Origin of the sequence: Agrobacterium vaccinii (assembly GCF_021310995.1) — a bacterium.
Taxonomy (GTDB): Bacteria; Pseudomonadota; Alphaproteobacteria; order Rhizobiales; family Rhizobiaceae; genus Agrobacterium; species Agrobacterium vaccinii.
Map to the genome: position 1 here is coordinate 537,501 of NZ_CP054151.1, position 115,343 is coordinate 652,843.

102 protein-coding genes and 1 pseudogene (2 of these 103 cut by a window edge) are annotated in these 115,343 nt (G+C 56.2%); 52 read left to right on the forward strand and 51 right to left on the reverse strand.

Annotation, left to right across the window (positions count from 1 at the left end; translation table 11 throughout):
• On the forward strand, positions 1-957 hold the 3' portion of the coding sequence (locus HRR99_RS17580; protein WP_233124059.1) for an ATPase domain-containing protein. Its footprint begins 546 nt before the window's first position; the window shows 957 of its 1,503 coding nt (coding positions 547-1,503); its start codon lies off the left edge, out of view; its stop codon occupies positions 955-957.
• Positions 935-3,007, forward strand: a complete 2,073-nt coding sequence (locus tag HRR99_RS17585; RefSeq protein WP_233124061.1) for a hybrid sensor histidine kinase/response regulator — start codon at positions 935-937, stop codon at positions 3,005-3,007. The genes HRR99_RS17580 and HRR99_RS17585 overlap by 23 nt, the downstream gene beginning before the upstream one ends.
• A gap of 4 nt (positions 3,008-3,011) precedes the next feature.
• Here HRR99_RS17585 and HRR99_RS17590 read toward each other — a convergent pair whose 3' ends face one another.
• The 7 genes from HRR99_RS17590 to HRR99_RS17620 all read right to left on the reverse strand — a co-directional run bounded on the left by HRR99_RS17590 (position 3,012) and on the right by HRR99_RS17620 (position 12,575).
• Positions 3,012-3,698, reverse strand: a complete 687-nt coding sequence (locus tag HRR99_RS17590; protein WP_111841220.1) for a response regulator — start codon at positions 3,696-3,698, stop codon at positions 3,012-3,014.
• On the reverse strand, positions 3,695-6,388 hold the full coding sequence (locus HRR99_RS17595) for a sensor histidine kinase (RefSeq protein WP_233124063.1): 2,694 nt from the start codon (positions 6,386-6,388) through the stop codon (positions 3,695-3,697). The genes HRR99_RS17590 and HRR99_RS17595 overlap by 4 nt, the downstream gene beginning before the upstream one ends.
• A 5-nt stretch (positions 6,389-6,393) precedes the next feature.
• Positions 6,394-6,963: a potassium-transporting ATPase subunit KdpC gene (kdpC, locus tag HRR99_RS17600; RefSeq protein ID WP_233124065.1), complete on the reverse strand. Its 570-nt coding sequence runs from the start codon at positions 6,961-6,963 to the stop codon at positions 6,394-6,396.
• Positions 6,964-6,965: 2 nt separating this feature from the next.
• Positions 6,966-9,002 carry a potassium-transporting ATPase subunit KdpB gene (gene kdpB / locus HRR99_RS17605; RefSeq protein WP_233124066.1) on the reverse strand — a complete coding sequence of 679 codons (2,037 nt, stop codon included), beginning with the start codon at positions 9,000-9,002 and terminating at the stop codon, positions 6,966-6,968.
• 12 nt (positions 9,003-9,014) lie between these two features.
• On the reverse strand, positions 9,015-10,724 hold the full coding sequence (gene kdpA / locus HRR99_RS17610) for a potassium-transporting ATPase subunit KdpA (protein WP_233124067.1): 1,710 nt from the start codon (positions 10,722-10,724) through the stop codon (positions 9,015-9,017).
• Positions 10,725-10,739: 15 nt separating this feature from the next.
• Entirely contained in the window at positions 10,740-10,859 is a 120-nt protein-coding gene (gene kdpF / locus HRR99_RS17615; RefSeq protein ID WP_111841216.1) for a K(+)-transporting ATPase subunit F, read from the reverse strand.
• A gap of 168 nt (positions 10,860-11,027) precedes the next feature.
• Positions 11,028-12,575, reverse strand: a complete 1,548-nt coding sequence (locus HRR99_RS17620) for a cryptochrome/photolyase family protein (RefSeq protein ID WP_233124068.1) — start codon at positions 12,573-12,575, stop codon at positions 11,028-11,030.
• 308 nt (positions 12,576-12,883) lie between these two features.
• On the opposite strand from HRR99_RS17620, the gene HRR99_RS17625 reads away from it, so the two are divergent.
• From HRR99_RS17625 to HRR99_RS17645, 5 genes are read left to right on the forward strand one after another with little or no spacing between them, the layout of a single operon-like run.
• The gene (locus HRR99_RS17625; protein ID WP_233124069.1) at positions 12,884-13,552 is read left to right on the forward strand and encodes an amino acid ABC transporter permease; all 669 of its coding nucleotides are present in this window, start codon (positions 12,884-12,886) and stop codon (positions 13,550-13,552) included.
• A 10-nt stretch (positions 13,553-13,562) separates the two neighbouring features.
• Positions 13,563-14,213 carry an amino acid ABC transporter permease gene (locus tag HRR99_RS17630; RefSeq protein ID WP_233124070.1) on the forward strand — a complete coding sequence of 217 codons (651 nt, stop codon included), beginning with the start codon at positions 13,563-13,565 and terminating at the stop codon, positions 14,211-14,213.
• A 33-nt stretch (positions 14,214-14,246) separates the two neighbouring features.
• Positions 14,247-15,086, forward strand: coding sequence for a transporter substrate-binding domain-containing protein (locus HRR99_RS17635; RefSeq protein WP_233124071.1), 840 nt, complete (start codon positions 14,247-14,249; stop codon positions 15,084-15,086).
• A gap of 13 nt (positions 15,087-15,099) precedes the next feature.
• On the forward strand, positions 15,100-15,861 hold the full coding sequence (locus tag HRR99_RS17640) for an amino acid ABC transporter ATP-binding protein (RefSeq protein WP_277877920.1): 762 nt from the start codon (positions 15,100-15,102) through the stop codon (positions 15,859-15,861).
• Between the two features lie 46 nt (positions 15,862-15,907).
• A complete protein-coding gene (locus HRR99_RS17645; RefSeq protein ID WP_233124072.1) occupies positions 15,908-16,777 on the forward strand; it encodes a shikimate dehydrogenase in 870 nt (289 codons plus the stop codon).
• Positions 16,778-16,822: 45 nt separating this feature from the next.
• On the opposite strand, the gene HRR99_RS17650 is transcribed toward HRR99_RS17645, so the two are convergent.
• Entirely contained in the window at positions 16,823-17,518 is a 696-nt protein-coding gene (locus tag HRR99_RS17650) for a TetR/AcrR family transcriptional regulator (protein WP_233124073.1), read from the reverse strand.
• Between the two features lie 106 nt (positions 17,519-17,624).
• On the opposite strand from HRR99_RS17650, the gene HRR99_RS17655 reads away from it, so the two are divergent.
• Positions 17,625-19,523 carry a bifunctional sugar phosphate isomerase/epimerase/4-hydroxyphenylpyruvate dioxygenase family protein gene (locus tag HRR99_RS17655; protein ID WP_233124957.1) on the forward strand — a complete coding sequence of 633 codons (1,899 nt, stop codon included), beginning with the start codon at positions 17,625-17,627 and terminating at the stop codon, positions 19,521-19,523.
• Positions 19,524-19,526: 3 nt separating this feature from the next.
• Here HRR99_RS17655 and HRR99_RS17660 read toward each other — a convergent pair whose 3' ends face one another.
• The 6 genes from HRR99_RS17660 to HRR99_RS17685 all read right to left on the reverse strand — a co-directional run bounded on the left by HRR99_RS17660 (position 19,527) and on the right by HRR99_RS17685 (position 27,431).
• Positions 19,527-20,810 carry a glucoamylase family protein gene (locus tag HRR99_RS17660; RefSeq protein ID WP_233124074.1) on the reverse strand — a complete coding sequence of 428 codons (1,284 nt, stop codon included), beginning with the start codon at positions 20,808-20,810 and terminating at the stop codon, positions 19,527-19,529.
• Positions 20,811-21,232: 422 nt separating this feature from the next.
• Positions 21,233-22,954 carry an acetyl/propionyl/methylcrotonyl-CoA carboxylase subunit alpha gene (locus HRR99_RS17665; RefSeq protein WP_233124075.1) on the reverse strand — a complete coding sequence of 574 codons (1,722 nt, stop codon included), beginning with the start codon at positions 22,952-22,954 and terminating at the stop codon, positions 21,233-21,235.
• Positions 22,951-24,570: a 5-oxoprolinase subunit B/C family protein gene (locus HRR99_RS17670; protein WP_233124958.1), complete on the reverse strand. Its 1,620-nt coding sequence runs from the start codon at positions 24,568-24,570 to the stop codon at positions 22,951-22,953. The genes HRR99_RS17665 and HRR99_RS17670 overlap by 4 nt, the downstream gene beginning before the upstream one ends.
• Before the next feature lie 7 nt (positions 24,571-24,577).
• Complete coding sequence (locus HRR99_RS17675) at positions 24,578-25,384, reverse strand: putative hydro-lyase (RefSeq protein WP_233124076.1); 807 nt, start codon at positions 25,382-25,384, stop codon at positions 24,578-24,580.
• A 9-nt stretch (positions 25,385-25,393) separates the two neighbouring features.
• Positions 25,394-26,161 carry a LamB/YcsF family protein gene (locus HRR99_RS17680; protein WP_233124077.1) on the reverse strand — a complete coding sequence of 256 codons (768 nt, stop codon included), beginning with the start codon at positions 26,159-26,161 and terminating at the stop codon, positions 25,394-25,396.
• A 16-nt stretch (positions 26,162-26,177) separates the two neighbouring features.
• Positions 26,178-27,431 carry an NRAMP family divalent metal transporter gene (locus tag HRR99_RS17685; protein ID WP_233124078.1) on the reverse strand — a complete coding sequence of 418 codons (1,254 nt, stop codon included), beginning with the start codon at positions 27,429-27,431 and terminating at the stop codon, positions 26,178-26,180.
• Between the two features lie 248 nt (positions 27,432-27,679).
• Between HRR99_RS17685 and HRR99_RS17690 the strand changes: the two genes are divergently transcribed.
• From HRR99_RS17690 to HRR99_RS17700, 3 genes are all read left to right on the forward strand, one after another.
• Positions 27,680-28,327 (forward strand): GntR family transcriptional regulator, encoded by a 648-nt coding sequence (locus tag HRR99_RS17690; RefSeq protein WP_112498258.1) that lies wholly within the window; start codon positions 27,680-27,682, stop codon positions 28,325-28,327.
• 103 nt (positions 28,328-28,430) lie between these two features.
• A complete protein-coding gene (gene pdxY / locus HRR99_RS17695; RefSeq protein WP_233124079.1) occupies positions 28,431-29,306 on the forward strand; it encodes a pyridoxal kinase PdxY in 876 nt (291 codons plus the stop codon).
• A 76-nt stretch (positions 29,307-29,382) separates the two neighbouring features.
• Positions 29,383-30,024: a carbonic anhydrase gene (locus HRR99_RS17700; RefSeq protein WP_112498260.1), complete on the forward strand. Its 642-nt coding sequence runs from the start codon at positions 29,383-29,385 to the stop codon at positions 30,022-30,024.
• A gap of 26 nt (positions 30,025-30,050) precedes the next feature.
• Here the strand turns inward: HRR99_RS17700 and HRR99_RS17705 are convergent, their stop codons facing one another.
• Positions 30,051-30,866: a lytic murein transglycosylase gene (locus HRR99_RS17705; RefSeq protein WP_422387339.1), complete on the reverse strand. Its 816-nt coding sequence runs from the start codon at positions 30,864-30,866 to the stop codon at positions 30,051-30,053.
• A gap of 195 nt (positions 30,867-31,061) precedes the next feature.
• Complete coding sequence (locus HRR99_RS17710; RefSeq protein ID WP_111841199.1) at positions 31,062-32,096, reverse strand: aspartate-semialdehyde dehydrogenase; 1,035 nt, start codon at positions 32,094-32,096, stop codon at positions 31,062-31,064.
• Between the two features lie 503 nt (positions 32,097-32,599).
• Here HRR99_RS17710 and HRR99_RS17715 point away from each other — a divergent pair.
• A complete protein-coding gene (locus tag HRR99_RS17715; RefSeq protein WP_233124080.1) occupies positions 32,600-34,486 on the forward strand; it encodes an MFS transporter in 1,887 nt (628 codons plus the stop codon).
• A 71-nt stretch (positions 34,487-34,557) separates the two neighbouring features.
• Here the strand turns inward: HRR99_RS17715 and HRR99_RS17720 are convergent, their stop codons facing one another.
• From HRR99_RS17720 to HRR99_RS17775, 12 genes are all read right to left on the reverse strand, one after another.
• Entirely contained in the window at positions 34,558-35,964 is a 1,407-nt protein-coding gene (locus tag HRR99_RS17720; protein ID WP_233124082.1) for a mannitol dehydrogenase family protein, read from the reverse strand.
• Positions 35,965-35,969: 5 nt separating this feature from the next.
• Positions 35,970-37,166 carry a mannonate dehydratase gene (gene uxuA / locus HRR99_RS17725; RefSeq protein WP_233124084.1) on the reverse strand — a complete coding sequence of 399 codons (1,197 nt, stop codon included), beginning with the start codon at positions 37,164-37,166 and terminating at the stop codon, positions 35,970-35,972.
• Positions 37,167-37,194: 28 nt separating this feature from the next.
• The gene (locus tag HRR99_RS17730; protein ID WP_233124086.1) at positions 37,195-38,235 is read right to left on the reverse strand and encodes an L-idonate 5-dehydrogenase; all 1,041 of its coding nucleotides are present in this window, start codon (positions 38,233-38,235) and stop codon (positions 37,195-37,197) included.
• 60 nt (positions 38,236-38,295) lie between these two features.
• Positions 38,296-39,702: a TRAP transporter large permease gene (locus HRR99_RS17735; protein ID WP_233124087.1), complete on the reverse strand. Its 1,407-nt coding sequence runs from the start codon at positions 39,700-39,702 to the stop codon at positions 38,296-38,298.
• Between the two features lies 1 nt (position 39,703).
• Positions 39,704-40,279 (reverse strand): TRAP transporter small permease, encoded by a 576-nt coding sequence (locus tag HRR99_RS17740; protein ID WP_112498266.1) that lies wholly within the window; start codon positions 40,277-40,279, stop codon positions 39,704-39,706.
• A 98-nt stretch (positions 40,280-40,377) separates the two neighbouring features.
• Entirely contained in the window at positions 40,378-41,352 is a 975-nt protein-coding gene (locus HRR99_RS17745) for a sialic acid TRAP transporter substrate-binding protein SiaP (RefSeq protein WP_111841192.1), read from the reverse strand.
• A gap of 74 nt (positions 41,353-41,426) precedes the next feature.
• Positions 41,427-42,128, reverse strand: coding sequence for a FadR/GntR family transcriptional regulator (locus tag HRR99_RS17750; RefSeq protein ID WP_111841191.1), 702 nt, complete (start codon positions 42,126-42,128; stop codon positions 41,427-41,429).
• 174 nt (positions 42,129-42,302) lie between these two features.
• Positions 42,303-43,196 (reverse strand): MurR/RpiR family transcriptional regulator, encoded by an 894-nt coding sequence (locus tag HRR99_RS17755; RefSeq protein WP_422387340.1) that lies wholly within the window; start codon positions 43,194-43,196, stop codon positions 42,303-42,305.
• A 69-nt stretch (positions 43,197-43,265) separates the two neighbouring features.
• The gene (locus HRR99_RS17760; protein WP_338422848.1) at positions 43,266-44,207 is read right to left on the reverse strand and encodes an ABC transporter substrate-binding protein; all 942 of its coding nucleotides are present in this window, start codon (positions 44,205-44,207) and stop codon (positions 43,266-43,268) included.
• 11 nt (positions 44,208-44,218) lie between these two features.
• Positions 44,219-45,265, reverse strand: coding sequence for a FecCD family ABC transporter permease (locus HRR99_RS17765; protein ID WP_233124092.1), 1,047 nt, complete (start codon positions 45,263-45,265; stop codon positions 44,219-44,221).
• On the reverse strand, positions 45,262-46,278 hold the full coding sequence (locus HRR99_RS17770; protein ID WP_233124093.1) for a FecCD family ABC transporter permease: 1,017 nt from the start codon (positions 46,276-46,278) through the stop codon (positions 45,262-45,264). Before HRR99_RS17770 ends, HRR99_RS17765 begins: the two co-directional genes overlap by 4 nt.
• Positions 46,275-47,090: an ABC transporter ATP-binding protein gene (locus HRR99_RS17775; RefSeq protein ID WP_233124094.1), complete on the reverse strand. Its 816-nt coding sequence runs from the start codon at positions 47,088-47,090 to the stop codon at positions 46,275-46,277. Before HRR99_RS17775 ends, HRR99_RS17770 begins: the two co-directional genes overlap by 4 nt.
• Before the next feature lie 283 nt (positions 47,091-47,373).
• Between HRR99_RS17775 and HRR99_RS17780 the strand changes: the two genes are divergently transcribed.
• The gene (locus tag HRR99_RS17780) at positions 47,374-49,506 is read left to right on the forward strand and encodes a TonB-dependent siderophore receptor (RefSeq protein WP_233124095.1); all 2,133 of its coding nucleotides are present in this window, start codon (positions 47,374-47,376) and stop codon (positions 49,504-49,506) included.
• Positions 49,507-49,638: 132 nt separating this feature from the next.
• Complete coding sequence (locus tag HRR99_RS17785) at positions 49,639-51,084, forward strand: aldehyde dehydrogenase (protein ID WP_233124096.1); 1,446 nt, start codon at positions 49,639-49,641, stop codon at positions 51,082-51,084.
• Positions 51,085-51,140: 56 nt separating this feature from the next.
• Here the strand turns inward: HRR99_RS17785 and HRR99_RS17790 are convergent, their stop codons facing one another.
• Together HRR99_RS17790 and HRR99_RS17795 are read right to left on the reverse strand one after the other, a co-directional pair.
• Positions 51,141-52,349: a low temperature requirement protein A gene (locus HRR99_RS17790; protein ID WP_422387341.1), complete on the reverse strand. Its 1,209-nt coding sequence runs from the start codon at positions 52,347-52,349 to the stop codon at positions 51,141-51,143.
• 37 nt (positions 52,350-52,386) lie between these two features.
• Positions 52,387-52,677: a hypothetical protein gene (locus HRR99_RS17795; RefSeq protein WP_233124098.1), complete on the reverse strand. Its 291-nt coding sequence runs from the start codon at positions 52,675-52,677 to the stop codon at positions 52,387-52,389.
• Positions 52,678-53,058: 381 nt separating this feature from the next.
• Here HRR99_RS17795 and HRR99_RS17800 point away from each other — a divergent pair, with 381 nt between their 5' ends.
• Positions 53,059-53,952: a helix-turn-helix domain-containing protein gene (locus tag HRR99_RS17800; RefSeq protein WP_233124099.1), complete on the forward strand. Its 894-nt coding sequence runs from the start codon at positions 53,059-53,061 to the stop codon at positions 53,950-53,952.
• A 37-nt stretch (positions 53,953-53,989) separates the two neighbouring features.
• Here HRR99_RS17800 and HRR99_RS17805 read toward each other — a convergent pair whose 3' ends face one another.
• A complete protein-coding gene (locus tag HRR99_RS17805; RefSeq protein ID WP_233124101.1) occupies positions 53,990-56,110 on the reverse strand; it encodes a TonB-dependent siderophore receptor in 2,121 nt (706 codons plus the stop codon).
• 232 nt (positions 56,111-56,342) lie between these two features.
• On the opposite strand from HRR99_RS17805, the gene HRR99_RS17810 reads away from it, so the two are divergent.
• The 8 genes from HRR99_RS17810 (at position 56,343) to queE (ending at position 64,284) form a co-directional block, all read left to right on the forward strand.
• Positions 56,343-57,350, forward strand: coding sequence for an iron-siderophore ABC transporter substrate-binding protein (locus tag HRR99_RS17810; protein ID WP_422387342.1), 1,008 nt, complete (start codon positions 56,343-56,345; stop codon positions 57,348-57,350).
• A complete protein-coding gene (locus HRR99_RS17815) occupies positions 57,350-58,393 on the forward strand; it encodes a FecCD family ABC transporter permease (protein WP_233124102.1) in 1,044 nt (347 codons plus the stop codon). Before HRR99_RS17810 ends, HRR99_RS17815 begins: the two co-directional genes overlap by 1 nt.
• Before the next feature lie 2 nt (positions 58,394-58,395).
• Positions 58,396-59,430: a FecCD family ABC transporter permease gene (locus HRR99_RS17820; RefSeq protein ID WP_422387364.1), complete on the forward strand. Its 1,035-nt coding sequence runs from the start codon at positions 58,396-58,398 to the stop codon at positions 59,428-59,430.
• The gene (locus HRR99_RS17825) at positions 59,427-60,248 is read left to right on the forward strand and encodes an ABC transporter ATP-binding protein (protein ID WP_233124106.1); all 822 of its coding nucleotides are present in this window, start codon (positions 59,427-59,429) and stop codon (positions 60,246-60,248) included. Before HRR99_RS17820 ends, HRR99_RS17825 begins: the two co-directional genes overlap by 4 nt.
• 119 nt (positions 60,249-60,367) lie before the next feature.
• On the forward strand, positions 60,368-62,344 hold the full coding sequence (locus HRR99_RS17830) for a phosphatase PAP2 family protein (protein ID WP_233124107.1): 1,977 nt from the start codon (positions 60,368-60,370) through the stop codon (positions 62,342-62,344).
• Positions 62,345-62,471: 127 nt separating this feature from the next.
• Positions 62,472-63,182, forward strand: coding sequence for a 7-cyano-7-deazaguanine synthase QueC (gene queC, locus HRR99_RS17835; protein ID WP_233124109.1), 711 nt, complete (start codon positions 62,472-62,474; stop codon positions 63,180-63,182).
• On the forward strand, positions 63,182-63,550 hold the full coding sequence (gene queD / locus HRR99_RS17840) for a 6-carboxytetrahydropterin synthase QueD (protein WP_233124961.1): 369 nt from the start codon (positions 63,182-63,184) through the stop codon (positions 63,548-63,550). The genes queC and queD overlap by 1 nt, the downstream gene beginning before the upstream one ends.
• Positions 63,547-64,284 carry a 7-carboxy-7-deazaguanine synthase QueE gene (gene queE, locus HRR99_RS17845; RefSeq protein ID WP_233124111.1) on the forward strand — a complete coding sequence of 246 codons (738 nt, stop codon included), beginning with the start codon at positions 63,547-63,549 and terminating at the stop codon, positions 64,282-64,284. The genes queD and queE overlap by 4 nt, the downstream gene beginning before the upstream one ends.
• Positions 64,285-64,289: 5 nt before the next feature.
• Here queE and HRR99_RS17850 read toward each other — a convergent pair whose 3' ends face one another.
• Both HRR99_RS17850 and HRR99_RS17855 read right to left on the reverse strand, forming a co-directional pair.
• Complete coding sequence (locus HRR99_RS17850) at positions 64,290-64,523, reverse strand: sulfurtransferase TusA family protein (protein WP_233124112.1); 234 nt, start codon at positions 64,521-64,523, stop codon at positions 64,290-64,292.
• On the reverse strand, positions 64,520-65,815 hold the full coding sequence (locus HRR99_RS17855; protein WP_233124114.1) for a L,D-transpeptidase family protein: 1,296 nt from the start codon (positions 65,813-65,815) through the stop codon (positions 64,520-64,522). Before HRR99_RS17855 ends, HRR99_RS17850 begins: the two co-directional genes overlap by 4 nt.
• 239 nt (positions 65,816-66,054) lie before the next feature.
• On the opposite strand from HRR99_RS17855, the gene HRR99_RS17860 reads away from it, so the two are divergent.
• Both HRR99_RS17860 and HRR99_RS17865 read left to right on the forward strand, forming a co-directional pair.
• A complete protein-coding gene (locus HRR99_RS17860; RefSeq protein WP_233124116.1) occupies positions 66,055-67,515 on the forward strand; it encodes a phospholipase D-like domain-containing protein in 1,461 nt (486 codons plus the stop codon).
• A 45-nt stretch (positions 67,516-67,560) separates the two neighbouring features.
• Positions 67,561-68,379 carry an endonuclease/exonuclease/phosphatase family protein gene (locus HRR99_RS17865; RefSeq protein WP_233124118.1) on the forward strand — a complete coding sequence of 273 codons (819 nt, stop codon included), beginning with the start codon at positions 67,561-67,563 and terminating at the stop codon, positions 68,377-68,379.
• Between the two features lie 45 nt (positions 68,380-68,424).
• On the opposite strand, the gene HRR99_RS17870 is transcribed toward HRR99_RS17865, so the two are convergent.
• The 6 genes from HRR99_RS17870 to HRR99_RS17895 all read right to left on the reverse strand — a co-directional run bounded on the left by HRR99_RS17870 (position 68,425) and on the right by HRR99_RS17895 (position 74,713).
• Positions 68,425-69,558, reverse strand: a complete 1,134-nt coding sequence (locus HRR99_RS17870) for a Gfo/Idh/MocA family protein (protein WP_233124119.1) — start codon at positions 69,556-69,558, stop codon at positions 68,425-68,427.
• A 21-nt stretch (positions 69,559-69,579) separates the two neighbouring features.
• On the reverse strand, positions 69,580-70,341 hold the full coding sequence (locus HRR99_RS17875; protein WP_233124121.1) for a sugar phosphate isomerase/epimerase family protein: 762 nt from the start codon (positions 70,339-70,341) through the stop codon (positions 69,580-69,582).
• Positions 70,342-70,392: 51 nt separating this feature from the next.
• The gene (locus tag HRR99_RS17880) at positions 70,393-71,481 is read right to left on the reverse strand and encodes an ABC transporter ATP-binding protein (protein WP_111841165.1); all 1,089 of its coding nucleotides are present in this window, start codon (positions 71,479-71,481) and stop codon (positions 70,393-70,395) included.
• Between the two features lie 5 nt (positions 71,482-71,486).
• On the reverse strand, positions 71,487-72,428 hold the full coding sequence (locus HRR99_RS17885; protein WP_233124123.1) for a carbohydrate ABC transporter permease: 942 nt from the start codon (positions 72,426-72,428) through the stop codon (positions 71,487-71,489).
• Entirely contained in the window at positions 72,421-73,323 is a 903-nt protein-coding gene (locus HRR99_RS17890; protein ID WP_111841162.1) for a carbohydrate ABC transporter permease, read from the reverse strand. The genes HRR99_RS17885 and HRR99_RS17890 overlap by 8 nt, the downstream gene beginning before the upstream one ends.
• Positions 73,324-73,477: 154 nt before the next feature.
• The gene (locus HRR99_RS17895; RefSeq protein ID WP_233124125.1) at positions 73,478-74,713 is read right to left on the reverse strand and encodes an ABC transporter substrate-binding protein; all 1,236 of its coding nucleotides are present in this window, start codon (positions 74,711-74,713) and stop codon (positions 73,478-73,480) included.
• A 771-nt stretch (positions 74,714-75,484) separates the two neighbouring features.
• Here HRR99_RS17895 and HRR99_RS17900 point away from each other — a divergent pair.
• The 11 genes and pseudogenes from HRR99_RS17900 to HRR99_RS17950 all read left to right on the forward strand — a co-directional run bounded on the left by HRR99_RS17900 (position 75,485) and on the right by HRR99_RS17950 (position 87,776).
• Positions 75,485-75,799: an STAS domain-containing protein gene (locus HRR99_RS17900; protein ID WP_233124127.1), complete on the forward strand. Its 315-nt coding sequence runs from the start codon at positions 75,485-75,487 to the stop codon at positions 75,797-75,799.
• A complete protein-coding gene (locus HRR99_RS17905) occupies positions 75,796-76,164 on the forward strand; it encodes a response regulator (protein WP_111841159.1) in 369 nt (122 codons plus the stop codon). Before HRR99_RS17900 ends, HRR99_RS17905 begins: the two co-directional genes overlap by 4 nt.
• The gene (locus tag HRR99_RS17910; RefSeq protein WP_233124129.1) at positions 76,161-78,152 is read left to right on the forward strand and encodes a chemotaxis protein CheA; all 1,992 of its coding nucleotides are present in this window, start codon (positions 76,161-76,163) and stop codon (positions 78,150-78,152) included. Before HRR99_RS17905 ends, HRR99_RS17910 begins: the two co-directional genes overlap by 4 nt.
• A complete protein-coding gene (locus tag HRR99_RS17915; protein WP_233124130.1) occupies positions 78,149-78,691 on the forward strand; it encodes a chemotaxis protein CheW in 543 nt (180 codons plus the stop codon). The genes HRR99_RS17910 and HRR99_RS17915 overlap by 4 nt, the downstream gene beginning before the upstream one ends.
• A 1-nt stretch (position 78,692) precedes the next feature.
• Positions 78,693-80,510, forward strand: coding sequence for a methyl-accepting chemotaxis protein (locus HRR99_RS17920; protein WP_233124131.1), 1,818 nt, complete (start codon positions 78,693-78,695; stop codon positions 80,508-80,510).
• A 134-nt stretch (positions 80,511-80,644) separates the two neighbouring features.
• Positions 80,645-82,255 (forward strand): annotated as a pseudogene (locus HRR99_RS17925) (HAMP domain-containing methyl-accepting chemotaxis protein); the annotation flags it as partial.
• 457 nt (positions 82,256-82,712) lie between these two features.
• Positions 82,713-84,407, forward strand: a complete 1,695-nt coding sequence (locus HRR99_RS17930) for a methyl-accepting chemotaxis protein (protein ID WP_233124133.1) — start codon at positions 82,713-82,715, stop codon at positions 84,405-84,407.
• Between the two features lie 109 nt (positions 84,408-84,516).
• Positions 84,517-85,011, forward strand: coding sequence for a chemotaxis protein CheW (locus HRR99_RS17935; RefSeq protein WP_111841153.1), 495 nt, complete (start codon positions 84,517-84,519; stop codon positions 85,009-85,011).
• 14 nt (positions 85,012-85,025) lie between these two features.
• Positions 85,026-85,874, forward strand: a complete 849-nt coding sequence (locus HRR99_RS17940) for a CheR family methyltransferase (RefSeq protein WP_233124135.1) — start codon at positions 85,026-85,028, stop codon at positions 85,872-85,874.
• Between the two features lie 6 nt (positions 85,875-85,880).
• Complete coding sequence (locus tag HRR99_RS17945) at positions 85,881-86,969, forward strand: protein-glutamate methylesterase/protein-glutamine glutaminase (protein WP_111841151.1); 1,089 nt, start codon at positions 85,881-85,883, stop codon at positions 86,967-86,969.
• Between the two features lie 114 nt (positions 86,970-87,083).
• Positions 87,084-87,776, forward strand: coding sequence for a ParA family protein (locus HRR99_RS17950; RefSeq protein ID WP_233124136.1), 693 nt, complete (start codon positions 87,084-87,086; stop codon positions 87,774-87,776).
• Between the two features lie 60 nt (positions 87,777-87,836).
• On the opposite strand, the gene HRR99_RS17955 is transcribed toward HRR99_RS17950, so the two are convergent.
• On the reverse strand, positions 87,837-88,352 hold the full coding sequence (locus tag HRR99_RS17955) for a hypothetical protein (RefSeq protein WP_233124137.1): 516 nt from the start codon (positions 88,350-88,352) through the stop codon (positions 87,837-87,839).
• Positions 88,353-88,484: 132 nt separating this feature from the next.
• On the opposite strand from HRR99_RS17955, the gene HRR99_RS17960 reads away from it, so the two are divergent.
• Both HRR99_RS17960 and HRR99_RS17965 read left to right on the forward strand, forming a co-directional pair.
• A complete protein-coding gene (locus HRR99_RS17960; protein WP_233124139.1) occupies positions 88,485-89,153 on the forward strand; it encodes a response regulator transcription factor in 669 nt (222 codons plus the stop codon).
• Entirely contained in the window at positions 89,150-90,544 is a 1,395-nt protein-coding gene (locus HRR99_RS17965) for a sensor histidine kinase (RefSeq protein WP_422387343.1), read from the forward strand. Before HRR99_RS17960 ends, HRR99_RS17965 begins: the two co-directional genes overlap by 4 nt.
• Here HRR99_RS17965 and HRR99_RS17970 read toward each other — a convergent pair.
• The 3 genes from HRR99_RS17970 to HRR99_RS17980 form a co-directional block, all read right to left on the reverse strand.
• Positions 90,527-90,955 (reverse strand): DUF4112 domain-containing protein, encoded by a 429-nt coding sequence (locus HRR99_RS17970; protein ID WP_233124141.1) that lies wholly within the window; start codon positions 90,953-90,955, stop codon positions 90,527-90,529. The genes HRR99_RS17965 and HRR99_RS17970 overlap by 18 nt on opposite strands.
• A 105-nt stretch (positions 90,956-91,060) precedes the next feature.
• Positions 91,061-91,369, reverse strand: coding sequence for a hypothetical protein (locus tag HRR99_RS17975; RefSeq protein ID WP_233124142.1), 309 nt, complete (start codon positions 91,367-91,369; stop codon positions 91,061-91,063).
• A gap of 222 nt (positions 91,370-91,591) precedes the next feature.
• On the reverse strand, positions 91,592-92,254 hold the full coding sequence (locus HRR99_RS17980; RefSeq protein WP_233124144.1) for a CHASE3 domain-containing protein: 663 nt from the start codon (positions 92,252-92,254) through the stop codon (positions 91,592-91,594).
• Positions 92,255-92,899: 645 nt separating this feature from the next.
• Between HRR99_RS17980 and HRR99_RS17985 the strand changes: the two genes are divergently transcribed.
• The 5 genes from HRR99_RS17985 to HRR99_RS18005 all read left to right on the forward strand — a co-directional run bounded on the left by HRR99_RS17985 (position 92,900) and on the right by HRR99_RS18005 (position 96,594).
• Complete coding sequence (locus HRR99_RS17985) at positions 92,900-94,099, forward strand: tyrosine-type recombinase/integrase (RefSeq protein WP_233124145.1); 1,200 nt, start codon at positions 92,900-92,902, stop codon at positions 94,097-94,099.
• Positions 94,051-95,088 (forward strand): hypothetical protein, encoded by a 1,038-nt coding sequence (locus HRR99_RS17990; RefSeq protein WP_233124147.1) that lies wholly within the window; start codon positions 94,051-94,053, stop codon positions 95,086-95,088. Before HRR99_RS17985 ends, HRR99_RS17990 begins: the two co-directional genes overlap by 49 nt.
• Positions 95,089-95,332: 244 nt before the next feature.
• Positions 95,333-95,548 (forward strand): helix-turn-helix transcriptional regulator, encoded by a 216-nt coding sequence (locus HRR99_RS17995; protein ID WP_233124149.1) that lies wholly within the window; start codon positions 95,333-95,335, stop codon positions 95,546-95,548.
• Positions 95,541-95,750: a hypothetical protein gene (locus HRR99_RS18000; protein ID WP_233124150.1), complete on the forward strand. Its 210-nt coding sequence runs from the start codon at positions 95,541-95,543 to the stop codon at positions 95,748-95,750. The genes HRR99_RS17995 and HRR99_RS18000 overlap by 8 nt, the downstream gene beginning before the upstream one ends.
• A 55-nt stretch (positions 95,751-95,805) precedes the next feature.
• Positions 95,806-96,594, forward strand: a complete 789-nt coding sequence (locus HRR99_RS18005; RefSeq protein ID WP_233124152.1) for a hypothetical protein — start codon at positions 95,806-95,808, stop codon at positions 96,592-96,594.
• 17 nt (positions 96,595-96,611) lie between these two features.
• On the opposite strand, the gene HRR99_RS18010 is transcribed toward HRR99_RS18005, so the two are convergent.
• Positions 96,612-97,157: a hypothetical protein gene (locus HRR99_RS18010; RefSeq protein WP_233124154.1), complete on the reverse strand. Its 546-nt coding sequence runs from the start codon at positions 97,155-97,157 to the stop codon at positions 96,612-96,614.
• Positions 97,158-97,514: 357 nt separating this feature from the next.
• Between HRR99_RS18010 and HRR99_RS18015 the strand changes: the two genes are divergently transcribed.
• Positions 97,515-97,712 carry a hypothetical protein gene (locus HRR99_RS18015; protein ID WP_233124156.1) on the forward strand — a complete coding sequence of 66 codons (198 nt, stop codon included), beginning with the start codon at positions 97,515-97,517 and terminating at the stop codon, positions 97,710-97,712.
• A 27-nt stretch (positions 97,713-97,739) separates the two neighbouring features.
• Here the strand turns inward: HRR99_RS18015 and HRR99_RS18020 are convergent, their stop codons facing one another.
• Positions 97,740-100,667 (reverse strand): UvrD-helicase domain-containing protein, encoded by a 2,928-nt coding sequence (locus HRR99_RS18020; RefSeq protein ID WP_233124157.1) that lies wholly within the window; start codon positions 100,665-100,667, stop codon positions 97,740-97,742.
• A 284-nt stretch (positions 100,668-100,951) separates the two neighbouring features.
• Here HRR99_RS18020 and HRR99_RS18025 point away from each other — a divergent pair, with 284 nt between their 5' ends.
• Together HRR99_RS18025 and HRR99_RS18030 are read left to right on the forward strand one after the other, a co-directional pair.
• On the forward strand, positions 100,952-101,536 hold the full coding sequence (locus tag HRR99_RS18025) for a hypothetical protein (protein WP_233124159.1): 585 nt from the start codon (positions 100,952-100,954) through the stop codon (positions 101,534-101,536).
• Between the two features lie 6 nt (positions 101,537-101,542).
• Positions 101,543-101,908, forward strand: a complete 366-nt coding sequence (locus HRR99_RS18030; protein ID WP_233124161.1) for a DUF3768 domain-containing protein — start codon at positions 101,543-101,545, stop codon at positions 101,906-101,908.
• A gap of 40 nt (positions 101,909-101,948) precedes the next feature.
• Here the strand turns inward: HRR99_RS18030 and HRR99_RS18035 are convergent, their stop codons facing one another.
• Positions 101,949-102,212: a helix-turn-helix domain-containing protein gene (locus tag HRR99_RS18035; protein WP_233124162.1), complete on the reverse strand. Its 264-nt coding sequence runs from the start codon at positions 102,210-102,212 to the stop codon at positions 101,949-101,951.
• 102 nt (positions 102,213-102,314) lie between these two features.
• On the opposite strand from HRR99_RS18035, the gene HRR99_RS18040 reads away from it, so the two are divergent.
• From HRR99_RS18040 to HRR99_RS18050, 3 genes are all read left to right on the forward strand, one after another.
• Positions 102,315-102,665 (forward strand): hypothetical protein, encoded by a 351-nt coding sequence (locus HRR99_RS18040; RefSeq protein ID WP_233124164.1) that lies wholly within the window; start codon positions 102,315-102,317, stop codon positions 102,663-102,665.
• A 70-nt stretch (positions 102,666-102,735) separates the two neighbouring features.
• Positions 102,736-103,236, forward strand: a complete 501-nt coding sequence (locus tag HRR99_RS18045; protein WP_233124165.1) for a DUF805 domain-containing protein — start codon at positions 102,736-102,738, stop codon at positions 103,234-103,236.
• Between the two features lie 36 nt (positions 103,237-103,272).
• Positions 103,273-104,700 carry a hypothetical protein gene (locus HRR99_RS18050; RefSeq protein ID WP_233124167.1) on the forward strand — a complete coding sequence of 476 codons (1,428 nt, stop codon included), beginning with the start codon at positions 103,273-103,275 and terminating at the stop codon, positions 104,698-104,700.
• A 498-nt stretch (positions 104,701-105,198) separates the two neighbouring features.
• Here the strand turns inward: HRR99_RS18050 and HRR99_RS18055 are convergent, their stop codons facing one another.
• Both HRR99_RS18055 and HRR99_RS18060 read right to left on the reverse strand, forming a co-directional pair.
• Positions 105,199-105,843, reverse strand: coding sequence for a hypothetical protein (locus tag HRR99_RS18055; protein WP_233124169.1), 645 nt, complete (start codon positions 105,841-105,843; stop codon positions 105,199-105,201).
• A complete protein-coding gene (locus HRR99_RS18060) occupies positions 105,830-106,219 on the reverse strand; it encodes a hypothetical protein (protein ID WP_233124170.1) in 390 nt (129 codons plus the stop codon). The genes HRR99_RS18055 and HRR99_RS18060 overlap by 14 nt, the downstream gene beginning before the upstream one ends.
• Before the next feature lie 497 nt (positions 106,220-106,716).
• Here HRR99_RS18060 and HRR99_RS18065 point away from each other — a divergent pair, with 497 nt between their 5' ends.
• Together HRR99_RS18065 and HRR99_RS18070 are read left to right on the forward strand one after the other, a co-directional pair.
• Complete coding sequence (locus tag HRR99_RS18065) at positions 106,717-108,552, forward strand: DUF262 domain-containing protein (protein WP_233124172.1); 1,836 nt, start codon at positions 106,717-106,719, stop codon at positions 108,550-108,552.
• Between the two features lie 256 nt (positions 108,553-108,808).
• Positions 108,809-109,375 carry a recombinase family protein gene (locus HRR99_RS18070; RefSeq protein WP_233124173.1) on the forward strand — a complete coding sequence of 189 codons (567 nt, stop codon included), beginning with the start codon at positions 108,809-108,811 and terminating at the stop codon, positions 109,373-109,375.
• Between the two features lie 35 nt (positions 109,376-109,410).
• Here the strand turns inward: HRR99_RS18070 and HRR99_RS18075 are convergent, their stop codons facing one another.
• The 3 genes from HRR99_RS18075 to HRR99_RS23285 form a co-directional block, all read right to left on the reverse strand.
• Entirely contained in the window at positions 109,411-112,812 is a 3,402-nt protein-coding gene (locus HRR99_RS18075; RefSeq protein WP_233124175.1) for an Eco57I restriction-modification methylase domain-containing protein, read from the reverse strand.
• Between the two features lie 252 nt (positions 112,813-113,064).
• On the reverse strand, positions 113,065-113,268 hold the full coding sequence (locus HRR99_RS18080) for a hypothetical protein (RefSeq protein ID WP_233124176.1): 204 nt from the start codon (positions 113,266-113,268) through the stop codon (positions 113,065-113,067).
• Between the two features lie 151 nt (positions 113,269-113,419).
• Positions 113,420-113,695: a phage integrase central domain-containing protein gene (locus HRR99_RS23285; RefSeq protein ID WP_422387344.1), complete on the reverse strand. Its 276-nt coding sequence runs from the start codon at positions 113,693-113,695 to the stop codon at positions 113,420-113,422.
• Between the two features lie 102 nt (positions 113,696-113,797).
• Here HRR99_RS23285 and HRR99_RS18085 point away from each other — a divergent pair, with 102 nt between their 5' ends.
• A protein-coding gene (locus HRR99_RS18085; RefSeq protein ID WP_233124178.1) for a P-loop ATPase, Sll1717 family crosses the window boundary here: on the forward strand, positions 113,798-115,343 show its 5' portion. 83 nt of this gene lie beyond the right edge of the window; the window shows 1,546 of its 1,629 coding nt (coding positions 1-1,546); the start codon lies at positions 113,798-113,800; its stop codon lies off the right edge, out of view.

Here is a 115,343-nt window from a genome sequence, read left to right on the forward strand (position 1 = left end):
CACAGTGTTGTCCACGGTGTCATCCATCTTGAGGAGTTGTCACCGAATTACGGTCCAGAGCGGCGCCGGGTGCGCATTCTGAAGTATCGCGGTCAGGCCTATAGAGGTGGCTACCACGATTTTGTCATCCGCACAGGCGGCGTGGCGGTGTTTCCGCGGCTACGCGCCATTGAACATAAAACGTCGTTCACGCGCGACGTTCTGAGCAGCGGCATCAAGCGTCTCGACGGCCTGCTCGGTGGTGGCGTCAACCGTGGTTCCAGCACTTTGCTGATCGGACCTGCCGGTACTGGCAAGAGTATTTTCGGTATTCAGTTCATCGATGCTGCGATCAAGCGCGGCGAAAAGGCCGCGATGTTCATTTTCGATGAGGAGCTTGGACTGCTCTTCGACCGGATGAAGCATCTCGACATCGACCTTGAAAAGCTGCGTGATTCCGGTCATCTCTACATTGAGCAACTGGATGCGGCTGAGCTTTCTCCGGGCGAGTTTGCGCAACGGGTGCGTGAGCAGGTCGCGAAATACGATGCCAAGACGGTGCTGATCGACAGCATCAACGGCTATCAGGCAGCGATGCCCGAAGAAAACGCACTGATCCTTCACATGCACGAACTGCTTCAGTTCCTGAACAGGCAGGGCGCAAATACTTTCCTGACCGTTGCCCAGCACGGGTTGGTTGGCGACATGAAGTCCCCCGTCGATGTGACCTACCTTGCAGACACGGTCATTCTTCTCCGATACTTCGAGGCATCCGGTCGCGTTCGGCGCGCTGTTTCCGTGATCAAGAAGCGCACGGGTACCCACGAGGATACGATCCGGGAATACACCATTACCAATGAAGGCCTCATCCTTGGCGAACCGCTTTATGCCTTCCAAGGCGTGCTGCGCGGCGTCCCGTTCTTGATGTCTGAAAATGCCGGATTGACACCGGCGGATGGGAGTTCGGAAAATTTCTGAGCCCGGACATTTCGCCCTCATTTATGCCCCCAACGGCAGAGACGCCCAGATCGCGACAACCCTGCTCACCGAGGCAGGAATCGCATCGAAAGCTGTGTCGACGGTCCGGGCTATCGTGTCTGAACTCGGCGACGACGCTGCATTCGTCGTCGTTACCGAGGAGACATTGCGTTCGGCAGACCTCAAGCCTTTGTCCGACTGGATCATGGCGCAGCCAGCCTGGTCAGACTTGCCATTCATCGTTCTTACCCACCGGGGCGGCGGTCAGGACCGTAACCCGTTTGCGCTGAGACTATCGGAAATTCTAGGCAATGTGAGCTTTCTGGAGCGCCCATTCCACGCAACCACCTTCATCAGTGTGTCGCGCACGGCCTACCGGAACCGGCTTCGCCAGTTCGACGCCCGGTCCAAGATCGAGGCGCTCGCAGACGGTGAACTCTGGTTGCAGACCGCGTTGAGTGCAGGCCGCCTGGGATCGTGGCAATTAGAACTGGCGTCGATGACGCTCGACTGCTCAGGCACGTGTAAAGCCATTTTCGGGTATCCGCGAACCGCGAGCTTCGGTTATGAGAACCTGCTGGCAGGTGTGCACCCGGATGACCGCCAACGCATGCAGGCGGCGGTTCGAGATACGCTTGAGAACGGTACGGAATATTCGATCGAATACCGCGTCGTCTGGCCCGATGGTTCAATCCACTGGGCCGAAATCAAAGCACAGCTCTACCGCGACAGGCGCGGCGTGCCCACCAAGCTGGTCGGCGTTTCCGCAGATATCACGGAACGCAAGGAAGTGGCAGAGCGGCAGCGGCTGGTGAATGAAACGCTGGAACTGCGAGTGGCGGAGCGCACGGCGGAGCTTTTGCAGGCGCATGAAACCGTCATGGCTGAAGTGGATCAGCGACAGAAAGCCGAAGAGCAGTTGCGACAGGCGCTGAAGATGGAAGCGATTGGCCAACTGACGGGCGGCGTGGCGCATGACTTCAACAACCTGCTGATGGCGGTCATGGGCAATCTCGAGCTGCTGGCAAAGCATGTTTCCGGCGATGAGCGCGGCATGCGGCTGATTGATGGTGCCCTGAAAGGGGCAAAACGCGGCGCATCGCTCACGCAGCGACTGCTGGCCTTTGCCCGCAGGCAGGACCTTCAAGTCAAGCCGGTCGATATGTCGAGGCTTATTGAAGACATGGACGATCTCCTGCGTAAATCCGTTGGTTCCAGCATTGCCCTGCAATGGGCGGTGGGTAAGGATTTGCGATTTGGACTTGGCGATGCAAACCAGATCGAACTTGCTCTCCTCAATCTGGTGGTCAACGCACGAGACGCAACGCCGGAACGTGGCACGATTACCATCGGCCTTCGAGAAGACAGTGTTTTGCGTGGCTCGCCGGAGCTTGCAGCCGGTGATTATGTCGTCTTGTCCGTAACCGACACCGGCGTCGGCATGGATGCCGAAACACTGAAAAAGGCTATCGATCCCTTCTTCTCGACCAAGGAATTGGGCAAGGGCACCGGTCTCGGCCTTTCCATGATTCATGGACTGGCCTTGCAGCTCAAAGGCGCCCTCGTTTTGAAAAGCGTCAAAGGACAGGGAACGACCGCCGAGCTATGGATACCCGTCAGTGAAGAGCATGTCGGCGGATCGGTCGAGACGCATCTTCCCGAAACGGTCACTGCAAATCAACAGGTCAACAACAGGAACCTCAGAATTCTGATGGTCGATGACGATGCCCTGATCGCCATGAGTTCGGTCGATATGCTGGAAGATCTCGGTCACGAGGTCGTTGAAGCAAGCTCTGGCCGTCAGGCATTGGAGATACTGGCGAACCAGGGGCAGTTCGATCTTTTGGTAACGGACTTTTCGATGCCCGGCATGAACGGTGCGGAACTGTCGCGCAGGGCGCGCGAGCTGATACCTGGACTGCCGATCTTGATTGCGACCGGTTATGCCGATCTTCCCGAGGGTACCGACCTTGAGATCACGCGGTTGGGGAAACCCTATACGCAGGATCAGCTAGCAAGCGAGATATCCAAAGTGCTCGCATCGAATTGATGGCTCAATCGCTCAAAAGGCGATAACCGACACCCGGCTCGGTCTGAACGATTTTGGGCTGGGCTGGGTCCCGTTCGATCTTTTGTCGAAGCTGGCCGATGAAGACGCGCAGATAATGCAGGTCTTCTTCATGGGCCGGGCCCCAGACCGAGGTCAGGAGTGTGCGATGCGTCACCACGCGCCCGGCGTGATGGGCAAGCAGGGTCAAAAGATCGTATTCCTTCGGTGTCAGCCGAATGGATTTGCCGTCTCGTAGAACGATGCGCTGGATCATATCGATGGTCAGACCATCAGTCGTCACCACGGATGGAGCCTTGCTGGCCGTGCCGCGATGGCGCATGGCGGTTCTGATGCGGGCGGTCAGTTCGCCTATGGTAAAGGGCTTCTCGATGTAGTCATCGGCGCCGAGATCGAGTGCTGCGATTTTCTCCGTTTCGCGGTCGCGGGCCGACAGGATGATGATGGGTATTTCCGACCAGCCGCGCAGGCTGGCGATGACATCCTTGCCGTCCATATCCGGCAGACCGAGATCGAGGATCACCAATTCAGGTGCAGCGGTAGCAACGGCCTTGAGCGCATCCGCGCCGTTTTCGGCCTCGATCACCTCATACCCGGCAGCGGCCAGTGCTGGCCGGAGAAAACGCCTGATCTGCGGTTCGTCATCGACGACAAGAATGCGGGCAAGTGTCATGGTGATCCTGCGGTTCGGTCTTTTTCCTCTACCGGGAAACGCATGACAATACGAGTGCCTCTCTTCCTGACCGCCGGACTTTCCGCATGGATGCGCCCGCCCAGTGCCTCGACGAAACCACGGGCGATCGACAGGCCAAGCCCCGTGCCGGGGGATCGTCCATCGGATTTCGAGCGGCGGTAGAACTTCTCGAAGATGCGGTCGAGATCGGCAGCCGGGATGCCCTTGCCCAGATCGGTCACCGAGATCGCAACATCCTTGCCATCCCGGCGGACGTAGATGTTGACGGGTTCACCGCCCCCGTATTTGGCGGCATTGTCCAGAAGGTTGAACAGAACCTGCTCCAGCAACACGCTATCACCACGCATAAGCGGCAGGTCCGTCGCTATCCCGGTCTCGAAAACCTGTGCGGGGAAATATTTGCGGGCGCGGTCGGTTGCCGCACGCACCACATCACCCAGATCGACCCAGTCCCGCCGCGCTCTCAGCGTTCCCGCCGATATCCGCGTCATGTCGAGAAGATTGGCGACGAAGCGGCTCAACCGCGCGCCCTCTTCCTCAATGGATTGCAGCAGATCATCTCGGCTTTCCGGCGTCATTCGCTCTCCCAGCTCGCGAAGACTGGTGACGGCGCCGGTGATGGTGGCAAGGGGCGTGCGCAGATCGTGGGAGATGGAGGATAGCAGAGCCTCGCGGTAGCGTTCGCTTTCCAGCCGCAACGCCTGCTGGGCACTTTCGGATGACAGTCTCGCGCGGTCGATAGCCGTGGCGGTCTGATCGATGATGGCGGAAAACATGCGTTCTGCATTGGAATCCAGTGGCTCACCCGCAACTTCGTAGCCACATACGCCAACAACGCCATGCGGGCTGGTCAAAGGCCTGAACTGAAAACGGCAATTGGGCAGCGTGCCGGTTCCGGCACCTGCTGCCTCTTTCTTCGTATTGGCCCATCGCGCCGCAGCGATCTCGGCGACCCCAAGCTCGGTGTCCGGCGGCCATGCGGCAGCGGTTTCGAGCAGATCGCCATTGGGGCGCAGCAGAACGATGTTGCGGTTCAGACCCGCATGCAGTTGCGTAACGGACGCCCACAGTACCTCATCGACATCTGCGGTGCCCGAAAGCTTGCGCGCGAAGTCATAGAGCGCCTGCATGGCAGTGGCACGTGAACGCGCCGTCTGTGCCTGCTCCCGTATACGCGAGCCGAGACTACCCGCTAGAACCGCTGCGACGATGAAGATGCACAGCGCGAACACCTCGTGCGGAGATGCGATGGTAAAATTGTAAAGCGGCGGGATGAAGAAAAAATTGTAGGCGAGCGCCGACAACAGGGCGGACATCAACGCCGCCGCAAACCCGGCATAGGTTGCAGACGCAAGAACTGCCAGTAGAAACAGCAGCGAGATATTCGGCAGGTAAATGATGCGGTCGATCAGCACCCCGACAATCGTCGCCGGCAAAACCGAGATCAATGCAACGGCAAAAGGCCGGGTAAGAGCTGGAAGGCGCGGCCAGGGCGAGGGTCTTTTTGCAGGACGTTTGAGCTTATCGTCAGACGTAACGATATGGAGCCCGATGCCGCTCATCTCGCGCGTCAGCGCATCTGCCAGACTGTTGCGCAGGGCAAAACCCGGCCATCGGCGGCGTTGCGAACCGATGACGACCTGCGTTGCGTGTTCTCGCTTGGCCAGTTTCAGAATTTCGGCAACGAAGTCACTGCCCGTCACTCTGCCTGTTTCAGCACCGAGCTTTTCTGCCAGCCGAAACGTATCGTCTATCCGGCGAAGGTCTTCGTCATCCATGGTTTCCCGGTCGTAGCGGGCAACACTCACCACCAGCCACGGCGCGTTCAGACCGGACGCCAGACGGCTCGCCACACGCACGACTTTTTCCGACAGAGCATCGGCGCCGATGCACACAAGAAGCCGCTCCCCCGTTGCCCACGGGCCTTCGATGGCGTTCTGGCGCAGATAATCGATCATCTGGTCATCGACTCGGTCGGCGGTTCGCCGCAGCGCCAGTTCCCGCAAGGCGGTGAGATTTCCGAGGCGAAAGAAACGGTCCGCTGCGCGCCGGGCACTGGCGGGAAGATAGACCTTGCCATCCTGCAAACGCGTAATCAGTTCGGCGGGCGGCAAATCGACCAGAAGGACCTCATCGGCCTTTTTCAAAACGGTATCCGGCACCCTTTCACGCACGTTGACGCCGGTGATCTGCTCGACCAGATCCGACAGACTTTCGAGATGCTGAATGTTGAGCGCCGTCCACACGTCGATGCCCGCATTGATCAGCTCTTCGATATCCTGATAACGCTTGGGATGCCTGAAGCCATCGGGGTTGGAATGGGCGAGTTCATCGACAATGACGGTGGCCGGTTTACGTGCGAGCGCGGCATCCAGATCGAATTCCAGCAGTTCCTTGCCGTGATAGGCGACCGGCAGGCGCGGCAGGATTTCCAGCCCGTCCAGCAGAGCCGAGGTTTCTGTGCGTCCGTGCGTTTCCACAAGCCCGGCCAGTATTTCCGTGCCCTCTTTGCGCAGCCGCTGGGCGCGGTTCAGCATGGCATAGGTTTTGCCGACACCGGGGGCAGCGCCTAGAAAAATAGTTAGCTTGCCCCGGCGGTCTTTCTCCGCCAGGGCAAGCAATGCATCGGGGTCGGGACGGTTCGTCTCGTATGGCTCGTTTGCCGGCATCCGTATCAACTCTTCAGCGCATCGAGCGCAAGATTGAGCTCTAGCACATTCACACGCGGCTCGCCTACAATTCCGAGGGCTCTGGTCTCGGTATGGGTTTGAACGAGCGCCCTCACCTGCTCCGGTGAAATCTGCCGCGCACTGGCCACCCGCGCCACCTGCGCATCGGCGAATTCAGGCGAAATATGCGGATCGAGGCCGGAACCTGAAGTCGTGACGGCATCTGCCGGAACAGGGGCGGTCAGGCCACCGGATTTCAACTTTTCCACATCGGCTGCCACACGGTCGCGCAGCTTTGCCGATGTGGTGCCAAGGTTGGAGCCGGATGAGGCGGACGCATTGTAGGCGTCCGGTGATGTGGCCGATGGCCTTGGCCAGAAATAGCGCTCGGTCGTGAAGTTTTGGCCGATCAGCGCAGAACCGACCACGGCGTCGCCGCGGCGGATCAGCGAACCATTTGCCTGTTGCGGCATGAGTGTCTGGGCAATGCCGGTAACCGCAAGCGGATAGGCAACGCCGGTGACGAGGGTCAAAAGACCGAGAAAAACGATAGCGGGTCTGATAAGTTTGAACATGGTCACACCAGGTGCAGGGCCGAAACGGCCAGATCGATAATCTTGATACCGGCGAAAGGTAGCAACAGACCACCAACGCCGTAGATGAACAGGTTTCTACGCAGCAGAGAGGCCGCGCTGGAGGGACGATAGGCAATGCCTTTCAGCGCCAGCGGTATCAGCGCGATGATGATCAGCGCGTTGAAAATGACGGCAGACAGAATGGCCGACTGCGGCGTCGAAAGTCCCATGATGTTGAAGGCGCCGAGTGCGGGATAGGTGGCGACGAACAGCGCGGGGATGATCGCGAAGTATTTGGCGACGTCGTTTGCGATGGAGAATGTCGTCAGCGAACCGCGTGTCATCAAAAGTTGTTTGCCGATCTCCACGATTTCGATGAGCTTGGTCGGGCTGGAATCGAGATCGACCATATTTGCGGCTTCGCGGGCGGCCTGGGTGCCTGTCTGCATGGCCACGCCGACATCGGCCTGCGCCAGCGCTGGCGCATCGTTGGTACCATCGCCGCACATGGCGATCAGCCTGCCGCCCTGTTGCTCCCGGCGAATATAGGCGAGCTTGTCTTCGGGCGTCGCTTCGGCCAGGAAGTCATCGACCCCAGCTTCCGAAGCGATGGCGGCGGCGGTTACGGGATTGTCGCCCGTGACCATGACCGTGCGGATACCCATCGCGCGCAGCGCCGCAAAACGTTCCTTGATACCGGGCTTCACCACGTCTTTCAGATGGATGACACCCAACAGGCGGTTACCATCGGCAACACCGAGCGGGGTGCCACCTGAGCGTGCCACGCTTTCCACCGCCTGAAGAAATTCCGCAGGCGCATCTTTGTCCGACATGCCAGTGAATTTCAGCACGGCATCGATGGCACCTTTGCGCAAACGATGCGGGCCCATGTCGATACCGGACAGGCGGGTCTGGGCACTGAACGCGATGGTGTTGTCGGCCACGGCCTTAGGCGCTGCGATGCCGAAATCACCCATGGCGAGTGCTGCAATCGAGCGACCCTCCGGCGTTTCATCGGAAAGGCTGGCCAGAAGTGCGGCCTCTGCAAGCTGCTGCTGGCTAACGCCTGGTGCGGCGATGAAATCTGCCGCCATGCGGTTGCCGAACGTAATCGTGCCCGTCTTGTCGAGCAGCAGCGTGTCGACATCACCAGCCGCTTCCACCGCGCGACCGGAGGTGGCGATGACGTTGAAGCGCACGAGCCTATCCATACCGGCGATGCCGATGGCCGAGAGAAGACCGCCGATGGTCGTCGGAATGAGTGTGACGAGCAAGGCGGCCAGCACGGTGACCGACAGCACCGTGCCGGAATATCCTGCAAGACCCCAGATCGTGACGACGACGATGAGAAACACCAGCGTCAGGCCCGATAGAAGGATCGAGAGTGCAATTTCGTTCGGTGTCTTCTGCCGTTCGGCGCCTTCGATCAGCGCAATCATGCGGTCCACGAAGCTGGCACCGGGCGGCGTGGTAATGCGGATTTTAAGGCGATCCGACAGGACCTGCGTCCCGCCCGTTACCGCCGACCGGTCGCCGCCGGATTCGCGAATGACGGGTGCGGATTCGCCTGTGATCGCGCTTTCATTGACCGAGGCGACGCCTTCGATCACTTCGCCGTCACCCGGAATGAGTTCGCCTGCATCGACGATGACGACATCGCCGACAACGAGCATGGTTGCCGGAACGGCTTCCTCCGTGCCGTTGGAGACGACCCGGCGTGCGGTGAGGTCAGAACGTCCGCGCTTCAGGCTTTCCGCCTGAGCCCGGCCCCTGCCCTCCGCCACCGCTTCGGCAAAGGTTGCGAACAGCACCGTGAACCAGAGCCATGCGGCGATCTGGCCTGAAAAAATGGCTGTTTCGCTGCCTTTGATAAGGTCACGCAGGAAGAGGATCGACACCAGTGCTGCGACGACCTCGGTGACGAAGATCACCGGCGCACGGACCAATTGTCTCGGGTCGAGTTTGACGAAGGCCTGCCTGGCCGCAGGCAGGATGATTGCAGGATCGAAAAGACCAGGTTTTGCTGGCTTTTGTGACATGAACTTTGTCCTTTAGAACGTTTGGCCAGCGAGCATTGCGAAATGTTCGACAATGGGGCCGAGCGCCAGAGCCGGGAAATATTGCAGCCCGCCAAGAATGAGGATGATGCCGATCAGCAGGCCGACGAAGAGCGGGCCATCCGTTGGGAATGTGCCGCTGGATGCCGGAACCCGGATTTTCGCTGCCAGCGAACCGGCAATGGCCATGACAGGAATGACATAGGCAAAGCGTCCCAAGAGCATGGCGATGCCGAGCGTGGTATTATACCAGGGCGTATTGCCAGAGAGCCCGCCGAAGGCAGAACCATTGTTGCCCGCAGCCGAGGTGTAGGCATAGAGGATTTCCGAAAGACCGTGCGGGCCTGCCGTACCGATGCTTGCGAGGGCCGAAGGAAGAAGTGCCGACACCGCAGAGAAACCGAGAATGGCGACGGGCAGGATGAGAACGGCCAGCATGGCGCATTTCATTTCCCTTCCTTCGATCTTCTTGCCCAGAAACTCCGGGGTACGACCGACCATCAGACCTGCAACGAAAACCGCAAGAAGCGAGAAGACGAGCATGCCGTAGAGGCCGGAACCCACGCCGCCCGGCAGAATTTCACCAAGCTGGATAAGGAACATCGGAACCAGTCCACCGAGACCGGTGAAGGAGCCATGCATGCCGTTGACGCCGCCATTCGATACACCGGTTGTCACAGCGGCATAAAGCGCGTTCATGGCCTGGCCGAAGCGGACTTCCTTGCCCTCCATATTGCCCTGCAAGGAATCGACGCCCAGCGCCGTCAGGATTGTATTACCTGATGATTCCGCCCAGTAGATCACGGCAACACCCGCGAATAGAAGGGCGCCCATGGTGGCGAGCAGAACCCAGCCCTGGCGGCGGTTACCAACCATTTGGCCGAAGGTATAAACAAGGGCTGCCGAAATGGCCAGCATCGCAAAAATATTGAGATAATTGGCGAATGCCGTGGGATTTTCAAACGGATGGGCGGCATTGGCATTGAAGAAGCCACCACCATTGGTGCCCAGTTGCTTGATCGCTTCCTGGCTGGCGACAGGTCCGACCGAGATCACCTGCTGGGCACCCTCGAGTGTCGTCGCGGTGACGGTTCCGTCCAGTGTCTGGGGAACGCCCATGGCGACGAAGGCGAGGGCAACGATGAGGGCGAGCGGCAGCAACACATAGAGCGTCGCTCTCGTCATATCGACCCAGAAATTGCCAAGCGTGGTGGATTGCGAGCGGGCAAAAGCGCGTGTGAAGGCCACCGCAAGCGCGATGCCGACGGCGCCGGAAAGAAAATTCTGCACCGACAATCCGACCATCTGGCTGAAATTGCTCATGGTCGCTTCACCGGCATAGTTCTGCCAGTTGGTGTTGGTCACGAAGCTGACGGCGGTATTGAACGCCAGATCCGGCGGCACATTGGCAAAGCCCTGCGGATTGAGCGGCAGATAGGCCTGCAAACGCAATATGGCGTAAAGAGCGAGGAAGCTTGCTATCGAGAATGCAAGCATGGAAAGCGTGTAGGCCAGCCATCCCTGTTCCTTTTTGGGGCTGGTGCCTGCGGCCAGATAGATGACGTTTTCGACGGGGACGAGAACGGGAGACAAAAACGTTCTTTCGCCTGAGAACACCTTGGCCATGTAAAGACCGAGCGGCTTGACGACAGCCAGCACGGCGAGAATGAGGAGGCTGATTTGCAGCCACCCGAGAATAGTCATGGGAATTCTCCGAGATCAGAAGCGTTCAGGACGCAGCAGCGTCACGACGAGATAGACGGCAAGGCCGCCCGCGACGACGAGGGCAATCAAAGGCTCCATTACGTCACCCTTAGAGACGGTTGAGCGCACGTGCATAGAGCGCAAAGCCCAGCAGCACAGCACTTCCAAGAAGGACAAAAGCAAGATCGGACATAGGTTTCTCCATATGATCAGGAGAACACCCTAGTCCTAGTCCGCGTCAGGGTTCGATTGGGAAGATGGGCTGGCGACATAAGGAAAAGATAAAGACGCCGGTGTGAGTCCTCAGACGGGAACGCCGTCATCCAGCTTTTGCAGGAACGCGCGCGCACTATCGAGGTAGGTCTTCTGCTGCTCCTCGCTCATTCTGCGCCATGTCGCGTAAGGCTGGGCGAGCCTGCGGTTGGCAGACAGTTTCTCGGCGTTTCGCGCCAGAAAATCCCAGTAGAGAGCATTGAACGGACATGCGCCGTCGCCTGTTTTTTTGCGCACATCGTAGCGACAGTTTTCGCAGTAATCCGACATGCGGGAAATATAGGCGCCGCTTGCTGCATAGGGCTTTGAGCCCAAAAGCCCACCATCGGCAAACTGGCTCATGCCGATGACATTCGGAAGCTCCACCCACTCATAGGCATCGGCATAGACTTCCAGATACCATTCATGAAGCGCATGGGGATCGAGCCCTGCCAGCATGGCGAAATTGCCTGTGATCATCAGGCGCTGAATGTGGTGGGCGTAGGCATTCTCGATAGTCTCGCCGATAACCGTGGACAGACATGCCATCTGAGTCTCCGCCGTCCAGAAGAAATCCGGCAGTGGACGTGAGGCGTCGAAGAAATTGCGCTGTGCGTATTCCGGCATGAAGAGCCAATAGATGCCCCGCATATATTCCCGCCAGCCAATGATCTGGCGGATGAAGCCCTCAACGGCATTGATCGGCGCTTTGCCTTCGAGATACGCCCGCTCAGCCGCCTGACAGACGGAGAGGGCATCGAGAAAGCCGATATTGATATAGAACGACAGCAGCGAGTGATTGACGAAGGGATCGCTCGAAATCATAGCATCCTGGGTCTCGCCGAATTTGGGCAGGAAGTCTTCGATGAAGACATCCGCTGCCCGTTCTGCATCCTTTCGCGTGACGGCAAAGGCAAAGCCCTCTGCGGACCCCATGTGATCGCCAAACCTGAGATCAACGAGTTTCATCACTTCCCGTGTCGTCTCGTCGGGTACGAAGCGTGAGTGGCGAGGGCGAAACAGGTCCGGCTTGGCGGGTGACCGGTTCTCGCTGTCGAAGTTCCAGCGCCCTCCTGCCGGTGCATCACCTTCCATCAACAGCCCGGTCTTGCGGCGCATGTCGCGGTAAAAGAACTCCATCGTCAACTGACGGCGTCCCTGAGCCCAGGTCTTGAATTCGTCGTGTGAGCAAAGGTAGCGCCCATCGGGTCGGATATCGACTGGCAGGCCGATATCTGCCTGCCACCCGCGCATCTGTTCCAGAACACGCCATTCGCCGGGTTCGGTAACGACGATCGCTTCAGGCCGTAAATCATCAACGGCTCGCTTCAGTTCAGACGTGAACGAACCAGTATTGTCGGCATCATCGAGTTTTATGTAGCGGACCTTGTACCCTTCAGCGGATAGTTCATCGGCAAAATGGCGCATGGCCGACAGAATGAAGATGATCTTCTTGCGGTGGTGCCGGACATAGGAGGTTTCTTCCGCGACCTCGCATAGAAGAACAACGTCATGCTTACGATCTATGCCGTTAAGGCTCGATATGTTTATCGAGAGTTGGTCACCCAGTATAAAGACGAGGTTCCGGCAGCGCGCCATGGCAGAAGCATCCTTATGTTACCGACATATAACGAGGGAGGCACGCTGGTGGATGAGGCAGAGGGCAAATATATCCGGCTCGCATAACCGGTTTTTCACAGCCATATTTCCTGCGACAACACATACGAAAACAACCGCGTTAACCCACGCTTGACAAGTATGAACTAACTGGTACAAACATTGTGTTGCCGATGAATGGATGCGCGGGAGGCGCTGATATCGGCACGTTAAAAATCCGGTAGCTTTAGACGCTAGTGGCAAGAATAGTGAGCAGGGCAATTCGCGCTTTGCTGGAGAGGGGAGGATCGATGTCATACACGCTGGATTTCTCGGCAGTTCTCGACCGTCTGCCTGAACTGTTGCTTGCCTGCCTCGCGACGATTGGCCTTGCTCTCGCAGGCATGTTTCTCGCCACCATTATCGGCGTTCTCGGTGTCACCGCCCGCAGCTCTTCGTTCAAGCCGCTGCGCGCGCTGGTCATCGCCTTTGTCGAAGTCATCCGCAACACGCCGTTTCTGGTCCAGATTTTCTTCATCTTCTTTGCCCTTCCGCAAATGGGTCTGCGGCTCAACCCAACGACGACAGCCATCGTAGCGCTCGCATTGAACGGCGGCGCCTACGCGATCGAAATCATTCGCGGCGGCGTGGATGCTGTTCCCAAGGGACAGGTGGAAGCGGGGCTAGCGCTCGGTCTGCGTCGCTCCCAGATTTTCCGTCACATCATTTTGAAACCGGCCCTGCGCGCCGTCTATCCGTCGCTCACCAGCCAGTTCATCATGCTGACGCTGACGACATCCGTCTGCACATCCATTGCGGCCTATGAGCTGACATCGGTTGCGCAACGGATCGAGGCAGAAACGTTCCGCTCTTTCGAGGTCTATTTCTCCATCACACTTCTCTACCTCGTCATTTCCTCGCTCATGATGGCCGTTTTCGCTTTGATTTCGCGCCTGTCATTCAGCTACCCGGTCAAGTGAGGCAAAAACAATGGCACCTATCGGCACCAACGAATTGTTTTTTCTAATGCAGGGTCTCAAGTGGACGCTGGCATTGACACTGATCGGCTTTATCGGCGGCGGCGTGTTCGGCCTCTGCGTAGCGCTCGCCAGAACAGCTGAAAACAAGATCGGCCAGCGCGTGACAGCCGGTTACATCGCCGTGTTTCAGGGCACGCCGCTGTTGATGCAGCTTTTCGTCGTTTATTATGGCGTTGCGCTTGTGGGTCTGGATATCGACGCATGGCTTGCCGTGGCCGTGGCCTTTACGCTGCATGCCAGCGCCTTTCTCGGTGAAATCTGGCGCGGCGGCATTCAGGCCGTTCCCAAGGGACAGACGGAAGCCGCAAAAGCGCTTGGTCTGCACTATGTCTCGCGCATGAAAGATGTCGTACTGCCGCAGGCGCTGAAGATTTCCCTGCCCGCGACCATCGGTTTTCTCGTGCAGCTCATCAAGGGCACATCGCTTGCCGCCATCGTCGGCTTCGTGGAGCTATCACGCGCCGGGCAGATCGTTTCCAACCAGACATTCAAGCCGCTGACCGTTTTTGCCATCGTCGGTTTGATCTATTTTCTCATTTGCTGGCCGCTCTCCCTTTGGGGCGCCGGTGTCGAAAAGCGGCTTCAGACCGCCTCACGCTAACCATGCCATCAGCTTTGTAAGGAGGAGCAAAAGATGAAACTCAACAGCTTGAAAATGAACCGCCGTGTGTTGCTTGCGTTTGCAGCAGCAACCGTCGCCCTGCCGTTCGCAGCACCGGTCAGCGCCGTTGCCGGAACGCTCGAAGAAGCGAAAGCCAAGGGCAAAGTCGTAATCGGTATTCAGGGCGACAACTCGCCTTGGGGCTTCGTGAACTCCAGCGGCGTTCAGGACGGTCTCGACGCCGATATCGGCAAGGCCTTCGCGGATTATCTCGGCGTCAAGGTCGAGTTCGTACCGCTCGCCGTTGCCAACCGCATCCCGGCCCTGATGACGGGCAAAGTCGACGTCCTCTTCGCCACCATGGGTATGACGGCAGAGCGCGCAAAGACGATCCAGTATTCCCAGCCATACGCCGGTAACGTGCTGTCCGTCTACGGACCGAAGGATAAGAAGATTGCCGGTTACGACGACCTGACGGGCGTATCTGTCGGCGTTCCAAAGTCCAGCGCCATGGACACATCCATCACCGCAGGTGCTGGCACCAAGGCCAACATCCTGCGCTTCGATGACGATGCCGCCAATATTCAGGCTCTGATTTCTGGACAGGTGGAAGTCGTCGGTGGCAACCAGTTTTACGGCGACCGCCTGAATGCCGCAGCCGCTGGCAAGTACGAACCCAAGTTCGACCTGACCACGCTGTACAACGGTGCAGGCACGCGCCCGGGTGAAAAGGACTGGAACGAATCCATCAACGCATTCCTGGTCAAGATCAAGGGCGATGGCGAACTTGCGAAAATCTACACCAAGTGGATGAAGCGCGAAGTTCCAGCCTTCCCGGAATCCCTGCCTGAGATTCCGTTCACCGTAAAGTAATCCGGAGGCTCCCATGCTACAGACCGCCGACACTCAGGTTCCGCTGATCGCTCTTGAAGCGGTGGAAAAGTGGTATGGAGCCTTTCACGCACTCAAAAACATCAATCTGACGGTTCGCAAGGGTGAGAAGATCGTCCTTTGCGGGCCGTCCGGTTCCGGCAAATCAACGCTGATACGTTGCATCAATCATCTGGAGGAAATCCAGACTGGCACGATCACCGTCGAAGGTACCAAACTGACATCCTCGACAAGCGCCATCGACACCGTCAGACGCGAAGTTGGCATGGTGTTTCAGAATTTCAACCTGTTTCCGCACAAGACGATCCTTGAGAACTGCACCCTTGCGCCTATGCGGGTAAAAGGTCTTTCCAAGGCCGAGGCCGAAAAGACAGCCCGGAAATATCTGGAGCGCGTGCGCATTCTGGATCAGGCCGACAAATACCCCGCCCAGCTTTCAGGTGGTCAGCAGCAGCGCGCAGCCATTGCCCGCGCGCTGTGCATGGAGCCGAAGGCCATGCTTTTCGATGAACCGACATCCGCGCTCGACCCGGAAATGGTCAAGGAAGTGCTCGATACCATGATCGGCCTTGCCCGCGATGGCATGACAATGATTTGCGTGACGCACGAGATGGGATTTGCTCGTCAGGTCGCCGACCGCGTGGTGTTCATGGCATCCGGCGAAATCATCGAAGAAGCTCCACCGGAGGAGTTTTTCCGCAATCCCCGACATCAGCGAACACGCACGTTCCTCGGCGAAATTCTCGCCCATCACTGACCCGCGTGCTGGTCTCTCTTGCCCTCTCCCGATGAGAATGCCTGCTATGACAGAGAAAACATCCCTGAAAGTCGGCCTGATCGGTGCCGATATCCAGCTTTCCAAAACGCCAGCCATGCATATGCGCGAAGGCGCTGCGCACGGCATCGCCTATGATTACGAGCTGATCGATATCAACACACGGCATGTGCCCGAAAGCGCTTTGCCGGACCTTCTCGATGAAGCCGAATCCAGAGGATTTGCAGGCGTCAACATCACGCATCCGTTCAAGCAGCGGGTCATCGGGCTTCTTCATGACCTGTCGGAAGACGCCCGTATGCTGGGTGCCGTCAACACGGTGGTGTTTCGCGATGGAAAGCGGACGGGCCACAACACGGACTGGTACGGCTTTTATGAAAGCTTCAAGCGCGGACTGCCGGATGCAAAACGTGACCGCGTTTTGCTGATCGGTGCGGGTGGCGCAGGTGTGGCGGTTGCCCATGCGGCCTTGAAGCTGGAGATTGGCCACCTCGACATTCTCGATCAGGATATCAGCCGGGCGAGACAGCTTGCGGACCAGTTGAATGCCCGGTTTGGCACGCCACGTGCGTTTGCGGTCGAGAGCGCGGAAAGCTCCCTCCCCCACGCTGACGGTTTGATCCATGCGACACCGACAGGCATGCCAGCGCATCCCGGCATACCGGTTCCCGCTTCATTGATAGAAGCGCGTCATTGGGTGGCCGATATCGTCTATATGCCGTTGGTGACGGAGTTGCTGGCGCAAGCCACGCGAAAAGGCTGCAAGGTTCTACCCGGCGGCGGCATGGCCGTGTTTCAGGCCGTGGATGCCTTCCGGCTTTTTTCGGGAAAAGAGCCCGATCCCGAACGCATGAGCGCGCATTTCAACGAATTGTGCATGAACGAGGCTGCGGCATGAACTCGGCTTGCAGCGCCTACGAAAGCGGCTCTTCGGCGCGCTGCGTCACAACCCGGTTTGTTCGGTAGCGCCGATATGATCGACCCGAAGCACATAGCGCAGCACCATCTCAGCGACATGCTTCGAGAGAGCTTCCTGACCGTTGTCGGTAAACAGGCTGTCCCCGAAAATGAAAGAAAACGTGGCTGCGTTCGAAACGTTGAAGAACGACAGCGCGCTGATCTGCCAATGCAGCTCGAGCGCTTCAACGCCCTCACGAAAAATGCCCTGACTTTGGCCGCGCGCCAGCACGTTTTCAAGCGCGCCGATCGCCGGACGGTTGAGCTGGCGGATGGTTTCGGATGCCTGCATGTGTCGCCCATGGTGGACATTCTCGATCATGACCATGCGAATGAAAGCCGGATTCCGGCGGTGGTGATCGAAGGTGAAACGACAGAGCTTTTCCAACGCCGCGCGCGGCTCCATGCCATCGAGCTCGAGGTCGCTTTCTCCACCACGCACCTTGGCATAGGCCTCTTCAAGCGCTTGCTGGTAGAGCCCCTCCTTGTCGCCGTAATAATAGTAAATCATGCGCTTGGACGTACGTGTGCGGGCGGCAATCTCGTCGATCCGCGCACCGGACAGGCCGTTTTGCGAAAACTCGTCCATGGCGACCGACAGAATATCACGTCGCACCCCTTCGGGGTCGCGTTTGGACTGCCGCACAGTGCTGGTCTTGCTCGAAGTTTCGGCTTTGGTCATCGTCCACCCATTGCCGGTCGCCCGGCTTATTATTAACTAATTAGTACATAATCTCGGAAAGGAAGGCAATATGGTCATCTCTGGCACGACACAGCAAAAGCTGCCGATGCGGACATCCATCGCAACCGTTTCCATCAGCGGAGAATTTCCCGAAAAGCTCGCCGCTATTGCCAAGGCCGGGTTCTCCGGTGTGGAAATTTTCGAGAACGACTTCCTGACCTACGATGCCTCTCCCCGTGAGGTCCGCGCCATGGTGCGCGACCATGGGCTCGAAATCACGCTGTTCCAGCCGTTCCGCGACTTCGAGGGCATGCCGGATCATCACCGGCAGCGTGCTTTCGAGCGCGCTGAACGCAAGTTCGACATCATGGGCGAGCTTGGCACCGATCTTATGTTGATTTGCTCCAACGTGTCTCCGATTTCCCTCGGCGGCATCGATCGCGCCGCCAATGATTTCAACGAGCTGGGCGAGCGGGCCGCAAAACATGGCCTGCGCGTCGGCTATGAGGCGCTGGCATGGGGCCGCCACATCAGCGACCACCGCGATGCCTGGGAAGTCGTGCGCCGCGCCGACCACAACAATGTCGGCATCATTCTCGACAGTTTTCATACGCTGTCGCGCAAGATCGACCCCAACTCCATCCGCTCCATTCCTGGCGACAAGATTTTCATCGTCCAGCTTGCGGACGCACCGCTGTTCGACATGGACCTGCTCTACTGGAGCCGACACTTCCGCAACATGCCCGGCGAAGGCGATCTGCCGGTCGTGGATTTCATGCGCGCCGTGGCAGCAACTGGCTATTCCGGTCCCTTGTCCCTTGAGATTTTCAACGACCAGTTCCGCGGCGGTTCTGCGCGTCTGCTGGCCGAAGATGGCCACCGCTCGCTGGTCAACCTGATGGATAAGGTTCACAGGCTGGAGCCGGACATCAACATCGGCGTGACCGACATGCCAAGCCCGGTCGAAACGACCGGCGTCGAATTCGTAGAGTTTACCACCGGGCAAAACGAAAAAGCCGATCTGGAACGGCTGCTCTTGACGCTCGGCTTTGCCAAATCCGCACGCCACTGCAATCGCGAAGTCGACCTTTACACGCAAGGTGACATCCGCATCGTCATCAACACGGACAGTACAGGTGATAGTTTTGCAGGCGCGTCCTATTCCGTGCATGGGACCAACGCCTACGCCTTTGGCCTCAAGGTGGAAAACGCGGCGGCGGCACTCGAGCGCGCGGCAGCGCTGGGTGCACCGACATTCTTTGAACCCCGCAAGAGCGGAGAGGCATCCATTCCGGCCATTCAGGGCGTGGGTAATGGCGTCATCTATTTCCTTGATGGCTCCCCTGCCCTCTCATCGATCTGGGACCAGGAATTTCTCCCACTCGAACCTGAGACCGAGGGCAGTGCCGGATTGACCCGCATCGACCATCTCGCCCAGACGACTCGCTACGACGAAATGTTGACGTGGCTTTTGTTCTACACGTCGATCTTTTCCATGCGCCGCACACCCATGGTCGATGTCGTGGAGCCGGGCGGACTTGTGCGCAGTCAGGCAATCGAGAGCCTGCCAAAACCGGATTTTCGTCTAACGATGAACGGGGCGGACAATCGCAAGACATTCGCAGGAAAGTTTCTGGCAGAAGGCTTCGGCACCAGCATCCAGCACATCGCCTTTTCCACGGACGACATCTTCGCAACCGCACGCGAACTCCAGGCGCGCGGCTTTCACGCGCTGCCCATCTCCCGCAACTATTATGACGATCTCGAAGCGCGGTTCGGTCTGGAACCGGAATTGTCGGATGCGCTGCGCGGCTCCAGTATTCTCTATGACCGCGATGACAATGGTGAATATTTCCAGATCTACAGCCAGACCTTCGGAGAAGGGTTCTTCTTCGAAATCGTGGAGCGGCGTGGTCAATACACCGGATATGGAGCGATGAATGCCCCGTTCCGCATCGGCGCGCAGCGTCGTTTGCTGCGCCCGGAAGGCATGCCACGCGATTAGGTCTCAGGCAACGTGTTCGGCGCCCGACTTGCCGTCGATCTGGAAACCGAGACGGTCGAGACCGCGCTGGACCTCCGGCGCACTCATGAACAAGGCCCATAGAAGCCCGGATCGGTAATTCTCCATCATGGCGATGACTGGGCCCTGGTCTATGGCCAGATGCGTATCCGCAACCCAGCCGGTAACAGGTGAAAACGCATCGACGAAGCCGTACCGGCCCATCAGCTTGCCGCCCTCGAATTTTGCAAAGGCGCGCGCCGCCTTCGCCGCCTCATCCGGCAAGACCGCAAAACTGGAAAGAGCGGCTGTCGGCGAGATGACATCGATGTCCTGCGTCGGCGAATTGACGCGGTAGCCCTTCGGCCCATCGCTTGCCGTCATGCCCCAGATGTCAGAGCCCGGATATTTGGACTGGCAGTAGCTGTGATTGATCCGCGTATGGGCGTCGATCTGCTGCCAGTAATCGCAGTAACGGTCGGACAATCCACGCGGATCGAGCCCGCAAAAGGAATATTGCGAGAGAAAAAGCGGCCCGCCATAGGGCTCGCCCAGCGGCAAGACGGTGCCGAGATAAGTGTTACCGTTCACCATCTCACCCGACCGCGCCCATCCCTCATGATAATGCACGGGTTCGATGGAATGCGTTTTTGCGCCTGCCGCCAGCACGTAGCAGACAAGCGCCTCGTTCCAGCCGCTGACGGGAATGTTGAAGCACCATCTGTGCTTCGGGCTCCAGTGCCACCAGAGGGCACCGTCCTTTCCGCGCGTGTACCAGTCCCATTCGACGCCCGTCACCAGTTCCTGGGCAAGCGCGCGGAACCGTGTTTCGGCGAGGGTGGAGCGCGAGAAGTATTGCCGGGCGCAGATCAAACCCTGCAACAGCAAGGCCGTCTCCACGAGGTCACCGCCATCGTCCTTCGGGCCGAAGGGTATGACCTCGCAGGTCTCACCGTGAAGAAAATGCGCGAATGCGCCATGAAAGCGTTTGGCCTTGTGCAGCGCGCCGACCATTGTCGTAACGCGCTCCAGCGCCTGATCTCGCGAAATCCAGTGGCGCTCAGTACCGACTATGATGGCCATGAACGCGAAGCCCGTGCCGGACACGGAGGTGATTTCGTTGATGACCGTTCCATCGGCACGCAGGCGATCCCGCGCCAAGCCGGAGACGGGGTGGCTGCCAAGCCAGAAATACTCGAACGTCCGGTATTGGATGTCTTCGATATCATCGGGGATGGAACGAGCGACTGAAATGGCTTGCGCGTCGAATAAATGGCTTTCGGTATCCAAAATGCTATCCAGCTTTTCTTTGCAATAACGCAATTCTAGCCGAAAGATTCTGGCAATTTAATAGCACTCATCCAACTCCGTTTCACCATTCCTCCTTCATTTCTAGCAGGGTGGGCAGCCGCACCCTCCAACCTCATGCTGAGGTGGAGCAAAGCGACCCTCGAAGCATCCGCCGCGCTCTCCTGCCTCAAGCCCGCAACCCTCGTCCTTCGAGGCTCCGGCTTTGCCTCCGCACCTCTCCTTCGACAGGCTCAGGATGATGGATGAGGGTTGCTGCGTTGCACCGTTGCTCCCGGCATCTGTCTCTCCGAATACGGTCAGATAATTGCCTACAGTCACGTCTGCCATCACCCAATCCCTCATTCTAGCGCTGGCTGGCATCACCCTCCAAGAGCAAGCCAGCCAGCACAATTGAAAAAGGCCTATTCGAAAACGACCACCGTATCTCCCGCCTGAAGGTAGTCACCCTCCTTGACGCGTAGCCGGACTTTGCCGGATTTCGGCGCCGTGATCTGGGTTTCCATCTTCATTGCTTCCATCACAGCGATCAGATCGCCTTCCGATACGGACGCGCCGTCTTCGACCTTGAACGACTGCAAGGTGCCGGATACCGGCGCGAGAATGCCTTCATTCTTGGGCGACACCTTGGCTTTTGCATGTGCCGGGCTACCAGCAGACCCAAGACCCGTAAGCAGAATATGCGGCAACCCAACCGAGACACGTTTTCCGTCGATTTCGAGCCATGTTCGGGTCATCGAGCCGTCATCGGCCAGCGCTGGACGTTCCATAGCGTCAGGCATCTCCGCGAAATCGGTTTCGATCCAGCGCGTATGAACCTTGAAACCGTCCTCACCGATAAAATCTGCGGTTTCCAGCGCGGCGCGATGGAATGGCAAAACGGTCGCAACGCCGTCGATCTGGAATTCCTTCAGAGCGCGACGGGCGCGACGCAGAACCTGCTCGCGGTCGGCACCGGTGACGATCAGTTTCGCCATCAGGGAGTCGAACACGCCGGGTATGGTCGAGCCGGTGACGACGCCGCTATCCAGACGCACGCCGGGGCCGGATGGCGGATCGAAGCGCGTGATGGCACCGGGCGTCGGCAGAAAGCCCCGGCCCGGATCTTCGGCATTGATGCGGAATTCCATAGAGTGACCCCGCGGCTCAGGGGTTTCGAGAACACGCAAGGGATGCCCCTCGGCAATCCTGAACTGCTCGATAACAAGATCGATGCCGGTGGTTTCTTCGGTGACCGGATGCTCCACCTGAAGGCGGGTATTGACTTCGAGGAACGAGATCGTGCCGTCGATGCCAAGCAGAAACTCGACCGTGCCAGCCCCTGAATAGCCAGCCGCCGCACAGATGGCTTTGGCGGAATCGTGAATTTTCTGGCGTTGCTGCGGCTCCAGAAACGGAGCGGGCGCCTCTTCGATCAGTTTCTGATTGCGACGCTGGAGCGAGCAGTCGCGCGTGCCCAGTACGACGACATTGCCATGCTTGTCCGCAATGACCTGCGCCTCGATGTGGCGGGGACGATCGAGGAAGCGTTCGAGAAAGCATTCACCGCGACCGAATGCGACCGTGGCTTCACGCACGGCCGAATCGTAGAGATCGGCAATCTCTTCCATTTTCCAGGCGACCTTGATGCCACGTCCGCCACCACCATGGGCGGCCTTGATGGCGACCGGCAGGCCATGCTGCTGGGCAAAGGCGGTGACTTCCGCTGCGGTCGCAACCGGACCATCGCTGCCTGCAACCAGAGGAGCGCCAACGCTGGTCGCGATGCGCCGCGCTTCCACTTTATCGCCGAGAACCTTAATGACATCCGGGTCAGGCCCGATCCAGATCAGCCCGGCATCTATGACGGCTTGCGCGAATTCGGCCCGCTCAGACAGGAAGCCGTAACCGGGGTGCACAGCATCTGCGCCGGAGCGCTTGGCAATGGCAATCAGCTTTTCGATATTGAGATAGGTTTCTGCCGGGCGAACGCCGTCAAGACCATAGGCTTCGTCGGCCTGACGCACAAAAAGCGCATCCTGATCGGGATCGGCATAGACGGCTACGGAACCGATACCGTAATCACGACAGGCGCGAACGATACGCACGGCGATCTCGCCGCGATTGGCAATCAGTACTTTTTTCATCGTTCTTCTCCCGAAAACTCTGCGGTTTTGCTCGCCGCGATCTCGGCGAATGGCCCAAGCGGGCGAAACTGGATTTTGGCGTTGACGGGTATCTGGCCCGCCAGATCGAGGTGATATTCCGCCACCGCACCAATGACCGGATATCCACCCGTCAGCGGGTGATCGGCCAGAAACAGCACCGGCTGACCGCTGTGTGGTATCTGGATTGCGCCGGTTGCCGTGCCTTCGCTCGGCAGTTCCGCACTGTCCTTGCGCTCCACCGGCACCTCACCGGCAAGACGAATGCCGACGCGGCTGGACTGCGGCGTGACCTGCCAGTGCTGGCTCGTCAGGGTGTCGATACCCTTTTGCGTGAACCAGTCCGTACGCGGCCCAAGGACAACGTCGAGGGTCACGACATCGCCTGCCTTCGGCAGATCAAAGGCCGGAACTTCGTCGATGGAGACGCTCGCAAGGCTTTCTTTCTGGTGTCTCAGCGCGAGGATGGTTCCTGCGACGACGACATCAGGGCCGACCACCGCCAGCGTATCTGTCGCCGCGCTGCCCAGAACCGGAGCAACCTTGAACCCACCGCGCACGGCCAGATAGGAGCGCATGCCCTTGGTTGGGTTGGCGAAGGAAACCACATCGCCCGGCTCGAGAGAAATCGGCACATAAGGGCTCGCCTCGAAGCTCTGTTCCCCTGACTGAACGGTAATCACGCAGTTCGCGCCCGCAATACCTATGACCGCACGGCTGGTGCTTTTAAAGGAGAAGCCACCCAGTGTGATTTCAAGGCAGGGCGTATTGGATGGATTGCCGACGATGCGATTGGCCGTATTAAATGCCGATCGATCCAGCGCACCGGAGGCCGAGACGCCCTGACCTGTCTGGCCGAACCGTCCCAGATCCTGAAACAGGGCGGGCATGGGCGCCGCCAAGACCTCGAAATGCGCATCATCCCTGCTGGGCACGGGCTTGGTGGCCGCGGAGTTTTGTTGCGGCGTGTGAACGTTAACCGCGCCTCTCGCCATATCCACGAAGCGGACACGGTAACCGGGCTGGAACAGCGCGCCCGGCTCGCGCTCGATATCCCACATCTTCAGCGGGGTGGTGCCGATGATCTGCCAGCCGCCGGGACTGTTCTGCGGATAGACGCCACTGAACGCACCAGCGAGCGCAACTGAACCAGCGGGTATCCGCGTCCTTGGGCTTTGACGGCGCGGCACGTGCAGGGCTGGGTCACCGCCCACGAGATAACCAAAGCCCGGTGCAAAGCCGCAAAAGGCGACGGTGAATTCGCTGTCCGTATGTCGCTGGATAACCTCCTCGACGGTCAGACCAGTCAGCTCGGCGACATCGGCCAGATCTTCGCCGTTATATTGAACGGGAATTTCGACGAGCTTGTCGGATGGGGCGATTTTTGCGGAGAGATCGCGCGTGGAGATGTTTGCTGCGAGCGCTTGCGCCGTGATCGTTTCCGGGCGGAAACGGATCATCAACGTGCGGGCCGCCGGAACGGTCTCTTCCAGACCGTCGATTGGGTCTGCCTCAAGCGAGGCAAACAGGGCGAGCGTTTGATCGAGATCGGCGAGTTCCACCAGAATGGTCGTGAGGCTGACGGGTAAGAAGCGCATCTTGTCCTCACGCATGGTAGGCAGAATCGGGAATGTCGGTGATGAACATATGGCCGGGCGAATGGGTGATCGCAAAGGGCACGCCCGATGCCATGACCGCCGCCTGCGGCGTTACTCCACACGCCCAGAACACCGGCACTTCGCCGGGTTTGATCCGCACCGCATCGCCAAAGTCCGGCTTGGCCAGATCGGCAATGCCGATCTCTGCGGGGGAGCCGACATGAACGGGTGCCCCATGGACGGCGGGAAAGCGCCCGGAAATGGTTGCGGCGTCCGCCACGCGCGAGGCGGAAATGGGGCGCATGGAAACGACCATATTGCCCTTCAACCGGCCTGCCGGACGGCAGGGCTGGTCGGTCAGATACATCGGCACATTGCACTTGTCCGTCATGTGGCGGATTTCGATGCCCGCTTCCACCATCGGCGTCTCGAAGGTGAAGCTGCACCCGATAAGGAAGGCGACGAGATCATCGCGTTCGGCCCAGGCGCTCGTACCATCTGCCGTTTCCTCGACCAGCTTACCATCCCGCCATATGCGATAAAGCGGCAGATCGGTGCGAAGATCGGCACCGGGCGCCAGCAACGTTGTCGGCACACCGGGGTCGGACACATCCAGCACCGGGCAAGGCTTCGGGTTGCGCTGCGCGTATAGCAGAAAATCAAACGCCCAATCGCGCGGTAGCACGATCATATTGGCCTGCGTGAAGCCGGGAGCGATGCCGGATGTCGGTGAAACCAGACCGTTGCGGTAATCGTCGCGCGCTTTGCGGGCAGCGGTCGCATCCGTGTGGAGGTAGGATGTCGGGATCGTCATGAACGCGCCTTACTTGCTGGAAGTGAAAGAACGGATGTCGATGCCTTCGGCTTCGAAACGCTGGCGAATGGTTTGCGCGATGGCGACCGCACCGGGGCTATCGCCATGGACGCAGATCGATTGCGCCTCGATTTTGATGATGCTGCCATCGATAGCTTCGAGCGTGCCTTCACGGGCAAGCTGAACCATGCGGGCTGCAATTTTTTCCGCATCATGCAGCACGGCACCGGCTTCACGGCGGGACACGAGTTGACCTTGCGGCGTATAGGCCCGGTCGGCGAAGGCTTCCGCCACCACCGCAAGGCCAGACTTGCGAGCAAGATCCAAAATGGGCGCATTGGCAAGCCCCATCAGAACCAGCGACGGATCGATGGCCTTGATGCCATCGATCACCGCTTGGCCTTGCTTCGCATCATTGGCGATGCGGTTATACAGCGCGCCATGCGGTTTGACGTAACGCACTGCCGTGCCCGCTGCCGCCGCTATACCCTTCAGCGCGCCTATCTGATAGATGACATCGGCGATCAGTTCTTCCGAGGTTACATCCAGATCGCGGCGGCCAAAGCCGACGCGGTCCGGGTAGGAGACATGGGCTCCAATGACGACACCTTTTTCGGCGGCGGCTTTGACGGTGCGGTAAATGCCCGCCGGGTCGCCTGCATGAAAACCGCAGGCGATGTTGGCGCTGGAAACGACCGACAACATCGCGCCGTCGTCACCCATGCTCCATGCACCATAGCTTTCGCCGAGGTCACTGTTCAGATCAATGGAAGCCATGTTTATCTCTCCCTTTTTAGTAGCCGAGCAATGCGAAGATCGCACCGGCGGACTTGTAGGCCATATACCATGTCAGGCAGCAGGTGAGCGCACCCAGAACCAGCAGCCAACGTGGATAGTGGTAGCCGTGCATGAGATCGGAACGCTTCCATGCTGCAAACAGCAGGATGGAGAGACCGATGGGCAGCACGAGACCGTTGAGACCACCAACGAACACAAGCATTGCCGCAGGCGGTGTGGTCATGATGATATAGGCAATCAGCGAGATGGCGATGAAGATGACCGTTGCAAGGTTGCGCTGACGTTCGCTCATAGCCGGTTTGAAGGCGGTGAGGAATGACACGGACGTGTAGGCAGCGCCGATGATGCTTGTCATAGCGGACGCCAGGAACACGGCACCGAACAGGCGATAACCGATATCACCAGACGCAGCGCGGAACGCCTGACCCGCCGGATTGGCACCCTTGCCGGAAAGGTCGATGACGACGCCGGATGCCACGACGCCAAGAATGGCCAAAAACAGGATGTAGCGAAGGACACCGGTAATCGCGATACCGCTCAAGGCTGCGCGGTTGACGGCGCCGATGTTTTCAACACCGACCGTTCCCTTGTCCAGCAGGCGGTGTGCGCCAGCGTAGGTGATGTAACCGCCAACGGTACCACCGACGATCGTCGTGATCGTTACGAAATCGATGGTGTCCGGCAGGAAGGTCTGACGGAATGCATCGGCAACAGGAGGGCCGGAAACAAATACCGCGTAGAGAATGAGAGCGAGTTTGACAAAAGCTGCGACGTAAACGACGCGATCCATGGCAACGCCAGCACGGCGCGACAGGAAGATACCGATCGCCACCAGTGCGGCAATGGCTCCACCAATTTTCGGATCGAGGTCGATCATCGCGTTCAGGCCCAGGCCTGCACCGCCGATGTTGCCAATGTTAAAAAACAAGCCGCCGATAATAACGAGGATGGCAAGCAAGTAACCGGAACCCGGGATGGCAGCATTGGCAATGGCCGGAGCGCGCATCCGCGTAACGGTGATGATGCGCCAAACATTGGCCTGCACCACGAAATCAATAAGAATGGAAATGATAATCGCGAAAGCGAAGGCCGCGCCGAGCTTGACCGTAAAGTTCGCTGTCTGCGTGATGAAGCCCGGTCCAACTGCCGACATCGACATCAGGAACATTGCCGATAACAGCGCGTAACGCTGTTTTTTTGATTTTTGCGCAGCCGTTTCCACGGCCGCTTGCGGCACACCTTTTCCCATGGATTTTCTCCGTATTGCTCCGCCCCTCGCGGATGCATTGAAGTGATCTTGGCGTCATCTACAAAATTGTCAATATTGTTGAACAATAAAAATATATCGTTCTTTCATTCTGCGCAATATTTGGGACGCTTGCGCGCAAAATGAGCATGATTTTTACGCCAGCTGTGCAAAATTTATGATACTGCAAGCGCGATAGTCGTTGCTCAACCTGACTCATACGGTTGCAGATCGGGATAGAAGGAAACCTCATGACTGAAGCTTTGCCGCTGGCCGACCGCGTGGCCAAGGACATTCGTGAGCTTCTGATCACCGGTGTCCTTTCACCCGGCCAGCGCCTGTCGGAAGCTGCTTTCAGCGAAAGGCTTGACGTCTCTCGCAATTCGCTCCGCGAGGCATTCCGGCTTTTGACCAAGGACGGCCTTTTGCGACACGAAGCCAATCGTGGCGTCTTCGTCTCCGTGCCCAGCACCGACTCCATCATCGACATCTATCGTGTCCGGCGCATGCTGGAATGTGGGGCCCTGCGACAGGCATGGCCCAAGCATCCCGCCACCGCAGTCATGCGTAGGGCGGTTGAAGAGGCGAAACGAACGCGCGATCTCGGAGAATGGCGCGACGTTGGTAGCGCCAACATGAAGTTTCATGCCGCAGTGGTCGATCTCTCCGACAGCAGCAGACTGAGCGATTTTTACGAGCGGGTGGCCGCCGAGCTTCGCCTCAGTTTCGGACTGCTGAACGATCCCGAGCAACTGCACTCACCGTTCGTGGATATGAACGACCAGATTCTTGGGCTCGTGGAGCAGGGTCTTGTCGGCGAGGCGGCAGTACAGATGGAGCGCTACCTCGACCTTTCCGAACGCACGGTTTTGAAAGCGCTGGAGCGGGCCGCGAAATAACATTGCAGTGGAAAGCCCCGTGTCGATATGCCATGAGGTTTTGACAATGCGTCCGTGGAAGAGCGTCTAAGCGCTTTCGGTTGCCAAGCTGAACGAGTGTGCCATGCAGGATAATACCAACGGGTCCGTCATCGTCATTTCCAGCCACGTCATGCGCGGCTCCGTCGGCAACAGGGCTGCAGTATTCGGACTGGAAACGCTGGGCTTTCCCGTCTGGGCCGTGCCGACAATTGTCATGCCCTGGCACCCCGGGCACGGACCGTCCACGAGATTGCGCTTCGACAATGGCGAGTTCGACAAGGCCATGCTGGATTTGGAGGGGTCGAAATGGGCAGGTGAAGTGCGCGCCATCCTGACCGGTTATTTCGGCAGCGCCGATCAGGTGCGTTCCGTGGCAAGGCTCATCCGCACCATGAAAGAGCGCAACCCCGATATCATCTATGTCTGCGACCCCGTCATGGGCGACAAGGGCGGGCTCTACGTGCCACTGGAAACCGCCCAAGCCATTCGCGACGAACTGATTCCGCTAGCGACCGTGTCTACACCCAACCGCTATGAACTGGCCTGGATGAGCGGCGCGGAACTCGAAACCAACAATGAAATCATGGATGCGGCTCTGGCGTTGGGTCCACCGAAAATGCTTGTTACCTCTGCCGTACCGATGATGGCGGGCGGTATCGGCAATCTTTTCCTCAGCGGACGACACGCGCTTTTGGCCGAGCATCGCTCGATCGAAAATGTGCCGAATGGACTGGGCGATCTTCTTGCAGCGCTGTTCCTGGCGCGACTATTGCAGGGAATGGATGACGAAAAGGCGCTGCAACTGGCCACCGCAAGTGTATTTGAAGTGCTGGCGCGGACAATGAAGCGCGGACTGAACGAGCTGACACTGGAGACCGACGCTTCCAGCCTTTCCACACCCATGGCCATGGTGCAGATGCGTCATCTCTTGCATCCTTCACGAAGCAAGCGCAAATAGCGACACGAAAAACGGGTTTTTAACGCGCCGGGCTCCATTATCGATCCCGGCCCCAAGACAACGGTCCTGCGATATCATGAAAGATTTTCCAGAATACCTACTCAACGGCTACAAGAACTTCATGAGTGGCCGTTACGTCGATGAGCGCGAAAGATATCGCGCTTTGGCGGAAACAGGGCAGAAGCCGCAGACCCTTTTCATCGCCTGCTGTGACTCCCGATCTGCGCCGGAAACGATTTTCGACTGCGGACCGGGCGAACTCTTCGTGATGAGAAACGTCGCCAATATGGTGCCGCCATTCGAGCCGGACGGCCAGTTCCACGCCACATCTGCCGCCATCGAATATGCCGTGCAGGTCTTGAAGGTCAAGGACATCGTCGTCATGGGACATGGCCGCTGCGGCGGTATTCAGGCCGCGCTCGACCCTAACTTCGAGTCGTTGTCTCCGGGCGACTTTATCGGCAAATGGATGAACATGGTCAAATCAGCAGCCGAACAGATCCAGAGCAACGACGTGATGACATCGTCGGAGCGTCAGACCGCGCTGGAGCGTGTTTCAATCCGCAATTCCATCAACAATCTGCGCGGTTTCCCCTTCGTCAAGGCGCAGGAAGTTGCTGGAAAGGTCAAGCTTCACGGCGCATGGTTCGACATCTCGACTGGCGAGCTGTGGGTCATGGACAGCAAAACGGGCGACTTTCGCCGCCCGGAAGTATGATCGCAATATAAGTATCGGCGGCCAGCTTATTGGCCGTCGATAGCCTTGCCGATATAGGCGATGGATTGCTGATAGACGCTTGCGGCGTTCCAGCCCTGAATGGCCGAAAAGTTCGACTGACCCTGCTGATACCCTGCACCGCGCTGCCAGCCATGGCCAACAAGGAAGTTAGCCGTTGAGGCCAGAGCATCGGCGCGCGAACCGACGAGATCGATGCGACCGTTGCGGTCGAAGTCCACACCGTAGCGAAGAACATTGAGCGGCAGGAACTGCGTCTGGCCGATTTCGCCGTGTGCTGCACCCTTTGCTGTCACACTCAGATTGCCGCTGGCAACCAGTTTCAGAGCAGCATAGAGCTGTTCGGTAAAGTAGTCCGAACGACGGCAGTCATAGGACAGGGTTGCGACAGCAGACAGCGTGTGCTGGTTGCCCATAAAGCCGCCGAAGCCTGTTTCCATGCCCCAGATCGCCAGAAGCGGGCCTGCTGGAACGCCATAGGCGCGTTCGATATTGGCAAACAGAGCCGCATTGTTCTTCTTCATCGCTTTGCCGCGAGAAATAATGGCCTGTCCGCCACGCTTTTGCATGAACTGGTCGAAGGACAGTTTGAAGCTGTGCTGACCGCGATCCGCACGGATCGTAGCCTGATTGTAGGACACGCCGGAGAATGCGCGGTCGAGAACCGAACCGCTGATACCACGGCCTGCGGCCTCCTGCTTGAACGCGCCCACCCAGGCATCGAAGCCCGCCGACGTATTACCGCACTGCGCCGCCAGAACGGGCGTTGCCGCCAGTGCTGCGACCATTACCACGCCAACGGAAAAAGCCTTCATTGCCCGCATCAGATTTTGCCTTCAAATTCGTTTGGGATCATGCCCAGCGCTGTTGTGAGACCAGAGAGAAATCACCGGATTTTAAATTGCCCGCCATCATCATAACCAGCAAATAAACTGCCCGTGATAAAGAACAAACTAAAAACCCGCCCATTTCACTCATGGAATGGACGGGTTATAGTTAATAGTTGTTAAAAAACCGTATCAGGCAGCGACCTTGCGTGGCTTGATAAGGCCGCGATTAACCAGAAGCTCGGCAATCTGGATCGCGTTCAGCGCTGCACCCTTGCGCAGGTTATCCGAAACAACCCAGATGTTCAGGCCATTTTCGACCGTTGCATCTTCGCGGATGCGCGAAATATAGGTCGCGTCTTCGCCAGCGCATTCAACCGGAGTGATGTAGCCGCCGTTTTCATGCTTGTCGATAACGAGGCAGCCTGGGGCTTCGCGCAGGATATCGCGAGCCTGATCGGCAGTGATTTCGTTTTCGAATTCGATGTTGACGGATTCAGAATGGCCGATGAAAACCGGAACGCGCACGGCAGTGCAGGTCACCTTGATCTTCGGGTCCAGCATCTTTTTGGTTTCGGCCAGAACCTTCCACTCTTCCTTCGTGTATCCGTCTTCCATGAACACATCGATGTGCGGAATGACGTTGAAGGCGATGCGCTTGGTAAACTTCTTGGTCTCGACTGGGTCGGCGACGAAGACGGCGCGTGTCTGCTGGAACAGTTCGTCCATGCCTTCCTTGCCGGCACCGGACACCGACTGGTAGGTGGAGACGACGACGCGCTTGATCGTTGCGGCATCATGCAAAGGCTTCAAGGCAACGACGAGCTGTGCCGTGGAGCAATTGGGGTTGGCAATGATATTACGCTTGCGGAAACCTTCGATGGCATCGGCGTTGACTTCGGGAACGATCAACGGAACGTCCTGATCGTAGCGCCATGCGGAAGAGTTATCGATGACGACGCAGCCCTGCGCGCCGATTTTAGGCGACCACTTCTTCGAGACATCGCCGCCAGCAGACATCAGGCAGATGTCGGTGTCGGAGAAATCGTAGTTCTCCATGTTGGATACCTTCAGCGTGCGGTCGCCATAGGAGACTTCCGTGCCTTGGCTGCGAGCGGATGCCAGCGCCACGACTTCATCAGCCGGAAACCCGCGCTCGGCAAGAATATTGAGCATTTCACGACCGACATTGCCGGTAGCGCCTGCGATTGCAACTTTGAAACCCATGATCAAGCTCTCTTTCTGCCTCTCCTCTTTTTTGGTGAGGGGACCCCGCAAATCGGCGGGTTCCTTCTTCCCCGACCAAACCGGGGAGAGAGCGGCGGGCCAGAGACGTTAGACGGTTTTAATCGTCGTTTTGGCCGTAATTCGGATGGAAACAGAAAAGCACGAGTGATCACCGACAGGCTGTGCCGGGTTTTGCATGACAACTATGTTGTGCATGTGTTCGATCAAGTTCGCGCTCCTTTTCGAGGCAAAGCTATTATGGTGTTTGTATTTTCTGTCAAGCGCAAACGCACGGCAATTTGGTCTTCGGCGGAAGCAATTCGGTGATCTGTGGCTGCAACGGGGCCCGGCGAAATTAGACTAAAGTCATAAGCCGAAAGCATCGCTCTTCCTTTTGTTAATTTTCTGTCAAGCTGTTGCAAGGTGCATCGTGCCGAAAGGGCAGTCCGGGGGAGAAACGGGCTGCTGCGATGTGTCATTCATATATCTGTGGAGGACAGACAATGGCGAATGTAGCAACCGCGACAGCGGAGAAAGCCCGTCCGATGACGGGGGAAGAGAAGAAGGTGATTTTCGCCTCTTCTCTGGGAACAGTGTTCGAGTGGTACGACTTTTATCTCTACGGCTCGCTGGCCATCTATATCGGTGCGAACTTCTTCAGCCAGTATCCTGAAACAACGCGCAACATTTTCGCTCTTCTCGCCTTTGCGGCAGGCTTTCTCGTTCGCCCTTTCGGTGCGCTTGTGTTCGGACGGCTGGGCGATCTCGTCGGTCGTAAATACACCTTCCTCGTTACCATCCTGATCATGGGCTTCTCGACGTTTCTCGTCGGCGTTCTGCCAAACGCATCGCAGATCGGCATTGCGGCTCCGATTATCCTGATCGTTCTGCGTATGTTGCAGGGTCTTGCTTTGGGGGGTGAATATGGCGGTGCGGCAACCTACGTCGCCGAACATGCCCCCAATGGCCGTCGCGGCTACTACACATCTTGGATTCAGACGACAGCGACCCTTGGTCTCTTCCTGTCGCTCGTGGTCATTCTCGGCGTACAATTTGCTTTGGGGCGTGAAGCCTTTGCTGACTGGGGCTGGCGCATTCCGTTCCTGCTGTCGGTCATCCTGCTTGGCGTTTCCGTCTGGATCCGCCTGAAAATGAGCGAATCCCCTGCCTTCAAAAAGATGAAGGAAGAGGGCAAGACCTCCAAGGCGCCGCTCAGCGAAGCCTTTGGCCAGTGGAAGAACGCCAAGATCGCAATCATCGCACTCGTCGGCGCCGTCATCGGTCAGGCTGTCGTCTGGTACACGGGCCAGTTCTACGCGCTGTTCTTCCTGCAAAGCATTCTGAAGGTGGATGGTCAGTCGGCCAATATCATGGTTGCCTGCGCTCTCATCCTCGGAACAGGCTTCTTCGTTCTGTTCGGATGGCTCTCCGACAAGATCGGCCGCAAGCCCATCATCATGGCAGGTCTCGTTCTGGCCATGTTGACCTATTTCCCGCTGTTCAAAGCACTGACCTGGGCCGGTAACCCTGCCCTTGCGCAGGCGCAGGCTTCGGTTCGCGCCACGGTGACGGCTGCTCCCGGCGATTGCCGCTTCCAGTTCAACCCGACGGGTACGGCTAAATTCACCACGTCTTGCGATATCGCAACCTCGTTCCTCACCAGAAACTCTGTACCTTACGATGTCGTCGCCGGTCCGGCTGGCCAGCCTGCAACCGTCAAGATCGGTGAGCAGACCATCACGAGCTATGATGCTGTTGCCGCGGGTGCAAACGCCGCTGCAAATGATCGCGCATTCCAGAAGCAGATCAACATCGCGCTTCACGATGGTGGTTATCCGCTGGTTCGCGGTGCCGCTCAGGTCCCGGCTGCAAAGCTGGATGCCTTCGTTGCTGCCAACCCGGAACTTAGCCTCAATGCCGATACGGTTCGCGCCACTCCGGCAAAGACCATACCGGCAGACAAGCTGGTTGCAGACAAGTTGCTGACCCCGGCCGAGCTCAACGGCGCGACTGAAATGGCCGTCTACACGGTTGCCGGTGGCGGTGCGTTCACGATGGTCGCCGATCCTGCTGCCGTCAACTGGATCGCTATCATCGCCGTTCTAACCGTGCTCGTCATCTACGTGACGATGGTCTACGGCCCGATTGCAGCGCTTCTGGTCGAACTCTTCCCTACCCGCATTCGCTACACCGGCATGTCCCTGCCCTACCACATCGGTAACGGCTGGTTCGGTGGCTTGCTGCCTGCAACGGCGTTCGCCATGAGTGCTGCCAAGGGCGATATCTATTACGGCCTCTGGTATCCGATCATTTTCGCAGGCATCACACTGGTCATCGGCCTGCTGTTCCTGCCGGAAACCAAGGATCGCGACATCCACAAGATGGATTAATCGCACCCGCTGAAACACAAAACCCGGCAAGTCGATTGCCGGGTTTTTCAATGTCCTGACAGTAATTGCCGTCAACGGTTCAAGGCGGCCAGTTCACCGTTGACGAGATCGCGCCATGCACGGTTTTCGACCAGCGGCGTCGGAAACAGTCCCTTGACCGAGAAGAGAAACGCCGAGGGGTCGTTGTCATCCACATTCCGTGCGGCAGCCAGAATGTCGTCCCGTCTGGGATCGTTGAGATCGCCGCGTTTGTGGATAGACGCAATCCAGAGTGCCACGACATAGGCGAATTCCGCACCATACCCGCCAGCCTCAAGAGTCTCTATCGCTGCAGCCAGAATGCGCTGCGGCAGTTTTTGGCTGGTGTCCATGGCAATCTGAGCGTTGCGATGGGCAATAGTGGGATTGGCAAAACGCTCCAGCAACTGGTTTCGGTAGGATGGCAGATCGATGCCCGGCACCGCATCCAGCGTTGCTGTCGCGGCTTCCATATGCCGCTCCACCTTGGCCACGAATTCGGGCACGGCCATTACGTCTCTTACGAATTCCAGATCGTGCAGAATGCCAAGATGCGCAATCAGCGTGTGCGACCCATTCAGCAATCGCAGTTTCATGTCTTCATACGGCACCACAGACTGTGCAAACACCGCGCCTGCACCTTCCCAGGCCGGGCGCCCCGAAACAAAATCGTCTTCGATGACCCATTGCATGAACGGTTCCGTCTCGATGGCAAGCTTGTCTTCCACACCCAGCAAGGATGCTGCGCGGGCCCGCGTTTCATCCGTCGCTGCGGGAACGATGCGGTCCACCATGCTGCATGGGAATTTGCCTTCCTGCGAAATCCACTGCGCCAGTTCCGGGTCACGAAACGTTGCCATTTCCAGCACCAGACGGCGTACGACGTGACCGTTGGACGGCAGGTTATCGCAGCAAAGAACAGTATAGGGCGGCAAGCCTTTCTCCCTACGCCGCGCAAGGCCTTCGACGATGAACCCGATCACGCCCTTGGGTGAATGGGGGCTGGCCTTATCCGCCGCGATGGCGGGGTGGGCCATGTCCAGCCCGCCAGTGACGGGATCCAGTCCGTAGGCTTTCTCACTGACCGTCAGGGTCACGATGCGGGTGTTGGGGCTGGCGAGATAGTCCAGCACGTCATCAGCCCGTTCTGCGGCACAGAGCCAGTCAACGGTTACACCCATGATCTGCGCATCGTCACCCTCAGCACCACGTACGATGATGGAATAGAGGCCATCCTGTTGTTCAAGGGCGCGGACCGGCTCCGGGGAGCGCAGGTTGACGGCGACGATGCCCCAAGGGCCGAAGCTCTTCTCGATCGCTTTTTGCGTGAAGACGGCCTGATGCGCGCGGTGAAAGGCGCCAAGACCGATATGAACGATGCCAGGTTTCAACGCCGCGCGGTCAAAAGCGGGCTTCGTCACGTTAGGCTTCAGATGGGTTGAATTGGACAGCGTCGTCATAAGGGTCAGTTCCTTCCGAATTGCGGGTGGAGAAGCGCACGCTCTATGCCGCGCAGTTCTGCCAGACCCTTGAGACGCCCGATGGCAGGATAACCGGGCTGCGCGCCGCGCTGAAGGTCATCGAGAATTTCCTGACCGTGGTCGGGGCGCATGGCGATGCGATGGTCCCCCCGCCCTTCGGCACGGCGGCGTTTTTCTTCGTCCAGCAGGGCAGCGATGACCGCAACCATATCGGTTGATCCTTCCAGATGCTCGTCTTCAAAAAAGGAGCACGGCACCGTGTCCGTATCCCGGGTCACATTGCGTAGGTGCACGAAGTGAATGCGATCCGCAAATCGTCGAGCGATCATGGGCAGGTCATTGTCTGCCCGCGCACCCAGTGAACCGGTACACAGTGTCACGCCATTTGCCCGACTATCGACCTGGCCGAGCATATGCGCATAGTCGGATTCGGTGGACAGGATGCGTGGCAGGCCCAGCAGAGGCCATGGCGGATCGTCCCCGTGGGCGCAGATATTGATACCGACCTCTTCGGCAACCGGGACCACCTGCGACAGAAAATCCACCAGATTTGCCTGAAGCCGTAGCCGGTCGACACCCTGATAGGAGCGCAGTTTTTCAAGAAGTTGATCCAGCGTGTAGCCATCCGCAGACCCCGGCAGGCCCGCACCGATATTGACGCTGAGCGCGATGACCTTGGTATCGGGCATCTCCGAAAACCGCCGCGCGGCTTCTTCGGTAAGCCAGTCGGGATAATCGGCACGCGCATCCGGGCGCTTCAGAATGTGGATATCGAAGGCTACGAAATCCGTCAGGTCGAAGCGCATCGCCTTTGCACCATGGCGCGTATCCCACCGCAGATCGGTGCGCGTCCAGTCCAGTATTGGCATGAAATTGTAGCAGACGGTGCGAATACCCGTCGCGGACAGGCGTCTTAGCGTCTCCTGCCAATGGGCGATATGCGCTTTCCAGTCACCGCTCTGCGTCTTGATGTCTTCCGACACAGGCACGCTTTCCACAACGTCCCAATAGAGACCGCCCGCCTTGATCTCGTCATGCCTTTTCGCAATCTCGTCAACCGGCCAAACTGCGCCCGTTTCGATGTGATGCAGCGCGCTGACGATGCCGTCAGCGCCTGCCTGCGCGGCATCCCGCACGGAAACCTTATCCACAGGCCCAAACCAGCGCCATGTATGCTTCATCTTGTCTATCCCTCAGATATCAATGGCATCAGCCGAATGTGATTTGAACCTTGCAAGCAACGGATCGGTCGCCCGCCTGCTCGAATGCGGCGACGGCATCTTGCAACGGAAACGCATGCGAAATAATAGGGCGCACGTCGATGGCGCGCGCCGATATGAGCGCTGCGGCCTGCGCAAATTCCTGATCGAAACGCTGGGAACCGCGCCAGACGATTTCCTTGCCCACCAGCGCATTAAGTGGAATCGTCATGTCTCCCGTCACGCCCACCTGAACGATAGTGCCGCGTGGTTTGACGACCGCAAAAGCGGAGCGCAAGGCAGGACCGGCAGCCGAGCAATCGAAAACGACGTCGAACACGCCCTTGTTCGCTTGATAGGGCGTCAGGCCATCCTGATCCGTCAAGACATTGACGGTGCGGTCGGCACCCATGGAGGTCGCTCTTGCCAGCGCGGCATCGGCAATATCCGTCACCACGATCTCCGCGGCACCGGCATGCCTTGCAGCGGCTACAGTCAGCAACCCGATGGGACCTGCACCGGTGACGAGCACTCGCTTGTCTTCGAGATCACCGGCCTGAGCCACCGCATGCAGGCAGACGGCGAGCGGTTCGGCACACGCGGCCTCGCCGGGCGTTATCTCGCCGCCAAAGGCCAGGCATTGCTTTGCGTCGACCACCAACCAATCCCGAAACATCCCCTGCTCATGCGGCAAGCGCATCGCGCTACCCATGAAGCGCATGTCGAGACAATGGATGGGCTGTCCAATCTGGCAATAATGACACTTACCACAGGGCTGCGACGGGTTTACCGCAACAAGTGAGCCAACCGTCAGGTGCGATACGCCTTCACCCAGTGCCTCGACATAACCGGATGCCTCATGGCCTGATATGATCGGTTCGCGCACCTGAATGGGGCCGAAACCACCGTCCTGATAATAATGGAGGTCGGAACCACAAATGCCGCCTGCCGCCATGCGCAGCAGCACTTGACCGGGACCGGGGGGCTGGAACTCCTGTGTTTCGACCTTGAGGTTCTGTTTTCCGTAAAGACGCGCGACGCGGGTCGACATGATGTGCTTTCGTCCCAGTGATTGGAGGAAAACCCGCGCGGACAGCCGCGCGGGTGTTTGTTATCGGATCAATCCCATTTCCGTCGGTAGCCAAAGGGTGATGGCTGGAATGAAGGTGATGAGAATGAGGGCGATGAACAGCGGCACCAGCCATGGCAGAATAGCCATCGTCGTCCGCTCCACCGAAAGCCTAGCCACCCGTGACAGCACGAACAAGACCATGCCGAGCGGCGGATGCAGCAGCCCGATCATCAGATTGAGCGTCATGATCAAACCGAAATGCACGGGGTCGATATCGAACTGCAACACCAGCGGCAGGAGGATCGGGACGAGAATGGTAATCGCCGCAATCGTGTCCAGGAAGCAACCGACGAACAGCATCAGCAGGTTGACCAGCACGAGGAATATCCACTTGCTGTCGGTCAATGTCAGGATGGCACCCGATAGTACCTGCGCCGCCTGGCTGACGGTGAGCAACCACGCAAAGACGGAGGCCGCCGCCACGATGAACAGAACCGAGGCCGTCGTCTCGATGGTATCGAATGTTGCCTTCGCCAGCGTTTTGAAGGTCATCGTCCGGTAACGCACAAGGCCGAGGAACAGCGACCACAAGACCGCGGCCACGGCTGCTTCCGTTGGCGTAAACCAGCCCATGGTCATGCCGCCGATCAGAATGACCGGTGTCATCAAGGCCATGACAGCGGAAAAATCGAAGTACCAATCGCAGGCGATCAACACCGCAAGCACGATGAAAATGGCAAGGTTGAGCGACAGGCCGAACATCGTCAGCACATAGACGCTGATCGGCACCAGCATGACGACCAAGACTTCCAGCGATGCGCCGAAGATCGTGCGCAGGCTGAACGGCGTGTCGGAGCCCCAGTTCTTGATATAGGCAAAGACGGCGACCGTGATCATCATCAGCAACGTCATGACCACACCGGGCAAAATGCCCGCCATGAACAGTGCGCCGATGGAGACGTTTGCCATCATGCCGTAGATCACGAAAGGCAGGGATGGCGGGAAGATCGGCCCGAGTGTGGCGGATGCAGCCGTGACGCCGACAGCCGCCTCGACGGGATAGCCGTGGTCCTTCATCGCCTTGATTTCGATGGTGCCGATACCGGCTGCATCCGCAAGAGCAGTGCCGGACATGCCGGAGAAAATGACCGAGCCGATGATGTTGACCTGCGCCAACCCACCCTTCATCCAGCCGACGAGAGCAACGGCGAAGGAGTAGATGCGGCCCGTGACACCTGCCACGTTCATCAGGTTGCCAGCCAGAATGAAGAACGGCACGGCCAGAAGCGGAAAGCTCTCGACACCGGCAATCATGCGCTGCGCCGCAATGATATCCGGCGCGACATTGTAGGCCAGAATGTAGATCAGTGACGATGTCGCCATGGAAATGGCGACCGGCAAGCCGATCAGCATGAGAAGCAGAAACGATCCAATCAGAACCAGCATGTCACACCTCCTCCACGCTCTGGAATTCTTCCGGTCTTTCAAGAACGGAATAACCACGTTGAAGATTGGCCACGAAAACCTGGATCGACCGGAGGAACATCAGCACGAAAGCTGCAAAGACCGTGTAGAAAACGATGCTACGCGGCAGGGCCACCGTCACCATCTCCTCATCCGCCACGATTTCGAGATATCGCCACATCAGCCATGACGTATAGGCGAAAAAGCCGATGCGCAGCACATCGACGGCCAGTGACATGATGCGCGTCACGTTGGAAGGCAGGTAGTGGTAGAGAACATCCACCTGGATGTGACGCGACATGCGCACGCACATGACAGAGCCGAGAAAAACGACGCCGATCAGGCAGTTGACGGCAATTTCCTCCGTCCATGCGTAACTGTCGTTGAGGACGTAGCGGGTGAAGAACTGCAAAAACACGCAGCCGGTCATGACCCAGAAGAGGGCAAGCGTAAGCCAATCCTCGAAGGAATAGACCGAGAGATCGACATTCGGCGGCGCTTCATCGAAGGTTTGGGCAAGTTCCTCAGGCGTCACCTGAGTGTGAGTTTCCTGCGACATTGAATTGTCCCGGCTGGAGCGTCCGACCGTTTCAGATCGTCAGACGCTGGAGAAAACGAGAAGGCGGCGCGGCCCAGAAAACCGCGCCGGACACGGACTTACTGAATGGCGCGAATGGCTTCCCAATCGGCCTTGTCGTAACCGAAGTCCTCGAATTTCACCTTCTCGAGCACGTTCTTTTCAAAGTCGGCCTTGTCGACTTCGGTGACGGTCAAGCCCCGTGCCTTGAAGTCATCCACCAGCTTGTTTTCACGCTCCTCGATGATCTTGGTTGTTTTGGTCGCAGCTTCCTGCATGACGTCAACGAAGATTTTCTTGTCTTCATCCGACAGACTGGCCCAACGGCTTTTCGAAATCACCGTATTCAGGTGATCGACAATGTGACCGGTCAGGACAATGTTCTTCTGCACCTCGAAAAACTTCTTCGCCTCAATGGTTGTCAGCGGGTTTTCCTGCGCATCCACGGTCCCGTTCTGAAGTGCCAGATAGACCTCCGCGAAGGCAATCGGTGTGGTGTTGGCACCGCAGGCGCGCGGCATGGCAAGGTAAGCTGGAACGTCCGGCACGCGCATCTTCACGCCGGACAGATCTGCACAGGTCGAAATCGGCTTGTTGGCCGTCGTGTGGCGCGTGCCGTAGTAGCTCACCGCCGCAATCACGTTGCCGGTCTTGTCCTGATAGCCCTTGGCCAATCGCTTGAAGACGTCGCTCTTGGTATAGGCGATCAGATGTTCGGGGCTACGGAAGATGTAGGGGAAGTAGGTCACGCCGATGGGCTTGTAATCCCGCGCGGCAAAGCTTGAGCCTGAGATGACCATATCGACGGTTCCCAGCTTCAGTCCCTGGTTGATGTCGACTTCCTTGCCAAGTTGCGATGCCGGAAAGACATCGATTTTGTAGCGGCCTTCCGTGCGTTTTTCGATTTCCTTGGCAGCCCATACGGATTCCGTGTGGAATGGCTCGGTCGTCTCATAGACATGCGCCCATTTGAGCGCGGTCTGCGCCTGTGCGGTAAAGGCGGATACGGCGACTATGGCCGTTGCGCCAAGCAATGTGATAAATCTTGATGTCATTGGTTTCCCTCCCGGATAGATGTCAGACTGCTGTTTTCATGATCCCTCTCTCTCCTTGCGGGACCACGCCTCCCCTACGGCTCCTCCCCGAAGCTTTCGGAAAATCTCTTCTGCGACTGCGTCAGATGGCGACGCATCGCATCGCGCGCGGCGGCTGTGTCATTTCTGGCAATGGCATCTCTGATGACCCTGTGTTCTTCCAGCGCCAGACGCCATGTTTTCGGTCCCTCGAAATGGCTGGCCAGCCGCTCGAAATAGGGCGTCATGCGACGATCGAAAATCTGTCCGGTGAAACGGTGCAGCGTGGCATTGCCGATTATATCCGTGATGGCAGTGTGAAAAGCGCGGTCCTGAACCAGCATATCGACGGGATCGCCAATCGCGTTTTCCATTTGCTGAAGGCACGCGTCGAGACGCGCAACACCGTCGGCAGTCGCCACCCGGGCGGCTTCCTCGGCAATCGCACTTTCAATGATGCTGCGCGCCTGAAGGATTTCAAATGGGCTGTCATTGTCGTCCACCGGTAGCACCTGAGCCGGATGGCTGGGCCGCTGGCTTACATAAATACCGGACCCCATGCGGATCTGGATATAGCCCTCCACCTCCAGAACGATCAGGGCTTCACGAATGGTGGGACGCGAAACCGCGAAACGTTCCGCAAGGTCACGTTCGGCAGGCAACTTGGCACCATGCCCAAGCTCCCCCGCCTCTATCAACGCACGAATCTGGTCCGCAACCTGCCTGTGCAGGCGGCGCGGCTCCAAAGCCACAAACATGAAATCCTCCCCAGATCCCATCTGGTAAAATGGTCTTACCAATTGCAACTTTAAGCAGGAACGAGGCAGTGTCAACCCTGCGTTATGAGGTTCGGGAATTTACCACGTGCGAATATTGTGGAGTGACTTGTTATAACGCGCCCATTGCCGCTGCCGAAACGTCGGCGGAAACTGTCACCGCTTGTTCGGCCTGATCTGGTTGCGCAGTTCCACCAACCGGTCCAATGTCGAGAGCGTTCGGTCGCGATTCTTGCCTGCAAGCGCCAATGTCAGGGCTTCGATGCAAACGAGCGAAGCGCCGTGCATGGCCACTTTTTCGTTTTTCGCGCGTGGCAGAACGAGCGTGACGCAGGCGTGTTGGGCGAGTGCGCTGTCTTCTTTCCCGACAATGGCGATGATGGGTATCGAGAGGCGCTGCGCCTCGGTGATCGTCGTCATGACCTCGCGGTGCGGGCGCCCTTGCGCAAGAACGAGGAGAACATCGCCGGTCTCCATTTGCAGCAACTGCTCTGCCAGCATGATCCCGGTCCTATCAAGCGCATAGGACGGAAACCCGGAGCGGATAAAATTTCGGGAGGCATAAAGGGCCACGACACCAGATGCGCCAATGCCGAAGACGCCGATTTTCGTGGCGGCGGATAGCACCGTCACCGCCGTAGCCATGGCTTGCCGATTGTCAGGCGATGACAGCGCCGCCATCGCGTGGCCCATGTCTGCCACCACGAAGTCGATGGCGGAATTGGTGTCATCAAGAAGGTCGTCTGTCGTTGCCGCCATCTTCTCGGATGGCGAGTCCGTTTCACCGAGATGCGCTTCCAGCGTATCTTTCAAATCGACGAGACCTTCGAAGCCGAGCGCCTGAATGGCCCTGATGACCGTCGCGTCAGATGTGCCGATTTCGCGACCGATTTCCAGCGCAGATTTCGCCAGCACCGCGTGCCGGTGCCGGTCAATATATTCCGCCACGGCCAGCAGGCCGGGAGACAGGGCATCCCGCTTCTTCTTCAATCGCTCGCCAAAGCGGTCTATGTGACGTTTCTTCAGAACGGGACTGCGCATCGATACCATCGTGGTCACTTCAAAAGCGTGTATCGATACACAGTGCCTGAGACGTCTTCATTTTTAAAGCAGCAACCACTATTTTGCCGGGCGCGGGGCCGTCGTCGATTTCACGATGGCCGTCATCAGCGCCATGGCGGCGTAGCTGTTCGAGATGGCCTCTTCCCGCGAGACCATGACGTATCGTCCCTCTGTGCAGGCCTTTAGAAAGCTGCAGAAGTCCGGCACGACTTTTTCCATGGCGTCGATGTCTTCTTTTGACGTGCCGCCGGTGTCCGACCGGTAGGGATCGAAGATAAAGTCAGCATCGACATCCGGCAAACGTTCGCCGCTGACTTCGATACGCCCTCCCTCGGCAATGCCGTTGATGATGTCGGGAAAGCGGAAACCTGCATCTCTCAGCACCTGACCAAGCGCCCTATATGTATGATAGATACTGATCTTGCCGTTGAGCGGTTGGATGACCGATACCGTGATCGATTTGGTATCGACAGCAGTTTTCAACTCCTCGATACCGGCGCGGTATCGGCGGTCGAGAATGGCGAGCTTTGTCTCTGTCCCGGTCAGCTCCGCGAGTTTTTGATAGGCGTGCGCGGTGCCGAATCGGGTGGGATCGATCACCACGGTCGGGGCTATTTTTTCCAGCGTCGCTATCGGGGTTGGCCTGCCTGCGGCGGTTATGATGAGGTCGGGCTTCTGCTCCGCAAGCGCTTCGAGATCGATATCGACAGCACCCAGAAAGGCCATGCCGGAATTGTCGAAATCAACGCCGGTCAGTATCGCGCTGGAGCGAAGATAAGGCTTTGCGTCGGCACCGATGCGTCCGTGGCTGGCAATGGGCGTTACGCCGAGTTCGATCAGCGGAATGGTGACATCGATATCGTGCAGCGAGGCGATCCTAAGCGGCTTTGTCGGCACGATGACACTTCGTCCCGCATCGTCCTGAAATTCATGCGTGGCATCAGCCGCGCTTGCACCGGTGGCGAAGAGGGCCAGAAACAGCAAGGCAAGGATACGCATCATAAAACCTTTCACAATTGGTCGCGACGGCGCCACAGAAGAGCGAGAAGAACAGGCACGCCGACAAGCGCGATGACGATACCGGCGGGGATTTGCAAGGGAGCGAACAGCGTTCGGCCAAGCGTATCCGCCATCACCACCAGCCCTGCTCCAATCAACATGCTTCCAGCCAGAAGTGACCGCTGTCCGCCACCGATTGCTAGCCGGGCCGTATGGGGCGCGATCAGCCCGACAAAGCCGATGCTGCCGACGCAGGACACGGCGGTGGCGGTCATCACAATAGGGCTCACCAGCCAGATGACGGCAAGAAGATTGCGGCGCACGCCGAGCCCGACGGAGAAATGGTCCCCAAGCGCGGCCACGTCTGCCGCACGGGCACTTGAAAACAGAAGTACTGCGCCGATCACCAGTCCGGTAACGGCAAGAGGCACCATGTCGGGCGTCACGGTTGCCAGACTTCCCGCCATCCATGTCAAAGCGATCTGGATGCGGTCAATGTCGGATATCGTCAGCAGCAAGGCGATGGCAGCGGACAGGAACCAGGAAAAACCGATGCCGATCAGCACGAAGCGCAGCCGCGAGAACGAACCTGCAATCATCGCGACCGCAAAAGCGACTGTCAGCCCTCCGGCAATGCCGACGAATGGGCGGAAAACCAGCGGAGTCTGCGGGAAAATGATGATGACGGTAACGATTGCCAGCGCCGCACCCTCCCGTACGCCCAGAAGGCCCGGATCAGCCAGACCATTGCGCGTCAGGGACTGGAGAGCGGCACCAGAAAGGCCCAGCATGCCGCCGCAGCACAAGGCCATGACGGTTCGTGGTAGCCTCAGATCACCAACAACGGACAAGCTTCCCGGCGTTGCCGAGCCTGTCGCGAAAGCAATAAAATCGGATAACCCCGCTCTGCCGCTTCCCGACACAAGTGCCCAGACGACGAGTAAGAAGAGACCCGCCATGAGGGCCAGCAACAAGGCCAGCCGCACTGGGTGGACTTTGGCGCTGATGCTGCCGAGAGCGATGAGGCGGTAGGACCCGTTCAACTTTCGCACCGTCATCTCAGCCTCCGGGCAACAACGAGGATGAAGACGGGAGCACCGATGAAAGCCGTCAGAATGCCGGTTGCCAGTTCACGCGGAGCGGCGATCGTGCGTGCGGCGATGTCTGCGGCCACAAGCAGGCATGCCCCCAGCAGCGCCGAAAGCGGGACGGAGAGACTGTGCCGTCCGCCCGCCAGCCGATGCGACATGCCCCCGACGATCAAACCGACGAAGCCGATGGGCCCGCAGAGTGAAACGGAAGCCCCACAAAACAGTGCCGCCGCGACCATTCCGAGCATCCGCGTCTGACGGACCGGCACGCCGAGGCCCGCTGCAAGCGTGTCTCCCAACGCCATGATATCCAGCCGCGTCACGATGAAAGCAGTCACGATGGTGGCGACAACAACGGTCAGGATGACCGCCTGTATGTCGGAAAACGAAATGCCGGAGAGATCGCCAGCGAGCCAAAAGCGCATCTGCTCCAGCGTCTCCTGATCGAGAATGAGGATCGCGGACACGCAAGCCGATGCAAGTGCGGAGAGGGCTATGCCGCAAAAGGTCAGCTTGGTCATCGTCAAGCCGGTTCGCCCGGCACAGGAAAGCGCCAGAACAGCTGAAAACAGCAACCCGCCACCCAAGGCGGCAACGAGAGGTCGCGTCAGAGCGAATGGGATGAAGGCGGATGGAAGCGCTATCGTCAGCACGATGGCAAGGCTAGCCCCGGCATTAAGACCCAGAATATGCGGTTCTCCCAAGGGGTTGCGCAGGATGGATTGCAACAGCCTGCCCGAAACCCCGAGTGCTGCTCCGCACAAGATGGCGGCGAGTAATCTTGGCAGGCGCAGTTTCAGCAATATCTGCTGCTCGAAATTAGCGTGGTCGCGCGCCATCAGGGCATCTATGACCAGTCGCGCCGAAACCGGTCGGGCACCGACACCGAGATGGACGACGCCGAGCAGCAAGGCGATTACGACCGCGCAAGGTATCCACAGCCAGACGGCAGACGACGCCGTTTTGCTTGGAGACTTCACGGCGAAGCGTTCCCAGAGCCCGGATCGGGTAGAAATGCGGGCCTGCCGGTGATGGGGTGCGTCACGGCGATGACCTTGGTGTCGAACACCTTTTCGATGTCTGCTGCCGAACATTCGGCCGTCGTTTCAGCGATGTGATGAACAGCCCCTTCTTTCAGAAAAACGATTCGGTCTGCATATTGCAACGCCGCGTTCAGATCGTGAAGGACAGCGACGACGGTGCGATTTTCCATGCGGCTCAGTCTGGAGAGCAGTTCCATGACCTCGACCTGATATCGCAGATCGAGAAATGTCGTCGGCTCATCGAACAGCAGCGTCTGCGTGTCCTGAGCGATGGTCAGCGCGATGAAACACCGCTGGCGCTGCCCACCGGAAAGACTGTCCACCGAACGGCCGGCAAGATCGCTGAGGCCCGTAATGACCAACGCCTGCTCGACGGCCTCTTCATCCGCCTGTGTCCAGGACTTGAACACGCCGCGATGGGGGTATCGTCCACGCGACACCAGATCGTAAACGCTGAGACCTTCCGGCGTGACAGGTGCCTGCGGCAGCAGCGCCAGTTTGCGGGCAACGTCGCGGGTCGGCATGGTGGAGATGTCACGCCCATCGATAAAGGCCGTGCCGCCGGTTGGCTTGAGGACACGCGAGAGTGCTGCCAACAGGGTTGATTTGCCGGAGCCGTTCGGCCCGGCAAGCGCTGTGAACTTGCCACGCGGCACGAGAAGCGACACGCTTTTCAGCACATCGACCTGGCCGTAACTCGCGCTCAGATGTTGCGCGCGCAACGCCGCATCATTCCCATCCGACCGCATCGACCAACCATCTTCCTTCGTGAAATTCCTGCGTCATTTGTATTTTATGAATGTAGTAGTCAACAATTAAACCGCTGAAAATTCCTGTCCGACACGCATTTTCAGCGACGCCGACCGGAAATATGCGGGCGAAACCGCCGCTTTCCCGGCAAAAATCTTACCCGCACACACGGAAATCGCCACTTCAAAGTTGACTACTACAGTCATGAAATACAGAAGGCGGGTGAAATGACGTGATCTGTTCGGTGGGGACTGAAGCATGAAGCTGGGTAAGAGATTTCAGATGCAGACGGCAATCGTTCTGCTAACCGTGGCAGGTATCGCCATAGTATCGCCTGTGAAGGCGCAGGACAGTGCCGACATCAAAAAATCGCAGCGCAAGGCCGATACCGCACAGACGAGCACGGTCCTTCAGCCCATCATAGTCGATGGTGCCGGGCAGACCGACGGCTACCAGCCGAAATCGACCAGCACCGCGACCCGCACCGACACGCCGTTGATCGACATTCCGCAGGCGGTCAATGTGGTCAGCCATGAGGTCATCGAGGACCAGAACGCAACGAATCTGGACGAAGCGCTAGGCAATATCAGCGGGGTCACGCAGACGAACACGCTGGGTGGCACGCAGGATTCCGTCATTCGTCGCGGTTTCGGGGATAATCGCGACGGCTCGATTTTGACCAACGGCCTGAAGACGGCCCTGCCCCGTTCGTTCAATGCCATGACCGACCGTGTCGAAGTCCTCAAGGGACCTTCCTCGACGCTCTACGGCATTCTTGATCCCGGCGGCATGGTCAATGTCGTCACGAAGAAGCCGAAGAACACGTTCTCGGGCGACGTCTACGGCAGCGCATCAAGCTTTGGCGGTGGAAAGACGGGACTGGATTTCACCGGTCCAATCGAAGGGACCGACTTCTCCTATCGCCTCATCGGTGAGTACGAAAACACCGACTACTGGCGCAATTTCGGCGACACAAAGAAGTGGCTCATCTCCCCGTCTCTGACATGGACCGGCGAAGACACGGAGATCACAGCCACCTATATGCACGAAGACTACAGCGTACCGTTCGACCGTGGCACCATCTTCGACACCACCACGGGACGCGCCGTCAATGTCGACCGCAAAATCCGGTTCGACGAGCCCTACAACATCACGGACGGCAAATCAGACCTCTTCCAGATCGAGATCGATCACGAACTTTCCGATAACTGGAAGCTTGGTATCGATTACAGCTACAGCCGCAACGAATATTCCGACAATCAGGCACGTGTCATGGGCTATACGCCGTCTACAGGCGCCGTCAGCCGCCGCGCGGATGCAACCGATTATTCGACGATCTACAACCATGCTCTCCGTGCCGATTTGACTGGCGAGGTGGAGATCGGCGGTTTGCAACACGATCTGTTGATCGGTGCCTCCTACGACTACAGCGACACACTTCGAACCAACATGATCCGCTGCGGCTCCGCGTTCAATTTCAACATTTATAACCCGGTCTATGGCAACATGCCTGCCTGCACGAACGTTTCCAATTTCGACAGCGACCAGAGTGAAGAGCTATCCACCGCATCCGTCTATGTACAAGACTCCATTCATCTGAATGAACAATGGATCGTCGTCGGCGGACTGCGTTATCAATATTACGATCTGCTGGCAGGCAAAGGCAGACCTTTCATCAGCAACACAGATAGCTTCGGCGATGCGCTCGTACCGAACGCCGGTATCGTCTACAAGGTGACACCGGATATCTCGCTCTACGCCAATGCCGCCAAGACCTTCCGTCCTCAATCCTCCATCGCAAGCCTGTACGGCAATCTGAAGCCGGAGGAAGGGGTGTCCTACGAGGTGGGCTCCAAGTTCGAGCTCCCGTCCGGCTTGACCGCAAATGTCGCGCTCTACACCTCCGACAAGGAGAATGTGGCCTATACCGACGGACTGGTTGTAAAAACGGCGGGTCTCGTCAGGGCGCGGGGCCTGGAAGTGGATGTCGCAGGCGCATTGACCTCGGACCTCGATTTCATCGCAAGCTACGCCTACACCGACGCGAAGGTTCTGGAAGGCGAGAATGCGGGCAAGCGCCCGGTCAACGTCGCACGCCACACCGCCTCGCTGTATCTCGCCTACGACGTCGGGGAATTCGGAGCATCCGGCAACAGCCTAAAGGTCGGTGGCGGTATAAGGGCTGTCGGTGAGCGCGCCGGCATCAACAGCAATGGCTATTTCCTTCCCGGCTATGCGGTCGTGGATGCCTTTGCCGCCTACACGTTCGAGCTGGAACGCCCGATTACGCTTCAGCTGAATTTGAAGAATATTTTCGACCGTACCTACTACACGTCATCGATCGGCGGCACAGCTTTCGGCAACCAGATCGGCGAACCGTTCAATGCGACGCTGACAGCGCGGGTCAAGTTCTGATACCGGGCAAAGCTGAATCTGCGTACTCGCAAATGTCAACGGCGGGCGGCTTGTGCCGTCCCACGGTTGTGTGCTGATATCGGATGATGGCGGCCTAGTGATTGGCGCAGTCGGTATTGGGAGGAATGACATATGATCGTCGAGTTGCTTATCGATGGAAAAGACCAGAAGGCCGAGGGCGGGCGCACTTTTGACCGCCTTGACCCGGTGACGGGAACCATGGCCGCACAGGCTGCCGCTGCAAGCACTGCGGATGCCGAACGTGCCGTCGCTTCCGCCGCAAAGGCGTTCGAGACATGGTCGAAGACAGGCCCCAACCATCGCCGCGCCCTGTTGATGAAAGCAGCCGACGTGATGGACAGCAAGGTTGCGTCCTTCGTGGAAGCCATGATTTCGGAGACTGGCGCGACCGGCCTTTGGGCGGGCTTCAACGTCAAGCTTGCAGCCGGTGTCATCCGCGAAGCAGCAGCAATGGTCACACAGCTTGGCGGTGAGGTCATTCCGGCAGACAAGCCCAACACGCTGGCGATGGGCATCCTGAAACCCAAAGGCGTCTGCCTCGCCATTGCGCCTTGGAATGCGCCGGTCATCCTGGGCACGCGCGCCGTCGCGATGGCAATCGCATGTGGCAATACGGTCGTCCTCAAATCTTCCGAACTCTGCCCTGCGACACATCGGCTGATCGGCGATTGCTTTACGGAGGCGGGTTTCCCGGCCGGCGTTCTCAACGTCATCAGCAACGCACCGCAGGACGCAGCATCCCTTGTCGAGGCCCTGATCGCAGACAAACGTGTGCGCCACGTCAACTTTACCGGCTCTTCCAAAGTCGGGCGGATCATCGGGCGGCTGGCGGGAGAAAATCTCAAGCCTGCGCTGCTGGAACTCGGTGGCAAGGCCCCATTGGTGGTTCTGGATGATGCCGACATCGACGGTGCAGTGAATGCGGCGATTTTTGGCGCTTTCATGAATCAGGGCCAGATTTGCATGTCCACGGAGCGGATCATCGTCGATCAGTCCATCGCCGACGACTTCGTCGCCAAACTTGCTGCCCGCGCCAACGCCCTTCCCGCCGGAAACCCGCGTGAGAAAGTCGTTCTGGGCTCTCTGGTCACGCCCGAAGCTGCGGAAAAAATGGATGCCATCATTGCTGACGCCACCGCCAAAGGCGGCAAGGTCGTTGCAGGCGGCACGCGTAACAATACGATCGTTACCGCCACCATCATCGATCACGCCGCGCCCGGCATGAAGATTTACGACGAAGAATCCTTCGGTCCGGTCAAGCCGGTCATTCGTGTGAAGGACGAGGCAGAGGCCATCCGCGTTGCCAATGATACGGAATATGGTCTGTCCGCCGCAGTGTTCAGCCGCGACGTCGGACGTGCCATGCGCGTGGCGGACCAAATCCAATCCGGCATTTGCCACATCAACGGACCAACCGTCTCCGATGAACCGCAAATGCCGTTTGGAGGCGTCAAGGCGTCCGGTTATGGCCGCTTCGGTGGCAAGGCTGCCATCGCCGAATTCACCGACCTGCGCTGGATAACAATCGAAGACGCCGGACAGCACTACCCGTTCTGAAAAATCTCCGTAGCAATCGCTCTCATGCGATTGCTACGGTTTCTCGCCCGATGCCATCAGGCCATGTCGGGTGCCTGCTTCTTCAGCGCCACATATTCCCAAATCGCCACCAGTAACAGAACCGTCACGGCGGCAATCTGCAACGCGTAAAGCGGCATTCCCTGTAGCAGCAAGAGAACGATGAGCACGCCAATCCCAACGAAGTGCGAGATCGGGCGGACATATGACGCCGCAATTTTCACACCGATGTTTCCCGCCAGAAACAGGATCGGCCCGCCAACGATGGCAAGCGACTCGCGCCATGTGGAATGCTCGTAACTGTGAGATAGGCTGAAGTCTTCGCCGACAGCCGTCAGGATAATGCCTGCGACGATAGGAAGATGCCCGTAATTGAACAGCGTCTGCGCAATCTTCTCAGGCTCGGCAGACTCCTCGGCTTTTTCGGATGCTTTTTCCTGCCCATGGTGGAAATAAATCCACCACATCAACACCGTGCTGGTAAAGGCCGCGCAGAAAACGATGAAGCTGAGACTTGAGTTCATATGGTCGGTCGCGGTCTGTCCTGTCGTCAGAATCGTCTCACCGAGACAAATGAGCACGAAGAGTGCACATCTTTCCGCTAGATGCTCTCCCGAAAGATGCAGCTTTTCGTGTTCTCCGGTTTTCAGCCCGGGGAAATAATATTTTACCGTAGGGCCTGCATATTCAATACCGATGGCAACGGCCCAGAGACCGATCTGCCATTCCAGACTTTCGGCCAAGCCACCGCACAGCCAGAAAATGCTGGAGACGCCCAGCCATATCGCCATGCGTGTGAAGGTCAGCGAGTTCTCGTGAGCGACGCCCTTGAAGACATAGAGGGCGAAAAGCGATCGCATCACCTGCATGCCGCTATAGATCAGGGCAAAGGTAAAACTCTGATCGTCGAACGCTTTGGGCAGCGCGATTGCAAGCAGCACACCTGCAAACATCATCGAAAACAGAAACAGCCGGACAAGTCCGGCCTCCGTATTCAACATGTTGGTCAGCCAAGTGATCTGCACCCATAGCCACCATAAAGCCAGAATGATGATGGCCGCTTCCAGTAATGCGGTAGAGCCGAAATCCTTGGCGAGGGTATGAGAGAGCTGGATCATCGCAAACACAAAGACGAGATCAAAAAATAGTTCAGGAAAAGTCGGCTTTCCAGCCTCTGCATCGGCCTGCCGGATAAGCCGCCACTTCGAGCCAGTTTTCATGCTCGAAGTCTCCATGGTCTGCCCCATAAATGTTCTGTTCCTCAAAAATCCAAAAGCTTGAATATCAGTTTGAAGCCATCTGCGAACGGGCTTCTTCACGCACTAATGCGTCGGCGCGACCGAAAAGCGCAACCTCTTTAGAATTGTCTGGGAAGAAACGTGGGCCGACAAGCCTCACCTGGCGACCGCTGACATCAACGATGTATCCAGCCTGTGCCTTGACGGGTCGTTTCGTTTCGATGCTCACAGCCGACTGTTTGATATCGAGGCTGCTCACCTCAATGTCCTGCGCTACGGCGGCGGTTACAAAACAAAATACGGCACCCACGGCGGCACCAATGGCAACCCGTTCCATCAACAATCTCCTGAATATACTGAGCTTTTGTGGCTCTTCAACACAAGAGGCGGGTGTTTTGTTCCATTCGTTCTATCGACGGTTCATGCAGCAAGCGGATGGTGTGGCCGGGATGTCATTACCGCCCTTTTGCAGATGAAGGCGCTCAGTGCGCTGCGGTTCATAACAAGAGGTCAAACGTTTCCCACAGACATCAGGGGATAGGTTTCGAGAAGACCCGTTTTCGAGCCTAACTTGCTATATGTTATAAACATGATATTTCTAGTCATCTAATGGCATTCATGTCGGAAATGCCTTGGCCCATGTCTGCGCATAAAGCGGGTAATGGCGAAGTTTTGCTTGGCGCGCCGATTTTCAAGCGCATGAGACTGGTTTGAAATTGTGACGTATCTGCACTCAATGACATCTTTCACGGACGGCATCCGTGCGCTGGGACCTGCCAGGTGGCGTGGTCTCGACGGGCTGATCAGCGTGTTCTGGGACGCCGAGGCGCATGCAGGAGCAACCGGTTACTACCTGTCACCAGACCCGCGCATCGTCATATTCTTCAACGATGTCTCCTCGCACATCCTCATGAGCAACCGCGACGGTAAAACTGCCGATGCTTACAGGCCAATGAAGAAGGCGATCTATGTGCCCGCCGGGGTGCCGCTGTGGACCAGCTTCACATCGTTTCACCGCTTCTCCCACGTCGACATTCACCTGCACAAAGACCGGATGTTGAAATATCTGCTGCCGTCAGTCGGAAGCTCCGTCGCCGCCAGCGCGCTGCGCAGGCCGGTCGAGATTCAGGATACACAGGCAGTCGAAGTGCTAGCCAGCCTTTTGGTCGATGAATTGATCCACCCCGCCAAACACGCAATCTACGCCGAAAGCCTCGTCGGCAGCATCATTGCAGGTCTTCTGGATCTGCGTGAGGGGCACCCTGAAGACAACACCAACGCGCGGCTGACCCAAGCGCAGATGAACAAGCTCATCTCCGTCGTCAATACCCGCGCCGACCGCCGGATGACCGTCTGCGAAATGGCTGAGATCGTCGGTCTCTCGGAAAGCTGGTTCGCCAATGTCTTCAAGCTAACCACAGGCAAAACACCCTTACAGTGGCAATTGAGCAGGCGCATCGACCTTGCCCGGACCATGCTGACGGACAGTGATCTCAGCGTGGCAGCGATTGCGGCACAGCTCGGTTTTTCAGATCAGGCCCATTTGACAAAGACCTTCAGGCAAGTCGCAGGCGAAACGCCCGCCGCATGGCGTCGTATGCAGCGGGGTTAATCAGTCTTAGGCGCGAGATATTCGGTGTTGTTACACCTCACCACTTATGTCGCAAGGTCGCCCAGACCTCACGTCCGGGATTATAGAAATCGGCCCCGAAACCACCGTTCGCTACGTATTTTTTGTTGAACACGTTGCTGGCGTTGACTTCCAGCGTCGTGTTTTCCTGGAGCTTGTAAGAAAAGGCTGCATCGAAGACGACAGTTCCTTTTTTCCCGGATGCATTGTCGTCACCATAGAAATAAGAGCCCACGTAGCGACCACCTGCCCCAAACGTCATGTCACCGCGACTGTCATTGCCTTCCAGGGTGTAACTTGCCCAAACAGAGGCCATATGCTCTGGAACGAGCGCAAGCTGGTTACCGACATTGACTCCGCCGATGTTGCGAGCAATCTCCGTGTCGAGAAACGTATAGGCAGCGGTCAGATTGATGTTTTCAGTAACTTCAGCTTTTGCCTCTAGCTCAAAACCACGCGACTTGGCCTGTCCGACCGTGTACTGAACGCCTGTATTCGGATCAGCCACAGCATAGTTTTCACGGGTCAGATCGAAGACAGACGCCGTGAAAAGTGCCGGGAAGGCATCAGGCCGATACTTGACCCCGACCTCGACCTGCTTACCCGTTTCCGGATCAAGCCCGACAGACGGCGGGGAAACTGATTCAGCATAGCTTGAATACACCGCTAATTCTTCGAAAGCTCGATAGCTGACGCCAACCCGTTTTGTAAATTCACTGTTGCTACTTTTACCGGATACGCCTGACATTTCATCAGTCTCATCAACATTTATCCAGTCGTTCCGTAAACCGACGGAAACGATGACTTTCTCTGCGAATGTCAACTCTTGCTGAAGATACAATGCTTTGGAGTTATCGTCAGAGGATGTGCTTGCGTAGAGTGGAACAGACGTCGGACGACCGCTATAGACCGGATTGGTCCAATCTATTCCTGGAGCAGGTCCATAATAGGTATCATTTGTTGAGGAATTTGAATTGTACTCTACACCCAGTAACGTGCGGCTTTCGACGTCGCTGAAATTTGTGTCGTACTGAAGATGTGCATCAACGATGAAATCTTCCGCAGAATACTCGTTAGCAAAAAAAGCTCGGCCGGCCGTCGTTGATCCGCTTGTCGGCGTTGTCGCAATATAGGCATAACCAAAGTTTGTATTCGTGTTGCTATAGCGAGCGTTAGCTCCAAATCGAAGTCCTGATCCAAAATCATGATCGAGCATGGCACTGACCGTGTTTCTGTTCGTGCCACGATAGTTAAAGTCAGGCTCACCAAAGAAACGGCTCCGGTCAAAATTGGAGCCTACTGGGTGGCCACCACTTCCCGGTACACCATCACCATTTATGTGATCGTAAACGATAGTCAAAGTCGTCGAGTCAGTTGGACGCCACGTCAGGCCTCCCATGAAAAACTTCTGATCATCCCGTGAATAATCATATTCCGCGTCCGCTTTTCTAAGCTTTCCCGTAAACCGGTAGGACAGAGTATCGTCATCGGTGATGTTGTCGCCAAAATCCACGCCGGTTTCTGCTCGATTATTCACTCCGCCAGTGACATATGCCTCTCCAAACCTTTCGGATTTTGGCGTTTTCGTCACCAAATTTACGGAACCGCCTGGGTCTGAAACGCCCGACGTAGAGTTAGCCCCTTTCAGTACTTCTACTCGTTCAAAAGCGTAGGTTTCCTCGCGTGCAGCCCCAAATGGACGACCCAAGGCCAATCCGTCACGATACGTATAAGCATCGAAACCACGTATTTTGAAAAAATCATAACGATCATCAGAGCCATAAAAATCCGTGCTGACACCGGGCGTGTATTGTAGCACTTCCTCAACGCTGGTCGCGCCTCGTTGCTCGATTTCTTTGGCTGTAATGACTGAAACCGACGCAGGCGTATCAAGAATATCGGTTGCCATTTTACTGACGCTCGACGCATTCGTCGCCACGATGGTCTTGGCATCGCTATCACCACCCGCACCCTGTACTACGATCGTCTCCAGCACTGTGCCGGAACCCTGTGCATCAGCCTCCTGAGCAAGCAGCCTGACTGGCGCCAGCGCGACAAGGGCCGTGCAACCCAATAGAAACGCCTGGCGGTAACGGCGACGCGCGTGGCCATGGTTTGCGCTGGTGGTTTCAATGCTCATGATCAAATTCCAGATGTCGAGTGCTGATTCTGGCAACCTCGGTGGAAAACCCGGCGCCCCCTGTATCGCCTGATAACTTGAGGCCGTTAGTCTGGTATTGTACAATTCCACGGTTTTGTAAAAAACCACGGAAACTTCCTTGGCCATCGCAACAGCTTGTCAGATCGGTCTTGACCTTCCATCGTGAAGCTGAGACTTCAAGTCAAGTTTCAATACGGAAGAAAGTTTGCCCATGCTGCGCTTCATTCGCGCTCTCGCGCCCTTCATGGCCCTGTGCCTGCACCTCTTCTTTGCAGCGAGCGCTGCACACGCCGAGGGCACATCCTATCCTCTCGTCATCAAACACGCCTTGGGCACCACAACGATTGAAAAGAAGCCGCAGCGCGTCGCTACCGTTGCCTGGGCCAATCATGAAGTGCCCCTGGCGCTTGGCATCTTGCCTGTGGGTTTCGCTGCGGCCAATTTTGGAGATGACGATGGTGACGGGCTGTTGCCATGGGTGGCGGAGAAGCTGAAAGCTCTAGGTGCGGAAAAGCCTGTGCTGTTCGATGAGGGCGATGGCATCGATTTCGAAGCTGTCGCGGCCACCAAGCCGGATGTGATCCTCGCGGCCTATTCCGGTCTCAGTCAGGCCGACTACGATACGCTGAGCCAGATCGCGCCCGTCATCGCCTATCCGCAATCACCATGGGCAACAGACTGGCGCGAGATGATCCGCTTCAATAGCCTCGGGCTCGGCATGGCTCAGGAAGGCGAGGCCCTGATCCAGCGGATCGACGCGGAGATTGCCGATGTCGTGGCGGGTTTTCCTCAGCTCAAGAACAAGACGGCCATGTTCGTCACCCACCTCGATACGACCAACCTCAGCACCGTCAATTTCTATACGGCCAATGACACACGCGTGAAATTCTTTGCCGATCTGGGCCTCACATCACCGAAAAGCGTGAAGGATGCGACCAAGCCTGGCCAGTTCGCTTCCGGTGTCAGCGCAGAGCGTGTCGATGCCTTCGACGATGTCGATATCCTCGTGACCTATGGCGGTCAGGCGCTGTTCGATGCAGTGAAGGCCGATCCGCTTCTGTCCAGAATGCCAGCTATCGAGCACAATTCCATCGTCATGCTCGGTCGCAACCCGCTCGGCACAGCGGCAAACCCGACGCCGCTGTCGATTTCATGGGTGTTGAAAGACTACGCGGCCATGCTGGCGCAGGCTGCGGAAAAGTCTGCCGGAAAGCCTTGATGACCTTCAGATACGCCCGGCAACCGGCCCGCAGCGCTGTCATAAAACGCTCGAACAGCGTCAGATCGCTCTGGCTGCTGGGTCTGCTTGGTGTTCTGGCACTGCTTTGCATTCTGTCCGTGGCCATCGGCACGCGGGATGTCGCCTGGGTCGATATCGCGGCGGCACTTGGTGGCCGGGCAGAGAACATTGGTCAGGCCGCAGTTGCCGTGCGCATTCCGCGCACCGTCCTTGCGCTTGCTGCCGGGGCGGCTCTGGGGTTGGCCGGGGCTGTCATGCAGGGCGTGACGCGCAACCCCCTGGCAGACCCGGGCATTCTGGGCGTCAACATGGGTGCCTCTCTTGCGGTTGTCATCGGCGTGGCATGGTTCAACATCGCGTCCGCCAACGCCTTTATCTGGGCGGCGATTTTGGGTGCGGGCTGTTCTGCCGTGTTTGTTTACACCATCGGCTCGCTTGGCCGGGGCGGGGCAACCCCGCTCAAGCTGGCGCTGGCTGGTGCGGCAACATCAGTCGCCTTTTCCTCGCTGGTCATCGCGGTCGTTCTGCCGCGAAACGATATCGCAGGTGGCATAAGGTCGTGGCAGATTGGTGGCGTCGGTGGCGCGACCTTCGACCGTATCTTCCATGTCCTGCCGTTTCTCGCCGTCGGCTTCGTCATCAGCCTGTTATCGGCACGCAAGCTGAACTCGCTGGCGCTGGGTGATGAACTGGCCGCAGGACTTGGCGAGCGCGTGGCCATCGCCCGTGCCTTTTCCGCACTCGGGGCGATCCTGCTTTGCGGGGCCACGACCGCCGTCTGCGGACCCATCGGCTTTCTCGGCCTCGTCGTGCCCCATATCTGTCGCTTGCTCGTCGGCGTCGATCACCGCTGGCTTTTGCCGTTTTCAGCGCTTTGCGGCGCAGGCCTGCTGCTCGCAGCAGATATCATAGGTCGCATCGTCTCGCGGCCAGCGGAACTGGATGTGGGCATCGTAACCGCGCTGATCGGCGCACCCTTTTTTATCTGGATCGTTAGACGGCAGCGGGTACGTGACCTATGACCATGCATTCGGCGATCGCCACCTCCCTCACGCGCAATCGTACCCAGCAGACACGAAAACGCATGCGCGTGATTGCGTTGCTCGTTGTTTTGATTGTCGCAATCTTCTCGCTCACACTCGTGCTCGGTCAGTCCTTCACCCCGCCGATGGATGTTATTCGGATTCTGCTGGGCCATGACGTGCCGGGCGCTGGCTTTACCGTGGGGCAATTGCGCCTGCCGCGAGCCGCGCTATGCGTTCTTGCCGGTCTCAGTTTCGGTCTTGGCGGCGTGGCGTTTCAGATCATGCTGCGCAATCCCTTGGCCAGCCCCGATATTATCGGCATCAGTTCAGGCGCCAGCGCCGCCGCCGTCTTCGCCATTGTCGTGCTGTCGCTGAAGGGGCCAATTGTTTCGGTGTTTGCGGTTGCGGCGGGGCTTGGCGTAGCACTGTCCGTTTATGCGCTGTCTTCGCGCAATGGGGTGGCAGGCACGCGACTCATTCTCGTCGGCATCGGCGTTTCGGCCATGCTGGAAAGCGTCATCGCCTACATTCTCTCCACCGCGCCAGCCTGGAGCCTGCAAGAGGCGATGCGCTGGCTGACCGGAAGCGTCAATGGCGCACAGCTTTCGCAGGTTCTGCCGCTTCTGATCGGGCTCGTTGCTTTCGGGAGCCTGCTTTTCAGCCGCCAGCGGGATCTGGAGGCATTGCGGATGGGGGACGATACTGCCGCTGCCCTCGGTGTTCGCGTCGGTGTGACCCGCATCCTCGTCATAATCGCTGCCGTGGGCACGATCGCCATCGCGACCGCCATCACCGGACCGATCGCATTCGTGGCGTTTCTGTCGGGGCCAATTGCGGCGCGCATCGTCGGCGCCAACGGCTCGCTGCTGCTGCCCGCAGCCCTCATCGGCGCGCTTCTGGTGCTGGCGGGGGATTACGCCGGACAGTTTCTGTTACCCAGCCGCTACCCGGTTGGCGTCATCACCGGTGCGCTGGGTGCACCCTATCTGATTTTCCTGATTATCCGCGTCAACCGGACCGGAGGCTCGCTTTGACCAACCACGCCCTTACCGTGACCAACCTATCCGCCGGATATGGCGAAAACCTTATTCTGGAAGACCTCGATCTTGTTGTTCCCGAAGGCAAGATCACGGTGATCGTGGGTGCCAATGCCTGCGGAAAATCGACACTGCTGCGCACCATGTCGCGGCTTTTGTCTCCGCGCCGTGGCCATGTGCTGCTGGACGGAAAGTCCATCCACAGCATGCCGCCGAAAAAGCTGGCTAGAACTCTCGGGCTTTTGCCGCAGTCTCCCATCGCGCCGGAGGGCATTACGGTCGCAGACCTTGTCAGCCGGGGTCGCCACCCATATCAGGGCATTTTATCGCGCTGGAGCAGCGCGGATAATGACGCCGTGGCGACAGCACTGGAAGCGACCAAGACCTTCGAGCTTGCGGAACGCCCGGTGGACGAGCTTTCCGGTGGGCAGAGGCAGCGGGTGTGGATTGCCATGGCGCTTGCGCAGCAAACGGACATTCTGCTGCTGGACGAACCCACCACCTTCCTCGATATCAGCCACCAGATCGAGGTTCTCGATCTGCTTGTCGACCTCAACCATAGCAGAGGCACGACCATCGTCATGGTTTTGCACGACCTCAATCTCGCAGCACGTTACGCCGACCATCTGGTCGCGATGGCCAAGGGGCGCCTCCACATCACCGGTTCCCCGCAAGACGTGCTGACGCAAGATCATATCCGTGAGGTTTTTGGCCTTGAAAGCCGCGTGATCATCGACCCCACATCGGGCCGCCCGATGATGCTACCCATTGGCCGCCATCGCATGACCGATGCGTCTCTTGAAGAACTGTACTAACAACCAGCGCCATGCAGACGCCGAATTCGTCATTCATTGTAAACAAAATGTCATGGTCCACGGGCATTTTGCCGACCACCGATTCCAGACGAATTAATTGACATCATCAGGAGGCTGTTTTGGCCACAACGCGCGCGTATTCCTTTTTTATCCGCTCCAGCTTGCTTGCATCCATTGCCGCACTCAGCATCACATCTCACGCATTGGCATTCGATGGAAAGACGCCATCAGGCGCTGGCTACAGCGTCGTTGTTCCAACGCCATCCGTTGCCTATCCACTGCCTGTTGCTGAGAATTACCATAACCAGACGGGTAAAAACGCCAAGGGCGAGGCCGTTAATGCCTATGATGACAAGCAAAACCCGGTCATCAACATACTCACAGGCTTCAACCGCATCTGGACATTGGGCGACGATGCCTGGGCCAATGGTGGCGCCAATGGCGATGGCCCCAAAGATTACAGCAGGGTCAAAATCCTCGATGCGGATATCTGGGCCGAGAACATGCGCTATGTCCTGTCCGTCACCGGCAAGAACCGCACCGATGCGCAGGCGCTTAACGCCTATCTGAACGACCGCCGCTCCCAGGGTTACAGCGTTATCGAAGGTCTTGGCCCCCTCGCCCCATGGTACCGCGAAGGGTCCGGCGCAACGACCACCATCAACCACACACTCAGCGATTTCAACGTCAATGAGGTGATCACCAAACGAGAAGACGACAAGGGCGCGGAAGCAGGAACGGACACGTCCGACCTCAAGGACTTCGTCGCCTTCATGAAGCTGATGCGCGGCCCGGAAGGCACGACGTCTCCCTCCAAATATTTCTATTCCAGCCCCCGCCCATGGCGCATGAACGCCAAGGGTGAGGTGATCGAAACAGGCACCGAGACCATCGGCGACAAGACATTCGAGCGCTACGAAACCGAGCCCGACGTCACGGTCCCCGCCTTGCGCTATGCCCGGGAAAACCGTGGTCGCGCCAAGGATGGCGGCTTCCCGAGCGGCCACACCAATGCCGCCTATCTCGCGGCAATTGCTTACGCCTATGCGGTGCCCGAACGGTTTTCCGAACTTCTGACCAAGGCGTCTGAATTGGGAGAAACCCGCATCGAGGCGGGCATGCATTCGCCGCTAGATGTCATCGGTGGCAGGATCACGGCAACGGCCATTGCCGCAGCCGTGTTGCAAGATGCGAAATCCGCGGATGCCAAGAAGCTGGCGCATGACGAAGTGCAGGCCTATCTGACCAAGCGCTTGCCACAGGGACAAACCCTGCAAAGCTTCGCGCACAGTGCTGATATCACCATCGATCCTTATGCGGATGAGGCGAAAAACAAGGTCGATTTCCGCAATCGTATGACCTATTCCTTCAGCCGCAACACCTCTGCGCCTCGCCTTGCCATGGTGGTGCCGGAGGGTGCGGAAGTCCTGTTGGAAACCCGCCTGCCCTATCTGGACGCTGCACAACGCCGCGCCGTGCTGTTCTCCACCGGCATCGAATCCGGCTATCCGCTGCTTGATGACAGCAATGGCTGGGGCCGCATCAACCTTGTGGCCGCAGCATCCGGATATGGCGCATTCGATGGCGATGTCAGCGTGACGATGAACGCAGCCGCTGGCGGTTTCAACGCGCAGGACCGTTGGACGAACGATATTTCCGGCCCTGGTCGTCTGGTGAAATCGGGTGACGGTGCGCTCGCGCTCACCGGCCATAACAGCTACTCCGGCGGCACCGTTGTGCAAGACGGTACGCTGACGGTTGGCTCCAGAACCGCGCTTGGCACTGGCAGCGTGAACGTCAGCGGTGGAACCCTGGCGCTGGGTTCAGAGGCTGTCGAGATCACGGGCGATTACAGCCAGACCGGCGGTACGCTCGCGCTCGATGCTGCGAATGGCCCTTTACAAATCAAGAGGCAGGCCAGCATCGAGGGTGCAACTCTCCATCTTGCTTTCGGGCAAACCACGCCCACTGCCGGAGCCCGGTTTGAAGTGCTATCAGCCAACGCGCTCCATGGCACATTCGCCAAAATCGATGCAGGTTCGGTCAAGATTCGCCCAGTCTACACCGGCAATTCCGTATCGGTCATCGTCGAATAACGGCACATTCACGTGATTGAAGAGGCGCAAAAATCGCTGCGCCCCTTCACAACGGTCCCGAGTTGCACTAGAAGCCGCACCGTAATCCGGTCGCAGCCCACCCGGTCAAAACAAGGGATCCCGAACCATGAAAACTATCGTCATCTGCTCCGGCGGATTGGACTCCGTTTCGCTTGCGCACAGAATAGCAGCGGAAAACGAACTTCTCGCCCTCGTCTCCTTCGACTATGGTCAACGCCATAAAAAGGAGCTGGACTATGCAGCGGCCTGCGCCGACAGGCTCGGCGTGCCGCATCATGTCATCGATATCCGCCCCATTGGCGCCCATCTGACAGGCTCGGCGCTAACCGACGATATCGCCGTACCGGATGGTCACTATGCGGAAGAGACGATGCGCTCCACCGTGGTGCCCAACCGCAATGCCATCATGCTAACCATCGCGTTCGGGCTGGCCGCAGCGCAGCAGGCGGATGCCGTTGCTATTGCCGTGCACGGTGGCGACCACTTCATCTATCCCGATTGCCGCCCCGCTTTCATCGACAGCTTCAACGAGATGCAACGTCACGCGTTGGATGGCTATGCCAACGTCAAGCTGGTTGCGCCCTACGTCAACGGGTCCAAGGCCGATATCGTAACGGACGGATCAAAGCATGACACGCCGTTTGCGCAGACCTGGTCCTGCTACAAGGGTGGCGTGCGCCATTGTGGGCGCTGCGGCACCTGCGTGGAGCGGCGCGAAGCCTTCCATCTGGCAGGCATCAGCGATCCCACCGATTACGAAGACCCGGATTTCTGGGTAGCGGCCACCAGTGCCTACGCGGCGCAGGAGGTGAAATGATGTTTCGTATCACCAAGGAGTTTCATTTCTCCGCATCGCACCAACTCAAGGGCCTGCCCGATGACCACCAGTGCGCACGTCTGCACGGTCATAATTACATCGTTGAAGTCGAGCTTTCCGCAGATGAGCTGAACGAGCACGGCTTCGTGCGCGATTACCACGAGCTTGCGCCTTTGAAGCAATACATCGACAACAGCTTCGATCACCGTCACCTCAACGACGTCTTGGGGCACGACATGGTCACGGCCGAGCGCCTCGCCCGGCATTTTTACGACTGGTGCAAAGCGCGTCTGCCGGAAACGAGCGCCGTGCGGGTCAGCGAGACTGCCAAGACCTGGGCAGAATATCGCCCCCGTCCCCAGCCATGAGCGCGGCCAAGGAAAGCCCGATCCGTATCAGCGAAATCTTCGGCCCGACGATTCAGGGTGAAGGCGTGCTGATCGGTGTTCCCACGGTATTCGTCCGCACGGGCGGCTGCGATTATCGCTGTTCGTGGTGCGATACGCTGCATGCGGTGGACAGCGAATACCGCGATAACTGGAAGCCTATGTCTGCCGATGCGATCTGGCAGGAGGTCTTGCGTCTATCCGGTGGCAAGCCGCTGACCGTGTCCCTATCCGGCGGCAATCCTGCGATTCAACCGCTCGGACCGCTCATCGACAAAGGCCATGGTGAAGGTTACCGCTTTGCACTGGAGACGCAGGGCAGCATTGCCAAAGACTGGTTTGCCAGCCTCGATTATCTGGTGCTCAGCCCCAAGCCACCTTCCAGCGGCATGCAAACGGATTGGTCAGCTTTTGAAAACTGTCTTGCAGCGGCGGGAGACCGTCCGCACATCGCGCTGAAATTCGTGATTTTCGATGATGCGGATTATCGTTACGCCAAGGACGCCAGCGCCCGCTATCCCCATCTGCCCGTCTACCTCCAGCCCGGCAACCACACCCCGCCGCCACCGGAGGACGATAACGCCGTGGTCGATATCAATGGCGTGATGGACCGGATGATCTGGCTGGTGGACAAAGTCAGCGACGACCGCTGGTTCGACGTCCGCGTGCTGCCGCAACTGCATGTGCTGCTGTGGGGAAACAAGCGCGGCGTCTGAAATCTCTACGTCTTACGTATATGGAACCTGTGGCCTGTTTCCGTGGGCGTGGCTTCCAGCAGGCTGTGTCCGTCTTCACGGCACATATGGGGGATGTCGATGATGGCAAGTGGATCGCTGGTTTCGACGCTGAGCTCATCACCGGCCCGCATCCGCGACAGCTTCTTGCGGCACCTTAAAACAGGAAGGGGGCATTTCAGCCCCCTTAGATCGTAGATTTCGGCGTGACCAGCGGTCATTGCTTGGCCCAGAACTTCCAGAACGGCTTCTTCTGCGCATCGTCGGGTGACGGTGGTGCGCTGAAGGCAAGCGGGTTCACCGTTGGCACCGGCACGCTTTGCGGCGTACCCGCCTGCGGTTGTGCTGCCACTGGCGCGGCGGAAGCGACCATCGCCGGTGCCGCCGCTGGGGTGGCTGCGGGCTGCCGTGTCATGACCGTCGCCGCAGTCGTCGCACCCGGATTTGCTGCCGAAGCCATGGCTGTCGCAGCCTGGCCGGAAATGCCCTTGGCTGCCTTCTTTTCCATCAGCGCGGCAAACTCGGTTTCCTTCATCAGCTTGCCTGCCTTGAGCGCCGAGCCGGTCGGAGCATAGGCCGGCTCGCGACCCTTGCGCTTTTCGGCAACCAGTGCCTTGCGCTCGGCTTCGCTCGGATCATACCAGACCATGCCGTCGAGCTTGTTGGTCGCCTTGGCATAGGCAAGCTGGTAGGTCTTGTCGTAGCTCGTCAGCGCACTGGCGAGGGCTGGCGGCGTGCTCATTTTGGGACAGGCAGCGGAAGCGTTGAACTGCCCACCTTCGAGCTGCTGATTGAACACATACTTCTTTTCGCAGACATTGACTTCCGGCGGACGCTTGGTCACTTCGAAGTTGTCGTAACCGACCTTCAGCATCTTCCAGAATTCAAAATGCTCGCTCTTGCGGTGGCGTGCCATGTTTTCCGCTGTCATGCGGAATGGCAGGGCCTGCAACTGAACCGTCTTCTGGCCACCCTTGAAGGCGTCGCGCGCAAAGCCGTAGATTTCCAGAACCTGTGCATCCGTCATGGAATAGCAGCCCGACGACGAACAGGCGCCATGGATCATCAGGTTGGTGCCGTTGCGCCCGTTTGCCTGATCATACCGATTGGGAAAACCGGTATTGATCGCCAGATAGTAATTGGAGTTGGGGTTAAGGTGCCCCGGCGTCAGATTGTAAAAGCCCTCGGGCGCCTGCCGGTCGCCTTCCTTGACCTTGGGACCGAGCTTTCCAGACCATGCGCAGATGTCGTAGGAGGCGATGACCTCAAAGCGGTTGTCGCGACGGGCCTTCCAAATCTCAAGCTTACCCTCTTCCTTGAAAATCCGGATCATGATCGGCGCGTTGCGATCCATGTTCTTCTTGTCCATTTCGGCAAGAATGGATGGAGCAAGCGGGTAATCGACCTTGTTTTTCACATGGGAAACATCACGCTCGACGGTCTCGAGCGTTTCGTTGCAGCCTGCAAGCATGAGAGCGGTGCAGGCGAAAAGCGCAATATGTCTCAAACGCATGGCGTTCCACCAATTTTCAGGATGTGCAAAGGTGGTAAAATATTTCGGATTTGAATACAAGTCCGCGAACTTGTGATCGCCGGTCTATTTCCGGCAAAGGGCTGCTGATCGGCTCTCATGATCTCATCGGCGTTGTTGAATCCGTTGGTGGAATATAGCTTACAGAGTCTTAACACATCGCTACACAGCTCGCGGGCGATGTCGCTTGCGGCAGGACCGAACTCATCTATATTCCTGACATGATCGACCTCATGACCGCCTACTGGCCGCACATCCTCGCAACTCTCTCCGCAATCATGGGTGCAGCCGCTGCCATCCACGCCACCATGACGAAACAGGAAGTCCGCACGGCACTTGGCTGGGTTGGCGTCATCCTGCTCTCACCCTTCGTCGGCGCCGCCATCTACGCCATCGCTGGCATCAACCGCATCAGGCGTACGGCACTCGGCCAGCAGCGCTCTTTGATGCACGGCACCATCATGGACCGGGTCGCGCGTTTCGATGCCGACGATAGTCTTGTCATCGAGCGGTTCGGGAGACGTTTTGCCTCCATGAAAACCGTGGGTGACCGAGTTACGCGCACGGCGCTGACGACCGGCAATGTCATCGAGCCGCTGAACTCCGGCGATATCGCCTATGCCGACATGCTGGATGCCATCGCGAACGCCAAGCGGTCCATCATTCTCGAAACCTACATTTTCGATCAGGACCATATCGGCATCCGTATCGTCGAGGCGCTGGCAGATGCCTGCGATCGTGGCGTCGAGGTCAGGGTGCTGGTGGATGCGGTGGGTGCCCGCTATTCCGTTCCAAGCATTTTGCCTGCCCTTCGAAAAGCCGCTATCCGGGCTGCAGTTTTCAACGGCAATGTCATCATGGGTCTTCGCCTTCCCTACGCCAATCTCAGAACGCACCGGAAAATTCTGGTGGTGGATGGCCGCGTTGCCTTCACCGGCGGAATGAATATTCGCGAAGGTTTCACAGCGGAGTTTGCTCGAGAGCACCATTCTCACGACACCCATTTCAAGGTGAGAGGGCCGCTGGTCGCCGATCTGTTCACCGTTGCCGCCGAAGACTGGCGCTTTACTACGGGCGAGCTTTTGGATGGCCCGGTCTGGGATGTCACGCTTCCCGAGGGCGAGCCGGGTCAGCCGGTATTGGCACGCGTGGTCGCTTCGGGGCCGGATAACAGCATCGAGACCAGTCACAAGATGCTGATGGGCGCTTTTTCCGTTGCCCGCTCGTCCATCCGCATCATGTCGCCCTATTTCCTGCCGGATCGCGAATTGATCTCCGCACTGACGACGGCGGCCCGGCGAGGCGTGCAGGTCGATATCATTATTCCTGCGAACAACAATCTGACATTGGTCGACCATGCCATGACGGCACAGTTCGATCAAATGCTGAAAAGCTATTGTCGCATCTGGCGCGCGACCGGCCCTTTCAACCATTCCAAGCTGCTCGTCATCGATGACCGTTGGTCCTACGTCGGCTCGTCCAATCTCGATCCAAGGTCGTTGCGATTGAACTTTGAGGTGGACATAGAAGTTATGGATGAGGGTTTCGCCGAAGCAGTCTCCGCGCGCATCACCGACGCGATGGAGACGGCAGTGGCTGTGAACCTCGAAGCCTTAAGGGCTCGCCCGTTTCCCGTCCGGCTTTTCGAGCGGATTTTGTGGCTGGCATCGCCTTATCTTTAAAGGCGACACCTTTGAGTGTTGGGAATGAAATCGTTGATGCGAGATATGAAATTGAAACGAACCAAGCCCGACAGCCTGTCCTCCATCCTGATGACATCCCTGCGCAATCGCAAGAAGCGTCAGACGGAAAGCAACGGTTGCGGAGATGAGGGACAGCCCATCATCGCATCCTACAATGTCCACAAATGTGTGGGGCGCGACCGTAAATTCGACCCGGACCGCATCTGCCATGTGATCAAGGAAATAGGTGCCGATATCATTGCGCTACAGGAGGCCGACAGCCGTTTCGGAGAGCGCACCGGCTTGCTCGACCTTGGCAGGCTGGAGCGCGAATGCGGGCTGACGCCGGTGCCGATCAGCGCGGGCGCCAAGGCCCATGGCTGGCACGGCAACGTCGTTCTGTTCCGGGAAGGCTCCGTTCGTGATGTGCATCCGCTCAGGCTTCCAGGTCTGGAACCGCGTGGTGCTCTGGTGGTGGAGTTAGAATTGAAACAGGGTGGGACATTGCGCATCATCGCTGCCCATTTCGGTCTTTTGCGCCGCTCACGCGCGCAGCAGGCAAAGGCGCTTGTCGATCTTCTCAACATGCGCGACGAGCAGCCAACAATTCTGCTCGGCGATCTCAACGAATGGCGGCTGGGAAATGGCTCATCGCTCAACACATTCCGCGATGCCTTCGGCAGCCTGCCGCCAGCAGTTCCCAGCTTCCCATCAGGATTGCCGGTACTTGCGCTTGACCGGATCATTTCCAACCGAAAAGGCCTGATCGAAAATGTAACGGCGCATGACAGCGCGCTGTCGCGGGTCGCATCCGACCATCTGCCGCTCAAGGCGGCAATCTGCACGGATATTCTCGTCGGTTGAACGGCAGACAAGGCGGATGCAGCATGCGCACCCGCCTTATCCATTTTATCGGAGCAATGCCTTGGCTTCTTCGATACCCAATGCCGCCGGCTGCGTGCAGGTGGTGGTCAACTCAATGAACCGATCCTCCTCGCCGGACTTCAGGATCGACGTCATGACATCGATGCCGTGAAGGGAGCGTTCCAGCGAGCAGCGCGCGTCGCGTCCTTCGATTAATGCCAGCGCCATGTCGGCAAGCCCTGCCGTGCGGTAGTTGGCACGTGCACCCTGCGGGCTTTCCTGATTGGCGATCCCGAAGGGATGCTCCCAGTTGTCCAGCGGCTTGATGTCCTTGTCGCGACCGCTGGCCTCGACCACGCCGCCGAAGAAATTTGGATCGGGCACGTAGATCGAGCCTTCCGTGCCGTATAGCTCCATATTGGCATGGCGGTGCGACCACACATCCCAGCTGGCTGACAGGGTGATCGTCGCGCCGTTCACGAACTCCAGGAGGGCATGGATATTGGTGGGCGTTTCCACAGGAATGACCTGACCGTTCAGAGGCTGGCTGGTCACCGTTCGCGTCGGGTTCGCCATCGACGTCAGGGCACCGACACGTTTGACCGGGCCGATAAGGTTGATGAGATTGGCGATGTAATAGGGGCCGAGATCGAGGATCGGGCCGCCGCCTTCGAGGAAGAAGAAGCCGGGGTTGGGGTGCCACATTTCCATGCCAGGACTCATGACATGGCATGTGCCCGACGTGATGCGACCAACGCCGCCTTCATCGATATATTTGCGCGCCAACTGGTGCGCGCCGCCCAGAAACGTATCGGGCGCACAACCGACAGCGAGGTTCTTTTCTGTCGCCAGACGCCGCAGTTCCTCGCCTTCTTCCAGCGTTAGAACGAGCGGTTTTTCGGAATAGACGTGCTTACCAGCCTCCAGAATAGCTTTCGACACCCCAAAATGCGCTGCGGGTATGGTGAGGTTCACCACCACGTCGATGTCGTCGTTCTTAAGCAGCTCCTCGATGGACTGCGCCTTGACCCCGTATTCTTCGGCTCTCAGTTCGGCGGCACTGCGGTTGAGGTCGGCGCAGGCCAGAACTTTCAACCCCTTGAACAGAGGCGAAAGCGAGAAATAGGTGGTTGAGATATTGCCGCATCCAATGATGCCGACGCCAAGTTCATTGGCCATGAATGTCACTCCAGATTTGGATTAGTAGCTGTTGAAGGATGCGATCGATCTTGTGATCAGACGGTCGGCATCGCTAGGATTGTCATGTTCGACCACGTAATATTTGACGGCGGTTTTCTTCAGCACATCGACAAGGCCTTTCCAATCCACGGTGCCGTGGCCAACATCCGCCCAACCGTCTTCGTCCGTATTTTCACCTGATGGCGCGATGTCCTTCACATGCACCGCGGTGATCCGGCTTGCGTAACGCTCGATCCATTCAAACGGATCGGCTTTGCCGCGGATGATCCAGGCAATATCCGCTTCCCACTCCAGTTCAGGACCGCCAGCAAAAATCTGCTCTTGCGGCGTGGTGCCATCCTCCAGCTTCACGAATTCGAAGTCGTGGTTGTGCCAGCCAAAGGCGAGACCTGCATCACGGTAAGGCTTGGCAGCCTCTTGAAGACGCTTACCGAAGGCCAGCCAACCGGCTGCATCGCTTGGGCGCTGGTCGGGCAGAAGGTAAGGGCAGTAAATCGTCTCAACCCCGAGGATTTTCGCGATGTTCAGTGCTTTCTGTGGCTCGCTCTCCAGCATGTCGAGACCGAAATGGCCGGTCGGCATGGTCAGATTGTTCGCGTCGAGATCTGCGCGCAAAGCTTTCAAAGCCGCGTCGTCCATCGTGCCGTAAATGCCGCCGAAGCCTTCGACATGGGCGTAGCCTGCCGCTGAGAGTTTCTTGAGGGTATCTGAAAGCGGCGGGAAGTTACGCGCGCTGTAAAGTTGAAAGCCGAGTTTCGTCATCTGTCTCTCCTGACATTGGGACTGTGTCCGGTGGAAGGGTGGGATATGGGTTCAGATGCGGTCTTCCGTTGCCGCATCGAAAAGTGAGGCCATGGACATATCGAAAGCGAGCTTGACCTTCGTGCCCGGCGCAAAGCGGCGGTGGCCGCCGACTCGCACGGACATGGTGTGACCGGCAAGCTTCAGCCAGATGAGATTATCCGCCCCCATCGGCTCTTCGATATCAACAACGGCGTCATGGATTTCACCACCGGTAATGTCGTTGTCGACACGCACATGCTCTGGCCGAACGCCAAGCACAGCCGTCGCTCCCGGCCTCAGTGCCGAAGACGCGTCATAACCATCCAGCGTGAAGCTGACACCATTGGTGGCGAATACGACCTTGCCGTCTTTTTCCGCCAGTTCACCGCGCAGAAAGTTCATCGAAGGAGAGCCGATGAAGCCTGCCACGAACAGGTTCTTCGGCTTGTTGTAGATCGAAATCGGATCGTCCAACTGCTGAATGACACCGCTTTTCATGATGGCGATGCGGTCCGCCAGTGTCAGCGCTTCGATCTGGTCATGCGTGACATATATCATCGTGTTTTTCAGCGACTGGTGAAGCCGCTTGATTTCCACGCGCAGTTCAGAGCGCAGCTTGGCATCGAGGTTGGACAGCGGCTCATCGAACAGAAAGACATCCACGTCACGCACCAGCGCGCGCCCGATGGCCACACGTTGACGCTGACCGCCCGAAAGTTCTGCCGGTTTGCGTTTCAGCAGTGGCTCGATCTGGAGAATACCAGCGGCGCGCTTCACGCGCTTGTCGATTTCTTCTTTGGGAATTTTGGCCACTTGCAGGCCGAAGGACAGGTTCTTTTCGACCGTCATCTGCGGGTAAAGCGCGTAGGACTGGAACACCATGCCAATGCCTCGGTCCTTCGGCTCTTCCCAGGTGACGTTTCGATCCTTGATGAAGATTTGACCTTCCGTAGGCTCCAGAAGTCCAGCAATGCAATTGAGCAATGTGGATTTTCCGCAGCCGGACGAGCCCAGAAGAACGAGGAACTCCCCTTCGTATATATCGAGATTGAGATCCGAGAGCACGTTGACCGCACCGAAGGACAGAGACAGGTCGCGAATGGAGACGCTTTTATTCATGAAGCTTAACCTTTGACTGCGCCTGCGGCGATGCCGCGGACAAAAAGTCTGCCTGAAACGAAATAGACGAACAGCGGAACGGCACCGGTCAGAAGGGTCGCCGCCATATTGACGTTGTATTCCTTCACGCCTTGAACCGAGTTGACGATGTTGTTGAGCTGAACCGTCATCGGGTAATATTCCGGTCTGGTGAAGACGACGCCAAACAGGAAGTCGTTCCAGATGCCGGTCACTTGCAAGATCATGGCCACCACGAAAATCGGCAGCGACATGGGCGCCATGATGCGGAAATAGATTTGCCAGAAATTAGCACCATCGATGCGCGCTGCCTTGAACAACTCTTCCGGCAGACCCGCGAAGTAGTTGCGAAACAGCAGGGTGAGGATCGGCATGCCGAAAATCGTGTGCACGATAACGAGGCCTGTCAGCGTGCCATAAACGCCCATTTCCCGCAGAACGATCACGATCGGATAGATCATCACCTGATAGGGAATGAACGCACCGATGATGAGGATGGAGAAGAAAAACTCCGAGCCTTTGAACTTCCAGTTCGCCAATGCGTATCCACTGACCGATGCAATCACAATCGATACGATGGTGGATGGGAGCGTGATGAGCACGGAGTTCCAGAAGCCACGTGACAGGCCATCGCAATTGAGACCGGTACAGGCATTGGACCATGCCTTGACCCACGGCTCAAAAGTAATTTCGAGCGGCGGAGCAAAGATGTTGCCCATGCGGATTTCAGGCATGCCTTTAAGCGATGTCACGACCATCACGTAAAGAGGTAACAGATAATAGAGCGCAGCAATGGTCAGGCTGCCATAGAGGATGATGTTGCGCCGGGACAGCCGCTTCTTAGGCTTGCGCCCGCGTGGACCATCGAGTTGGGAGGAGACGGGATCGACGCCTGCCGCGACCGTATTCAGTGTCGAGATATTAGCCACGCTTGCGCCCTCCGAACTCGAGATAGGCCCATGGAACGACGATGATGGCGACCGTCAGCAGCATCATAGTAGATGCGGCAAAGCCCTGCCCCAGGTTCTGCGCCTGGAACATATAGTCGTAGACGTATTTGGCAGGCACTTCGGATGCGATGCCGGGGCCGCCGCTGGTTTGCGCCACCACGAGGTCGTAGACCTTGACGATGCCGCTGGCGATGATGACCAAGGTAGTGATGAAAACCGGGCGCATCATCGGGATGACGATGAGGATATAGGTCTTCCACATGGGAATACCGTCCACACGAGAGGCCTTCCAAATGTCCTCATCGATCCCGCGCAGACCCGCCAGCATGAGGCACATGACGAGGCCAGTGCCTTGCCAAAGGGCGGCGATCAGAATTCCATAGATCACGAAATCCGAATTATAGAGCGGATCGAAGGTGAAGCTTTCCCAGCCCAGAGATCGAACAACGGCCTGGATGCCGAATTCCGGGTTCAACAGCCACTGCCAGACAAGGCCGGTGACGATGAAGGACAGGGCAAAGGGATAGAGAAAGATAGTTCTAAAGGTATTCTCGAACCTGATTTTCTGATCCATCAGCGCCGCCAGCACAAAGCCGATGACGAGACTGAAAATCAGCGAAAGAATGCCGTATATGGCTAGGTTCTGGATCGATATCAGCCAACGGGGCGCCGCCCAGAGGCGTTCATATTGTTCAAAACCAATGAATGTCGCGCGAGGTAGCAATTTTGAATTCGTAAAGGAATAAACGACTGTCCAGATCGTTCCGCCCATGAAGATGACCATCGCGGTCAGGATCATGGGGATAGATGCAATCTTTGAATTCAGATTGCGGAATAGCTGGTTGGGACGACCAGAATGGCTTTTAACCGCCATGTACCACTCCTCATCAATCATAAAGGTTGATTGCGCGGCGGGTAGCTTCAGCATATCCCGCGGCACGATTTTCCAGACGCAAAATCAGGGGCGTCGAGTAAGGAGGCGTCTGTCACCGGCAAACGTAAGCGTTTGCGGTGACAGACAAAGAAGATCAGTCTGCTGAGGCAATAATGTCAGCAAAACGCTTCTGTGCAGCCTCGGCAGTGAGGGACGCATTGGCAAAAAACTCGGACATCAAGTCCTCTTTTTGCTTTTGCGTATCGGCGGAGATCAACTGATCCGTGCTTGCCAGCACATTGCCCTTCGCCAAGATATCCAGACCCTTTTTCATGCAGTCGTTCGCGACACCGAGGTCAACGTCCGAGCGGATGGGAAGCGAACCCTTCTTCAGGTTGAAGGCCAACTGTGTCTTGGGATCGACGATCACTTCAGCCAGAACTTCCTGCGCCTTGGACTTCGCTTCGTCTTTCAACAGAGGGAAATAGAAGGCGTCGCCATTTGCTGTCAGATATTCGTTGAGGCCAAGGCCTGGAAGGCAGGTGTAATCGGTTCCCGCTTTCATATTCGCAAGCTGGAATTCACCCTGTGCCCAGTCACCCATGATCTGACCGCCAGCCTTGCCGGTGATGACCATGTTCGTCGCCTGGTTCCAGTCTTGAACGTTGGAACCCTTTGTCAGCTTGCGGGCTTCGTCGGCAGCAGCGAAAATCTTCTGCATGTCCGGTCCGGCGGCAACCTCGGCGTCCTTATCCTTGTAGACCTTTTCGTAAAGGTCCTTGCCTCCCATCGCAATCAACAGCGTGTCGAACAGACCATTGGCCTGCCATGCCTGACCACCCAGCGCGAGCGGTTGAATTCCGGCCTTTTGCAAAGCAGGCGCTGCGGCGATGAACTCCGTCCAGTTCTTGGGAACCTCTACGCCAGCCTTCTTGAAAGCTGCATTGGAAAGCCAAAGCCATTGCCACGAGTGAATATTGACGGGCGCACAATAAATCTTGCCGTCGATCGTGCAGCTTTCGAGCAGGCTGGCTGGCTTGATGATCTCTTTCCAGTTGCCCTTTTCAGCGACGTCTGTCAGATCCCGCATCAAACCGGACTGCGCCAATTCTTCTGCCTGACGACCGTGGTTGAACTGGGTCGCACCCATCGGATCACCGCCGGTGATGCGGCTGATCATGATTGGTCTGGCCGTACCACCCGATCCGGCAATGGCGCCGTCCACCCACTTATTTCCGGTTGCATCAAAAGCCTTGGCGAGCTCTCCCACCGCCGCGGCCTCACTACCGGATGTCCACCAGTGTGTTACTTCCAGGTCTGTCGCCCCGGCAATACTTGCCGGAAGCATCACACCAGCCGACAGAACGGCCAAAATAAAACGAATGCGCATGAGTCTCCTCCCTCACTGAAACGTTGCCGTAAAAACCTATTCGAATCATCCCCCTTCTGCAACAGCACCGGTCATAAAAAATTAAGACTCGTAATTACTGATTTATATCAATGCTTTGAACTGTTTCGTCGGCCAGATTTTCGTTCGTCCAGACGCGATTTACAGCGGCCTGTGAAAAATGGCTGATAATTTCTTTGGCTGTGACGATCACGGAGCGTGAGAGGTCGTAACCACGGATATGAGGCACCTGTACCTGCGCTTCACAGGAACGTTATCGAGTAACGACGACGATACTCTTATCAACTTTATGTAACGTCACGGTGTTTGAGTACCATATATCATCGGTAGTAAATCTGATATATTGCCGACAGGCATTTTGAATTAAGGCAGCGCAACCATACATCTTAAGGAATGCGACTAATCGCAACCTGGCTTAACGACGCATTAACTAGTCCGCGCATATGAATATGGCTAATATAACAAGCGGAACCAACAGATAGCGGCGCATCACCGCAGTTGTGCACCGCTATAACGGGTTGCATGAAGCCGACCCGATTTCAACAATGTATCGATTTGAAACGCTGTCCAGGTTCGACTGGATGGTGCGGTCATGGCTGTGTCTAGCGCTTGGCGCATGCCCGATGCAAATCCTCAAAACAAACTGTCAACGCCGACATGCGTACCAATACGCGTGCCTGATCGTTGCTGGGTGCGGATCATACTTCTTCGCTGGCCAGAGCGAAAAGCAACAGGGGACGTTTAGGAAAACTGATGACACCAGAAATACTCAATCTGCCTCCTTCGCTTTCCATACGGGGCATCTCTGCCATTCATGAAACGCTTTTCGAGGCGTTGCAGATGAACAAGGCCGTCACGGTCGACATCCCGGCAGATGCCCACGCGGACCTCAGCTTTATCCAGCTTATCGAAGCATCGCGGCTCTATGCCCGCGCCGAAGGCAAATACATCACACTTACAAAACCGGCTTCGCCAGCAATTGTCGACACCCTGCGGCGGGGCGGTTTTCTGACCGACATGGACGAGGCCTCTCGCCTCTTCTGGCTGCATGGAAAGGAAATACAATGAGCGCCAACATTCTCACCGTCGATGACTCTGCAAGCATCAGAATGACCACCAAAATTGCCCTGACGAATGCAGGTTATCAGGTAACGGAAGCGGTTGATGGCGCAGATGGCCTTACCAAAGCCAAGGCTGGCACGTTCGATCTCATCGTCACCGATCTGAACATGCCCAACATGAACGGCCTGGAAATGATCGAAGCGCTGCGCCAGTCGCCTGCGCATACCGGCATTCCCATCATCTTTCTGACCACGGAATCGGACGCAGACATGAAGGCCCGCGCGAAAGCCGCCGGTGCCACGGGCTGGGTCACGAAGCCTTTCGACCCGGAAAATCTCGTAAAAATTGCTAAAAAGGTTCTTGGTAGATGAATATACTGGACCCCATTCAGGTTTTCAGAACAGAAGCGGCAGAGCTTTTCGAGCAGATCGAAAGCGGTTTGCTCGACCTGTTGCATGATCTGTCCAATCAGGGACAGATCGATGCCGTTTTTCGCGGCCTGCATACCCTCAAGGGGTCCGGTGCCATGTTCGGCTTCGAAGCCTTGGCAGCCTTCACCCACCATTGTGAAACCGCATTCGACCGCGTTCGCAAGGGCGAAGTCCCTGCAAGCAGTGAACTGATCGCAGCCGTGCTGGAAGCGCAGGATCACATGCGTTGCCTGGTCGACAATCCGGCCCGTGCGCTGCCCGAGACCGGCGACCGTCTTCTGGCCAAATTGCAGGCAGCAGTCGGCACCGACGCGACGGGTACGGTCCATCACGTCCAGCCTGTGGCGACGAAGAAAGCAGACGCACCTTCTGTCGCAACATGGCAGATCAATTTCAGCCTGCCCTCCAACGCAATGGCCAACGGCACCAATCCCCTTGGCCTTCTGGATGAGCTGGCGGAACTGGGTGACTGCACGATTGTAGCCAACACCAGCGCCATTCCGGCTATCGACAGCATCGACCCGACCAATCTCTATCTCTCGTGGAAAGTCACACTCACCACCGACAAGCCACGTTCCGCCATCGACGACGTCTTCATTTTCGTCATGGATGAGATGGAGATCGATGTCAAAAAGCTCACCGACGAGCCTGCTCCTTCCGCCGAAATCGTGCCACCTCTGGCACCTGTCGAAGAGGCCGCAAAGGCAAATCCGGCAGCAGCGCAGGCAGCCGCCGATAGCAAGCAAAACAAGGGCGCGGAAAACGTCCGCGTTCCTGCCGAGCGCCTTGATGAACTGATGGACCGCGTCGGCGAACTCGTCATTGCCCAGTCGCGCCTGTCACAGTTGGCAAACACGAGCGTCGATATTCAGCTTCGCTCCGTATCGGAAGATGTGGAGCGCCTCTCCGGTGAACTGCGCGACACGATGATGGTGCTGCGCATGGTGCCTATCGCCCAGCTTTTCAGCCGCTTCCGCCGTCTGACACACGATTTGGCCCGCGAAACCGGCAAGCAGATCGAGCTTGTGACCGAAGGCGAGTCCACCGAGGTGGACAAGGTCGTCATCGAGCGTCTGGCCGATCCGCTGGTGCATCTCGTTCGCAACTCCTGCGACCACGGCCTTGAAACGCCGGAAGAACGTATTGCCGCTGGCAAAAAGCCTGCGGGACAGGTCACACTCGTTGCCCGCCAGACCGGTGGCGACGTGACGATCACCATCAAGGACGATGGTCGCGGCATCGACCGCCAGCGCGTCCGGGCCAAAGCGGAATCGTCGGGCCTCGTCGCCGCGGGTGCAAACCTGTCCGATCAGGAACTCCTGCAGATGATCTTCGAGCCCGGCTTTTCCACCGCCGCTGCCGTCACCAATCTGTCGGGTCGCGGCGTCGGCATGGATGTCGTGAAAAAAACAATCGAAGCGCTGCGCGGGACCATCAACGTCTCCAGCACCGCAGGCGTCGGTTCCGAAATCACCCTCGCCATTCCGCTGACGCTGGCCATCATCGATGGTCTGCTCGTGCGGGTCGGCAACGGTTGCTACGTCATTCCGCTTTCGGCGGTGGAGGAATGCCTGGAGCTTTCCCCGGAAAACGACGTCAAATCGCGTGGCCGTTCCTTCATATCGCTGCGTGAAAGCCTCGTGCCCTTCATCCGTCTGCGCGAACTGTTCCAGACAGGCACCAGCCCTGACCAGTTCCAGAAAGTCGTCGTCATTTCCACGGGGTCCGAGCGTGTCGGTCTCGTCGTGGACCAGATCATCGGCGACCACCAGACCGTTATCAAGGCCATGTCGAAACTTCACCATGACGTCGCGACCTTTTCGGGCGCGACCATTCTGGGAGACGGCAGCGTCGCCCTCATTCTCGATGTCGGACACCTGGTCATTGCAGGCCAGCAGCAGGAGGCGCATATGCGTATTGCCGGATGAACCAGCCTCTCTTGAAACAGCCAGACGATATGTGGGCAAGCCGCGAAGATCTGGAAGTTCTGACCTTCAGCATCGAGGGCGAAACATTCGCCATCGAAGCGGTTCTGGTTCAGGAAATTCTCGATCTGTTGCCTGAAACAGCCGTTCCCGGCAGCAAGCCTTTCGTCGCCAGCGTCATCAACTTCCGCGGCAAGGTCATTCCGCTTGCGGATATCCGACTGGCATTCGGCATGGGCGCTGCGGAAAAGACCATCGACAGCCGCATCGTCGTCATCGAACTTCCTATGGAAGGCGAGCGCACCCTGATCGGCCTTCGCACCGACAAGGTCTACGAAGTCACTACGTTTTCCAAAACGGCGAGCGAGCAGCCGCCGAGCGTGGGCATGCGGTGGCGTCCCGATTACATCAATTGCCTCATCAAACGGGGCAGCGAATTCGTCATTCTTCCCAACCTGAATGCGATTTTTACCTCACAGCCTGACGCATCCGCCAAGGGCACCTCCCGCAACAACGTCATCGAACTCTCTAAGGAATTCTAGAATGCGATTTACCATTAAGATGAAGCTAGCTGTCGCATTCGGATTCCTGATCTTGATGCTCGCAGGAACAGCCGGATACGGCATTTTCAGCCTTGGCGTCGCAAAGGGTGCGATGGATGACGTCGTAGACGGCACCGTCGTACGCCTCGACAAGACACACCAGATCAACGCCCTGTCGCTTTCCATGGTCCGTGCGCAGAAGAACCTGATTCTGGCGACATCGCCGCAGGAAGCACAAAAACACATCGCGACCAGCAACGAAATCCGCGGTGAGATGGACAAGATGATTGCTGACATGGCAGCAACGGCGAGCGCCGAAACGCGCGGCTACTGGACCGACCTGCAGACAATCACCAAGGCATTCGAGACGAGCGACGAACGCGTTCGCGAATATGTGGCCGAAGGCAATGTCTCCGCCGCATCGACTTACTCTTCGGGTGAAGGCCGTGTGGCTGCAAGCGCACTGACGCAGAAACTCGATGAAGGCGTGCAGATGAACCGCACACGCCTTAACGAAGCCAAACAGTCTGCCGCTTCCGAATACGAGCAGACACGCATGATGCTGATTGCCGCATCGATTGCAGCCGTTGTTATTGCGGTGATGACAGCACTTTGGATTGCCTTGGGTATCAGCAGCGGCCTTCGTAAGATCATGACCGTGGCAGAAGCCGTGTCGGTTGGCGATCTTGATCAGGAAGTTGAGATCAAGACCAACGATGAGATCAAGGATCTGGTTAACCGCATCAACGTCATGACCGGCAATCTGCGCAACACTGCAAGCGTTGCAAACGAAATTGCAGACGGTAACCTGACAGTCACGCCAAGACCGCTTTCTGACAAGGACACGCTTGGTATTTCTCTTCAGCGCATGGTCGAGCGCCTCCGTGGCGTGGTTTCGGATGCACTGACCGCCGCAGACAACGTCTCGTCCGGTAGCCAGGAACTGTCGGCAAGCTCCGAGCAGCTGTCGCAGGGTGCGACGGAACAGGCATCGTCTGCCGAAGAGGCATCCGCTTCGATGGAACAGATGGCCGCCAACATCAAGCAGAACGCCGACAACGCCGCCCAGACCGAGAAGATCGCCCGCCAGTCTTCCAAGGATGCGGAAGCCAGTGGCGAGGCCGTGGGCCGTGCCGTCTCTGCCATGCGCACCATTGCAGAAAAGATTTCCATCGTTCAGGAAATCGCCCGTCAGACCGACCTTCTCGCTCTGAACGCTGCCGTCGAAGCAGCCCGTGCAGGTGAGCATGGCAAGGGCTTTGCCGTCGTCGCTTCCGAAGTCCGCAAGCTGGCAGAACGCAGCCAGGCCGCTGCTGCCGAAATCTCTTCGCTGTCGGGCGAGACCGTACAGGTCGCAACCGAAGCCGGTGATATGCTGAACCGTCTGGTGCCGGATATCCGCAAGACCGCCGAATTGGTCTCGGAAATCTCTGCCGCCTGCCGCGAGCAGGACATCGGTGCCAGCCAGATCAATGAAGCGATCCAGCAGCTTGATCTCGTCACCCAGCAGAACTCCGGCGCATCTGAAGAAATGTCCGCAACCTCGGAAGAGCTGGCAGCACAGGCCGAAGAGCTACAGGCCAGCATTGCCTTCTTCAAGGTAGAGCGCGGAAATTCCGGCTATGCCCAGAAGACACAGGCACCAGCACGGGCTTCCGCACCGGCACCGCGTCAGGCCGCAAAACCTGCCGCACCGGCACGCCGCCCGACGCAGGACCAGTCCATCCACGCGCAACAGGCTCGCGCCAAGGGCTTTGCATTGGACATGTCCATGGGCGGCCCGGATGCCAGCGACGCCGATTTCCGCGAAAGCGCGTAAAACCTCTTCTTTTGAAGGACAGAATTGACGGCAGGCGCTGCAGCCTGTCGTCCGGGCTTACTGAAGCTCATTTACATGCGGCGCATTGGCAATGATGAGCCTAGCCCCACACCTCGCTCTTCTGGAGATATGCAGTGCGCTTTACGATTAAACTGAAATTGACTCTGATCTTTACCTTGCTGGTCGCGCTGGTAGCAGCCTGCGCCGTGTTTGGGATCAATGGCCTCAGACAAATGGACTCCCTCAAAGACTCCATGATGACGGGACCAATCCAGCAGGATGATGTCGCCAATGATCTGGCAGCTGCATTTGACGGTCTCGGTCTTGCCGAAGGCGATCTGCTTATGTCCACCAACCAACAGCGAACCCAGAATGCGCTGAAGACCATCGAAGAAGAGCGTAAGAATTTTACGACTGCACTGACCGCAGGCGAAGCCGCCGCTCCGCAGGAATTCAAGGCCAAGTGGGTAGAAATTCGCGACTTCTGGTCGGGTTACGAAAAATTGCAGGACCGACTCATCGATCTCGTAAAGACCAACCGGCTGAATGAGGCACTGGAACTTAATCAGACCGAGGGCACCGTAGCAGGCGAGAAACTTGATGGCCTGACTGAATCCCTGTCTGCTCTGACCGAAACCGGTATTACGCAAGCCGATACGGCAAGCGAGAACGCCTACAACTCAACCTTCCTGACCCTCGTCATTCTGGCATCGATTGCCAGTATTGCGTCGATCACTTCGGCTGTGTGGATCTCTTTGTCCATCAATCGCGGCCTCTCCAACGTCCGCCTTGCAGCCAATGCTGTCGCTATTGGTGACCTTGATCAGAAGGTCGAAGTCAAAACGAATGACGAGATCAAGGACCTAGTCGACACCATGAACTTGATGACAGCCAATCTGCGCGCAACCGCGGATGTGGCCAGCACAATTGCAGAAGGTGACCTCTCCAAAGACGTAAAGCCGCTGTCGGAAAAGGACGTGCTCGGTCTGGCTATGGTCCGCATGGTAACGAATCTGAGAAATACATCGAACGTTGCAGACAAAATCTCCAATGGCGATCTGACAGTTACACCAAAGCCGCTCTCTGACCGAGATACACTTGGCCTGTCTCTGGAGCGCATGGTCGAGCGTCTTCGTGGCGTCGTTGGCGATGCACTGGCTGCTGCCGACAACGTCTCGTCTGGTAGCCAGGAACTGTCGGCAAGCTCCGAGCAGCTGTCGCAGGGTGCAACGGAACAGGCATCGTCTGCCGAAGAAGCATCTGCTTCGATGGAACAGATGGCTGCCAACATCAAGCAGAACGCCGACAACGCAGCTCAAACCGAAAAGATCGCCCGCCAGTCTTCCAAGGATGCGGAAGCCAGTGGCGAGGCCGTGGGCCGTGCCGTCTCTGCCATGCGCACCATTGCAGAAAAGATTTCCATCGTTCAGGAAATCGCTCGTCAGACCGACCTTCTCGCTCTGAACGCCGCCGTTGAAGCAGCCCGTGCTGGCGAACATGGCAAGGGCTTTGCCGTCGTCGCCTCGGAAGTGCGCAAGCTGGCCGAACGCAGCCAGGCCGCTGCTGCCGAAATCTCTTCGCTGTCGGGCGAAACGGTTCAGGTCGCGACCGAAGCCGGCGATATGCTGAACCGCCTGGTGCCGGATATCCGCAAGACCGCCGAACTGGTCTCGGAAATCTCTGCCGCCTGCCGCGAGCAGGACATCGGTGCCAGCCAGATCAATGAAGCGATCCAGCAGCTCGATCTCGTCACCCAGCAGAACTCCGGCGCGTCTGAAGAAATGTCCGCCACCTCGGAAGAGCTGGCAGCACAGGCCGAAGAGCTACAGGCCAGCATTGCCTTCTTCAAGGTAGAGCGCGGCAACTCCGGCTACGCCCAGAAGACACAGGCACGGCCTTCCGCACCGGCACCGCGTCAGGCCGCAAAGCCTGCCGCACCGGCACGCCGCCCGACACAGGACCAGTCCATCCACGGCCAACAGGCCCGCGCCAAGGGCTTTGCACTTGATATGTCCATGGGCGGCCCAGATGCCAGCGACGCGGATTTCCGCGAAAGCGCGTAAATCAAAGCAACACCCCCGCTTCGTTCGATTTTAATGACGAAGCGGGGACTACAAAATTAGAGAATGAAGCATTCCATCCAATCGATCTGGGGCCTGAGATGACCTGGCTTGCGTTCAAGATTTATAAGGGACAAGTATCATGCACCTCACCATTAAACTTAAGCTAGCGCTTGCCTTTGGCCTCATCATTTTGATGATGGCGGGTACATCCGTCTACTCCATCAACAGCCTCAATAGCCTCAACACTGCCATCAGCAACCTCATAGCTGGTCCTGCCGCCCGCCTTGAGGCCGCGCAGGAACTTGGCCGCATCCAGCTGCGCTTCACCCGTTCGCAGATGAACATGTCCACTGCGGATAATGCAGCAGCGGCCGAAAAATCCATTCAGGACAGTGACACCTACCGCAGCCAGTTCAATGAAAAAGTCGATTGGCTTCAGAAGAACGCGACCACAGATGCGGGTCGTACGCAATGGCGTCTCGTTGGAGAATTGGGCGCAGAACTGTTTCACATTGACGACGACATCCGCAAATCCGTGAGATCTGGCGATCTTCAGACTGCTCTGATCAAGACGAAGACTGAAAGCCGCACGGCCACCGACAAGATCGGCGATATTATCGACCAGCGCGTAGAGGCAAGCAAAACCCAGATGCGCCAGGCCGACGCGGATACGGATTCGCTTTACGACACCACATGGACGATGATCACCGGCATTTCCTCAACAGCAATCGTGATTGCTCTTGCTGCGGCATTCCTGATCGCACTTGGTATCGTCAAGGGCCTCAGCAGGGCATCGGCAGCCGTCCAGAAAGTTGCCGATGGCGACCTGACGACCTTGAGCGAAATCACATCGCGCGATGAAATCGGCAAGCTTCTCGAGCAGGTCAACGTCATGATCGAACGTCTGCGTGGCGTCGTCTCCGACTCCCTGTCTGCCGCAGACAATGTATCGACTGGTAGCCAGGAACTGTCCGCCAGCTCAGAACAGGTTTCGCAGGGCGCAACCGAACAGGCCTCTTCCACCGAAGAAGCATCTGCATCCATGGAGCAGATGGCCGCCAATATCCGTCAGAACGCTGAAAATGCGGCTCAGACGGAAAAGATTGCCCGCCAGTCCTCCACCGATGCCGAAGCCAGCGGTGCTGCTGTCGGTCGCGCTGTCGTCGCCATGCGCACCATTGCCGAGAAGATTTCCATCGTTCAGGAAATCGCCCGCCAGACCGACCTTCTCGCCTTGAACGCAGCCGTGGAAGCGGCCCGTGCAGGTGAGCATGGCAAGGGCTTTGCCGTCGTTGCCTCGGAAGTCCGCAAGCTGGCAGAACGTAGCCAGTCTGCCGCCGCCGAAATCAGCGCCATGTCCAGCGAAACCGTGACTGCCGCTGCCGATGCAGGCGAGATGCTGAACCGTCTGGTTCCCGATATCCGCAAGACGGCTGAACTCGTTGCCGAAATCTCTGCGGCCTGTCGCGAGCAGGACATCGGCGCCAACCAGATCAACGAGGCGATCCAGCAGCTCGACCGGGTGACGCAGCAGAACACCAGCGCATCGGAAGAAATGTCGGCAACCTCCGAAGAGCTCGCGGCCCAGGCCGAAGAACTTCAGGCCAGCATCGCCTTCTTCAAGGTCCAGCGTGCAAACGCAGCGGCAGCCAACCGGGCACAACCGCAGTTCCACGGCTCCATCCGCGCAACTCAGAGTGCGCCGAAGGCCGCTGCACGCAAACCGAACGACAACTCGATTGGCGCTCAGCAGGCACGCGCCAAGGGCTTTGCACTGGATATGTCCATGGGTGGCCCCGACGCGGCCGACCAGGACTTCCGCCAGTCCGCTTGATGACACATTGGCGCGGCGGGCATTGCCCTTCGCCGCGTCAATACCGAATACCGAGATCAGACGCAGACGACCTCGACTGACGAAACCATGACTTTGGAGAAGACGTAAAATGGCGAGCCCATCATCTCATACCCAGTACGTGACGTTCAGTCTCGGCGAGGAAGTCTTCGCCGTTCCTGTGGATGTCGTGCGAGAAATTCTCGACCATGAGGAGGCGTTCAAAATCCCCCATGGGCCGGATTATCTGCTGGGGCTACGAGACGTGCGCGGTCAGGGCGTTCCCGTCATCGATCTGCGCCTGCGTCTGGGCATGACACGAACGGTAAAAACGCCGCACACGCGCATCCTCGTTCTCGACATCCCCTTCGGCGACAAGCTGCTGGCGCTGGGTCTCGTGGCCGACAAGGTCTTCGAAGTCACGCCGTTCCTGCTCGACCAGATCGAGACTGCGCCGGATATCGGCATTCGCTGGAACTCCAGCTACATCGCCGGCGTGGTACGCCGTGAGGGTGATTTCGTCGTCATCATCGATCTTGCACAGTTGTTTTCAAGCGAAGCTGGCGATCTGGCGAAGGTCAACGCCGGACCTATGCGCGCTGCGTGAAAGGAATTTGAGAGTTGAGTACCGCCGTCAGCGTAAACTTCGACGACAGCCTGAGCACCCGCGACTTTCGCGAACTCTCAAGCTTCATTTATGAATATTGCGGCATCAAAATGCCGGAGACCAAGCGCTCCATGCTGGAGGGTCGTCTGCGCAAACGCTTGCGCGCCACGGGTTATGCCAACTTCAGCGATTATTGCGACTACCTGTTTCGCCACGGCGGAATGGAAGCGGAATCGATCTTCCTGATCGACGTCGTCACCACCAACAAGACAGACTTTTTCCGCGAACCGAACCATTTCGACTTTATGGAAAAAGTCGCGCTGCCTGCATTGGCAAAGAGAGGGATCGGACGCGTGCGCGCCTGGAGTTCGGCCTGCTCCACCGGTGCCGAGCCCTACACCATGGCCATGGTCATGGCTGAAGCCGTCGAACGGAACGTCATCTCGGACTACAACATCCTCGCCACCGATCTGTCGACAGATGTGCTGCAAAAAGCCCATAGCGGCATCTACAGCCGTGATCTCGTCGATCCCGTGCCGCCGGAAATGAAGCGCAAATATGTGATGCAGGCCAAGGAGCGCAACCGCAACGACGTGCGAATTGCTGCAAAGCTTCGCTCCAAGATCGGCTTTGCGCGCATGAACCTGATGAACCCGAAATATGAAATCGGCGATCCTGTTCACATCCTGTTTTGCCGCAACGTCCTGATCTATTTCGACAAGAAGACGCAGACCCATGTCTTGACCGAGCTTTGCAAATGCATCGCACCGGGTGGCTATCTCCTCATCGGCCATTCAGAGACCGTGACGGGTATCGATCTTCCGATAAAGCAGGTTGCCAACACTGTCTTCATGAAACAATAAAGTAGCATGATCAAAAAAACCCGCGTCCTTATCGTCGATGATTCCGCCAGCGTCCGGCAGACGCTGACGGCGGTTCTTCAGTCCGACCCTGCAATCGAAGTGATCGGCGCAGCGTCCGACCCCTTCATGGCGGCGAAGAAGATACAGGAAGATATGCCGGATGTGATCACGCTGGACGTGGAAATGCCGCGCATGGACGGCATTACCTTCCTGCGCAAGATCATGTCCCAGCACCCCATCCCGGTCGTCATGTGTTCATCGCTGACCGAGGCCGGTTCCGAAACGCTGCTACAGGCGCTGGAAGCGGGCGCTGTGGATATCATCGTCAAGCCGCGCATCGGCGCAGCCGATCATCTGGCTGAATCGGCACAGCGCATATGTGAAGTGGTGAAAAGTGCCGCCCATGCCCGCGTCAAGGGCGCCAAAGCCGTTGCCCGCCGGTCTGCCGCCAGCGATCCGCAGGCGAAACTGACTGCCGATGCCGTGCTGCCGCCACCGTCTGGCAAGGCCATGGCCCGTACCACCGAAATGGTCGTCTGCGTCGGCGCATCCACCGGTGGCACCGAAGCCTTGCGGGAAATGCTGGAAAAATTGCCCGCAAACGCGCCGGGAATGGTCATCGTCCAACACATGCCGGAGAAATTTACCGCCGCGTTCGCGCGCCGCCTGAACACGCTTTGCGAGGTAGAGATCAAGGAAGCATCAGATGGTGATCCGGTCCTGCGCGGCCATGTGCTGATCGCACCGGGTGACAAGCATATGCTGCTGGAAAGACAAGGCGCGCGCTACTACGTGTCGGTTCGCAATGGCCCTCTCGTTACCCGCCATCGCCCGTCGGTGGATGTGCTTTTCCGCTCCGCCGCGCGGTCGGCAGGGTCAAACGCCATGGGCGTCATCATGACCGGCATGGGGGATGACGGCGCGCGCGGCATGCTGGAAATGCATCAGGCGGGCGCATATACCGTTGCCCAAGATGAGGCCTCCTCCGTCGTTTTCGGCATGCCGAAGGAAGCCATCGCCCATGGTGGTGTGGACAAGATCGTGCCGCTGGATCAGATTTTCAGAGAAATCCTGGCCGAAGACCGCCGTCACTAATTTCGCTCATCTTATTTAGAAATCGTTAACCATAATGTTCAATGATCGGCTGGCGCCATGATTTCGGCGCGTCGAAACAGGCGATGACCGTCTCAGCTTTTATCGGATCTTTCCATGACGGTCATTACATTCGCAAACACCAAAGGTGGCGCAGGCAAGACGACGGCGGTTCTGCTGCTGGCGTCGGAACTGGCACGCCGCGGCTTGCGGATTTGCGTTGTCGACACCGATCCGCAGCGCTGGCTCTCCAAGTGGCGGGAATCGGCTGACCATCGCGTCGATCTCTCCGTCATCACATATGTTTCCGCCTCCAGCCTTCAAAACCACGTTCTCGAAAACCGCAGGAAATTCGATCACGTCATCATCGACCTTCCCGGGGCCCAGTCACCCCTTCTGGCGACCGCCGTCGGACTGTCGAACCATGTGTTGATCCCCGTGCAGGGCAGCACCATGGATGCGCAGGGTGGCGCGCAGGTTCTCGAACTGCTGCGTTATCTCGATGATCGCGCCTCGATTAAGATTCCACATTCCGTCGTGCTGTCGCGCGTTAATTCCATGGTCACGACCCGCGCACTTCTCGCCGCCAAAGCACTGCTCGCAAAGCGCAATGTACATGTGCTTGATACCCCCATCATCGAGCGCGCCGCCTTCCGCGACATGTTCGATTTCGGCGGCTACCTGCACATGATGAACCCCGCGCAGGTCAGCAATCTGGATAAGGCCATGCAGAACGCCAGTGCATTTGCCGATGAAGTCATGCGGCTTTTGCCAGTCCAGTCCGTAGCGCGCTACTCTTCAGCAGCCTGATCTTCAACGGCAAAAACCCGGCGGTCTCGCGACCACCGGGGTTGTATTATCTCAGGTGCCTCAAGGCCTTGGCGCTTCAGGTGCCGGTCCGCGGACCATATCTTCCAGACGCTTGTGCGGTGGTGGGCCCTTCTGCGGACCAAGCGCTTCCGTCTTTCCGTCTTCGCGCACCAGATAGCTGGCGTGCACGAAGCCATCGTCGAAACGGCCCTGCACGGTCACGGCCTCGTTCTGCTTGACTAGATCGCCATCTTCCCCGCCGGGACCTGTTTCGATCAGCGCCTTGCCGCTACCATCCTGCAACACGAATTTATTGCCGTAGATTTCGGCGACCGTGCCTTTGATGGTGACGAGGCTCGATGCTGGCATTGTGGAGATTTCGACGGGCGTCATGGGTGCCATTTCAGCCGTTGGACGCACCAGCTTCATGGCGCCTGCACCGCCCGCAGCACCCAGTGCCAGGGCAACGACTGCGGCGATGGCTGGCAGTGCCAGTCGGCTGCGGCGTTTATGGTGAGGATGATCCGGTGCTGGTGTGGGACTAATATGATCCGATGTGTGATTTTCGTTTTCCATTTGCGTTGCTCCTTGTGAATGACAACTGCAATCTAGCCCAGCCTCCCACACAGCTGCCTGAACCTTCCTGTTCAGTTTGAGTTAAGCTGCCATATCTAGATTTCCGGTCTTCTCTCATTGGAAAGTTCACTCATGCGCGTATTGCTCGTGGAAGACGACGCAGATCTCGGCGGCAGGATCGCAAGTGCGCTCAGGCTTGAAAACTTCGTCGTCGATGTCGCCCGCAATGGCGAAGATGCGCTTCACGCCGGGCTCACGGAACTCTTCGACGTCGCCATTCTCGACCTGGGCCTGCCCAAGATCGATGGCATCTCGGTGCTGAAAGGCTGGCGCGAAAGTGAGCGCAATCTCCCCGTTCTTGTCCTCACCGCCCGCGATGGCTGGCCCGACAAGGTAGCGAGCTTCAAAGCCGGGGCAGACGACTTTCTGCCAAAACCCTTCAAGGTCGAGGAGCTGGTGTTGCGGCTGCGGGCACTGGTGCGCCGGGCTGCCGGTTATGCCTCCGCCCGGCTGAATTGCGGGCCGCTGGTCTTCGACGCGCAACTCGGCACCTTCGAACTCGATGGCCTTCCCTTGAAACTCACGGCGCTCGAATGGCGTGTCCTGTCCTGCCTCATCCTGCGCAAGGAAACCATCGTCGACCGCCGTGAACTGAACGAGCGCGTCTACGACGGAGATGCGGAAGTGGACTCGAATTCGATAGAGGTGATCATTGCCAGACTGCGCAAGAAAGTCGGTGCGGAACGCATCGAAACCGTGAGGGGCCGCGGCTACATGCTGACGGCAGCGGTGGCCACTTGACGATATTTCCCCTGAAATCACCTAGGTCCATCGCCGGACGACTATTGCTGTTCTCGGGCATTTTCGTCACTGCGGCACTGGTGGTCGCCTCGGTTATCCTATGGCTCGCTCTGAAAACAGTGGTACGCGAGCAGATCGATCAGCGGCTGGACACGCAAATCAGCGCGCTTGCCGGTGCTGTCAGGCAAGGACCTGAAGGCAGGCTCTCACTCTCCACTCCCTTGGATGCGCCACCTTTCGATCGTGGCGGCTCCGGCTGGTACTGGCAGATTGATGCAGGCGATCAACACCTGACATCCCGCTCGCTGATGCAAAGCACACTGGAAGCCCCTCCGCCGCGCCAAAGCCTAAAACACATGCTGACGGGCATGGCCTCGCCCGGTGAAAGCAGGGACAGCAACGGCCAGATGCTCTATACGCGTCAAATCTCCCGCGAAATCGGCGGCACCGTAATGATCATCACCGCGAGTGCGCCCTCCACAGCGCTGATCGAACCCGCATTGAGAGCCCTGTTCTGGCTGGTCCCCTGCATGCTTGTTCTCGGCATCGTTCTTCTGGGCGGAACACTCTGGCAAATACGCTTCGGCCTGCGACCACTCGCGTCGATGGCTAAAGATATCGACGCTATCAACAGCGGCGAACTCGACCGACTGCCGCCGCAGCCATCGAGCGAACTTGCGCCACTTTCTGCAAAGACCAACGCTTTGCTGACGGCAAATGAGGAGCGGTTGATCGCAACACGCATGCAGTTTGCCAATCTCGCTCACGGCCTGAAGACGCCCGTCGCCAGTCTGCTTCTAGCGCTGACCGACAGCAATGATCCCGACGGTACATTGCGAGATTTGGGCAGACGCATCGACCATCGGATCAAGCACCACCTCAGCGCAACCCGACAAGTCATGGCCGCAGCTAACGCGGTGGCCGGTGCCGATATCGGATCGGTGGTGTCTAACCTGCATCTTGCAATCGGCTCCATTCACGCCGACAGAGGCATCAGCTTTGAAAATAATATCGAAGACGCTGCGCGGGTCGCCTGCGACGAGAACGATCTGGAGGAAATGCTCGGCAACCTGATCGATAACGCTTTCAAATGGGCATCGTCTCATGTCAACATCAGCGCCATCAAGGATGGCGCCAATCTGCGTATCAGTATTGCGGACGACGGCCCGGGCATCCCGGCCTCTCGTATGGAGGCCGTTTTGCTGCCGGGCGTTCGAGAGGACGAACGGATCGCCGGTTCCGGCTTCGGGCTCACCATTGCCAACGAACTTGCCGAACTCTACGGAGGTTCGCTTGCCTTGGAGAGCAATTCACCCAATGGGCTGCGGGCTGTTCTCATTCTGCCCGCGAGCATGAAAGCCGGCAGTTCAAACCTACCGCTTACGGCCTAGCTCATCGTCGTGTATGCCGAAATGATCGATGATCATGTTGACGTTGCGGCGATGCGACTTGAAGTAAACGTCGAACAAATCACCGAACAGCGGCACACTGCCGACCACGGCATCCATGCCGATATTACCGATCATTCGCGCCAGCTTCTCACGCGGCACACCCATGCGACGGGCTTCGTTGACGATGTAAAGCCCCACCAGCGCACCTGCACCATCACCTACCAATGGCACAAGACCCATGATGGAATCGGCACCAAAGCGCAGCCGTGTGCCGGGAATACCGATCGCCGTATCCATCAGCCGAGCAATGCCGGACAGGCGGCGCAATCGACGCAAGCGCTCCGCGCTGTCAAGGAACTCATCAGACATTCCGGGGCTCGCCCCGCTCGCATTCCACGTTCTTGCAGCCATCGGAGACTCCAACCCGAAAAGAGAAATCATATGTGATAAAGGAATGGGTATGCCGTGAGCTCCATTCAAGAGCCCTCGTTATTCACGGCACCGCTGAAACAGTCATTAACCGCCGGAAACCCTGATGGCCCCGGCCTCGCCAAGGCTGCGCTGAACGTCGGCGACATCCCCCGCGGCTATATCCGCGGAGACTTCGATTTCACCCTCAAGCGGCGCATCATCCCGCGCGCCCTCGCCCTTCGTTACATCGCCACCGGAAGGCTGAGAACCCACTGTGTTTTCAGCAGTAGCCGACTGAACGAAAATGTCCGGCCGCGCGATGCCGTGCTGCTGGACCATATGTTCGACTGCAAGATCTGCCGAAGCCCTTGTATTGAAAATAGCGCGTATCGTGGTGGTGCTGTCATCAGCCATTGAAGCGTCTCCTGTTTCGGATGTCCCACAACGCAGACGATCTCGACCGCCCATAGTTCCAAAACCATTTTAAATGGTGGCATTTTCAGAATGAACTCATCCTTCCTGGCATTATGGTGATCAGCGCAAATGAAGACACGTCAAAGTCTTCGATGATCTGCAAATAATCTTCCAAACCCGGTCCGCGAGTGGAGAATGACCGGACTTATGAAAAAACCTGCATTACGATACCAAGCGCTTTCTCGTCAGGTACATTTCAACCCCTGCCCGCGTCAAAAAAGAAGCCAGCCCTACGATGATCGCCACAATACGGATACGCAATTCATCCGTCTCGACCTCCGCCTGACGCGTCTCCAACAGGTCGCGTTCGCTAACCGTAATACTGCCGATGATATCGCGGATATGATCCATCGTTCCGACCGCCATGTAAGATATTTCATTCGCACGCGCGGCTTCCGCACTCTGGTTGTCGTGCAGCGAAATGGAGTGGCTCAACTCGGCCAACTTCTGATCGACCAAACCCTTTAGAGTTGCGACACGCGCGACCTGCGCACTATTGTCGGAAATCCTTGTCGATAGGTCACTTTGGAGGACATTCAGTCGTTCCATCGCCTTTTCGTAGGGCGCAAGATATCGACGGTCGCCACTGACAAGATATCCCCTCTGCCCCGTTTCCGCATCATCGAGCGCTATCAGAACATCCTTCGTCGTGTCGATCGCCTCATAGGTGTGAACAACCATATCCTGATGATCGCTCAAAAGGGTGTGGGTCCATGTCGTAGCCAGTACGCCTGACGCGATCACGACCCCGATGGGGATCGATCGCAACAAAGTAGGGACCGTCAGATACCTACGACGCAACGAACTCCAGGACAATTCACTCATTTCGTGGCTCGCTCAACCCATATTCGACTGAATCTCTTCGCATCCACCAAGCCACTACATTGGTCTGTCGTTGCCAGATGAACATCGCACGGAGTCATCAACGACACCAACTGCGATTTCGGCTCACCATGAGCAGCAATATCTTCAATGTCGATATCGAAGCGGATGTAAAAGCAATTGAGATTTACAGCTGCGCGATGCTTGCTAGACAACGCGATCATCGGCGAACCAATAGTCGCCCACGCCGCCTCTCAGATGAGTTCGCTAGGTTTCGAGCCTATAATCGCCCTAGTTTTGATTCACTGCAGCCTCGATTTAGAGACTCCTCGTGACCAGCGGCAGGTTTAATCTTACCGATTTCGAATAGATTGTGATTGCACTCTTATCGCCTAATAAGCCGCGATGTGTAGCGATTAAACGCACGGCCTTAAATTTATAGGGCAGACACAAGGTATCATCGGCATTTCTGAGACAATCATGGCGGAGAGGGTGGCCGCCTTATTAGAAGACGAAGACGTGTAGTGACATCGAATAAGTTATTTTAAATCAATGGCATAATAATTTCAATTATGCGATAACGTCCATTGTGTATCGGTGAAATGCGACATATTATGTGGGGCATTTTGTGGGGTTATGATTGGACGTATGGGCAAAGTAGCAGGTAAACACCCCGAAAAAGCGCTTTCTGCGCTCAAGGTGAAGCAACTATCGTTACCGGGGCGCTATGCAGACGGCAATGGACTATATCTCGTGGTTGACCCATCTGGTGCAAAGCGATGGATGTTGCGTGTCACGATACAAGGTAAGCGCTCAGACATGGGGTTGGGAAGCCTGTCTCTGGTGACTTTGGCAGACGCGCGAGAAAAGGCTCTGGAGTATCGTAGAGCGGCTCGACAGGGCGAAGATCCACTTGCAGCTAAGCGTCAAGCGAAAAGGGTCTACCCCACTTTCGAAAAAGCCGCCCGGACGGTGCACGCTGAGCACAAATTGGCTTGGAAGAACGATAAACATATTCAGCAGTGGATCAATACGCTCTCGGAATATGCCTTCTCGATTATCGGCGAGATGCGGATAGACAAAATCGACACCCCTGACATCTTGCGGGTTTTGTCTCCGATTTGGTTGAGTAAACCTGAAACTGCGCGGCGTATACGTCAACGCATCGCCAGTGTTTTCGATTGGGCGAAAGCCTCAGGCTTTCGCGATGGCGACAACCCTGTCGAGGGAGTTACGAGGGGGCTACCGAAGCAAACGAAGCAGGTCAAACATCATGAGGCGCTTCCGTTTGCGGAGGTTCCAGACTTTCTCATCAAGTTAAAAGCATCCAACAGTAACCTGATATCGAAATTGGCATTCGAGTTGCTCATTTTGACGGCTACACGGACTAGCGAAACCATTCTTGCAAAGCCGGGTGAATTCGACCTGAAGAAAAAAGTGTGGGTTGTGCCTGCCGACAGAATGAAGACCAAACGTGAGCACCGCATTCCCCTTGTAGATCGTGCTGTCAAAATCATCGAACAGGCGCAGGAGCTTTCATTGGGCGGCGACTACCTTTTTCCAGGGCAAAAGCGGGGCAAGCCACTATCCAATATGGTTTTCCTCAAAATACTTGGTAGCATGGAGCTGGGCGTAACAGCTCATGGCTTTCGATCTTCTTTCAGGGATTGGGCAGCGGAATCTACCAATCACCCACGTGATGTTGTCGAAATGGCTCTTGCTCACGCCATTGAAAATAAAGTTGAGGCAGCATACCGTCGCGGCGATCTATTCGAAAAACGTCGGGAGTTAATGACTGAATGGGAAAAACACCTCTCTTTGATTTCCCTGAAGCCGCCAAGCATCTAGCCGAAAAAATTACGGATTTAGCATGCGAAATGAACTTCGTTGAGAGGCCAGACGATGAGCCGCTTTTCGCAGAGTCATATTTATTACACGGGTTCGACTCATCACGCGCAGTTCAGCTTCTCTCTGATGGCGCGCCATCTTTCTACGGACATAAGGATGCGGTATATGCAGCATTCTGTGGCTGGATATTCTCTCCCCCAAGCGTTGGCGGTGATGACGACGATAATAGCGATGGTTTTATTCTAGATTTAGTCGCGGCATCCGTGATGCGGCTACTTGGTGAAGCAGAAGAAATTGCAAGCGAACTACCATATGGATCGCCTCTAAATCAGGACATTTTGGCGCGTTACTTTATCGCAGGGCCGCAGTTTATCGAGCAGATTTATAATGCGATTTGTGGAGTGCGGTTGCTAAACGAGATCGCAAGTGAAGGTGATATCAAAATTGCTGTGAGCGAGGACTACAGGGCCGAAAGTACGGTTCTGCAATTCATACGATATTGTCATTATTGGTCGTCAAATCCGAATTTGAAAATTAAGCCGAGTGTTCGTCGCGGCATTAACGCCGTGAAACAAGAGGTTGATCCCGAACGTTTCTGGGCTTCTGAGGCCGCAATATACGATGTATGGGGCAAAATGAAGCATACTGTCGCCTTGAGATACGCGGCGAGCTCGATTGTAATGGATCACGGCGTGTTGTTGGACGAATGGTATGACGGAAACTTTGATTATAAAGAGCAGTCAAACTTAGTACCGCTTCTTTTGGGGCGTGCCCGATATGTATGCGATCACGTTCTCGCTAAGATGCACGACTTTGAAGTCTATGCCGTTAACGTTGAGCCATTGAAAAAAGTGAGTCCTATTGAATTTGATTTGTTCCGACTTGATAAAACTGAATTAGCCTCAGCAAACGACAAGAACGTCAATAAGAATCGATTGCTGCAGAAAGCAAAAGCGACCCGCGTAAAATTAAATCGCGACAAGGGGTAACGGGTCGCATGGGGTTCCGTTAGCTTTTTTGTCATCAAAATGGTCCAGTTGGTATTAGCCATTGGTCGGAATCGTAGCTTACAATTTCAGATTTCCGCATAACAAAAGATCAACATATTCAGATATTTGATCCTCTCCAAATTTTTGTAGAGATCTCCAGAGATTCGTGGAGAAATTTTCATCGCTCCGCCCTCGGTCTATTTTCCTCGCATCCAATACGGATGGGAAATAAAGGGAATAGAACATGGAAATTGATACTCGACACAAACTTCTACGCGTAGGGCAGATTGCAAAACCAGAGGGTATTCTCGGGGTAAGCAAATCGACGTTCTGGTCGATGGTGCGCGCTGGAACAATCTCGCAGGGTATCAAAATTGGTCCGCGGATGCGTGCATGGCGAGCCTCCGAAATCACCGCTTTGATCGACCGCCTTGAAATTCAGGGAGACTCAGATGTCTAAACGTCGCAATTCACCCAAGAAAAACACCTCCCCAGAAAAAGATAGCGTCCCAGAATTTCGACCAGATGACGATGACGACGAAGTGCATGACGAGACCTATCGGGAGTATCACGAACGAAGCGATCAAGAAGGGTGCGATGATTTAGACGCAAAAATAACTTCTTCTAACTGGCGTTCAAATCGGAATTGGTTTGGGGGATGAGTAAGAAATTGATCAATAACCGTCTTTGCGAATCCGAACTGAGAGGCAGGTAGTTATGACTGCAAACCAGTCTACAAAAAAAGCTAGCAAACCCACCCACGTCAAGAAGAAAGGAAAATCGGATAATCCGAAAAATGGTCAGTCTACCAGACCCCTCGTTGACAAGATGACTGCATTGTATTTCGATTTTCAAAATCATCGTAAGGCGCATCGAAAGGCAATTCGAGCTGACATCGTCGCCGCAGTCGAAATCGGCTTGGAGATGCAGAACGACCCCGAGCAGTGGGCTTACTTTTGTGAAAATTGTTGGAAAGAGAATCCACCAAAAGTCAGCCAGATTGATAAAGCTGTCAAATTTGCGATCATGTACATGGTAGGGGCGAGCCGCTCTGGACGCAGCAAAGCAAGCTTTTATTACAGTGCCGTCAAGTTGTCTGTTGACAGCGGCATTAGGGGTGAAGAGCTAAAGCAGGTACTAAAAGCGGAAGGGCTCGCTAACCTTAGGAAAAAGCATACTGAGCATAAAAAGAATATGAAATCCTCGTCGCCAGTTGAGAAGAGTGGCTGCACGGTTTCCGAAAAACCGACGAAAAATCCGATAACTAAAAAAGCCTCAGGCGGCGATAAGGTCACGAGTACTAAGCAAGGCGTGAATGAGCGCAACGAAAAGCTGAAAGGACAGAAACATGAATGGTCGGCCTTATTGAGTTTTGATGACAAAAAAAATCGCATGACCAACCTCAAAGAAGGGCTGAAGGTTCGCATTACTGCAGAAGTTGACGCCATCGGCCAAACTTTAAGGTTGGTTGTCTCCAAAATGAAAATTGTTAGAGAGGAATTGTAACTAAATACCCGCAATTCCTAGTATATTTCACTATGTGACCTCGGCAGCACCATGATGTCTGCCGGGGTCAGTCTTTTTCGGGGTATCTGCTTCAGCGTGTACAACGCTGCCTTCGGCGCAGTCTTCTCTATCGGCTCGACATGTAAACGCGCCAATGACATTCCTTTTCCTACCAGAAACGATTTTGGTGAACGCGCCACGATGTCACCCAGCCTATCGCCGGTTCTGGCATTGGGTGGCACCATGAAGAACGCATGCACGTGCATTCCGTCGTTTGTCAGGATATCTGAGAGAGCCGTTTTTGCTTTTTTGTTCACCGGCCAGTCGAAGCACGATATCCAAAAAGGCATTTGTTCGATGTCGGTGTTGTGCGGTCTTTTGATCAACCTTGTTAGAAACCGGCTATAAATGGCTTCGCATTCCTGCAGCATGTAACGCTTTTTAGTTTGCTCGTTCCCTTTCACTTGATTAAACATGAGGGTGAGAAGGTATGGCTCCCATCCCCCGAACACTCGCTCCTCCATCATGGTAATGTAGCCGTCGATTAGCTTTGCATCTGTCATGCTTTATTCCTTCGTGGTTGGTTTTGTGTGGGTTGGTATGACGTTAGGTACTGATGCTGTCCTATAGGTACAGTTTGCCCATATGCCTTGCCTTTTGGGCTCCAGCATTTATGTCTCCGGATAAGGTATGCGCGTGCATGCGTGGCGCTTCCCCGCACGTCGTTTGCTTACGAATGTAATTGGCGTTTCGCCGTAGGTTGTTTACGGCCTCGTCTTTCGAGTCGAATCTTGCGCGTAACAGCCAGAAGGCGGTGTCCGTCGCGGTCGCATTAAGATAAAATTTGCCTAAATTTTATTGGTCTGAACCTGTGTTCACGCTGCGCGCTTGAGCTGGCGAACAGTGGGGCACATCGTGATTTGGACTGGAAAATCTTCAAAAAAGAACGCGCTGATCTTATTGGAGTCATCAGCGGCTCGAAGAGTTGGCAGCGCTTTGCGATTGATGACCGCAATTACATTGTCCTTCAGATCGCCGCATGTGATGCGCCTCAGCGACCTAGACGAAGGGCTGCGAAATATGCTTTGCAGATGGAAACACAGAAGCTTCAAGCGTGACGCCTCCAATGTGAGACGACGCCAGTGCTATCGGCGCGGTTGAATTCTCGAAAACTGACGTTGCTTCTCCCCGACCTGCCTTGGGGACGCAATTCGCCCTTTTCCATTGCAAACCTTGTATCGAACACAACTCAGAAACTTGCCATAACGGCCAGTGCGCTCAACCAGCCAACCGCTTTGACATTCATTGCATGCTGGAAAAATTTTACCGCATTGACAGGTGGCTTGAGCAGATCCATCGGTTCTGTGCGGCAGACCACTCCCGCAGGACGAGCAAGCAGGGAGCCAATTTCCACAATGATTTGCGTGTTCACACGAATAGAAGGTTTGTCCGTGGTTTTGTGACGCCAACAACCGGCCATCGCACTCGCGGCACTGGTATGAACTGGTTGCTGCGTCTGAAACGACAGCGACACCATATGCCGGCTCCTCCATAAGTTCAGTGACGAATGATGATGGCTTTGAATCCGAGGCAAGAATTGTCAACGTAAGCCGGGCACGGGTCATTGCGACGTACATCACGCGCCGCTCCTCTGCATGTTCGAACGGTTCACCCTCGGGGGAGACCAACGTTAGCAACGGATCATCGACCGTTTCTGAAGGGAAACCCATGCGCCCGCTGTCTGCATTCAAAAGAATAACATGGTCGGCTTCAAGCCCCTTAGAGGCGTGCACGGTTTTGAAATTTATACGCAGCTTCGGAAATTGCTTTTGCAAGCCCACGATATCTGGAGCGACAAAGCGATATCGGCCCAGCAATAGGACGCTCGCCCTCTCATTAGCCTCAAGCTTGCCGGATATTCCCCCAAGCACCTCGATAAGCTTTGTTTCAGCTGTGTTCTTCGGCGTCATCAATATCCTGATCGCGGGTTCGGTCGCTTTGCCCGCAGGCACGATATTCTTTGATAATTGGGCTGGGTTCTTCAGCACAAAGCTTCTTGCCGCAAATGCGATTTGATCCACAGACCGAAAAGTTCGACCGAGATCGACTGCCCTGTGTACACCTGTCTCACCGTCGAAGCTCCCACCGAATTCTTGACCGAAGTGCCGCATCAGGTGAATGTCCGACCCCGCAAAGCGAAAGATCGACTGCCAGTCGTCACCGACCGCGAAAAGACGCGCGTCCGTGTGTTGCGTCTTCAAGGCTTTCACCAATCTGCCGCGGCCTTGCGAGATATCCTGGAACTCATCAACGAGGATGTGGCGAAAGGGACTCACATATCGGCCGGTTTCGACATAACGTGCCGCCCTTAAAACCATGTCCTCGAAATCGATGCGCCCGTTGAGCCGCTGTTGATACTCCTGAAACACCGGTTCAAAGACGGCCAGAAAAGCCTTGGCGCGAGGGCCAGTTTTCATCCGTTCGGATTTCGCGTCACAGTCAGCGACACTATATCCACCCCCTTTGAATTTTCTAAGGAACGTAGCGAGCAGCTGGGAAAAGTTATCGACCTGTTTTAGCTCAACGACACGATCAAAAATCGTTTCGGGGGGGCGTGGCTGGAGGGTTACGTATGGTACGAGCTTTTCCGCAAGCCCCTTCAACAGAGTGCCCTCTTGCCGTTCGTAGCTGTAGGTTTCGACGAGGGTTGTCTGATTTTCAGTGTGGATGTCACGTTTCCACGTCATATCCTTCAGATACTTGTCGTTGTCGACAAAAGGGGCGGTGAACAGCCGGTCGTTACCATCGGGCATTTTCTTGCGTCGCACGCCAAAATGCTCGATGTAAACGCCACTTTCGATCAGCCGGAAATCTGGGCAATAGACCCGGCGACCACCAGTGGCAAGCTCGTGCTCGTAGGTGGGCTCGTATTCGTACTCCACGCCGTTTTCGTAAAGCCAGTTGGCAATCTGCAATTCTTCATAGCTTTTGACCTGTTCGCCTTGGAGCGTTCGTAAATCCTGCTGCTCCATGTGCTTGTAGAAGTCGTGCTTCGATTTGAAATCCCATTCTGTTTTGGGCTCTACTAAGAAATGGGCGAACCACTGGATAATGGCCCGAGAGACTTCGGACAATCGTAAGACCAAGTCCTTGAGAATCTGTTTGATGGCGTTGACGAAGAGCAAATCGTCAGTTGCATGATCGGCAAGAGCCGGTTTTGACCCTTCGACCTTACCGATGATGTCATAAGCAAGAGCATGAAACGTCCGCGCGACGACTGGCACCCCGGAGCGCTCTTTAACCCGCTCTGACATTTCCGCAGCGGCATTTTTTGCAAATGCCAGCAGGAGAATTTCCTCTGGTTTTCGAATACCTGTTTTCACGAGATATGCGGCCTTGGCGGTAATGACGCTGGTCTTGCCGGATCCGGCACCAGCAAGAACCAATGTTGCATCTTCGTCAACGACAACAGAAAGGCGCTGCTCTTGAGTCAACGGCTTGCTTTCAATCGTATCGAAAAAAGTCCCCCATTGCTCCAGAGCAGACGCAACAAACGCTTCGGTAGCGACTTTTCGGAACGCCTTGGGATGTGCGACGAACTTTCTTACGAGCGCGATACGAGCGGCCTCTTGCTGACCAATTGCCTCCAATTGGATTTTCGATAACACCTTTTCATTAAGATCCCTTGCGTCATCCAAGAGTGGTGAAATGATGCAGGCCGCGGGGTAATTGGTTGATTGGCACAAGTTCACCACGGCGTCATAAATGCGGGAAATCCGAGCGGCTTCCAGATCGAGCATGCGCAGATTGAACGCAACCCAAGCGTTTTTTATCTCGTCAGCAAAAGCGCAGGCTTCAAAATGCCCGACGCCCTTTAGAACCACGTCTTCTCGCTGGGAGAGGGATACGTGCAAGGTAGAGCCAAACAACTGCTTTGTCACGGACGGAGGTAATGCGATTGCTTCCAATGACACCGAGGACATATGGCGTCGTCTCGAAAGCGAGAGATTTTTCCCAGTCAGTTCTAAGGCTCGGATGTTCTTGCCGAAAGGATTGATGAAAAGTCCAAGCAAGGGACGTTGCTGCAATCGGGTCAATGCTTTGGAGCCTTATCATTCTCGAAGGGAGGCATACTCAGGGTTGGCAGGCCAGATTATGCTTCTGCAGCAATCATGCCCACCGTCATACTGGATGAATATATTAGATGTTGTAAATTTTGCATTTCTACTCTCGTAAATCGCGATCCCGCATCTAGTATTGACAATCTATGATTGTAATGATATACCATTACGAACTGGCGCTTTTGCCAGCTCAAGGGGCCTCAGTTGGCCCCTCTTCTATTTGGAGAGCTACGAATATGAACATCGCAACGACAAGTGCTGTTTCACCCGTCACCCTGCCTTGCCCGATCATCATATTGGGCCGTGACGACAAGCGAAAAGCCCATGCCTCATTTTTCCCGGCAACGGACACCCGGTCAGCGGAGAAAGCCGCTGAACTGATGGGGATGGCTGCCTTGAAGGTCGAAAGCAATGAGGTCCGGGCATTCCTGAGCCGGTTGCCACAGGGCAAGCTGTTCGACAGTGGCAAGGCATTTGTGCCGTTTGTGAAGCAAGACCTCTACAACGAGATTGCCGCCCACCTTTCCGACGAGGAACGCGAGCGGCTTGAGCAACCACGCGCCGTAGCAGAGAAACCACCCGTCGGAGTCACCCACCCGGCGCGCCCGAAAAACATGCCGGAGAGTTTTGATAAGATCGCTGTCGGAAGCGTGGTGCTCGCAACCGAAGCTCCACTTGAAGGCTGGTATGAGGCCAAGGTCATAGAGGTGAAAGCTGAAGGTAACCTGCGGCTTCAATGGCGCGATTATCTTGACGACCCAGCATTCACACGCCGTATCGATCAGGTCGCCCTCATTCACCCTTCTTACGTCGAGGCTTGATTGGTGATGGCCAGCGCACTCATGCGATCACCCACTGAGGATGCGGCTCAGAAAACCGCATCCATAAGCAACCAGAACGACTCTTTTCGCACCAGTTTCATGGGCGGGCGGATCATGCTCACCAACGGGGTAAACTGCCTTGCCGAACACGACCGTCGAACTGTCCTCAAGGCGGTGCAGGTGTTTGATGACTTTTCGCCCGTTAACGATCCCCACGGTGAGCATGACTTTGGCGCGATCACTGTCAACGAGAGCGTGTTCTTCTGGAAAATCGATTACTATGACGGCGACCTGCAAAACGGTTCGCCTGATCCAGCAGATGATGCCGTGACCTGCCGCGTGCTCACCATTATGCGGGCAGAGGAATATTGAGCGATGGAACCCTTAACTCCATTGGCGTTAGATCAGCTTGCTACCCTTGAGCCTTTCGCCCAGCTTTTAATGCGTTTGGAGGCTTTGCATCCGGCTCAACGGCGGCGAAGAGTTCCGACACATGTACCTTCAGCACATTGGACACGGCTTCGAGCGTGGAGACGGTCACGTTTTCCATGCCTCGTTCAACACGCCCGATATACGACCGGTCAATACCTGCCTCTAGCGCAAGACGCTCTTGCGATAGGGATTGCTCGACGCGTAAGCGTCGCAAGTTCCAACCGATTGTTTTGCGCACATCCATGATCGCAGAAAGCCATATACACGGCTTGACAATCGACGGACTGTTAGTCCCATATTAAACTAATAACGAGCAACGACTCGCAAATTTCACTCAGAGGGCACTATGAAAATCGCAGTTGGAATTATTGGTTTGCTTCTCGGCATTTTGGTGCTGATGCAATCATGTGCCGTGACCGCAGGCAGCGGATTGATGAACGACAGCGCCACTGGGGCAGCGGCATCGATTGGAATGCTTGTGGGCCTCGTGTTCGCCATCGCTGGCGCGTTTTCGTTCGCACTGCCGTTGGTGGGGGCCATCATGTTCTTCGTTGCCGGACTGCTTGCGTTCATGGCTTCGACCCAAGGCAACTTCGGCGACATCACCATCTGGGGCTACATCGCCATGGTGCTGGCGATCATGGGCTTTTTCACGTGGCGCTCTGCAAAGCGGAAGAAAAACCACCCCACGGTATAAGCTGGCTCACCCGGCTTGACGGTAATTCATACAGGACATTGGACATCTTATGAGCGCTTACATTAACGCCATGCGTCGCTACGCGACGTTTTCAGGGCGATCCACCCGGACGGAATTCTGGTACTACCACCTTGTTTTTCTGGGCCTTGCGTTTGGCGGATTGATTATCGACGTCATCATTGCTGGGCCTCGTGAACCGCAGCCGCTGGTTTCGGCGTTGATCGTGATCGGCCACTACCTTCCTTCGCTCGCGATCCTCGTCAGGCGTTTGCATGACCTGGATAGAAGTGGCTGGCTGGTGCTGACCTGCCTCATACCGCTGGTTGGCATTGTCGCATTCATCGTGATTGGAAGCAGCCCGTCTAAGCCTCACGTTCAGGACATTGCAGCGCGCACTGGTGGGGGTGAACACCGGGCGCATCAGCCTGACGCTACCAGTTCGGCTGATCAGATTGAGCGCATCGAAAAACTGGCCGCTTTGCGTTCGTCAGGCGCGATCACGGATACCGAGTTCGAAACGATGAAAGCGAGCATCCTCAAAAACACTCAGCCATCGCAGAAACCGGCCTGAAGCGCACGCGGTGCGGACAGCGAAGCGAATGAAAGTATGAAGAGCATGAAAGTCAGCACGATCGTTACAGCGCTGGGTATCAGCGTTGCAGTTTCCGTCGCTACGCAAGCGAGCGCCGAAGAGCAGTCCTACTACAGGGGAACCAGCTTGGAGATTTTCCTGCATACCCCAACGGATGGAAAACAGGCATTTTGTGCCTTTCGCAGTACGACATGGTCAGGAAAATCGGTTGCGATTGAGTACACATTGATTGGCACAGATAAAATTGTTCCGCGGCTACGGGTGACGAAGCAAAACTGGAATCTGCCGGTTGGCCAAACGACGAACGTCGCCATCGGTACCGCTTGGGCAGGTGGTATTCAGTTCACTTCCAAGGTCGTCAGCACTGATGAAATGTACGGAGAAATTCCGGGCGCTAACGCAGAAGACGGCGGCGGTTTCATGGTCACCACCATTTTGGGCACGGCAATCTCGACCAACAAGCCAGCTACGCTGGCCGTGACCTTTCAAGGCAACGAACCAGTATGGCACGTGCCGGTGGTGAGCTACGCGGACGCCATTGGGTTGGGTACGGGTTTTGACAACTGTATCACGACCTTGACCCAACTCGGCCCGTCACTATTCAAGTCACCTGAGGTTTCAGCCACATCACCATTTGCCGAACCTCCAAGTCAAAGCAGCGGCACTTCTCGGCAGCAATCATCAAACCGTAGCGTAATGTTTGGAGACGCCCCGCCTGCGCCCGCAGTGAGCCCAGTTGTTTCGGCCTCATCCTGGACGTTCGAGAAACGCGAAGAAGATTGGGGCGATACCTGTTTTGTGAAAGCGACGCAGGGCGGCGTGACGATCGGCTTCATGGGTGCACCGGGCAAGGATTTCGTTGCATTTGTCGAGAATGGAAACTTTGACGGTACCGTTCGCGCGTCTTGGCAGGTCGATGATAAGGCGGTTCAAATATCCAACGGCCATCCAGAAGACTATTTTGGCTGGCACGGCTTCTACGAAATCCCACCGCAAATCCTGGATCAAGGCAAGAAAGGCAAAAAACTAGAAATCGTCGACCTAGATGGTAAGACAATTGCCATCAGTCTCGCCGATGCCGCGGTGCCCTTTTCCCAGTTTCAGGCATGTTTCAACAAGGCTGCTCCGAAGGCGGAAAAGGCGATCAACTATCCTGCGGCGACGCACACGGCTCCAAATCGGAAAGGCTGCGTTCTGGAAGTCGGCGGAGCCAAGGCAATCGATGGTACGTGCTATTGGGGCCCATACGGCAACATGGACGGCAGCTTCGTGATGGAGGCGAATGGCTACTTCGCCATCATTGAGATTGACAATAACACCGCCGCTGGCTGGTGGAATGAAACGCCGGGATCGACTCACGCTCACACGCCACTGGGTGAAATGAAGCGTGATGCAAAATGCTGGAAAAGCGAAAGCGTTCGCGTTTGTGACGGAGCAAAATGATAGCAGTTTCGCTTCAACAGATAAATAGATAAGTTCGCACCAGAACACGTGGACTGATAAAACTGCTTTGCGTCCATCGACCTTTTTGATCGAAGGCTACACGACGAAGAAGACGGACCTCCATTACAGGCCGCCGCTATGAATTCACGGATCATATTGGTCGATACTGTTGCAGTCGCGTCTAACAAGTCCTCGGCGTTCTCAGTGTCCACTAGCGGCGGATGGCGTCATCCATAAGGGCCATTGACGCAGCAACCGCATTTGGACTGTCGATGGACTAGCAGCACTGGCGTATGCTGATGAGTTTCGGACCCACTCCTGATGATCCTTGCTGGCAACAGAGCGCAAAAGCCGTCGGTCCGCTCGAAAGCGGGGGGGGCAGTTCAAATTCTAGGGTTCAAAGTAGGATAGACGCCGAAGATCAAAACCCGCATTACGGACCATTCTCGAACAGATTCAATCTAAATGTATTTCCATCGGCAATCTTGCCGGAGCAATTTACCAATGCCGGAGCGCCGCACGCACACAATTGCGGAAGTACGGCTCAACGCCAGACCCACCGGGGTATACTTGCTCTACAAAGTGGCCATGAAAATGTTTGATCAAAGGGCGAACCGTGCTTGACGCATTATTCTTTGCCACGAGAAAGGGCTCAATATCTGGGCAATCGGCACCCAGTCCCACAATCGCGCGTGCGACGCCGAGGGAGAGATCGCTTTTATGGAACTTCGCCTCTATGTGAAGCTTGACATCGCGCTGCACAGGCTGGCCAGACCGGCCGTGGGCATGATAATTCTTATCGAGCCCCAGAACGTCGAACTCGTGCAGTGTGCCTGACTCGCCATGTACGCGAACGCCGATATGCAGTTCACCTACGCGACTACCGTTGCGAATCTCGGCATAGGTGTAACCACTGCTTGTGATTAAGCCGGGACCCATCCGAAAAGTAAAGTGGTCGTTTGAGGATCCGGCGTTGACGTAGTTAATTTGCCAGTTCTGCTCATCTGCGACAAAAAGTGTTTCGGCCCAGAGGTAAGCTTCATAATAATCGTCGAGCTTAGGCTTCTTGTTAGGCCAGAACTTGGCTGAGCCACCAATTACAGTTTTCAGCCGACTCTTCAAGACAGCGTCAAACGATGTCATAGCGTCTCCTCATTATTCCAAGTATTTCACTAGCTTCACGTGCAAACTGCCCCCACTCCTCCAACTCCCCCTTAGAAAGGGCAACGCCTTTGGCATCTTTGCGCGACGTTTCACTCACCACGCCGCTTTCAGCGTCAATAGCTCCAAAATCTTCCTGGATTTGGAGAGTTTTGGCCTTTAGCTTGCCCATCGTGAAGGATACGATTTCAAATCCTTGTACTAATACCGCTTCAAGCTCGTCGAGTAAGAGTTTCAGCTCACTACGCGCGTCAATTGGCGGCATTGCTTCACGCGCCGCCCGTTCAACCGCAATAACGAGTTCGATGCCGCCATGTTCGATCAGTACCGCCTTCAACCAGCCTAAGTCTTCTTCCATGCCCTCAGTTCCCAAATTCTGCCTTCGCCCTGTGGGGTATATCCAGATCTAAGACGCGTAAGCTAGCGAGCAACATAAAGTTGAGTAATGGAAAATTTCTTACCAAAGAAGCCCAAGGTCGTTATGAGGCTGTGAGATCAAGTTTTGCAATAGGCATCAGAGGAGGAAAGAGCCTTGCGTCCGAGACAACGTCAGGCGCATTCGCAACGTGAGAAAAACTGGCATCAATTGCTGGCGCAATATACTGAGTCCAACCTGAAGGTAATGGTTTGCACTCTAGCAGGTAGATTAGGCAGCGGGCATGGTGGATTGGCGGGTCTGCAAAGCTTTAACCGTCAGCCTCCCTCGGCATGCAAGGCTTCGACTGGATAACCACTTGTAAGCTCAATTAACAGTTGACCACCCCAAAATGGTCGTTGGCCAGTAAGGTTTTGACAACGTGTGGGTTTTAGACTCCGAGTAAGTTGTGTTCCAATAATTTGAGACTGGGGAAGCCGATGGAAATTGCGCCTGACAAACAGAATATCGACCGCTTGTTTTCCAATACGACGTACTACATCGACTTTTATCAGCGAGATTACAAATGGACAGGCGAGCCAGTTGCAAGGTTAGTTGACGACATATTTTATGCTTTTGAGGAAAAATATAAGAACAACTCTAAACTAGACCCCGGCCCGGAGATAATTAGCGCGAAGTATCCTTGGTATTATCTAAATACATACGTCACAAATAACATTGACGGTCGTGTTTATGTTGTTGACGGACAGCAACGACTGACGACACTCACTTTGATCCTGATCAAGCTTCATCGTATGGCTGTAGCTGAGCAGTCTACACTTGCCGACTGGATCAAAGCCAAAATCGCCGGTCAAGACGGATTCAATAAGCGTTTCTGGATGAACCATGAGCGGCATCTCGCAACGTTGCAGTCTCTCTTCAACGAGCAGGACGAAGTCCCAACAGACAGCGGCATTACAGCCCTAAACATGTTGGGCAACTACAATCTCATTAGTGAAATGTTGAACGGGCGACTAACTAGCAAGCACAAGCTGGAGACGTTTGTTTTCTATTTTTTGCACCGGCTCGTATTGATCAACCTATCTGTTGCGCAAACCGACGTGCCAATGGTCTTCGAGGTTATTAACGACCGTGGCGTGCGCCTCCGCCCCTATGAAATCCTGAAGGGAAAGCTACTCGGGCAAATCGACAAAGTCGAACTTGACACAAACGATTACAACGGCCTTTGGGAAAGGAGCCTCCAGTCCGTCAATCGCTTTCGCACGGATGAGATTGATACTTTCTTCATCTACCTACTCAAAGCAAAATTCTCAAGCTCTCGTGGTACTGCGGAAAAATTCGACAAAGACTACCACAGGGAGATGTTTAAAAAAGACGTCAATGATACCCTTGATCTTGACCACAACGCCAGCTCCGTTAAGAAATTCATTTCTAAAGACTTTCGCTATTTTACAGCACTCTACGCGCGGATACAAAATGCAGCACAAGCCGCGCAGGGACCACTCGAGCATGTATACTACAATCGGCTCAATGGAATGGACAGCCAGAACCTGCTGATCTTGTCCGCATGCGGTGTCGATGATGAGGAAGAAGACGAGAAGATACGTCTTATCGCTTTTCATTTGGACAGGCTATTTGCCCTACTTCGACTGCAGCGCGCGTACGACAGCAACGAATTCGGCGATGCTATCTATGAGATATCGAACGAGATTCGTAACCAGCCTGCAAGCGCAATAGGTCCCGCATTCGAGAAGAAGTTACTTGAACTACTATCAATTCGAAGAGGTGTGAAGGCGCTTGATGCTTTCGAATATGCGCAGTTCAAAAACACATCGATTACCGACGTTCCGACGCGGTTCACGCGCTATTTCTTCGCACGCCTAGATGCGTTTCTTGCAGCTGGCCTTAACAAACCCGCCTACAAGGTTGACGACTTGGTGACCAAGACAGGTGTTGTCAACGGTTATCACATTGAACACATCATGTCTTACAACCCTGAAAACGTAGCGTTGTACGAGGAGAATAATGAGCAGTTTGAGATCGACAGGAATCGGCTGGGCGCGGTCCTGCTGCTCAAGGGGAAGGACAACATTTCCAGTAGCAACGAAACTTATGAAGACAAGCTAAAATCATATGCAGGTACGCTGTATTGGAACGAGACACTCAGAGCTGATGCCTACAAGGCCAAGCTCGATTTCACCGATTTGATCAAAAAGCACCAACTAGCTTTTGAAGCTTATGAAAAGTTCGGCCCCGAAGAGATCGAAAAACGCCAAAAACTCCTTTTCGCCTTAAGCCGCATAATCTGGAGCTAGATGAAGGAGTGCGCGTTGCGGTTCATTGGGTTGTACACCAAATCGAACCGTTAAGCGCACAAACCTTCTTGCCTTGAAGGCGAAAGGTAATCGCGCGGTATCCGACAACCATCATTCACAACGGCGACGGCAACGTGTCGCATCAGGGTATACCCGCATGTGACACATGAGATGTTATCGCGTCGCCTGTAACATCTGAGTTGACATCGACTATTTGTGACAAGGTAGCGTATGGGCCTAAAGCTTGAGGTGACAAATGGCACGTATTGGGTACGCTCGCGTGAGTTCATTCGATCAGGATTTGGAAAGTCAGCAAGAACGCCTCGCTGCCGAAGGGTGTCAAATCGTCAGGTGCGAAAAGATATCAGGGGCAAGCCGACAGGGCCGGACCGAGCTGGAAACGATCATCCAATTTCTGCGAGCAGGCGATGAACTGATCATTACGCGGCTTGACCGACTTGGTCGAGACACGCGTGACGTTCTCAACATTGTTCACGAGTGTGAGGCGCGCGGCGCCTGTGTTACCGTTCTTGAGCCGCACGTATCCACAAAAGGTGAGATGGGTAATGTCATCATAACTGTCCTGGGAATGGTCGCACAGATGGAGCGGAACTTTATCAAAAGCCGCCAGAGTGATGGCATCGAACGTGCAAAAAAACTCGGAGTGTACAAGGGCGGCCAACGACGGCTTGATCACCGTCAGATCCGGAAAATGCACGCCGAAGGAATGTCGGTATCATCAATAGCGAAACAGTTGAGTTGCTCCCGCATGCAGATATATCGAATACTAGGTTCGCGGGCCGAAACGTCGCGAAGCACGTAAAAGTTTGAGTTTGCGCCGGTTTTCAGACCTTTAAGTCACAACGCATTAGCTATCGCAATTGGCCGATGGTAGAGGTCGCTGACAGCTTCATCTAGAAGCGGTCGCACACCAACAATCTCGGCGTCGATATTCTCAGTGGCTCCTGCGAGTGCACGCCACACTGGTCTTTGCTTAAACCTCCCCCCCGAGCCACCAACCTCCTCGAAACCAAGACGCACCAACTCGATTGAGGACGCTAGAGTTTCCGCAAGTTGTTTTTCAAGGCCAGTCTCTCCCTCTGCCGCAAGCCAGTGAAGATTTCGAAGTTTTTTAGAACAATCGATAATTCGGCCAGCGGCCCCATTTTCGATCAGGGAAATCGACAACGGGATACGCATCACGTTCTGTCCCCCGCCTTCGAGGTAGTCTTCTGCGGTCTGCGAATTGTAAATACCCGCCAAATAGAAAAGAATATCGTCAGCTTCAAAACCCGCGCTCATTAGTGCGTGATAGAATGATAACGCGTCCGCACCCAGATTATTCGGTCCTGCCAGAGTGCGCTCACGAAGAGGATTATCTAGACCAGTGTAATGAAATTGCTGGCTTTCTCCACCGTGTGACTTCACCATCCAATCTCCTGGGACGAGCAAGGCTTTTAGGCCACTGTCGGGATTTGTCCCTGTGGTGAACACGAATTTCGGCCCGATGCCATGACTTGCGGCGTCTCGCCACTGAGACATCGTACCGTAACCCGGATCGCGCCCTTCATGCACATTTCTCGGGATTCTTAACCCCGGCTCATAATAAACCCACGAATGAAGACGAGTATCGGGATACCATGTCACTTCATTTGGAGCACTTCCTGTTACGACACGGCGTACTCGTGTCGGGTCGAAAGTTAGCTGAGCTTGATTGGCATCTTCCGCCATCAGCGATAATCGAGAACGGGCTTTTTGAGAGGTAGCTCGGATAGAGCTAGCAAAATCGTCGAGCGCAGATTCACGAAGGGTTCGGTCAACGATTGCTGAAACTTCAAAGAACCGCTGCGCCTTTGCGCCTATTTCGTCGCTAGTATCACCACGAAAAAGCTCATCAAAAGCAGTAATTATTCCTGGCCATTTTTTTACGAATACCCGACGCGGACTATCTCCGTGCAACACGTTGGGAAATGCTTCGACGTCTCGTACGATCCCCGCCTCAGGAAACAGAGCAAAGTTCCGTATCCTTCCGGGACGATGGTTTAGAGGCTCTGGTAAATCTCCCCGCTCAAGAGCAATGAGACGAGCATCTTTTTCAGTCCCATTAGTTGAAGTATCTCCGGCAAGCGGGCGTAGATCGAATACATCGAAGGCTTCAACGTCGTCAGCGCGCGTTAAGTCGATATCTCTTCTCTCAAGGATGATCACGACGAACTGCGTGCGAGGACCTACGTCTCTAAATATCGAAGCTCCCAAAATCGCCAGATGGCGGACTTTGTAACGCCGTAACAAATCCTCCCGAAAATAACGGTATGAACTGGCGTAACAAAAGCTGTCGGATACAACGAAAGCAATAATACCTCGTTCCGCCACATAGTGGTCGGCCGCTGCGAAAAACCATGCGTAGTCGTCTCGTATATTTCGCTTCCTAGCCCGTGCATTCGCCCGAGAAGAACGCAATAAAACGGGAAATCTTTCCGCCACCTGAGCCAAGGTTTGATTAGAATTATTTCTGTAAGGCGGATTGCCAATCACTAACGGAAATTGCGAGCGCTGCTTCACAGTTTCGCTAAGATCGATCCTGGACTTTAGAAAAGCTCTTGTACTTTCGTCCGTCAGCAACGGCATAATGGTCCGAAGGCGCGCACCATTTCGGGGATCGAGTGCGTCTGTTGGGTATAGATTTAGCGTCCCAACAGCTTCCGCTTCCCGTCGGTCAAGGTGAGCGAGAACGGCGAGGTAAACGTTAATTTGTGCGATACCGATTGCCTGCGGAGAAATATCAAATCCGGTAAGCCTTTCCCAAAACCTAGGCAAGCCTGCCGCGTGAAGGCTGTTAGCACCTTCAATGAGAAAGGTACCTGATCCGACGCCAGGATCCAACGCGACAACATCTCCTAACACCCCACGTTCATCGAGGACCTCAATCGCGATACGCCACATGTGTCGAACGATAGGTACAGGGGTGTAATATTGCCCTAGTTGCTTTCGCCTCCGACGATCGACGCGCTGAGCGTAGATTTCAAAAAATCGGCCCAGCAGGTCATCATCTAAGCAAGAAAAATTATGAGATGTAAAAATCGCAACGAGTCGCCGGAAAGCGGATGGATCGACCTGAGGCCCTAGCCAGTCGTAAAATCGTCCGGTCGCGGCCAAATCTTTCACTGCCGTATTTTCCACACGCGAAAGCGCACCCATGCTAGCGAAAAAAACGTTAGGAAGTTCAGCTAGTGAAACATTATCAAAGCGATTTGAGTGGAATATCCAGTCAGTCGAGGGGATCAGTGGCGGATCTGTTTCCAAACAAAAGCCATCTTCAATCGCCTTTATCGCGAACAAGCGCCCTATAAGGGAATGCACACTTGCGCTCACAAATTCGGACCATTCGTCTTGCCAATGCGACGCTAGGTAAGCCTGCGCTGCTTCCATCGACATTCCGCCATGCGCAGCCATCGTATATACAGTCAAGGCACTTTGAATTTCTGGCGCCAAATCCTCAACAGAGTTTCCACCAGCCCTAACCGTGCCAATCAAAGCCGTAGCACCACGTCCCTCAACGCGACCCACAACAATGTCTGCGAGATCACTCGCAAACGCCTCAAGCTCCGATGCACGTTCTATCGACCTCAGATCACAGATACTTGAAAGTGCGGGGGGCTGAATGGCTTCCGGTGTAAGGTAACTTGAACACCACCGTTCAAATGCCTCAGCTTCGCTGGCGTTCATTAGGTCGAACTGGAGACTGCCCTCCAACAAAGACATGCGACTAAGTCTATCCAGCGAGGTAACGCCTGACGACACCGCAGCGCGCACAGCAGGAGGTATCGTGACGACTAGAACACGCTCGAAGGTTGTTAGGATGAAGAATGAAATACGTTCTATATGGGCGGTGACGTAGGGCACAAACTTATCAGCCCACAGAACATCATCAACCAGTGCTTCAATTAAAGTACCGTAAGCTTGTAGCTCACTTGGCTTCTTCGACTCCACAACGACATCTGCAGCTGCGCTCACGTCTGCAGCGTCGCGCAGGGTGTATAATGCAATATCTGGACGTTTAAATCGACTATTGCCGGAGGCCGTGTCGATCACACCAAAGAGCCCGAAGCTAGACAATGCACCCTTTAAGTTGGACGAAAGATCGTTTTCGCTTCTATTGATACCACCTGCACCGAGCCTCTGAACAAGCGAAATATAATCCGAAAAAATAGACAACTTCAAAGCCCGTTGTTGGAATTGCTGACGCAATAGTTGAATCACAAACACCCTACTTAAACAACCGCGCCAGAGAAATATAGCGAGGTTTTCCAATGCGCTCAGTGAGTCATTTTATGCGGATCATTTACTGAATGGTTTTCACTCGCTCCTCATCGAGAGTGTCAGCCCACAAATGCATGATTCGCGTGCACTCATCCCAGCAGGTGCCTCGATGATAAACGCGTCTTACTACTTGAGCGTCAAGTTGGCTGAGCTGAGCCTCAATGCAGTCAGCACTGAAGCGCTGAGACTCGTTCAATATACTGCTGGCAGACGACCGATAGCCATGCGCGGTATGCTGGATTTTTTCACTCCCATGCGTACTAGCGCTGAGTTAATTGAGCTTTCGGAAAGAACATTCTTGCCAGACATCATCGATGGGAAAGCATACTGCATATCCCCGAAAAGCTCTTTCATCGCCGAGACAACCTCAAGTGCCCGCTTCGAAAGACGGAACATAGTGATCCCCGCGCATTTTCGTCTTCTCAGCAGGGATAGTCCATAACGCCCTATTAAAATCGAGCGCCGTCCATTCCATCGACTGCGTCTCCCCGGAACGAGCAAAGCATAACCCTTAGATTTTCAGCACTACCACCAGAGATGGCCACGCCTAATACCCGTAGATGGCCCGCATCAGGCCACTGATTTCAGCCTTTGTTGTGAATGCAGCATGACTAACTGCCACGTGCCGTTGCGGAGCACCCCGAAGCGATGAGCTGGGATTGTTATCAGCCATTGCAGTTGCGATGACGCAAAGAAACAAACAACTAATTGCCGCCCGCGTCGCCAGTGCACTCTCCACATGGCCGCGCCTGTCGATGCTAGTTAGCATTGCGGGCACGTCACGCGATGTTATTTGGGTGACGGGTAAGGTCAAATATTGCAAACAAGAATCTTGGTAGACAAACCACGTCTATTATGGACTGCTTATAAAGAATCAGGATAGCATATCTATCAACTCAGCATTGAATGATTGATAGGATGCGCGATGATTAATGGCGTTGTTTATCGGCAAGGCGTGCATGTAGGAGAAATTTCTGCAGAAGATGACGAAACTTTCTTGGCCGAATGTTTTGTGGTGCAGGACTTTTATGTGCAACTGTTAGACATGGATTCCTCCAAGTCGATTATTCTTGGACGCACAGGGTCTGGTAAGACTGCTGTTCTCAGGCAGATAGAACGTAATAGAGATGACACGATTCGAATTGATCCAAAGGAGGTCGCGTTCGATTATATTTCCAACTCGAACATTATAAGATTCGTGATTGAGCTAGGTTGTGACGTAAATCTCCTTTTTCAACTACTATGGAAACATGTATTTTTAAGTAATAGCATAAGAAAATATTTTAAGGACAGGAGCAGTTTTGAGACAGCTCTAGATAATTTATTTGACCGCAATAATCCAGCAAGACAGTATTTTGAGAAGTATCAGAAAACTTTCTGGATCGAACAAGATGTTGTAATTAAAGAGATATCGAGTGGCTTCGAGCAGCAGATTTCAGCAGGCTTGGAAAGTGCGCTTGGCGCTGAAAAAGTAGCGCAAATAAGGGCGTCGCTTACAGCCACTCAAAGCGTATCTGGGTCTGAGAAACGCGAGATACAGAGCAGAGTTAAGTACGCTGTTTCACAGCTGCAGCTGCGTGACATGAATCGGGCCATAGACGCACTAAACGAGCTCATGAGCAATAAGCAGCGGCATTTCTACGTACTCGTTGACGACCTCGACTTGGACTGGGTGGATCCGGCACTTCAGTATAAGCTTATTCAATCATTAATCGAAACAATCAAAAATTTTCGTAAGCTTCGAAATGTAAAAATCTTGGCCGCCCTGCGCTCGGACGTTTACGAAAAATCTATCGCGTCGATCGAATCCGAGGGAATGCAGCCCGAGAAGTATGACGGTATAATTACAACGATAAAATGGAATAAAGAATCTCTTCGCGTCCTTCTGGATAAGCGGATTTCATTGATGTTTAAGCGCCAATACAGTGGTAAAACGAACGTCAAATTTTACGATCTCTTCCCTGAGAATATTCGATCGTTGCCAAGTTTCGACTATCTGTGTGACAGAACTTTGTTAAGGCCAAGAGACCTAATTGTTTTTATAAATCAGATATTAGACAAGGCTTCTGGTTCGACAAACATTTCGCAAAAAACTGTAGCTGACGTAGAAGCCGATTACTCGCGGAAGCGGCTTGATGCCTTGAAAACTGAATGGCGCTCTGTCCATCCAAAAGCCGACTCTTACATCTCTCTGCTCAGCCGACAAACAGGAAAAAATGACGTCCGTGACTTGGCAGCTAGAGATCGTCTGTTGGAAGTTTGCCTTGAATTAGCAGAACTTGAAGGAAGCGATAAACACAAAGACGAATGCTTCGAAAAAGCAAGTCAATATCTGAAGCGAGAAAACTCAAGAAAGTTGTTTGAGCTTGCTGCATGCATTGTGAGCGTTCTTTACAAAATAGGTGCCATTGAACTGAAACTAAGCAAACAGGAAACTTTCTACGCAAGCTACAGAAACGACGCTGTTGTCG

What these genes read in the sequence shown, in the direction of transcription:
- HRR99_RS17585 (WP_233124061.1), top strand. Translation starts at nt 935, where the DNA reads ATGGGAGTTCGGAAAATTTCTGAGCCCGGACATTTCGCCCTCATTTAT.
- HRR99_RS17590 (WP_111841220.1), bottom strand. Translation starts at nt 3,698, where the DNA reads ATGACACTTGCCCGCATTCTTGTCGTCGATGACGAACCGCAGATCAGG.
- HRR99_RS17595 (WP_233124063.1), bottom strand. Translation starts at nt 6,388, where the DNA reads ATGCCGGCAAACGAGCCATACGAGACGAACCGTCCCGACCCCGATGCA.
- kdpC (WP_233124065.1), bottom strand. Translation starts at nt 6,963, where the DNA reads ATGTTCAAACTTATCAGACCCGCTATCGTTTTTCTCGGTCTTTTGACC.
- kdpB (WP_233124066.1), bottom strand. Translation starts at nt 9,002, where the DNA reads ATGTCACAAAAGCCAGCAAAACCTGGTCTTTTCGATCCTGCAATCATC.
- kdpA (WP_233124067.1), bottom strand. Translation starts at nt 10,724, where the DNA reads ATGACTATTCTCGGGTGGCTGCAAATCAGCCTCCTCATTCTCGCCGTG.
- kdpF (WP_111841216.1), bottom strand. Translation starts at nt 10,859, where the DNA reads ATGCACGTGCGCTCAACCGTCTCTAAGGGTGACGTAATGGAGCCTTTG.
- HRR99_RS17620 (WP_233124068.1), bottom strand. Translation starts at nt 12,575, where the DNA reads ATGGCGCGCTGCCGGAACCTCGTCTTTATACTGGGTGACCAACTCTCG.
- HRR99_RS17625 (WP_233124069.1), top strand. Translation starts at nt 12,884, where the DNA reads ATGTCATACACGCTGGATTTCTCGGCAGTTCTCGACCGTCTGCCTGAA.
- HRR99_RS17630 (WP_233124070.1), top strand. Translation starts at nt 13,563, where the DNA reads ATGGCACCTATCGGCACCAACGAATTGTTTTTTCTAATGCAGGGTCTC.
- HRR99_RS17635 (WP_233124071.1), top strand. Translation starts at nt 14,247, where the DNA reads ATGAAACTCAACAGCTTGAAAATGAACCGCCGTGTGTTGCTTGCGTTT.
- HRR99_RS17640 (WP_277877920.1), top strand. Translation starts at nt 15,100, where the DNA reads ATGCTACAGACCGCCGACACTCAGGTTCCGCTGATCGCTCTTGAAGCG.
- HRR99_RS17645 (WP_233124072.1), top strand. Translation starts at nt 15,908, where the DNA reads ATGACAGAGAAAACATCCCTGAAAGTCGGCCTGATCGGTGCCGATATC.
- HRR99_RS17650 (WP_233124073.1), bottom strand. Translation starts at nt 17,518, where the DNA reads ATGACCAAAGCCGAAACTTCGAGCAAGACCAGCACTGTGCGGCAGTCC.
- HRR99_RS17655 (WP_233124957.1), top strand. Translation starts at nt 17,625, where the DNA reads ATGCGGACATCCATCGCAACCGTTTCCATCAGCGGAGAATTTCCCGAA.
- HRR99_RS17665 (WP_233124075.1), bottom strand. Translation starts at nt 22,954, where the DNA reads ATGAAAAAAGTACTGATTGCCAATCGCGGCGAGATCGCCGTGCGTATC.
- HRR99_RS17670 (WP_233124958.1), bottom strand. Translation starts at nt 24,570, where the DNA reads ATGCGCTTCTTACCCGTCAGCCTCACGACCATTCTGGTGGAACTCGCC.
- HRR99_RS17675 (WP_233124076.1), bottom strand. Translation starts at nt 25,384, where the DNA reads ATGACGATCCCGACATCCTACCTCCACACGGATGCGACCGCTGCCCGC.
- HRR99_RS17680 (WP_233124077.1), bottom strand. Translation starts at nt 26,161, where the DNA reads ATGGCTTCCATTGATCTGAACAGTGACCTCGGCGAAAGCTATGGTGCA.
- HRR99_RS17685 (WP_233124078.1), bottom strand. Translation starts at nt 27,431, where the DNA reads ATGGGAAAAGGTGTGCCGCAAGCGGCCGTGGAAACGGCTGCGCAAAAA.
- HRR99_RS17690 (WP_112498258.1), top strand. Translation starts at nt 27,680, where the DNA reads ATGACTGAAGCTTTGCCGCTGGCCGACCGCGTGGCCAAGGACATTCGT.
- pdxY (WP_233124079.1), top strand. Translation starts at nt 28,431, where the DNA reads ATGCAGGATAATACCAACGGGTCCGTCATCGTCATTTCCAGCCACGTC.
- HRR99_RS17700 (WP_112498260.1), top strand. Translation starts at nt 29,383, where the DNA reads ATGAAAGATTTTCCAGAATACCTACTCAACGGCTACAAGAACTTCATG.
- HRR99_RS17705 (WP_422387339.1), bottom strand. Translation starts at nt 30,866, where the DNA reads ATGCGGGCAATGAAGGCTTTTTCCGTTGGCGTGGTAATGGTCGCAGCA.
- HRR99_RS17710 (WP_111841199.1), bottom strand. Translation starts at nt 32,096, where the DNA reads ATGGGTTTCAAAGTTGCAATCGCAGGCGCTACCGGCAATGTCGGTCGT.
- HRR99_RS17715 (WP_233124080.1), top strand. Translation starts at nt 32,600, where the DNA reads ATGGCGAATGTAGCAACCGCGACAGCGGAGAAAGCCCGTCCGATGACG.
- HRR99_RS17720 (WP_233124082.1), bottom strand. Translation starts at nt 35,964, where the DNA reads ATGACGACGCTGTCCAATTCAACCCATCTGAAGCCTAACGTGACGAAG.
- uxuA (WP_233124084.1), bottom strand. Translation starts at nt 37,166, where the DNA reads ATGAAGCATACATGGCGCTGGTTTGGGCCTGTGGATAAGGTTTCCGTG.
- HRR99_RS17730 (WP_233124086.1), bottom strand. Translation starts at nt 38,235, where the DNA reads ATGTCGACCCGCGTCGCGCGTCTTTACGGAAAACAGAACCTCAAGGTC.
- HRR99_RS17735 (WP_233124087.1), bottom strand. Translation starts at nt 39,702, where the DNA reads ATGCTGGTTCTGATTGGATCGTTTCTGCTTCTCATGCTGATCGGCTTG.
- HRR99_RS17740 (WP_112498266.1), bottom strand. Translation starts at nt 40,279, where the DNA reads ATGTCGCAGGAAACTCACACTCAGGTGACGCCTGAGGAACTTGCCCAA.
- HRR99_RS17745 (WP_111841192.1), bottom strand. Translation starts at nt 41,352, where the DNA reads ATGACATCAAGATTTATCACATTGCTTGGCGCAACGGCCATAGTCGCC.
- HRR99_RS17750 (WP_111841191.1), bottom strand. Translation starts at nt 42,128, where the DNA reads ATGTTTGTGGCTTTGGAGCCGCGCCGCCTGCACAGGCAGGTTGCGGAC.
- HRR99_RS17755 (WP_422387340.1), bottom strand. Translation starts at nt 43,196, where the DNA reads ATGGTATCGATGCGCAGTCCCGTTCTGAAGAAACGTCACATAGACCGC.
- HRR99_RS17760 (WP_338422848.1), bottom strand. Translation starts at nt 44,207, where the DNA reads ATGCGTATCCTTGCCTTGCTGTTTCTGGCCCTCTTCGCCACCGGTGCA.
- HRR99_RS17765 (WP_233124092.1), bottom strand. Translation starts at nt 45,265, where the DNA reads ATGACGGTGCGAAAGTTGAACGGGTCCTACCGCCTCATCGCTCTCGGC.
- HRR99_RS17775 (WP_233124094.1), bottom strand. Translation starts at nt 47,090, where the DNA reads ATGCGGTCGGATGGGAATGATGCGGCGTTGCGCGCGCAACATCTGAGC.
- HRR99_RS17780 (WP_233124095.1), top strand. Translation starts at nt 47,374, where the DNA reads ATGCAGACGGCAATCGTTCTGCTAACCGTGGCAGGTATCGCCATAGTA.
- HRR99_RS17785 (WP_233124096.1), top strand. Translation starts at nt 49,639, where the DNA reads ATGATCGTCGAGTTGCTTATCGATGGAAAAGACCAGAAGGCCGAGGGC.
- HRR99_RS17790 (WP_422387341.1), bottom strand. Translation starts at nt 52,349, where the DNA reads ATGGGGCAGACCATGGAGACTTCGAGCATGAAAACTGGCTCGAAGTGG.
- HRR99_RS17795 (WP_233124098.1), bottom strand. Translation starts at nt 52,677, where the DNA reads ATGGAACGGGTTGCCATTGGTGCCGCCGTGGGTGCCGTATTTTGTTTT.
- HRR99_RS17805 (WP_233124101.1), bottom strand. Translation starts at nt 56,110, where the DNA reads ATGAGCATTGAAACCACCAGCGCAAACCATGGCCACGCGCGTCGCCGT.
- HRR99_RS17810 (WP_422387342.1), top strand. Translation starts at nt 56,343, where the DNA reads ATGCTGCGCTTCATTCGCGCTCTCGCGCCCTTCATGGCCCTGTGCCTG.
- HRR99_RS17815 (WP_233124102.1), top strand. Translation starts at nt 57,350, where the DNA reads ATGACCTTCAGATACGCCCGGCAACCGGCCCGCAGCGCTGTCATAAAA.
- HRR99_RS17820 (WP_422387364.1), top strand. Translation starts at nt 58,396, where the DNA reads ATGCATTCGGCGATCGCCACCTCCCTCACGCGCAATCGTACCCAGCAG.
- queC (WP_233124109.1), top strand. Translation starts at nt 62,472, where the DNA reads ATGAAAACTATCGTCATCTGCTCCGGCGGATTGGACTCCGTTTCGCTT.
- queD (WP_233124961.1), top strand. Translation starts at nt 63,182, where the DNA reads ATGTTTCGTATCACCAAGGAGTTTCATTTCTCCGCATCGCACCAACTC.
- queE (WP_233124111.1), top strand. Translation starts at nt 63,547, where the DNA reads ATGAGCGCGGCCAAGGAAAGCCCGATCCGTATCAGCGAAATCTTCGGC.
- HRR99_RS17850 (WP_233124112.1), bottom strand. Translation starts at nt 64,523, where the DNA reads ATGACCGCTGGTCACGCCGAAATCTACGATCTAAGGGGGCTGAAATGC.
- HRR99_RS17855 (WP_233124114.1), bottom strand. Translation starts at nt 65,815, where the DNA reads ATGCGTTTGAGACATATTGCGCTTTTCGCCTGCACCGCTCTCATGCTT.
- HRR99_RS17860 (WP_233124116.1), top strand. Translation starts at nt 66,055, where the DNA reads ATGATCGACCTCATGACCGCCTACTGGCCGCACATCCTCGCAACTCTC.
- HRR99_RS17865 (WP_233124118.1), top strand. Translation starts at nt 67,561, where the DNA reads ATGAAATTGAAACGAACCAAGCCCGACAGCCTGTCCTCCATCCTGATG.
- HRR99_RS17870 (WP_233124119.1), bottom strand. Translation starts at nt 69,558, where the DNA reads ATGGCCAATGAACTTGGCGTCGGCATCATTGGATGCGGCAATATCTCA.
- HRR99_RS17875 (WP_233124121.1), bottom strand. Translation starts at nt 70,341, where the DNA reads ATGACGAAACTCGGCTTTCAACTTTACAGCGCGCGTAACTTCCCGCCG.
- HRR99_RS17880 (WP_111841165.1), bottom strand. Translation starts at nt 71,481, where the DNA reads ATGAATAAAAGCGTCTCCATTCGCGACCTGTCTCTGTCCTTCGGTGCG.
- HRR99_RS17890 (WP_111841162.1), bottom strand. Translation starts at nt 73,323, where the DNA reads ATGGCGGTTAAAAGCCATTCTGGTCGTCCCAACCAGCTATTCCGCAAT.
- HRR99_RS17895 (WP_233124125.1), bottom strand. Translation starts at nt 74,713, where the DNA reads ATGCGCATTCGTTTTATTTTGGCCGTTCTGTCGGCTGGTGTGATGCTT.
- HRR99_RS17900 (WP_233124127.1), top strand. Translation starts at nt 75,485, where the DNA reads ATGACACCAGAAATACTCAATCTGCCTCCTTCGCTTTCCATACGGGGC.
- HRR99_RS17905 (WP_111841159.1), top strand. Translation starts at nt 75,796, where the DNA reads ATGAGCGCCAACATTCTCACCGTCGATGACTCTGCAAGCATCAGAATG.
- HRR99_RS17910 (WP_233124129.1), top strand. Translation starts at nt 76,161, where the DNA reads ATGAATATACTGGACCCCATTCAGGTTTTCAGAACAGAAGCGGCAGAG.
- HRR99_RS17915 (WP_233124130.1), top strand. Translation starts at nt 78,149, where the DNA reads ATGAACCAGCCTCTCTTGAAACAGCCAGACGATATGTGGGCAAGCCGC.
- HRR99_RS17920 (WP_233124131.1), top strand. Translation starts at nt 78,693, where the DNA reads ATGCGATTTACCATTAAGATGAAGCTAGCTGTCGCATTCGGATTCCTG.
- HRR99_RS17930 (WP_233124133.1), top strand. Translation starts at nt 82,713, where the DNA reads ATGCACCTCACCATTAAACTTAAGCTAGCGCTTGCCTTTGGCCTCATC.
- HRR99_RS17935 (WP_111841153.1), top strand. Translation starts at nt 84,517, where the DNA reads ATGGCGAGCCCATCATCTCATACCCAGTACGTGACGTTCAGTCTCGGC.
- HRR99_RS17945 (WP_111841151.1), top strand. Translation starts at nt 85,881, where the DNA reads ATGATCAAAAAAACCCGCGTCCTTATCGTCGATGATTCCGCCAGCGTC.
- HRR99_RS17950 (WP_233124136.1), top strand. Translation starts at nt 87,084, where the DNA reads ATGACGGTCATTACATTCGCAAACACCAAAGGTGGCGCAGGCAAGACG.
- HRR99_RS17955 (WP_233124137.1), bottom strand. Translation starts at nt 88,352, where the DNA reads ATGGAAAACGAAAATCACACATCGGATCATATTAGTCCCACACCAGCA.
- HRR99_RS17960 (WP_233124139.1), top strand. Translation starts at nt 88,485, where the DNA reads ATGCGCGTATTGCTCGTGGAAGACGACGCAGATCTCGGCGGCAGGATC.
- HRR99_RS17970 (WP_233124141.1), bottom strand. Translation starts at nt 90,955, where the DNA reads ATGGCTGCAAGAACGTGGAATGCGAGCGGGGCGAGCCCCGGAATGTCT.
- HRR99_RS17975 (WP_233124142.1), bottom strand. Translation starts at nt 91,369, where the DNA reads ATGGCTGATGACAGCACCACCACGATACGCGCTATTTTCAATACAAGG.
- HRR99_RS17980 (WP_233124144.1), bottom strand. Translation starts at nt 92,254, where the DNA reads ATGAGTGAATTGTCCTGGAGTTCGTTGCGTCGTAGGTATCTGACGGTC.
- HRR99_RS17985 (WP_233124145.1), top strand. Translation starts at nt 92,900, where the DNA reads ATGGGCAAAGTAGCAGGTAAACACCCCGAAAAAGCGCTTTCTGCGCTC.
- HRR99_RS17990 (WP_233124147.1), top strand. Translation starts at nt 94,051, where the DNA reads ATGGGAAAAACACCTCTCTTTGATTTCCCTGAAGCCGCCAAGCATCTA.
- HRR99_RS17995 (WP_233124149.1), top strand. Translation starts at nt 95,333, where the DNA reads ATGGAAATTGATACTCGACACAAACTTCTACGCGTAGGGCAGATTGCA.
- HRR99_RS18000 (WP_233124150.1), top strand. Translation starts at nt 95,541, where the DNA reads ATGTCTAAACGTCGCAATTCACCCAAGAAAAACACCTCCCCAGAAAAA.
- HRR99_RS18005 (WP_233124152.1), top strand. Translation starts at nt 95,806, where the DNA reads ATGACTGCAAACCAGTCTACAAAAAAAGCTAGCAAACCCACCCACGTC.
- HRR99_RS18010 (WP_233124154.1), bottom strand. Translation starts at nt 97,157, where the DNA reads ATGACAGATGCAAAGCTAATCGACGGCTACATTACCATGATGGAGGAG.
- HRR99_RS18025 (WP_233124159.1), top strand. Translation starts at nt 100,952, where the DNA reads ATGAACATCGCAACGACAAGTGCTGTTTCACCCGTCACCCTGCCTTGC.
- HRR99_RS18030 (WP_233124161.1), top strand. Translation starts at nt 101,543, where the DNA reads ATGGCCAGCGCACTCATGCGATCACCCACTGAGGATGCGGCTCAGAAA.
- HRR99_RS18035 (WP_233124162.1), bottom strand. Translation starts at nt 102,212, where the DNA reads ATGGATGTGCGCAAAACAATCGGTTGGAACTTGCGACGCTTACGCGTC.
- HRR99_RS18040 (WP_233124164.1), top strand. Translation starts at nt 102,315, where the DNA reads ATGAAAATCGCAGTTGGAATTATTGGTTTGCTTCTCGGCATTTTGGTG.
- HRR99_RS18045 (WP_233124165.1), top strand. Translation starts at nt 102,736, where the DNA reads ATGCGTCGCTACGCGACGTTTTCAGGGCGATCCACCCGGACGGAATTC.
- HRR99_RS18050 (WP_233124167.1), top strand. Translation starts at nt 103,273, where the DNA reads ATGAAGAGCATGAAAGTCAGCACGATCGTTACAGCGCTGGGTATCAGC.
- HRR99_RS18055 (WP_233124169.1), bottom strand. Translation starts at nt 105,843, where the DNA reads ATGACATCGTTTGACGCTGTCTTGAAGAGTCGGCTGAAAACTGTAATT.
- HRR99_RS18060 (WP_233124170.1), bottom strand. Translation starts at nt 106,219, where the DNA reads ATGGAAGAAGACTTAGGCTGGTTGAAGGCGGTACTGATCGAACATGGC.
- HRR99_RS18065 (WP_233124172.1), top strand. Translation starts at nt 106,717, where the DNA reads ATGGAAATTGCGCCTGACAAACAGAATATCGACCGCTTGTTTTCCAAT.
- HRR99_RS18070 (WP_233124173.1), top strand. Translation starts at nt 108,809, where the DNA reads ATGGCACGTATTGGGTACGCTCGCGTGAGTTCATTCGATCAGGATTTG.
- HRR99_RS18080 (WP_233124176.1), bottom strand. Translation starts at nt 113,268, where the DNA reads ATGTTCCGTCTTTCGAAGCGGGCACTTGAGGTTGTCTCGGCGATGAAA.